Origin of the sequence: Bacillus sp. FSL R5-0603, assembly GCF_038050295.1 — a bacterium.
In the GTDB taxonomy this organism is placed as follows: Bacteria; Bacillota; Bacilli; order Bacillales; family Bacillaceae; genus Bacillus; species Bacillus subtilis.
In genome coordinates, this window is the sequence record NZ_JBBOYP010000001.1 from 3,010,001 (window position 1) to 3,125,343 (window position 115,343).

The 115,343-nt window shown below is 44.3% G+C and carries 104 protein-coding genes, 1 tRNA gene, 2 rRNA genes, 2 pseudogenes and 2 riboswitches (2 of these 111 running past the window's edge); of the genes and pseudogenes, 39 read left to right on the plus strand and 70 right to left on the minus strand.

Going from position 1 to position 115,343, the window contains the following annotated elements; all coding sequences use genetic code 11:
* Positions 1-878 (minus strand): 23S ribosomal RNA (locus NYE56_RS15600); it reaches 2,050 nt to the left of the window's first position.
* A gap of 170 nt (positions 879-1,048) precedes the next feature.
* Positions 1,049-2,598 (minus strand): 16S ribosomal RNA (locus NYE56_RS15605).
* The 16S and 23S rRNA genes sit together here, the layout of an rRNA operon.
* A gap of 466 nt (positions 2,599-3,064) precedes the next feature.
* Positions 3,065-3,166: riboswitch (TPP riboswitch) on the plus strand.
* A 98-nt stretch (positions 3,167-3,264) separates the two neighbouring features.
* Between NYE56_RS15605 and thiT the strand changes: the two genes are divergently transcribed.
* Positions 3,265-3,843 (plus strand): energy-coupled thiamine transporter ThiT, encoded by a 579-nt coding sequence (gene thiT / locus NYE56_RS15610; RefSeq protein WP_015483606.1) that lies wholly within the window; start codon positions 3,265-3,267, stop codon positions 3,841-3,843.
* A gap of 41 nt (positions 3,844-3,884) precedes the next feature.
* On the opposite strand, the pseudogene NYE56_RS15615 reads toward thiT, so the two are convergent.
* The 3 genes and pseudogenes from NYE56_RS15615 to NYE56_RS15625 all read right to left on the minus strand — a co-directional run bounded on the left by NYE56_RS15615 (position 3,885) and on the right by NYE56_RS15625 (position 6,497).
* Positions 3,885-4,405 (minus strand): annotated as a pseudogene (locus NYE56_RS15615) (GNAT family N-acetyltransferase).
* Positions 4,406-4,422: 17 nt separating this feature from the next.
* Positions 4,423-5,952, minus strand: a complete 1,530-nt coding sequence (gene floT / locus NYE56_RS15620) for a flotillin lipid rafts scaffold protein FloT (RefSeq protein ID WP_003228960.1) — start codon at positions 5,950-5,952, stop codon at positions 4,423-4,425.
* Positions 5,953-5,972: 20 nt separating this feature from the next.
* A complete protein-coding gene (locus tag NYE56_RS15625; protein WP_015251368.1) occupies positions 5,973-6,497 on the minus strand; it encodes an NfeD family protein in 525 nt (174 codons plus the stop codon).
* A gap of 167 nt (positions 6,498-6,664) precedes the next feature.
* Here NYE56_RS15625 and NYE56_RS15630 point away from each other — a divergent pair, with 167 nt between their 5' ends.
* Positions 6,665-7,153 (plus strand): DinB family protein, encoded by a 489-nt coding sequence (locus NYE56_RS15630; RefSeq protein WP_003242867.1) that lies wholly within the window; start codon positions 6,665-6,667, stop codon positions 7,151-7,153.
* A 5-nt stretch (positions 7,154-7,158) separates the two neighbouring features.
* Here NYE56_RS15630 and NYE56_RS15635 read toward each other — a convergent pair whose 3' ends face one another.
* The 3 genes from NYE56_RS15635 to betB form a co-directional block, all read right to left on the minus strand.
* Positions 7,159-7,737 carry an MOSC domain-containing protein gene (locus NYE56_RS15635; RefSeq protein ID WP_014477775.1) on the minus strand — a complete coding sequence of 193 codons (579 nt, stop codon included), beginning with the start codon at positions 7,735-7,737 and terminating at the stop codon, positions 7,159-7,161.
* Between the two features lie 87 nt (positions 7,738-7,824).
* On the minus strand, positions 7,825-9,033 hold the full coding sequence (gbsB, locus tag NYE56_RS15640; protein WP_014477776.1) for a choline dehydrogenase: 1,209 nt from the start codon (positions 9,031-9,033) through the stop codon (positions 7,825-7,827).
* A gap of 16 nt (positions 9,034-9,049) precedes the next feature.
* Positions 9,050-10,522, minus strand: coding sequence for a betaine-aldehyde dehydrogenase (betB, locus tag NYE56_RS15645; protein ID WP_003243430.1), 1,473 nt, complete (start codon positions 10,520-10,522; stop codon positions 9,050-9,052).
* A gap of 198 nt (positions 10,523-10,720) precedes the next feature.
* On the opposite strand from betB, the gene gbsR reads away from it, so the two are divergent.
* The 4 genes from gbsR (at position 10,721) to ktrB (ending at position 14,383) form a co-directional block, all read left to right on the plus strand.
* On the plus strand, positions 10,721-11,263 hold the full coding sequence (gbsR, locus tag NYE56_RS15650; protein ID WP_123373914.1) for a transcriptional regulator GbsR: 543 nt from the start codon (positions 10,721-10,723) through the stop codon (positions 11,261-11,263).
* Positions 11,264-11,459: 196 nt separating this feature from the next.
* Positions 11,460-12,005, plus strand: coding sequence for a biofilm surface layer hydrophobin BslA (gene bslA, locus NYE56_RS15655; protein ID WP_187954175.1), 546 nt, complete (start codon positions 11,460-11,462; stop codon positions 12,003-12,005).
* 144 nt (positions 12,006-12,149) lie between these two features.
* A riboswitch (cyclic di-AMP (ydaO/yuaA leader) is annotated at positions 12,150-12,298 on the plus strand.
* 72 nt (positions 12,299-12,370) lie between these two features.
* Positions 12,371-13,039, plus strand: coding sequence for a potassium uptake protein KtrA (gene ktrA, locus NYE56_RS15660; protein ID WP_003228942.1), 669 nt, complete (start codon positions 12,371-12,373; stop codon positions 13,037-13,039).
* A 6-nt stretch (positions 13,040-13,045) separates the two neighbouring features.
* Positions 13,046-14,383, plus strand: coding sequence for a Ktr system potassium transporter KtrB (ktrB, locus tag NYE56_RS15665; RefSeq protein WP_341284068.1), 1,338 nt, complete (start codon positions 13,046-13,048; stop codon positions 14,381-14,383).
* Positions 14,384-14,418: 35 nt separating this feature from the next.
* On the opposite strand, the gene NYE56_RS15670 is transcribed toward ktrB, so the two are convergent.
* From NYE56_RS15670 to NYE56_RS15680, 3 genes are all read right to left on the minus strand, one after another.
* A complete protein-coding gene (locus NYE56_RS15670; protein WP_003222348.1) occupies positions 14,419-14,682 on the minus strand; it encodes a YiaA/YiaB family inner membrane protein in 264 nt (87 codons plus the stop codon).
* 108 nt (positions 14,683-14,790) lie between these two features.
* Positions 14,791-15,639 carry an exo-glucosaminidase LytG gene (gene lytG / locus NYE56_RS15675; RefSeq protein ID WP_003228938.1) on the minus strand — a complete coding sequence of 283 codons (849 nt, stop codon included), beginning with the start codon at positions 15,637-15,639 and terminating at the stop codon, positions 14,791-14,793.
* Positions 15,640-15,799: 160 nt separating this feature from the next.
* The gene (locus NYE56_RS15680) at positions 15,800-17,335 is read right to left on the minus strand and encodes an MFS transporter (RefSeq protein WP_341284069.1); all 1,536 of its coding nucleotides are present in this window, start codon (positions 17,333-17,335) and stop codon (positions 15,800-15,802) included.
* 502 nt (positions 17,336-17,837) lie between these two features.
* Between NYE56_RS15680 and cdoA the strand changes: the two genes are divergently transcribed.
* Positions 17,838-18,323, plus strand: coding sequence for a cysteine dioxygenase (gene cdoA, locus NYE56_RS15685; RefSeq protein WP_015251362.1), 486 nt, complete (start codon positions 17,838-17,840; stop codon positions 18,321-18,323).
* 107 nt (positions 18,324-18,430) lie between these two features.
* Here the strand turns inward: cdoA and NYE56_RS15690 are convergent.
* The 3 genes from NYE56_RS15690 to NYE56_RS15700 all read right to left on the minus strand — a co-directional run bounded on the left by NYE56_RS15690 (position 18,431) and on the right by NYE56_RS15700 (position 20,700).
* Positions 18,431-18,503, minus strand: a tRNA-Ala gene (locus tag NYE56_RS15690).
* A 107-nt stretch (positions 18,504-18,610) separates the two neighbouring features.
* Positions 18,611-19,441, minus strand: coding sequence for an undecaprenyl-diphosphate phosphatase (locus NYE56_RS15695; protein WP_014477785.1), 831 nt, complete (start codon positions 19,439-19,441; stop codon positions 18,611-18,613).
* 92 nt (positions 19,442-19,533) lie between these two features.
* On the minus strand, positions 19,534-20,700 hold the full coding sequence (locus tag NYE56_RS15700) for an AI-2E family transporter (protein ID WP_038429517.1): 1,167 nt from the start codon (positions 20,698-20,700) through the stop codon (positions 19,534-19,536).
* Positions 20,701-20,881: 181 nt separating this feature from the next.
* Here NYE56_RS15700 and iolU point away from each other — a divergent pair, with 181 nt between their 5' ends.
* Positions 20,882-21,868: a scyllo-inositol 2-dehydrogenase gene (gene iolU / locus NYE56_RS15705; RefSeq protein WP_341284070.1), complete on the plus strand. Its 987-nt coding sequence runs from the start codon at positions 20,882-20,884 to the stop codon at positions 21,866-21,868.
* Between the two features lie 40 nt (positions 21,869-21,908).
* On the opposite strand, the gene rhaA is transcribed toward iolU, so the two are convergent.
* The 9 genes from rhaA to mcpB all read right to left on the minus strand — a co-directional run bounded on the left by rhaA (position 21,909) and on the right by mcpB (position 36,410).
* Positions 21,909-23,183 carry an L-rhamnose isomerase gene (gene rhaA, locus NYE56_RS15710; protein ID WP_341284071.1) on the minus strand — a complete coding sequence of 425 codons (1,275 nt, stop codon included), beginning with the start codon at positions 23,181-23,183 and terminating at the stop codon, positions 21,909-21,911.
* 25 nt (positions 23,184-23,208) lie between these two features.
* Entirely contained in the window at positions 23,209-23,523 is a 315-nt protein-coding gene (rhaM, locus tag NYE56_RS15715) for an L-rhamnose mutarotase (RefSeq protein WP_221777293.1), read from the minus strand.
* A gap of 17 nt (positions 23,524-23,540) precedes the next feature.
* A complete protein-coding gene (gene rhaB, locus NYE56_RS15720; RefSeq protein ID WP_341284072.1) occupies positions 23,541-24,998 on the minus strand; it encodes a rhamnulokinase in 1,458 nt (485 codons plus the stop codon).
* Positions 24,999-25,002: 4 nt separating this feature from the next.
* On the minus strand, positions 25,003-25,779 hold the full coding sequence (rhaR, locus tag NYE56_RS15725) for a rhamnose catabolism operon transcriptional regulator RhaR (protein WP_268556276.1): 777 nt from the start codon (positions 25,777-25,779) through the stop codon (positions 25,003-25,005).
* 57 nt (positions 25,780-25,836) lie between these two features.
* Positions 25,837-27,906: a bifunctional aldolase/short-chain dehydrogenase gene (locus NYE56_RS15730; protein ID WP_341284073.1), complete on the minus strand. Its 2,070-nt coding sequence runs from the start codon at positions 27,904-27,906 to the stop codon at positions 25,837-25,839.
* A gap of 137 nt (positions 27,907-28,043) precedes the next feature.
* Positions 28,044-30,032, minus strand: a complete 1,989-nt coding sequence (tlpB, locus tag NYE56_RS15735) for a methyl-accepting chemotaxis protein TlpB (protein ID WP_341284074.1) — start codon at positions 30,030-30,032, stop codon at positions 28,044-28,046.
* A gap of 113 nt (positions 30,033-30,145) precedes the next feature.
* Positions 30,146-32,134, minus strand: coding sequence for a methyl-accepting chemotaxis protein (gene mcpA / locus NYE56_RS15740; RefSeq protein ID WP_440582977.1), 1,989 nt, complete (start codon positions 32,132-32,134; stop codon positions 30,146-30,148).
* A gap of 119 nt (positions 32,135-32,253) precedes the next feature.
* Positions 32,254-34,245, minus strand: coding sequence for a methyl-accepting chemotaxis protein TlpA (gene tlpA, locus NYE56_RS15745; RefSeq protein WP_341284075.1), 1,992 nt, complete (start codon positions 34,243-34,245; stop codon positions 32,254-32,256).
* Positions 34,246-34,421: 176 nt separating this feature from the next.
* Positions 34,422-36,410 carry a methyl-accepting chemotaxis protein McpB gene (gene mcpB / locus NYE56_RS15750; RefSeq protein WP_341284076.1) on the minus strand — a complete coding sequence of 663 codons (1,989 nt, stop codon included), beginning with the start codon at positions 36,408-36,410 and terminating at the stop codon, positions 34,422-34,424.
* 157 nt (positions 36,411-36,567) lie between these two features.
* Here mcpB and NYE56_RS15755 point away from each other — a divergent pair, with 157 nt between their 5' ends.
* Positions 36,568-37,305: a protein-glutamine gamma-glutamyltransferase gene (locus tag NYE56_RS15755; RefSeq protein ID WP_335449407.1), complete on the plus strand. Its 738-nt coding sequence runs from the start codon at positions 36,568-36,570 to the stop codon at positions 37,303-37,305.
* Between the two features lie 13 nt (positions 37,306-37,318).
* Here NYE56_RS15755 and NYE56_RS15760 read toward each other — a convergent pair whose 3' ends face one another.
* The 7 genes from NYE56_RS15760 to NYE56_RS15790 form a co-directional block, all read right to left on the minus strand.
* The gene (locus NYE56_RS15760) at positions 37,319-37,573 is read right to left on the minus strand and encodes a hypothetical protein (RefSeq protein ID WP_003244393.1); all 255 of its coding nucleotides are present in this window, start codon (positions 37,571-37,573) and stop codon (positions 37,319-37,321) included.
* Positions 37,574-37,832: 259 nt separating this feature from the next.
* Positions 37,833-38,231 (minus strand): secondary thiamine-phosphate synthase enzyme YjbQ, encoded by a 399-nt coding sequence (locus NYE56_RS15765; RefSeq protein ID WP_335449411.1) that lies wholly within the window; start codon positions 38,229-38,231, stop codon positions 37,833-37,835.
* Positions 38,191-38,325, minus strand: coding sequence for a hypothetical protein (locus tag NYE56_RS15770; RefSeq protein WP_249852262.1), 135 nt, complete (start codon positions 38,323-38,325; stop codon positions 38,191-38,193). Before NYE56_RS15770 ends, NYE56_RS15765 begins: the two co-directional genes overlap by 41 nt.
* A gap of 25 nt (positions 38,326-38,350) precedes the next feature.
* Entirely contained in the window at positions 38,351-40,015 is a 1,665-nt protein-coding gene (locus NYE56_RS15775; RefSeq protein ID WP_341284077.1) for a glycoside hydrolase family 13 protein, read from the minus strand.
* A 126-nt stretch (positions 40,016-40,141) separates the two neighbouring features.
* Positions 40,142-41,431, minus strand: a complete 1,290-nt coding sequence (locus NYE56_RS15780; protein ID WP_038828450.1) for a hemolysin family protein — start codon at positions 41,429-41,431, stop codon at positions 40,142-40,144.
* Positions 41,432-41,474: 43 nt separating this feature from the next.
* Positions 41,475-42,152, minus strand: coding sequence for a zinc metallopeptidase (locus NYE56_RS15785; protein ID WP_003228889.1), 678 nt, complete (start codon positions 42,150-42,152; stop codon positions 41,475-41,477).
* A gap of 41 nt (positions 42,153-42,193) precedes the next feature.
* Positions 42,194-42,457: a hypothetical protein gene (locus NYE56_RS15790; RefSeq protein ID WP_341284078.1), complete on the minus strand. Its 264-nt coding sequence runs from the start codon at positions 42,455-42,457 to the stop codon at positions 42,194-42,196.
* Positions 42,458-42,503: 46 nt separating this feature from the next.
* On the opposite strand from NYE56_RS15790, the gene mstX reads away from it, so the two are divergent.
* Entirely contained in the window at positions 42,504-42,836 is a 333-nt protein-coding gene (gene mstX / locus NYE56_RS15795; protein WP_341284079.1) for a biofilm formation protein MstX, read from the plus strand.
* Entirely contained in the window at positions 42,833-43,819 is a 987-nt protein-coding gene (gene kbfO / locus NYE56_RS15800; RefSeq protein ID WP_015384493.1) for a potassium channel protein KbfO, read from the plus strand. The genes mstX and kbfO overlap by 4 nt, the downstream gene beginning before the upstream one ends.
* On the opposite strand, the gene NYE56_RS15805 is transcribed toward kbfO, so the two are convergent.
* From NYE56_RS15805 to NYE56_RS15825, 5 genes are all read right to left on the minus strand, one after another.
* Entirely contained in the window at positions 43,816-44,220 is a 405-nt protein-coding gene (locus NYE56_RS15805; protein ID WP_003228878.1) for a YugN-like family protein, read from the minus strand. The two genes, kbfO and NYE56_RS15805, sit on opposite strands and share 4 nt — an antisense overlap.
* A 60-nt stretch (positions 44,221-44,280) precedes the next feature.
* The gene (locus tag NYE56_RS15810) at positions 44,281-44,652 is read right to left on the minus strand and encodes a hypothetical protein (protein ID WP_341284402.1); all 372 of its coding nucleotides are present in this window, start codon (positions 44,650-44,652) and stop codon (positions 44,281-44,283) included.
* 58 nt (positions 44,653-44,710) lie between these two features.
* A complete protein-coding gene (locus tag NYE56_RS15815) occupies positions 44,711-46,063 on the minus strand; it encodes a glucose-6-phosphate isomerase (protein WP_341284080.1) in 1,353 nt (450 codons plus the stop codon).
* Positions 46,064-46,174: 111 nt separating this feature from the next.
* Complete coding sequence (locus tag NYE56_RS15820) at positions 46,175-47,347, minus strand: iron-containing alcohol dehydrogenase (protein WP_341284081.1); 1,173 nt, start codon at positions 47,345-47,347, stop codon at positions 46,175-46,177.
* A 103-nt stretch (positions 47,348-47,450) separates the two neighbouring features.
* Entirely contained in the window at positions 47,451-48,614 is a 1,164-nt protein-coding gene (locus NYE56_RS15825; RefSeq protein WP_003228869.1) for an iron-containing alcohol dehydrogenase, read from the minus strand.
* A gap of 229 nt (positions 48,615-48,843) precedes the next feature.
* Here NYE56_RS15825 and NYE56_RS15830 point away from each other — a divergent pair, with 229 nt between their 5' ends.
* Positions 48,844-49,080, plus strand: a complete 237-nt coding sequence (locus tag NYE56_RS15830; RefSeq protein ID WP_003220771.1) for a DUF378 domain-containing protein — start codon at positions 48,844-48,846, stop codon at positions 49,078-49,080.
* Between the two features lie 78 nt (positions 49,081-49,158).
* Here NYE56_RS15830 and yugI read toward each other — a convergent pair whose 3' ends face one another.
* The 3 genes from yugI to NYE56_RS15845 form a co-directional block, all read right to left on the minus strand.
* Positions 49,159-49,551 (minus strand): S1 domain-containing post-transcriptional regulator GSP13, encoded by a 393-nt coding sequence (gene yugI, locus NYE56_RS15835; protein WP_003228864.1) that lies wholly within the window; start codon positions 49,549-49,551, stop codon positions 49,159-49,161.
* 202 nt (positions 49,552-49,753) lie between these two features.
* Positions 49,754-50,914, minus strand: a complete 1,161-nt coding sequence (locus NYE56_RS15840; protein ID WP_335449418.1) for an aminotransferase — start codon at positions 50,912-50,914, stop codon at positions 49,754-49,756.
* Entirely contained in the window at positions 50,915-51,415 is a 501-nt protein-coding gene (locus NYE56_RS15845) for an Lrp/AsnC family transcriptional regulator (RefSeq protein WP_009968070.1), read from the minus strand.
* A 147-nt stretch (positions 51,416-51,562) separates the two neighbouring features.
* Here NYE56_RS15845 and NYE56_RS15850 point away from each other — a divergent pair, with 147 nt between their 5' ends.
* Positions 51,563-52,384 carry an alpha/beta fold hydrolase gene (locus NYE56_RS15850; RefSeq protein WP_122894649.1) on the plus strand — a complete coding sequence of 274 codons (822 nt, stop codon included), beginning with the start codon at positions 51,563-51,565 and terminating at the stop codon, positions 52,382-52,384.
* 26 nt (positions 52,385-52,410) lie between these two features.
* On the opposite strand, the gene NYE56_RS15855 is transcribed toward NYE56_RS15850, so the two are convergent.
* A complete protein-coding gene (locus tag NYE56_RS15855; RefSeq protein ID WP_326208160.1) occupies positions 52,411-52,671 on the minus strand; it encodes a YugE family protein in 261 nt (86 codons plus the stop codon).
* A gap of 86 nt (positions 52,672-52,757) precedes the next feature.
* Here NYE56_RS15855 and patB point away from each other — a divergent pair, with 86 nt between their 5' ends.
* The 3 genes from patB (at position 52,758) to kapB (ending at position 55,764) form a co-directional block, all read left to right on the plus strand.
* Positions 52,758-53,921 (plus strand): cystathionine beta-lyase PatB, encoded by a 1,164-nt coding sequence (gene patB, locus NYE56_RS15860; RefSeq protein WP_326208161.1) that lies wholly within the window; start codon positions 52,758-52,760, stop codon positions 53,919-53,921.
* Between the two features lie 124 nt (positions 53,922-54,045).
* Positions 54,046-55,332: a sporulation sensor histidine kinase KinB gene (kinB, locus tag NYE56_RS15865; protein ID WP_326208163.1), complete on the plus strand. Its 1,287-nt coding sequence runs from the start codon at positions 54,046-54,048 to the stop codon at positions 55,330-55,332.
* A 45-nt stretch (positions 55,333-55,377) separates the two neighbouring features.
* Positions 55,378-55,764: a kinase-associated lipoprotein KapB gene (gene kapB, locus NYE56_RS15870; RefSeq protein WP_341284082.1), complete on the plus strand. Its 387-nt coding sequence runs from the start codon at positions 55,378-55,380 to the stop codon at positions 55,762-55,764.
* A 26-nt stretch (positions 55,765-55,790) separates the two neighbouring features.
* Here the strand turns inward: kapB and kapD are convergent, their stop codons facing one another.
* Complete coding sequence (gene kapD, locus NYE56_RS15875) at positions 55,791-56,408, minus strand: 3'-5' exonuclease KapD (protein ID WP_003228846.1); 618 nt, start codon at positions 56,406-56,408, stop codon at positions 55,791-55,793.
* 75 nt (positions 56,409-56,483) lie between these two features.
* Positions 56,484-56,687 carry a hypothetical protein gene (locus tag NYE56_RS15880; RefSeq protein ID WP_003243502.1) on the minus strand — a complete coding sequence of 68 codons (204 nt, stop codon included), beginning with the start codon at positions 56,685-56,687 and terminating at the stop codon, positions 56,484-56,486.
* Between NYE56_RS15880 and NYE56_RS15885 the strand changes: the two genes are divergently transcribed.
* The 3 genes from NYE56_RS15885 (at position 56,590) to NYE56_RS15895 (ending at position 60,199) form a co-directional block, all read left to right on the plus strand.
* Entirely contained in the window at positions 56,590-57,798 is a 1,209-nt protein-coding gene (locus tag NYE56_RS15885; protein ID WP_445684731.1) for a multidrug efflux MFS transporter, read from the plus strand. The genes NYE56_RS15880 and NYE56_RS15885 overlap by 98 nt on opposite strands.
* A gap of 92 nt (positions 57,799-57,890) precedes the next feature.
* Positions 57,891-59,765, plus strand: coding sequence for a transglycosylase domain-containing protein (locus NYE56_RS15890; RefSeq protein WP_341284084.1), 1,875 nt, complete (start codon positions 57,891-57,893; stop codon positions 59,763-59,765).
* Positions 59,766-59,785: 20 nt separating this feature from the next.
* The gene (locus NYE56_RS15895; RefSeq protein ID WP_341284085.1) at positions 59,786-60,199 is read left to right on the plus strand and encodes a thiol-disulfide oxidoreductase DCC family protein; all 414 of its coding nucleotides are present in this window, start codon (positions 59,786-59,788) and stop codon (positions 60,197-60,199) included.
* A gap of 221 nt (positions 60,200-60,420) precedes the next feature.
* Here the strand turns inward: NYE56_RS15895 and NYE56_RS15900 are convergent, their stop codons facing one another.
* A complete protein-coding gene (locus NYE56_RS15900) occupies positions 60,421-60,978 on the minus strand; it encodes a YufK family protein (protein ID WP_003228837.1) in 558 nt (185 codons plus the stop codon).
* A gap of 177 nt (positions 60,979-61,155) precedes the next feature.
* Between NYE56_RS15900 and maeL the strand changes: the two genes are divergently transcribed.
* From maeL to maeN, 7 genes are all read left to right on the plus strand, one after another.
* Complete coding sequence (gene maeL, locus NYE56_RS15905; protein ID WP_341284086.1) at positions 61,156-62,757, plus strand: two-component system sensor histidine kinase MaeL; 1,602 nt, start codon at positions 61,156-61,158, stop codon at positions 62,755-62,757.
* Positions 62,750-63,457 carry a two-component system response regulator MaeM gene (maeM, locus tag NYE56_RS15910; protein ID WP_014477821.1) on the plus strand — a complete coding sequence of 236 codons (708 nt, stop codon included), beginning with the start codon at positions 62,750-62,752 and terminating at the stop codon, positions 63,455-63,457. Before maeL ends, maeM begins: the two co-directional genes overlap by 8 nt.
* A gap of 472 nt (positions 63,458-63,929) precedes the next feature.
* Complete coding sequence (gene nupN, locus NYE56_RS15915) at positions 63,930-65,009, plus strand: guanosine ABC transporter substrate-binding protein NupN (protein ID WP_341284087.1); 1,080 nt, start codon at positions 63,930-63,932, stop codon at positions 65,007-65,009.
* Positions 65,010-65,083: 74 nt separating this feature from the next.
* The gene (gene nupO, locus NYE56_RS15920; RefSeq protein WP_341284088.1) at positions 65,084-66,616 is read left to right on the plus strand and encodes a guanosine ABC transporter ATP-binding protein NupO; all 1,533 of its coding nucleotides are present in this window, start codon (positions 65,084-65,086) and stop codon (positions 66,614-66,616) included.
* Positions 66,609-67,655: a guanosine ABC transporter permease NupP gene (gene nupP, locus NYE56_RS15925; RefSeq protein WP_341284089.1), complete on the plus strand. Its 1,047-nt coding sequence runs from the start codon at positions 66,609-66,611 to the stop codon at positions 67,653-67,655. The genes nupO and nupP overlap by 8 nt, the downstream gene beginning before the upstream one ends.
* Positions 67,656-68,615, plus strand: coding sequence for a guanosine ABC transporter permease NupQ (gene nupQ / locus NYE56_RS15930; protein ID WP_014480697.1), 960 nt, complete (start codon positions 67,656-67,658; stop codon positions 68,613-68,615). It abuts the gene before it with no gap.
* 154 nt (positions 68,616-68,769) lie between these two features.
* Complete coding sequence (maeN, locus tag NYE56_RS15935; protein ID WP_133954402.1) at positions 68,770-70,116, plus strand: sodium/malate symporter MaeN; 1,347 nt, start codon at positions 68,770-68,772, stop codon at positions 70,114-70,116.
* A gap of 35 nt (positions 70,117-70,151) precedes the next feature.
* Here maeN and NYE56_RS15940 read toward each other — a convergent pair whose 3' ends face one another.
* A complete protein-coding gene (locus NYE56_RS15940; RefSeq protein ID WP_341284090.1) occupies positions 70,152-70,367 on the minus strand; it encodes a hypothetical protein in 216 nt (71 codons plus the stop codon).
* A 230-nt stretch (positions 70,368-70,597) separates the two neighbouring features.
* Between NYE56_RS15940 and NYE56_RS15945 the strand changes: the two genes are divergently transcribed.
* From NYE56_RS15945 to mnhG, 7 genes are read left to right on the plus strand one after another with little or no spacing between them, the layout of a single operon-like run.
* Positions 70,598-73,003 carry a Na+/H+ antiporter subunit A gene (locus NYE56_RS15945; protein ID WP_341284091.1) on the plus strand — a complete coding sequence of 802 codons (2,406 nt, stop codon included), beginning with the start codon at positions 70,598-70,600 and terminating at the stop codon, positions 73,001-73,003.
* A complete protein-coding gene (locus NYE56_RS15950) occupies positions 72,996-73,427 on the plus strand; it encodes a Na(+)/H(+) antiporter subunit B (RefSeq protein WP_251188280.1) in 432 nt (143 codons plus the stop codon). The genes NYE56_RS15945 and NYE56_RS15950 overlap by 8 nt, the downstream gene beginning before the upstream one ends.
* Positions 73,427-73,768 (plus strand): Na(+)/H(+) antiporter subunit C, encoded by a 342-nt coding sequence (locus NYE56_RS15955; protein WP_003220730.1) that lies wholly within the window; start codon positions 73,427-73,429, stop codon positions 73,766-73,768. The genes NYE56_RS15950 and NYE56_RS15955 overlap by 1 nt, the downstream gene beginning before the upstream one ends.
* Positions 73,761-75,242 carry a Na+/H+ antiporter subunit D gene (locus NYE56_RS15960; RefSeq protein ID WP_043940184.1) on the plus strand — a complete coding sequence of 494 codons (1,482 nt, stop codon included), beginning with the start codon at positions 73,761-73,763 and terminating at the stop codon, positions 75,240-75,242. Before NYE56_RS15955 ends, NYE56_RS15960 begins: the two co-directional genes overlap by 8 nt.
* A 5-nt stretch (positions 75,243-75,247) precedes the next feature.
* The gene (locus NYE56_RS15965; RefSeq protein ID WP_003228815.1) at positions 75,248-75,724 is read left to right on the plus strand and encodes a Na+/H+ antiporter subunit E; all 477 of its coding nucleotides are present in this window, start codon (positions 75,248-75,250) and stop codon (positions 75,722-75,724) included.
* A complete protein-coding gene (locus tag NYE56_RS15970; RefSeq protein ID WP_003228814.1) occupies positions 75,724-76,008 on the plus strand; it encodes a Na(+)/H(+) antiporter subunit F1 in 285 nt (94 codons plus the stop codon). The genes NYE56_RS15965 and NYE56_RS15970 overlap by 1 nt, the downstream gene beginning before the upstream one ends.
* The gene (mnhG, locus tag NYE56_RS15975) at positions 75,992-76,366 is read left to right on the plus strand and encodes a monovalent cation/H(+) antiporter subunit G (RefSeq protein ID WP_341284092.1); all 375 of its coding nucleotides are present in this window, start codon (positions 75,992-75,994) and stop codon (positions 76,364-76,366) included. Before NYE56_RS15970 ends, mnhG begins: the two co-directional genes overlap by 17 nt.
* Before the next feature lie 38 nt (positions 76,367-76,404).
* Here the strand turns inward: mnhG and NYE56_RS15980 are convergent, their stop codons facing one another.
* The 6 genes from NYE56_RS15980 to degQ all read right to left on the minus strand — a co-directional run bounded on the left by NYE56_RS15980 (position 76,405) and on the right by degQ (position 81,223).
* Positions 76,405-76,785 (minus strand): hotdog fold thioesterase, encoded by a 381-nt coding sequence (locus tag NYE56_RS15980; protein WP_014477831.1) that lies wholly within the window; start codon positions 76,783-76,785, stop codon positions 76,405-76,407.
* Between the two features lie 18 nt (positions 76,786-76,803).
* Positions 76,804-77,448 carry a two-component system response regulator ComA gene (comA, locus tag NYE56_RS15985; protein WP_003220716.1) on the minus strand — a complete coding sequence of 215 codons (645 nt, stop codon included), beginning with the start codon at positions 77,446-77,448 and terminating at the stop codon, positions 76,804-76,806.
* A gap of 80 nt (positions 77,449-77,528) precedes the next feature.
* Positions 77,529-79,847, minus strand: a complete 2,319-nt coding sequence (locus tag NYE56_RS15990) for a sensor histidine kinase (RefSeq protein ID WP_326208182.1) — start codon at positions 79,845-79,847, stop codon at positions 77,529-77,531.
* Positions 79,848-79,866: 19 nt separating this feature from the next.
* Entirely contained in the window at positions 79,867-80,043 is a 177-nt protein-coding gene (gene comX, locus NYE56_RS15995; protein ID WP_041906074.1) for a competence pheromone ComX, read from the minus strand.
* A 14-nt stretch (positions 80,044-80,057) separates the two neighbouring features.
* On the minus strand, positions 80,058-80,915 hold the full coding sequence (locus NYE56_RS16000; RefSeq protein ID WP_309248341.1) for a polyprenyl synthetase family protein: 858 nt from the start codon (positions 80,913-80,915) through the stop codon (positions 80,058-80,060).
* A 167-nt stretch (positions 80,916-81,082) separates the two neighbouring features.
* Positions 81,083-81,223 carry a degradation enzyme regulation protein DegQ gene (gene degQ, locus NYE56_RS16005; RefSeq protein WP_003220708.1) on the minus strand — a complete coding sequence of 47 codons (141 nt, stop codon included), beginning with the start codon at positions 81,221-81,223 and terminating at the stop codon, positions 81,083-81,085.
* A 221-nt stretch (positions 81,224-81,444) separates the two neighbouring features.
* Here degQ and NYE56_RS16010 point away from each other — a divergent pair.
* Positions 81,445-81,507, plus strand: a pseudogene (locus NYE56_RS16010) (hypothetical protein); the annotation flags it as partial.
* A gap of 177 nt (positions 81,508-81,684) precedes the next feature.
* Positions 81,685-82,053, plus strand: a complete 369-nt coding sequence (locus tag NYE56_RS16015) for a hypothetical protein (protein ID WP_015483634.1) — start codon at positions 81,685-81,687, stop codon at positions 82,051-82,053.
* Here the strand turns inward: NYE56_RS16015 and pdeH are convergent.
* The 7 genes from pdeH to NYE56_RS16050 all read right to left on the minus strand — a co-directional run bounded on the left by pdeH (position 82,029) and on the right by NYE56_RS16050 (position 87,712).
* Positions 82,029-83,258 (minus strand): cyclic di-GMP phosphodiesterase, encoded by a 1,230-nt coding sequence (gene pdeH, locus NYE56_RS16020; protein WP_335449435.1) that lies wholly within the window; start codon positions 83,256-83,258, stop codon positions 82,029-82,031. The genes NYE56_RS16015 and pdeH overlap by 25 nt on opposite strands.
* Before the next feature lie 136 nt (positions 83,259-83,394).
* Entirely contained in the window at positions 83,395-84,867 is a 1,473-nt protein-coding gene (locus NYE56_RS16025) for a nicotinate phosphoribosyltransferase (protein WP_003228788.1), read from the minus strand.
* Between the two features lie 15 nt (positions 84,868-84,882).
* A complete protein-coding gene (locus NYE56_RS16030) occupies positions 84,883-85,434 on the minus strand; it encodes a cysteine hydrolase family protein (protein WP_341284093.1) in 552 nt (183 codons plus the stop codon).
* A gap of 96 nt (positions 85,435-85,530) precedes the next feature.
* Positions 85,531-85,929, minus strand: coding sequence for a YueI family protein (locus NYE56_RS16035; RefSeq protein WP_015251331.1), 399 nt, complete (start codon positions 85,927-85,929; stop codon positions 85,531-85,533).
* A 71-nt stretch (positions 85,930-86,000) separates the two neighbouring features.
* Positions 86,001-86,249 (minus strand): YueH family protein, encoded by a 249-nt coding sequence (locus NYE56_RS16040; RefSeq protein ID WP_003228783.1) that lies wholly within the window; start codon positions 86,247-86,249, stop codon positions 86,001-86,003.
* A 72-nt stretch (positions 86,250-86,321) separates the two neighbouring features.
* Complete coding sequence (locus tag NYE56_RS16045) at positions 86,322-86,543, minus strand: spore germination protein (RefSeq protein WP_014477839.1); 222 nt, start codon at positions 86,541-86,543, stop codon at positions 86,322-86,324.
* 59 nt (positions 86,544-86,602) lie between these two features.
* A complete protein-coding gene (locus NYE56_RS16050; RefSeq protein WP_003228777.1) occupies positions 86,603-87,712 on the minus strand; it encodes an AI-2E family transporter in 1,110 nt (369 codons plus the stop codon).
* A gap of 114 nt (positions 87,713-87,826) precedes the next feature.
* Between NYE56_RS16050 and NYE56_RS16055 the strand changes: the two genes are divergently transcribed.
* Positions 87,827-88,216 (plus strand): DUF2283 domain-containing protein, encoded by a 390-nt coding sequence (locus NYE56_RS16055; RefSeq protein WP_326208190.1) that lies wholly within the window; start codon positions 87,827-87,829, stop codon positions 88,214-88,216.
* Between the two features lie 43 nt (positions 88,217-88,259).
* On the opposite strand, the gene NYE56_RS16060 is transcribed toward NYE56_RS16055, so the two are convergent.
* From NYE56_RS16060 to NYE56_RS16100, 9 genes are all read right to left on the minus strand, one after another.
* A complete protein-coding gene (locus NYE56_RS16060) occupies positions 88,260-88,496 on the minus strand; it encodes a YuzF family protein (RefSeq protein WP_003220677.1) in 237 nt (78 codons plus the stop codon).
* A gap of 176 nt (positions 88,497-88,672) precedes the next feature.
* On the minus strand, positions 88,673-89,203 hold the full coding sequence (locus NYE56_RS16065) for an HD domain-containing protein (RefSeq protein WP_341284094.1): 531 nt from the start codon (positions 89,201-89,203) through the stop codon (positions 88,673-88,675).
* A gap of 196 nt (positions 89,204-89,399) precedes the next feature.
* Positions 89,400-90,131, minus strand: a complete 732-nt coding sequence (locus tag NYE56_RS16070) for a (S)-benzoin forming benzil reductase (protein WP_341284095.1) — start codon at positions 90,129-90,131, stop codon at positions 89,400-89,402.
* A 62-nt stretch (positions 90,132-90,193) separates the two neighbouring features.
* Entirely contained in the window at positions 90,194-90,649 is a 456-nt protein-coding gene (essA, locus tag NYE56_RS16075; RefSeq protein WP_010886603.1) for a type VII secretion protein EssA, read from the minus strand.
* A 31-nt stretch (positions 90,650-90,680) separates the two neighbouring features.
* Positions 90,681-93,857, minus strand: coding sequence for a type VII secretion protein EsaA (esaA, locus tag NYE56_RS16080; protein ID WP_341284096.1), 3,177 nt, complete (start codon positions 93,855-93,857; stop codon positions 90,681-90,683).
* Positions 93,854-98,341 carry a type VII secretion protein EssC gene (gene essC, locus NYE56_RS16085; RefSeq protein WP_341284097.1) on the minus strand — a complete coding sequence of 1,496 codons (4,488 nt, stop codon included), beginning with the start codon at positions 98,339-98,341 and terminating at the stop codon, positions 93,854-93,856. Before essC ends, esaA begins: the two co-directional genes overlap by 4 nt.
* A gap of 60 nt (positions 98,342-98,401) precedes the next feature.
* Positions 98,402-99,757, minus strand: coding sequence for a type VII secretion protein EssB (gene essB, locus NYE56_RS16090; RefSeq protein WP_335449441.1), 1,356 nt, complete (start codon positions 99,755-99,757; stop codon positions 98,402-98,404).
* Between the two features lie 14 nt (positions 99,758-99,771).
* The gene (yukD, locus tag NYE56_RS16095; protein WP_122894663.1) at positions 99,772-100,011 is read right to left on the minus strand and encodes an ESX secretion system protein YukD; all 240 of its coding nucleotides are present in this window, start codon (positions 100,009-100,011) and stop codon (positions 99,772-99,774) included.
* A gap of 69 nt (positions 100,012-100,080) precedes the next feature.
* Complete coding sequence (locus tag NYE56_RS16100) at positions 100,081-100,374, minus strand: WXG100 family type VII secretion target (protein ID WP_003220661.1); 294 nt, start codon at positions 100,372-100,374, stop codon at positions 100,081-100,083.
* Positions 100,375-100,895: 521 nt separating this feature from the next.
* Between NYE56_RS16100 and adeR the strand changes: the two genes are divergently transcribed.
* From adeR to NYE56_RS16115, 3 genes are all read left to right on the plus strand, one after another.
* A complete protein-coding gene (adeR, locus tag NYE56_RS16105) occupies positions 100,896-102,164 on the plus strand; it encodes a sporulation transcriptional activator AdeR (protein WP_341284098.1) in 1,269 nt (422 codons plus the stop codon).
* Positions 102,165-102,265: 101 nt separating this feature from the next.
* Positions 102,266-103,402 carry an alanine dehydrogenase gene (gene ald, locus NYE56_RS16110; RefSeq protein WP_341284099.1) on the plus strand — a complete coding sequence of 379 codons (1,137 nt, stop codon included), beginning with the start codon at positions 102,266-102,268 and terminating at the stop codon, positions 103,400-103,402.
* Between the two features lie 111 nt (positions 103,403-103,513).
* Positions 103,514-104,191, plus strand: coding sequence for a YukJ family protein (locus tag NYE56_RS16115; RefSeq protein WP_341284100.1), 678 nt, complete (start codon positions 103,514-103,516; stop codon positions 104,189-104,191).
* 43 nt (positions 104,192-104,234) lie between these two features.
* On the opposite strand, the gene NYE56_RS16120 is transcribed toward NYE56_RS16115, so the two are convergent.
* The 5 genes in view from NYE56_RS16120 to dhbC are tightly spaced (at most 28 nt apart) and all read right to left on the minus strand, a layout consistent with a single transcriptional unit that may run on beyond the window.
* Complete coding sequence (locus NYE56_RS16120) at positions 104,235-104,444, minus strand: MbtH family protein (RefSeq protein WP_003228753.1); 210 nt, start codon at positions 104,442-104,444, stop codon at positions 104,235-104,237.
* A 15-nt stretch (positions 104,445-104,459) separates the two neighbouring features.
* Positions 104,460-111,596, minus strand: coding sequence for a non-ribosomal peptide synthetase DhbF (gene dhbF / locus NYE56_RS16125; protein WP_341284101.1), 7,137 nt, complete (start codon positions 111,594-111,596; stop codon positions 104,460-104,462).
* Between the two features lie 19 nt (positions 111,597-111,615).
* Entirely contained in the window at positions 111,616-112,554 is a 939-nt protein-coding gene (locus NYE56_RS16130; RefSeq protein ID WP_268555105.1) for an isochorismatase, read from the minus strand.
* A gap of 27 nt (positions 112,555-112,581) precedes the next feature.
* Positions 112,582-114,201, minus strand: coding sequence for a (2,3-dihydroxybenzoyl)adenylate synthase (locus NYE56_RS16135; protein WP_341284102.1), 1,620 nt, complete (start codon positions 114,199-114,201; stop codon positions 112,582-112,584).
* A 28-nt stretch (positions 114,202-114,229) separates the two neighbouring features.
* On the minus strand, positions 114,230-115,343 hold the 3' portion of the coding sequence (dhbC, locus tag NYE56_RS16140; protein WP_015483641.1) for an isochorismate synthase DhbC. Its footprint extends 83 nt past the window's final position; the window shows 1,114 of its 1,197 coding nt (coding positions 84-1,197); its start codon lies beyond the right edge, outside the window — the gene reads right to left on this strand; its stop codon occupies positions 114,230-114,232.

The window sequence follows — 115,343 nt, forward strand, 5'->3', positions numbered from 1 at the left end:
CCTAAAGCTATTTCGGAGAGAACCAGCTATCTCCAGGTTCGATTGGCATTTCACCCCTACCCACACCTCATCCCCGCACTTTTCAACGTGCGTGGGTTCGGGCCTCCATTCAGTGTTACCTGAACTTCACCCTGGACATGGGTAGATCACCTGGTTTCGGGTCTACGACCACGTACTCATGCGCCCTATTCAGACTCGCTTTCGCTGCGGCTCCGCATCTTCTGCTTAACCTTGCACGGGATCGTAACTCGCCGGTTCATTCTACAAAAGGCACGCCATCACCCGTTAACGGGCTCTGACTACTTGTAGGCACACGGTTTCAGGATCTCTTTCACTCCCCTTCCGGGGTGCTTTTCACCTTTCCCTCACGGTACTGGTTCACTATCGGTCACTAGGGAGTATTTAGCCTTGGGAGATGGTCCTCCCGGATTCCGACGGAATTTCACGTGTTCCGCCGTACTCAGGATCCACTCAGGAGAGAACGAAGTTTTGACTACAGGGCTGTTACCTCCTATGGCGGGCCTTTCCAGACCTCTTCATCTACCTCGTTCCTTTGTAACTCCGTACAGAGTGTCCTACAACCCCAAGAGGCAAGCCTCTTGGTTTGGGCTAATCCCGTTTCGCTCGCCGCTACTCAGGGAATCGCATTTGCTTTCTCTTCCTCCGGGTACTTAGATGTTTCAGTTCCCCGGGTCTGCCTTCTCATATCCTATGAATTCAGATATGGATACCACTCCATTACGAGTGGTGGGTTTCCCCATTCGGAAATCTCCGGATCAAAGCTTGCTTACAGCTCCCCGAAGCATATCGGTGTTCGTCCCGTCCTTCATCGGCTCCTAGTGCCAAGGCATCCACCGTGCGCCCTTTCTAACTTAACCGTTAAAAAGAATCACTATGTGATATCTTGTATTACTAATTGAATGTGATGTCTACTGTTATCTAGTTTTCAAAGAACACGTTTCGAAGGAATGATCCTTCAAAACTAAACAAGACAGGGAACGTTCTGTTTATAAGACCCAAGGTCTTATATTCCGTATAATATCCTTAGAAAGGAGGTGATCCAGCCGCACCTTCCGATACGGCTACCTTGTTACGACTTCACCCCAATCATCTGTCCCACCTTCGGCGGCTGGCTCCTAAAAGGTTACCTCACCGACTTCGGGTGTTACAAACTCTCGTGGTGTGACGGGCGGTGTGTACAAGGCCCGGGAACGTATTCACCGCGGCATGCTGATCCGCGATTACTAGCGATTCCAGCTTCACGCAGTCGAGTTGCAGACTGCGATCCGAACTGAGAACAGATTTGTGGGATTGGCTTAACCTCGCGGTTTCGCTGCCCTTTGTTCTGTCCATTGTAGCACGTGTGTAGCCCAGGTCATAAGGGGCATGATGATTTGACGTCATCCCCACCTTCCTCCGGTTTGTCACCGGCAGTCACCTTAGAGTGCCCAACTGAATGCTGGCAACTAAGATCAAGGGTTGCGCTCGTTGCGGGACTTAACCCAACATCTCACGACACGAGCTGACGACAACCATGCACCACCTGTCACTCTGCCCCCGAAGGGGACGTCCTATCTCTAGGATTGTCAGAGGATGTCAAGACCTGGTAAGGTTCTTCGCGTTGCTTCGAATTAAACCACATGCTCCACCGCTTGTGCGGGCCCCCGTCAATTCCTTTGAGTTTCAGTCTTGCGACCGTACTCCCCAGGCGGAGTGCTTAATGCGTTAGCTGCAGCACTAAGGGGCGGAAACCCCCTAACACTTAGCACTCATCGTTTACGGCGTGGACTACCAGGGTATCTAATCCTGTTCGCTCCCCACGCTTTCGCTCCTCAGCGTCAGTTACAGACCAGAGAGTCGCCTTCGCCACTGGTGTTCCTCCACATCTCTACGCATTTCACCGCTACACGTGGAATTCCACTCTCCTCTTCTGCACTCAAGTTCCCCAGTTTCCAATGACCCTCCCCGGTTGAGCCGGGGGCTTTCACATCAGACTTAAGAAACCGCCTGCGAGCCCTTTACGCCCAATAATTCCGGACAACGCTTGCCACCTACGTATTACCGCGGCTGCTGGCACGTAGTTAGCCGTGGCTTTCTGGTTAGGTACCGTCAAGGTACCGCCCTATTCGAACGGTACTTGTTCTTCCCTAACAACAGAGCTTTACGATCCGAAAACCTTCATCACTCACGCGGCGTTGCTCCGTCAGACTTTCGTCCATTGCGGAAGATTCCCTACTGCTGCCTCCCGTAGGAGTCTGGGCCGTGTCTCAGTCCCAGTGTGGCCGATCACCCTCTCAGGTCGGCTACGCATCGTTGCCTTGGTGAGCCGTTACCTCACCAACTAGCTAATGCGCCGCGGGTCCATCTGTAAGTGGTAGCCGAAGCCACCTTTTATGTTTGAACCATGCGGTTCAAACAACCATCCGGTATTAGCCCCGGTTTCCCGGAGTTATCCCAGTCTTACAGGCAGGTTACCCACGTGTTACTCACCCGTCCGCCGCTAACATCAGGGAGCAAGCTCCCATCTGTCCGCTCGACTTGCATGTATTAGGCACGCCGCCAGCGTTCGTCCTGAGCCAGGATCAAACTCTCCGATAAATGGATCACAGGTTAAGTCCACCGCATCCTGCGGTGACACCTGTGTGACCTGCGTCGTGCAGGCCCTAGTTTGACTGACTACGCACATCGCTGTGCGATTTATAAAAAATGAATTAACAGGTACGTTTTGTCTTGTTTAGTTTTCAAAGATCATTTCGTTACTTCTCAATGAAGCAGCTTTACTAATATAACATTCAGCTTCTTTTTTGTCAATAACTTTTTTCAAGTTGCTTTGAAGCTTCTAGTTTGTGTCCGCTGTGCATCAGCGACGTTTAATAATATAACACCTGTATTTATTTATTGCAATAGTTTTTTTAAAAAAATCTATAAAACAAATAAACTATAATCCTCGTCATGATTTCTAAAGCGTGTGTATCATATAACTTTCTTAAAAGAACATATACATCAGTCATGTGATCTTGTTGTTTTTTTCGTTTTCTTGTATAGTAGAAACGAACTAAATACTGATGACCACAAGGGGAGCATTAAAGCTGAGAGTGAGCGGTTTCGTTCTGACCCTTTGAACCTGTTAGTTAACGCTGGCGTAGGGATGTGGCAAAGTCAAATGAATTGCGATCATAAAGCAGTGCGTGGAACTTTTCTCATCCTTCCGCGTGCTGCTTTTTTGTTGTCCTTTTGGTTGTCTGTCAATGGAAGGAGATAGATATGAATCAATCTAAGCAACTGGTTCGCCTTATTGAAATTGCCATTATGACAGCGGCAGCCGTTATTTTAGACATTGTCTCAGGAATGTTTCTTAGCATGCCTCAAGGAGGCTCGGTCTCCATCATGATGATTCCGATCTTTTTAATTTCGTTTCGCTGGGGTGTCAAAGCAGGTCTTACTACAGGTTTGTTGACAGGTCTAGTACAAATAGCAATCGGAAACTTGTTTGCTCAACATCCTGTACAGCTATTGTTAGATTACATTGTCGCTTTCGCAGCAATCGGCATAAGCGGCTGTTTCGCTTCTTCTGTCCGTAAAGCCGCTGTATCAAAAACAAAAGGGAAATTGATTGTTTCAGTGGTCAGCGCAGTTTTTATCGGCAGTTTGCTGCGCTATGCCGCGCATGTCATTTCAGGAGCTGTTTTTTTCGGCAGCTTTGCTCCAAAAGGAACACCGGTATGGCTTTATTCTTTAACTTATAATGCGACTTACATGGTTCCTTCATTCATTATTTGTGCAATTGTCCTATGTTTATTATTTATGACAGCACCCCGTTTGCTTAAAAGTGACAAAGCGTAAAAATAACAATCCCCCAGCGAATTCCGCTGGGGGATTGTTCGTTATCTGTTAAGAAGTGTTTTTAAAGCTGAAAGATCCGGCCAGCCAAGACCTACTTCTTTCAGCCTTACTCCGGCAATTTCAAAGTTGTCCTCCGCTACTCTTTCAGGTGAATAGGCCTGATAAAATATAATCGAGGGATTCTGCTCAATAACCAAACAAACATACTTGAAAAGCCATGTTGAAGCAAAAACTCCGCTCCTTTTGCTAAGAGCGCCCTACCTGCACCTTGCCGCTGGCGCTCTTCCAGAAGATAAATAGCGTATAACTCGCCGTCATAGCCTTCTTGTTCAGAGCGAATAGGTCCAAATGAAGCAAAGCCGAATACTGAACCCTTTTCGTTCTGAGCAACAAATACTCCCTTTAACGAACGACTTTTCCATTTGTCTTCAAATTCCTTATAGTTCAGGCTGTTTAAATAATCAATCGGGATAATTTCGTGGTATGTTGTCCTCCAGCTGTCTACATGCACTTTTGCAATGTCCTTTATATCCTCTAACTTCGCTTCACGTACAGTTACCATACGGTTCTGCCCTTTCCTTACTCTGATTTTTGGATCGTTTTGGCTTCTTTGATTTCATTTGTTAATTCATTAATGCTTTGTTTTACGTTTCCTTTTCCTGAAAAGTTCTCAAGCATTTCTTTTACATCAATTCCTGAGGATGCTTTTAAACTTTCTTGCAGACTTGACATTAAGTTCGTCGCATAGCTGGTTACTTTGTTTGCTCCGCTTGATTCACCGCTTCCTCCTGTATCGACAACGGTGATTTTATCAATATTTGAAAGAGGCGCCGCTGCTTGTTTCGCGTATTCCGGAAGCATTTTGACAATCATATCGAAAATCGCCGCCTGCCCGTACTGTTCAAAAGCAGCCGCAATTTTCTCTTTTGCTTCCGCTTCTGCAAGACCTTTCAGGCGGATAACCTCTGCCTCTGTCTCTCCTTTCGCTTTTTCCGCTTCTGCTTTTGCTAGCCCGTCAATTCTTACTTTTTCCGCCTCAGCCTTTGCCATTGCTTCAATACTGTACTTCTTGGCATCGGCTTCCGCGAGCTGTTTGGCTTTCTCAGCTGCTGCGGACTGCTCAACAGAATAACGGTCTGCATCGGCTTTTTTCTTTACCTCTGAGTCGTATTGACGTTCACGGCGAAGAATTTCTTTTTCTTCTAGTTCTATTTGTTTTTGGCGTTCAATAATTTTAACCTGCATTTCCTGCTCTGTGACTTGCTGGCGCGCTCTGGCAGTCTCTAAATCATATGCCTGGTCGGCATTCGCTTTTGCCGTATCTTGTTCTCTGCGAAATTCAGCCATTTTGAGCTGATTGATTTTTTCAGCTTCAGCGATTTCCGTCGCCCGTTCAAGTTCTGATTTTTTTGCGTCTTTATCGGCTTCTGCCCGCTTAATTCGGGTTTCTTTATCAGCCTCTGCTGTTGCGATATCAGCATCGCGTTTTACTTGGGCAATTCTCGGTTTCCCTAATGATTCAAGATAACCGTTTTTATCACGAACATCTTTAATGGTAAACGAGACGATTACAAGCCCCATTTTCGCGAGATCCTGCGAAGCGACACGCTGCACCTCTTGAGAGAATTTCTCCCTGTTTTTATAGATTTCTTCTACTGTCATTGAGCCGAGAATGGAACGAAGGTGGCCTTCTAAAACCTCCCGCGCTTCCTGCTCACGGTCGTCTTTTGATTTCCCTAAAAATTGTTCGGCTGCTGTAGCGATTTCTCCTATAGAACCGCCGATTTTAATAATCGCAGTTCCATCGGCCATTACTGGCACTCCTTGTTCTGTATAGACTTCAGGTGTCGAAACATCGAGTTTGCTTGATAATAGGCTTAGCGGCTCTGCCTGCTGGAAGACGGGAAGGACAAAGGTTCCTCCGCCGCGGACGATTTTAATACGGTTGCCGCCTTCATCGACATGAACATTTTTATTCCCCAGATAGCTCCCTGTTACAATTAACGCTTCATCAGGCCCTGCTGTACGATACTTCGTAATAAACACAGCTATTAGTGCAATTAATAAAAAGAATACAACTCCGATGATCATTATAATCGGCATTGTCATATCAAATTCCTCCTTTTATGTTAAATGGGTTCATGCGGAGTAACCGAAAGAACTCCGTTGTTAATATCTACGACTAACACCGTTGTCCCGTAACTGATCTGCTGATTATCAAAACTGACCGCTGACTTTGAAATGGTCCCGCCTATCCCTTCTATGACCACTTCACCAAACCCGTCAACCGGAACAGCTGTAATCACTTTACCGAGTCTTCCTCTGAGATCATCTTCTCTATATGCCAATGATTCTTCTGCAGATGATAATGGTACCAGTACAAAGATGTGAAGCAATACCACCAGCATGATTGAAAGGATGCAAGATAAAAGCGCAATCAGCAAGCTTGACAGAGGCAATACGAGTTCACCTATATATCCGCCCGCTGAAAAACATGTGAAAAATGAGAGCACTAATGTCGGATTAAGAAACGGAATGCCTTCTGGCAGCCCTGCAAATACATCTCCGAAAAACAGAAATAACAGCGTAAGGCTGCCCGCAATAATAAGCGTATAAAGATAAATTGTTTGTATAGGTACTCCAAATAACTCCAATTTCCTCATCCTTTCTTCATCAATGCATTGATGAACGGCTGCCGTTACCATTTATACGAGACACCACGGGAAAAGTTTCAAAATTTTAAGACAAATAACCCATTTGAAGTGCTTTATAAATGATAATTGCTTATATATATGGTAATGTCATTTTAGGAGGAGATATGATGAGTATCTTTAATGAAGCCAGATTAGAAACGTGGAACGAATTGAAAGGACTTTCTGACGAAAAGCTGAACCAAAAGCCTTCTGCTGAAGAATGGAGCATACGGGAAGTTCTTGACCATTTGAAAAAAATCGATATGACCGCACAAAAAATGTTGAAGGAACGTGTAAAGGACGCTCCGATTAAAGAAATTGAAGAAAAACCGCTTGAGGTAGCACAGGACAGAAATAATAAACGGAAAGCCCCGAGTCATCTTGAGCCTGCGCATGATTTTATTTCAGGCAGCCAAATGAAACGTGAGCTTGATGTGGTAAGAGAGCAGCTGACTGCTGCGATTGCCTCTCTGAAAGAAGAAGATTTTGAAAGAGTGCTTCCGCATCCTGTGTTTCAAGAGCTGACTGTCAGACAGTGGATCGATTTTATCGGCCATCATGAAAAGCGGCACCTCAGCCAAATGAAAGAAATTAAAGAAAAGATAGAAAGGGCCTGATTTGATCAGACCCTTTCTGCTTTTCGTTTAACTTTTCGCTGATAGGAATGAACTTCTATTTCATCACCTGTGTAAACAGCACCAGGTCTCTCCACAATACAGACAATCCCTCTAATGCCCAGTGCGTGGCGGACGAAAGCCGGCGCCAGCTTCGGTTGGTCCGGATAATAAGACTGAATGACTTCTCCCGGCTGGATACACGGATCATTTTCGCCCTCACACAGCAGAGCCGCTCCGCTCGGAAAAATAATCCGGCTTCCTTCTTTTAATGAAGTAAGATCTGGCATACCGCTGACTGCCACATTCGCCCCGAGCCATTCCGGCAAAATCCTCGGCACTCCCATTTTTAAAGCGATTTCATTGCATTCCTCTATTGAAACAATTGAAATTTGTCTGCGGTTGAAAATTTCAGTCCCTCTTGAAAACATTGGTTCTCTGGCTCCCGCTTTTTTGGTCAGGCCAAAATGCAAGTCGCCGGGGATGCCGCCATAATCAAAATCAAGCTTGTCCATTTGCTTTGTTACGAAGCTTTCTGTATCTGCGATATATAAGCCTTCCGCTTTTGCAGTCATACGCTTCCACATCAGCTGGCACCTTCTTTCTTATCTAAAATTTCCACCTATGCTTCATTATCCCAAAAAATCCCGCTCTGTAAAGGAGCGGGATTTTGATTATACCGTTTTAGGCGTAAGGTTAAAGCAGCGCTTGTAGATCCAGTTGTATGCTTTTTCATTTAAATCTCTAGGGTTTCCGAAGGTTTGCGGATCTTTCATAGCTTCTTTAGACAAGCGTTCGATCATATCAGGTGATACTCCCTGCTCTTCTAAAGTCGGCACTTCTAAATCTTCGACCAGATCATACATCCAATTGACAGATGCTTTCGCAGCTTCTTCTGTTGTCATCTTGCTTGTATCAATACCGAACGCTTTCGCAATACGCGCAAACTTCTCAGGATAGCCCTTCCAGTTGTATTCCATGACAGGGCCCATCATCGCCGCTACACATTGGCCGTGAGCGACTGGGATAATACCGCCAAGCGTTTGGCTCATCGCATGAGCCGCGCCCGCTGATTCACTTCCGTAAGAAAGACCGGCAAGCATCGCAGCCTGCGCCATTCCGTACCTTGCTTCCAGATCCTCTCCGTCAGCAAATGCCCTCTTAATGTAATGAGCGGCATACTCAATCGCCATTAGGGCAACCGCATCCGTGATTGGCTGTGCAAATTTCATTGTATAGCACTCAATGGCATGGGCGAGCGCATCAATTCCCGTCATAGCTGTTACATGCGGAGGCATTGAAACATGAAGCTCAGGATCAATGATGGTCAAGTGCGCTGCAATCAGCGGACCGCCCGTGTTGAATTTGAATTCTCTTTCTTCATCTGTGATAACCGCCCATTGGGTTACTTCTGATCCTGTTCCAGCTGTAGTGGGAATTGTCGTCAGCGGAGGAATGCGGTTTTCCAGCGGTTTTTTCCCATCTGCCGCTTCATAATCAAGCACGCTTCCTTCGTGAGTCGCTTCTACTCCGATTGCTTTTGCTGTATCCATGGAGCTTCCGCCTCCGACTGCCACCAAACCATTACAGTTCTCTTTTTTGTAAAGCTCAGATCCTTCATTCACCAGACGGACAGGCGGGTTTGGCTCAACTTTATGAAAGAGCACCACTTCAATGCCTGCTTCTTTAAGTGATTCGATTACAGGATCAGCAACACCGGCTTTATAAATCCCTGGGTCTGTGACAAGGAGCGCTTTTGAAACGCCCAGTGCAGCTACTTCCTCACCCGTATGCTTGATGGCTCCGATTCCATGCTTAATCACAGTCGGAATTTCAAATGTGTGGAATTTCTGCATGCTTTCTACCTTCATATTTAATGTCATCATCAATCTCCCCCTCTTATGAATTAAACCAGTTAACCGCTGCCGGTTTCGTATTGCGGTATACATGTTTGACTTCTGTGTATTCTTCAAGGCCTATTTTTCCAAGCTCGCGTCCGAACCCGGATTGCTTATATCCGCCCCATGGCGCTTGTGCAAAGTACGGATGAAAATCGTTGATCCAAACGGTTCCCATTCTCAAGCGGGCTGCTACCCGTTCGCACTTTTCAATGTCTTTTGACCATACCGCTCCAGCCAAGCCATAGATGGTATCATTCGCAAGCTCGATTACCTCTTCTTCAGAGCTGAAGGTTTCGACTGTCAATACAGGACCGAAAACCTCTTCCTGAACGATTCTCATGTCAGAATTACAGTTTGAGAAAATAGTAGGTTCATAGAAAAAGCCGTTTTGAAGCTCAGGATCTTCCGGGCGTTTGCCTCCTGTCTCCAGCTTCGCGCCTTCCTCTATTCCGATCTCAACATATTTTTCTACCTTTGCCCTGTGCTCCGCCGAAATAAGCGGACCGCTTTCTGTCTCAGCATGAAAACCGTTTCCGAGTTTTATGCGTTTTGCCCGTTTGACCAGCTCCGCCAAAAATTGATCATGAATGGCATCCTCAACAAGCAAGCGGGAACCTGCAGAGCATACTTGGCCGGCGTGGAAAAATACAGCGTTTAAGGCCTGATCAACCGCAACTTCTAAATCCGCGTCCTTGAAAACAATATTTGGGTTTTTCCCGCCAAGTTCAAGGGCGATTTTTTTGACGTTTCCGCTTGCCGCCCGCATGATTTTTTTGCCTGTTTCAATTCCGCCCGTAAATGAAATCAAATCGACGTCTTTGTTTACGGCAAGCTCATCGCCCACTGTGGCTCCCGGTCCAAGGACAAGATTTGCGACACCTTTTGGAACACCGGCTTCTTCCATCAGCTTAAAGACTTTGATTGTCGTCAGCGGCGTAATCTCACTCGGCTTCATGACGATTGTGTTTCCTGCAGCCAGTGCAGGGGCGATTTTCCAGCTCGCTTGAAGGAGCGGATAATTCCATGGAGTGATCTGGCCGCAAACCCCGATTGGCTCCCTAATAATTTTGCTTTCTGAATCAGGAATCGGAGATGAAATGATCTCTCCGCCATCTTTGTCTGCCAAGCCGGCGTAATATTGAAAAACATTGGCGATATCGTCCATATCGGCCTTGCTTTCTTCGAGTGTTTTTCCTGTATCAAGAGATTCAAGCTCAGCCAGCTCCTCAAGATCGCGTCTGATTAATTCCGCAATTTTCAGAACAATTTTTCCGCGTTCAAGCCCGGATAGCGATGACCATTCTCCTTTGTCAAATGCTCTGCGTGCGGCTGCGATTGCTTTGATGGCGTCCTCTCGCCCTCCCTCGCTTACAGTTGCAATTTCTTCTTGATTAAATGGGTTGATAATACTGCGGATCTGTTCTTTTTCGGCACTGATCCATTCTCCGTCAATGAATAATGTTTGACTCATATAAGCCTCCTTGACGTAAATAAAGTTTGTTAAATAAAAATTTAATGTTTTTAACAACCTTAATCTAACATATGGTTTTTAAACTGTCAAAGTCCCATTTTGATTTTTCTTTTTGACTTTTCCTCATGTTTCGTTAAGATAAAGAACATAAAGAAATAACTTAACGAATTTAATTTTCTAAAGGAAAAGAGGGTCAGTATGGATGAAAATCCAGAATTTGCAGCTATAGAACAGGCTCGGGATCTTGTTATTGACTCCATTGCTGAAACGATGGATCTTTACGGAATTACCCGCAGTGTCGGGATTTTATATGGGACGATGTATATGAGGGATGAGATGACGCTTGACGAAATGCGTGAGGAGTTGCAAATGAGCAAACCAAGCATGAGCACTGGCGTCAAAAAGCTTCAAGACTTAAATGTAGTGAAAAAAACATTTCACCGGGGCATCCGCAAGCATACATTTGTGGCTGAGAAGGATTTCTTTAAATTTTTCACAAATTTCTTTCCACCTAAATGGGAGCGGGAGGTTCAAGTGAATGTAACAGCGATCGAGGAAGCTCAAGCTGATTTACAAAAGGTTTTAAGCAAGGAAGATCTCGATGAGGATACCAAAAATGAAGCACTGCAGTTATATGATCAGCTGGAAAGCTCTAAAGCTTACTATGACTGGCTGAAACGGCTTGCTGAATCAGTGCAGACCGGAGAAATTTTTAAATTTATACCGATCGAAACAAAGTAAAGCAGAAAACGTCTGGGAAACCAGGCGTTTTTTTGATGTAACTACTACAAATTTGAAAAATACGGGAAAAACACCCCATTTACTTCCAAAATATTTGATGGTAATTTTATGTAGGTAAAATTTGTATTTGGCCTTCAGAGGAGGTGAAAAGCGGGCAGGCCTGTTTAATTTATCATTTTTTAGGGGGAATTTTGTTATGAAACGCAGATTATTATCTTCTTTGGCAATTAGTGCATTAAGTCTTGGGTTACTCGTTTCTGCACCTACAGCTTCTTTCGCGGCTGAATCTACATCAACTAAAGCTCATACTGAATCTACTATGAGAACACAGTCTACAGCTTCATTGTTCGCAACAATCACTGGGGCCAGCAAAACGGAATGGTCTTTCTCAGATATCGAATTGACTTACCGTCCAAACACGCTTCTCAGCCTTGGCGTTATGGAGTTTACATTGCCAAGCGGATTTACTGCAAACACGAAAGACACATTGAACGGAAATGCCTTGCGTACAACACAGATCCTCAATAACGGGAAAACAGTAAGAGTTCCTTTGGCACTTGATTTGTTAGGAGCTGGCGAATTCAAATTAAAACTGAATAACAAAACACTTCCTGCCGCAGGTACATATACTTTCCGTGCAGAGAATAAATCATTAAGCATCGGAAATAAATTTTACGCAGAAGCCAGCATTGACGTGGCTAAGCGCAGCACTCCTCCGACTCAGCCTTGCGGTTGCAACTAATGTAAAAGACCGGTTAACACCGGTCTTTTTTGCGTTTTACCCTCCCCTTTTTCTCTAATCCCCGTTATCTTTTTTCTGGTTTAAAATTTAAATTGACAAACACTAGAAACAGGAGTAAATTCTTGAGTGTTCAATTTCATACAGTCTCTTTTACCGCTTAATCAAACACGAACGGGGGAACCAACGATTGGCTGTTTTATTAACAGCCTTGGGGTGAATCTTACTAAGTAAGAGGGGGTACTCTGAATCCCTAATCCGACAGCTAACCTCGTAGGCGTATACAGAGAGGAGGTCTATTATCGGCCATTCTTTGCAATGGTCTTTTTTGCTTCAAAAACGTTAATTCACTAAGGGAGATATGAACATTGGGAAGAATTAAAAATAAGCAATTTGCCGTGATCGGGCTGGGCCGGTTTGGCGGCAGCATTTGTAAAGAACTTCATAGAATGGGGCATGAGGTCCTTGCGGTTGATATCAACGAAGAAAAGGTCAATGCATATGCTTCTTACGCCACTCATGCGGTAATTGCCAACGCCACCGAAGAAAACGAATTGCTTTCATTAGGAATACGCAATTTTGAATATGTGATTGTTGCCATCGGAGCAAATATTCAAGCGAGTACGCTGACCACCCTATTATTAAAGGAGCTTGATATTCCAAATATTTGGGTAAAGGCTCAAAACTATTATCATCACAAGGTGCTTGAAAAAATCGGTGCTGACCGCATTATTCATCCTGAAAAAGATATGGGGGTTAAAATCGCACAAAGCCTTTCAGACGAAAATGTTTTGAATTACATTGATCTATCTGATGAATACAGTATTGTCGAGCTGTTGGCTACGCGCAAGCTTGATTCAAAATCGATTATTGACCTGAATGTAAGAGCAAAGTACGGCTGCACGATCCTGGCCATCAAACATCATGGAGATATCTGTCTTTCCCCCGCGCCTGAAGACATCATTCACGAGCAAGATTGCCTGGTGATCATGGGCCACAAAAAGGATATTAAACGTTTTGAAAACGAAGGGATGTAGACAAAGGTGACACTTCAAAAGGATAAAGTGATCAAATGGGTTCGGTTTACACCGCCTCAAGTGCTTGCCATTGGTTTTTTCCTTACCATTATCATCGGGGCTGTCCTATTAATGCTTCCGATTTCCACTACGAAGCCATTGTCATGGATAGATGCCCTTTTTACTGCGGCTTCCGCTACAACTGTTACAGGGCTTGCTGTTGTCGATACCGGTACTCAATTTACGGTATTCGGGCAAACAGTTATTATGGGGCTGATTCAGATTGGCGGGCTTGGATTTATGACGTTTGCGGTCTTGATCGTCATGATATTAGGAAAAAAAATCGGATTAAAAGAACGAATGCTCGTCCAGGGAGCCTTAAACCAGCCGACAATCGGCGGTGTCATTGGCCTTGTCAAAGTCCTGTTTCTGTTTTCGATCAGTATTGAATTGATAGCAGCACTCATTTTATCCATCCGGCTTGTACCTCAATACGGCTGGTCATCCGGCTTGTTTGCAAGTTTGTTTCACGCAATATCTGCTTTTAACAATGCCGGGTTTTCGTTGTGGCCTGATAATTTGATGAGCTACGTTGGCGATCCTACAGTGAACCTCGTGATTACTTTCTTATTTATTACAGGAGGGATCGGATTTACGGTTCTGTTTGATGTGATGAAAAATCGGCGTTTTAAAGCTTTTTCTTTACATACAAAGCTCATGCTTACAGGAACGCTGATGTTGAATGCGATTGCTATGCTTACGGTCTTTATTTTAGAATACAGCAACCCCGGCACGCTCGGCCACCTGCATATAGTGGATAAACTGTGGGCGTCCTATTTTCAGGCAGTGACGCCGAGAACCGCAGGCTTCAATTCTCTAGATTTCGGAAGCATGAGAGAAGGAACAATTGTATTTACTTTATTATTGATGTTTATCGGAGCAGGAAGCGCATCAACGGCGAGCGGCATTAAGCTGACTACGTTCATCGTGATTTTAACATCTGTTATTGCTTACTTGAGAGGTAAAAAAGAAACGGTTATTTTCCGCCGTTCCATCAAATATCCGATTATCATTAAAGCTTTAGCTGTGAGCGTCACCAGTTTGTTCATCGTGTTTTTAGGGATTTTCGCCCTGACGATCACAGAACAAGCGCCATTTCTTCAAATTGTGTTTGAAACCTTTTCCGCATTTGGAACTGTCGGCCTTACGATGGGGCTTACTCCTGAACTGACAACAGCTGGCAAGTGTATCATTATTGTCATCATGTTTATCGGAAGAATTGGTCCTTTAACGTTCGTGTTTTCATTCGCAAAAACAGAGCAATCAAATATCCGTTACCCTGATGGCGAAGTGTTTACAGGGTGATATCAAAAAATCCGGCGTGCAGTCGCCGGATTTTTTTATGATTCGATATGAGATTGATTTTGTCTTTTTTCCTGTTCCGCGATGATTTCGTTATCCTCCGCGTTATCACGGGTCACTTTTTGTGTAAGAATCGCACCAACTGCTACAAGTATCATAACAGCGATGTAATAACCTTTTTCATTGAGTTCCAGATTATCAGCATTATAGAGTCCGATACTAAACAAAAATACTCCCGCAAAAAAAGTAAAATAAGCTAATACTGTAAAGGCAACCGTGTTTCTGCGTCTATATTTCTGCACCTTTGTTCCCTCCCGAAAGCATAGTTAAAAAGTGATAACTTCCGTGGAATATTATACCTCAAATTCCCCGGAATGGAACAAAGAATTAAAAATACCAGTAAAAAGGGCTTAGGTTGCCTCCTTTATTTCAACAGCTGAATCATCAATCCAGCCAATAAGTTTATCATTGATTTGGAATTGGTACCATACAGACTGGCCTTTCTGTTTTTTAGACACAACCTTTATGTCTTTGCCGACGTAAGATTGGGCAGAGGTAAGCCTTATGGACCGATCATCAGTAGAAGGCTTGGACCATACGTCTTGAACGGCACTGTCTTTAATAGAGGCGTTTAAATCCACAGATTTGAGGGATGGATTTACCTCATCGTACTCATCTAAATCGTATTTTTCCACAATAGCGCTGATTTTGTCAGCGTAGTCAGGGTCTGTAGCATATCCTGATGTTTGCAGGGCGGTTGCCGCTTCCTTATAATTCCCTGCCTCAAGCACCGGTTTATACTTCTTTTTATTCCACGATGTGCCACGGACGAACAATTGGGCGTGATCATCCATAGATTCAAAAAACGTGCTGTATTTTCGAAACTTCGCGCGAATGGTTTTTCTTTTCCCTTTTTCAACTTCGTCCGTTTCCATCGTGACATGATGGCCTTTATAATTCCCTTTTACGCCAAAAAGGTTGTTGGCCTTAGCAGCCAGTTCACTGTTCCCCCAGTCCGATTCGAGAATGGCCTGAGCAATTGTGATGCTGGGGAGAACATGGTATTTTTCATACAAAATTTGGGCATGTCCGGACAGACTGTCTATAAATACTTGCTGTTCATCGATTTCTTCAGTTTCTTTGGATATTTCAATCGGTTTTGATAAAGTTGTCGCTAAAACAAACAGAGCTAGCGGAATCGATACAAGGAAAAATAGTGAAATCAAGAGTTTACGTTTTTTAAGTTTTTTACGGGCCATGAAAACCTTCCTTCGAATTAAAAGATTACGAATGTAAAAGAATCTACCTTTTAGAATTTTACTTGCACTTCTAATATTTTTCAATTCTTTAGGGATAAAGTTGGGAAAAGATTGCAAAATAAAAACCTTTTCGCTCAATGAAAAGGTTTTTACCATGTTTCTATTTTTGTAAATTTCTGAGTGCATTCCGATATTCCGTATCATTTATTACTTTATATGAATTGACAGTTGCCTTCGACAAACCTTGTGCTGAGACGGCCGGTTTTTCCGGAGCTGTTTTCGCTTTATCATGTGGTTTATGTGCCAGCTTGTGCCCCATTCCAGTGGCATTCATACAAAATGACAGGCAGACGAGCAGCACGCTAAGGATAAAAGAAATGAAGAAGAGATCATGATAAGCAGTCATCATAGAATCCTGTACCGAACCGCTTTGTCTGGCAGCATCTTTTTTCGTGAAAAAGCCGATGAGAATGGGAACTCCCATATAGACAAACAATCTTAAAAACTGAACAGCTGTCATTCTCTTGACCAAATCAGGCAGCGGGCCTCCCATGGCAGCTCCCATCAGCCCTGCGGCGACTGTCAGGCCTGTTCCCGCTGCAAGCATGATAAACAGTGCTGCGAACATATAGAGAGGCGATTGATCCTGCATATGCAGCCATTGAAAATTCACAAAGACGAGAATAAGTCCGCCGATAATACCGAGCATCCCTGGTCCGACTTTATCATATAACAGAGCGCTCAAAATGGCCGCGATCGCCACTCCGATTAAAAGAGTCAAGTTTAAAAAAATGAGATGCTCCTGAGAAATATCATACATTTGACGGAGCAAGCCTTGAAAAGCAGACAGGCTGACAGCTACCGTTATCGTCCCTGCAGCTATGATCAATAAGCCAAGCACCGGTTTTGGCAGCAGCATCAGTTTAATAGATATGAAGGGGTTTTTCACTTTATATTCCACAATCAATAGACCAATGAGCAAACATAACGTCACCCCGAAACCAATCCATACATAACCCGATGACAGCCCCCATTTTTGCAGAAAAATGAATGAAACCGCTGAGGCTGCGGCAAGGAAGACAGATAAAAGAATTCCCGCATGATCAAGCGGCTGTTCTTGATCCGACGCCCCGTGATGCTCGTCATGAAGAAAGAAATAGCTCACCGCGACACCGATCAGGGACAAGGTGCCAAAGATGAAAAACAGCCATCTCCAATGCCCGCAGCTTGTTGCAATGGTTCCAAGGATTGTGCCGATGATAACAGAACCATAGAATCCCCCGATCAGTACAAGCAGTGCATAGTTCCTGCGTTCAATCGGGAATGACAGTACAAGCATTGGAATCATAATCATCAGCATGACGCCTGTTGCCGCCCCCTGTAAAAAGCGCCCTGCCGCCATCCATGCAATATCGCCTGAACATGCGATGAGCAGTGAGCCTAGTATAAAGACAGGTAATGAAGCCAGATAGACGGGACGAGCACCGAATTTTTTCCTCAGCAACGGTCCTGCCGGAACTAACAAGGCAAAGGCCATATTGCCGATCAATATCGGATTTACTGATGTGAAGACACTTGTTCCAACCGCTTTCTGAACAAGGCCTTGAACTGACGACAATGCCGTGTTAGACATCAATCCCGGCCCGACCGCTAAGACGGCGAGCAAAGAAATCACCCAATAGTGTTTTGTCTTCATGTTGTCATCCCTTCCTATATGAATACATGCGAAACACATCATTTTTTGAAAACAAAAGAAGCTAATAGATTTTGCATACCATTAGCTTTCATTCTAATATTCTCCCTTTCAGGGGAAATGATATTATTTTATTATAATTATGTGAATGAATGAGCATATAATCAAATATTATTTCAAATCGATTGTGTTTTGTCAATGGAGTAAATTTCAAGCACAACATAGAAAGCTTGAAAGCTTTTCCCCGATATTGTGTCTAGAACTGCACTTATGAATCCCTGCTCGTTCCTTCAAGCGAATTAAAGCAGGGCGTTTTAACCCTTTCAATCCACTATTCCCACTAATAAACTCGGATAAGTTGGTGATAAGACAACACTTTGGCCGCACATTTTTTTGTGTTTACTGGGCGTTTGCCGCCTCTAAATTGTATATGGGTAAATACCATGAATTAACCTATGAAATACCAATGTAAGGAAATTTTAAATATTCCGGGAGGCAAAAACGAATGGAACTGTATGAGTGTATCCAAGACATTTTTGGCGGCTTGAAAAATCCATCGGTTAAAGATTTAGCAACGTCTTTAAAACAAATTCCAAACGCAGCAAAATTGAGTCAACCGTATATTAAGGAACCAGACCAGTACGCTTACGGCCGAAATGCCATCTATCGAAATAATGAATTGGAAATTATCGTGATTAACATTCCGCCAAACAAGGAGACAACAGTACACGATCATGGTCAATCCATTGGTTGTGCAATGGTGTTAGAAGGAAAGCTTCTTAATTCTATTTATCGCTCAGCCGGCGAACACGCAGAACTCTCCAATTCATACTTTGTCCACGAAGGAGAATGCCTTATTTCAACCAAAGGTTTAATTCACAAAATGTCCAATCCAACATCCGAACGAATGGTGTCTCTTCATGTCTACTCCCCTCCTTTGGAAGACATGACTGTCTTTGAGGAACAAAAAGAGGTATTGGAAAATTCATGATTGACAGATAAACTGCTCACTTTGACTTCGCTCAACTGGAGGATTCAGAGAATGAAACTTTTTCCTCAAAACAAAAAAAACCCTTATAGAATAAGGGTTTAAAGGTATGGAGCCAAGGGGGCTCGAACCCCTGACCTCTACGCTGCCAGCGTAGCGCTCTCCCAGCTGAGCTATGGCCCCGTATGTAACGTCATGTTTATTATAGATGATTTTATTTTGAAAAACAAGCTGTTTCCTCTTGATTTGACAGAAAAAATAAGGCTCGGAAAAGAGCCTTATTTTTCGACTTACATCATGATCAAAAGTAAAATCACACCGAGAATAATTCGATAGATTGCAAATGGGACAAGTTTGATTTTGTTAATCAGCCTTAAGAAGAAACGGACGACAAACAGTGCGACCACAAAGGCACAGATAAAGCCGACGATGAAAAATGGCATCAGATCCGAGCTTAAGCTGTCCCAATGCTTCACCAGGCTTAGAAAACTGGCTCCCATCATGATCGGCATCGCCATAATAAACGTAAAGTCGGCTGCCGCTCGGTGGTTTAATCCGAGAATAACACCGCCGGAAATGGTTGAACCCGAACGCGAGAAACCCGGCCAAAGGGCAAGACATTGGAATAAGCCGACTGCTATCGCCTGTTTATAGGAAATGCGGTCGAGAGTGTCTGTCGCTGTTTTCCGCTTATTGACCCAGTCAGCAAAAAGCATCAGGATTGCCCCAGCAATTAAACCGATGGCCACAGTTTTGACAGAAAATAAATATTCATCAATGTAATCTTCAAACAAAAAGCCGAGAACAGCTGCAGGCACGAGTCCGACGGCAATTTGGGCAATGCTTAATTTATGTCCCTGCTCCTGGTCGCTTGTAATATTTTTTTTCAAGCCGAGTAAGTTTAAAATTCGGTCTTTAAACACGATAGCTACTGCTAAAATGGAGCCTAGCTGAATAACCACCTTGAATGAGTTAGCAGCTTCTTCTGACATCAGATTACTTGATTTAAGCCAGATGTCGTCTACTATAATCATATGTCCTGTCGAAGAAACCGGCGCGTACTCTGTTAATCCTTCTACGATTCCTAAAATGGCGGCTACAAACAATTCCCATAGAGTCATGATTTTGATTCTCCCCATTAGACATTTATTTTTTTACATAACGGGAGCTTTCCATAAATGGAAAGCCCGTCTTATATAACTATAAACGAAAATCACACTTTATGACCCGGTGTATTTTCATTTTTTTCTTCGTCGTATAAATGTGACCGCATTTTAAACCAGTCAAATAAATGTGTCGTAATGACTTTAGCAACTGCATAGCCCGGAATGGCAAGAATGATTCCAACAACGCCAAACAGTTTGCCAGCTGTTAACAGCAGAAAAATAATTGTGATAGGGTGGATGTGAAGGTTTTTTCCCATAATTTGCGGAGAGATCAGCTTCCCTTCAATCAGCTGAACAATGGTCCAAACGATCACCAGCTTAAGCAGCATGAGCGGCGATGTCACTATGGCAATGATAATCGCAGGCGTAATGGCAATCGTTGGCCCTAAATATGGAACGATGCTTGTGCAAGCCGCAATGACTGCAAGCAATGAAGCATAATCCAGCCCGATAATCAAATAACCGATAAACAGCAAAAACCCGATACAGAAGCTGACAATGATCTGGCCTCTGATATAAGAGCTTAACCGATGATTCATTTCGCTTAAGACTGTATATGTCTGTTCTTTCAATCGAGTCGGCACAAACTTCAGTATGTAGACCGGTAATTTTCTTCCGTCTTTTAGCAAATAAAATAGAATAAACGGAACCGTGACGATCGAAATGATAATCTCAGTCAGTGCGCCGATAAAATTCCCAACGCCGGTAAAGGTGCTGTTCACGATCGTCGCTGCCTGATCCGAAACCTTTGTAGCAAGATCAGATATATTAATGTTCATCGTTTGCTGGGCCTGATTGACGAAGTTGCTGCCGATCAGCTGTTTCGTCTGGTTTTCTACGACGTCCACATATCTCGGGATATTGTCAATCAAACTCATAATTTGTTCTTTTAAGAAGGGAATGATTGACACGATCGTGATCGTGATCAGCCCGATAACCAATAGATATAGCAGCAATATAGAATAGATTCTTCTTATTCTTCTTCTCTCCAGAAAATCGACGACTGGGTTTAACAGATAAAAAACAATGCCCGTCAAAATAATCGGAAGTGATATCGTTTTGAGCAGAACAATAATCGGGGTGAAAATAAATGATGTTTTTGTAAATACTAGAATATTTAAACCAATCAGCAGCAGCACAAGCAAAAATAAAACAAACTTATTATCCAAGAAGAATCGCTTGAATCTGCCGCTCCATGTTTGCAACGTCTCCACTATCGTTCCTCCGTCATACATAGTTTAATTAAATTGTACACTATCGTCCCTATAATGAAAAATAAAAACCGTTAATTGCTGGAAAAGCTTTCACGGTTTTAACATTCTATTTATATCTATCATGTGATTTTGTTCTTTTTAAGCTATAATTTAGCTATATCATACAAAAGGAGCGATACGAGTGATACGTTTTGCAATAATAGGAACCAACTGGATTACAGACCGCTTTCTTGAGTCAGCAGCGGATATCGAAGATTTTCAGCTGACTGCTGTTTATTCAAGATCGGCTGAACGCGCTGCCGAGTTTGCTGCTAAACACAACGCTGCGCATGCCTTCTCAGACCTTCAGGAAATGGCGGCGAGCGATTGCTTTGATGCCGTATACATAGCGAGCCCGAACGCTCTTCACAAGGAACAAGCCGTTCTCTTTATGAACCATGGCAAGCATGTGCTTTGTGAGAAGCCGTTTGCTTCGAATACAAAAGAAACAGAAGAGATGATCTCAGCGGCTAAGGCAAACGGCGTTGTTCTCATGGAAGCAATGAAGACCACTTTCCTGCCGAATTTCAAAGAGCTGAAAAAACACCTGCATAAAATCGGCACTGTCCGCAGATTTACCGCAAGCTACTGCCAGTATTCCTCACGGTATGACGCGTTCAGAAGCGGAACTGTTTTGAATGCGTTTCAGCCTGAGCTTTCCAATGGGTCATTAATGGATATTGGCGTCTATTGTATTTATCCGGCTGTTGTGTTGTTTGGCGCGCCGAAGGATGTAAAAGCAAACGGATATGCTTTATCCTCCGGAGTGGATGGAGAGGGAACTGTCATTCTGTCTTACGACGGGTTCGAAGCCGTTCTGATGCATTCCAAAATTTCTACTTCCTATGCCCCGGCGGAAATCCAGGGTGAAGACGGGACGATTGTAATCGATACGATTCACCGGCCTGAACGTGTTGAAATCCGCTACCGGGACGGCCGCCTCGAAAACATCGCGATCCCTGATCCTAAACCGGCTATGTTCTATGAAGCAGAAGAATTTGTCACGCTCATAAAAGAGAATAAGCTGGAATCTGAAGAAAATACATTTGAACGGTCTTTGACCACCGCAAAAATTATGGAAGAAGCAAGAAAGCAAATGGGGATTGTATACCCTGCTGATCAAGCTTAAAAAAATCCGCCCGCGTGCAAATGCCGCGGCGGATTTTTTATTAGACAATCGAAGAAGATGCCTTCCTCTTTAAAAGCACCCGTTGTTCATATTCTTTGATGTCATGAAGCCATGCCTCTTTTACTGGAACGCCCATTTGCTCACAGTAGAAATCCCAGATGGCTCCGAAAGGATATGTTTTGAATTCCTCCATCAGGGCCAGCCTTTCTGTATAGCGGCCCTCTTCCTGCAATTGTTTTAAATAGCCGTTCGGAAGAAGCAAGGCATACAATAAAGCTTTGATCATATTTCTCGTTCCGATGGTCCAGGCGGCTACACGGTTAATGCTGGCATCGAAAAAATCCAGACCGATGGCGACCTTCTCAAGAGCCTGATTTCGTACAATTTCAAGAGCGATTTCTCTCAATTCATCATCCAAAACCACTACATGGTCGCTATCCCAACGAACAGGCCGCGATACGTGCAAGGCAAGCTTGTCTGTGTAAAGCAGCATGGACGAGATCTTGTTTGATACCGTCTCAGTCGGATGGAAATGGCCTGTATCAAGTAAACAAAGCTTATGATTCGTCAAAGCATAAGCTAAATAAAATTCATGAGATCCGACAACATATGATTCGGAGCCAAGCCCGAACAGCTTGCTCTCGATTGAATCAAGATTGTGTTGTTCACTGATCTCCTCTGCGAAGATCCGATCCAGTGATTCTTTTAGTCTTTTACGCGGTGTCAGCCTATCACTCGGGATATCCTTATAGCCGTCGGGAATCCAAATATTCGTCAAGCAAGGTGTTCCTAATTCTTTCCCGAAGTATTCCCCGATACGGCGGCAAGCGATGCAATGCCTGATCCAAAATTCTCTGATGTCCGGATCAGGGTGTGAAAGGGTGAGTCCGTCAGCCGCTTTCTCATGCGAAAACAAGGTTGGATTAAAATCTAAACCGAGACCAAGGTTTTTTGCCCATTTCACCCAGTTTTCAAAATGCTGTGGCTTCAATTCGTCACGTTCTACCGCTTCCCTGTTTGTTTCTGCGTATATCGCATGCAGGTTCACGCGGTGCTTTCCAGGAATGAGAGAAAGAGCCTTCTCCAAATCTCTTCTTAATTCTTCAGGAGTTTGCGCTTTTCCGGGATAATTGCCGGTCACGTCAATTCCGCCTGAAAGCTCGCCCTTATTTACTTCAAAGCCTTCAATGTCGTCACCCTGCCAGCAGTGGATCGAAATGGGCACTTGCTCTAATTGCCGAAGCGCCTCTTCAACATCAATTCCCCATTTTTCATATGCCTGTTTTGCACTGTCATAATTGGCTTTTATGGTCATACGGCTCTCTCCCTTTATCAGTTTTTCAATCCAAATAAAAAACTTCCTTTAGATCTATCGAAACAGGACTGAAATCCGAATTTGTTTTCATTAATGGCGCCATCGATTCCCACCATCTTCGGCACACTTCCGTGTCCGCCATCTTTCTCCATTTCTCTTCATCCTCTATTTCTAAATATGCAAAAAGCCTGCCTGTTTCCTCGTCTAGAAAAATGGAATAATGGTGTGCTCCATGAGCTTTGAGTGCTTCTGCCATCTCAGGCCAAATGTCATCATGCCGCTGTTTGTATTCTTCGTACTTGTCTTGATGGACAAACATGATACTGGCTTTTCTTTTCAAACCTTTTCACCTCTTCATCATTTAGATAGCGCTTTCAAAACAGTTTGCTGAAATGACTGAATGATTGTGCTTCTATCAATGTCTTTAGGTGTAAACACTTTGATCGGAAAGGAATTTCTGACGACTTGCCGGGCTTCTTTTATGTCTTTGACTTCTTTGGCAGCAATCATTTGCATCAAAAGATTTCCGGTGGCAGTTGCCTCTATCGGCCCTGCATATACCGCTTTTCCACTCATGTCTGCCGTTAATTGATTTAAGAAGTCATTTCGGGCTCCGCCGCCGATGATATGAAGCTGCTGAATCTGTTTTTCTGTGATCGTTTCCAGCTCTTTGATGGCAATCGCATAGATGATGGCTAAATTGCTGTAGATGCAGCAGGCAAGTTCGCCTGCAGTGCGAGGAGTCTTTTGGCGGGTTTGTCTGCAATAATGTTGTATTTCCTTTATCATGTTTTCTGGATTCAGGAATCGTTTATCATTTAAGTTTATAAATTGCTGGAATGGTTCTGTTTTTTCGGCTTCTTCTGCAAGCTGCTGGAAAGAGTAATCTGCTTGTAACTGCTGTCTGACTTCTTGTATCACCCACATGCCGATAATGTTTTTGAGAAAGCGAATGGTGTTGTTTGCGCCGCGTTCATTTGTATAGTTGTTTTCTAAAGCAAGATCAGTTATTATCGGTGTTTTGTTTTCAATCCCGATTAACGACCATGTTCCGCTGCTGATATACGCCCAGCCATCATGTACGCCTGGCGCCGCAATGACGGCCGAGGCCGTATCATGTGTTGCGACTGTCATCACCTTGCACGCCGGGAGATCATAATCCGGGAACCACTCATTTCTTAGCTTCCCGAGCTCACACCCCGGTTCAGTCAGCGGCGCAAATTGCTGTTCCTGAACGGACACGGCTTCAAGCAATTCAGGATCAAGATTTCCCGTTGAGGCGTTTAAAAGCTGTGTTGTGGACGCGTTTGTGATTTCCGTTACAGCTTTTCCGGTTAAACAATAGCCTAAATAATCAGGAACCATCATAATTTTGTCTGTCTTTATCAGCAGCTCACGGTCTTCTTCATACAATTGATAGATCGTGTTGAAAGGCTGAAATTGTATTCCTGTTTTTTGATAAATTGCGGCTTTTGAGAGGGTATGTTCCAGTTTGTCTATTGTGTGATCTGTTCTTCTATCACGGTAGGAGATTGCTTCCCGCAACCGACCGCCTTTTTCGTCCAGTAAGACATAATCAACTGCCCATGTATCAATGCCTACGGTGCAGTGTTCATACCCAAGCGTCTTTACTTTTTGCAGTCCTTGCAGGATTTGTTTTAGCAAATGATCAATATCCCAAAAGCAATGCCCGTCTCTTTGACTGAAACCGTTAGCGAACCTGTGAATCTCTTGTATGTTAAGCTTCCCTTCATTCAGTTCACCTACCATGATTCTCCCGCTTGATGCGCCTATATCAATGGCAGTATAAATCATTCTTTCACCCTCTCTTCGAAAGAGGAACAGCTGTCACCTTCACCTTTTTGTCCTTAAGAGCTTTTACCGAGGCCGGATCAAGTCCAGAATCCGTAATTAGGCGGCTGACATCTTGCAGCGAGGCTATATGTGAAAACTCGCGGTTCCCCCATTTGCTTGAATCGGCCATCAAAATGGTCTGGTCCGACCTTTCGATCATCCGTTTTTTGAGCAGCGCCTGCCACTCATTTGAATCACTCATCCCATTGTGTACGTCAAATCCCTTACATGACAGAAAGGTTTTATTGACATGATAGGTCTCAAGTGAACGCTCTGCTAACGGGCCGGCAAACGATAATGATTTTTCCAGCAAAATGCCGCCTGTTGAAATGACTGATATATTTTCTTTATTGCTGAGTTCAATAGCTGCTTTCATTGAGTTTGTAATCACGGTGAGCTCAATGTCAGGGAGTATTTTCGCCATGTACCAGGCGGTTGTGCTTGCATCGAGAATAATTCGGTCTCCGCTTTTTACATATTTGGCCGCTTCGTGAGCGATGGCTTTTTTTTCGATGACATTCGTGATTTCCCGTTCAGAAAAATGAATTTCTGATTCCTTCTGCTGAATACTGACCGCTCCTCCGTGGCTCCGGCTCAGTTTATGTTCTTTTTCAAGCTTTTCAAGATCACGCCGAATGGTTTCCTCTGTGACTGAAAATATGTCACTTAATTCGGAAACGCGGATGCTTGAACGCGTATTCACTATTTCCACTATTTTTTGCTGCCGTTCTGCTACTAGCATCAGTAACGCCCTTCCTCATATTGTAGTCCATCTTATATTTTTTATCATAGCATATTTCTAACGCGTAAAAGCAGCTGGGACGCCGCCGTCTACCGTAATCATGCAGCCCGTTGTTTTTTCGGCTTTGGAAGAAGCGAAGAATGCAATGGCTTCGGCAATATCCTCCGGGTAAATATTGACGAGCAATGCTGTCCGTTTCCGGTAATGTTCCTCCAGCTGATCTGGTTCAATCCCGTACGCCGCGGCTCGTTCCTCCCGCCAGCTTGAACCCCAGATTGCCGATCCTTGAAGAACTGCATCAGGCAAAACGGAGTTGACCCTAATGCCGAATTCTCCGCCTTCTGCTGCGATGCATCTTGCTAAATGGGTTTCAAGCGCCTTAACCGAGCTGTAGGCAGAGGCGTTTTTTCCCGCATAAACCGAATTTTTCGATCCGACAAATACCATGCTTCCGCCTCTATTTTGCTGTTTCATCTGTTTAAACGCTTCACGGGCTACAAGGAAATAGCCTGTTCCTAAAACATTCATATTAAGATTCCATTCTTTTAGACTTGTTTCGTCAAATGGGCTTGATGTGGCCAGCCCGGCATTATTGACGACGATATCAATGCCGCCGTAAGCAAGCGCCGCTCGTTCAAAAGCTGATTGTACGTCTTCCTCCTTTGTCACATCCATTTTGACAGCCATTGCCCGTCCTTCTCCGTATGCATCGTTTATTTCCCCGGCAATTTTCTGTGCACCTTCTATATTCAGATCAGCTACGATCACGTGCCCTCCCTCAGCTGCAAATCGGCGGCATGCTGCACTGCCGATTCCGCCGGCTCCTCCAGTTATCAACGCTACTTTTCGGGAAAATTCTGCTTCCGGCGGGGCCAGCGTGAGTTTATATAGTTCGAGCGGCCAATATTCGACATGGTACGATTCATTTTCATGTAAAGAAACAAATTGCCCCAGAGCGGTTGCTCCTTTCATTACGGCGATGGCCCTCCGATATAAAGCCCCGCTTACTTTAGACATGGCATAACTTTTTCCTGTATTCACCATTCCGATTCCAGGAATTAATATCACCCGCGGGGCGGATTCAAAGATTTGATCCTCATCCTGCTGATTGCGTGTAAAGTAAGCCTGATACTCTGATGTAAAGGTCTCGACTCCTGACTTGATCAGATCTGCAAGCTTGTGCACATCTTGAGTTTCCGGATTCCAATCAATGTACAGCGGAACCCGTTTTGTGTGAACAAGGTGATCCGGGCATGCCGCACCGATTTGCGAAAGTGCTGGCGCTTGGACACTGTTTACAAATTCCAAGACATCGTCATGATCATCATAGGAAAGGATCATTTTCTTTTCTTCACTTACTGCTCCTCTGATCACAGGCATGATGCCTGCCAAGATTTGTTTTCTTTTATCCTCCGTCAGCGGCTGATACCTTTTGCCTCCGAATACCTCATGCTGATTGATACGATCGTTAATATACTGCTCGGCTTCTTGAATGATGGATATCGTTTTTTGATAACATGTTTCTGACGTCTCTCCCCAAGTGACTAAGCCGTGTTTCTCCATTAATACAAGCTCGGCGTGGGGATTGTTTGCTACGCCTTCAGCGATCATTTTAGACAAAGTAAATCCAGGGCGGACGTATGGCACCCATACAAACCGGTTTCCGTAAATGTCTTCAGCGATTTGTTTTCCATTATCTGCACAGCATATGCTGATAATCGCATCTGGATGGGTATGGTCAACATGTTTGTATGGCAGAAAAGCGTGTAATAGCGTTTCAATTGAAGGGCGGGGATGTTTGCTGTCTATCATACAATGAGACAGGTAGTCTACCATTTCTTCATCTGGCATTTGGTCCCTTTTAATCAGCGGGCGGATATCATCTAATTTCAAACCGGTAAAGTTATGCGTTTTCATTGTTGCCAAATCCGAACCGCTTCCTTTTACCCACATGACTTCTATTTCACGGCCTCTAAAATCCTTTTCCGTTGTTTTCATAGATGTATTCCCCCCGCCCCAGTTGCAGACAGTGCGGTCTGACCCGATCAGATTGGACCTGTACACCAATTCCTCTACACCTTTAGGCAGCTGTGCAGCTCGCTCTGAATCCCATATATGTTTCACCATATTTGATATTCCTCCATACCCTTTTATTTGTATCCGTTTTCATTATATATGATTTCTGTTTGTTTTTGAATCATTTTTGTTTATTTTTGCTTTTTAACAAAAAAAGAAAGCAGCAGATATGCCGCTTTCTCGTTTCATTATGATTCTATTTTAAATTTCTTCGTAATGTCCTGAAGTTCTTCCGCCATGTTTGCCAACGTTTCCGCTGAAGAGCTGATTTCTTCCATGGAAGCAAGCTGTTCTTCCGCCGAAGCTGCGATATCCTGAATGCCTGCTGAGCTTTCTTTCGCCACTGCAGAAATATCTTCAACAGCACTTGACACTTCCTGTGATCCGGCTGACAGTTGTTCAACCGTCGCGTTCAAGTTTTGCAATTCGCCGGAAATTTGGGTTGTCATCTCATAGATTTGTTTAAAGCTTTCCGCTGTTTGATCCGTAATCTGCAAGCCTTCTTTCACTTCATGATTCACGGATTGGAACATTGTAAGTGAGGTGCTGATTTCCCTGACAATCTCTTGAATTAATCCTTCAATTTCCTTGGCGGAGTCTGCTGATTGTACAGCAAGTTTTCTAACCTCTTCCGCAACTACTGAGAAACCTCTTCCGTATTCTCCCGCTCTTGCCGCCTCAATCGCAGCATTTAATGCAAGCAGGTTGGTTTGATCAGCAATGCCGTTAATCACATTCAAGATGCTTGTGATGTCTTGCGATTTTGTTTCAAGGCCCTTCACAACCGCTTCCGCTTTTTGAACGGATTGGTCTATTGTTTTCATCTGGCCGACTGTATGCTCCACCAGCTTTTCTCCGCTGCCCGCTGCCTCAGAGGACTGAATCGATGATTTCGTAATGGTTGAAGAGGCTTGAGCCACTTTTGAAATCCCCTCGTTCATTTGAGAAAGATGATTTGAGCTTGTTTCCAGTTTCTCGCTTTGTGCCTCGTTGCCATCTGAGAACTGTTCGATGGCAAGTGTAATATGTTCAGTTGCCTTGCTTGTTTGGGCTGCGCTTGCCGTCAGCTCCTCAGAAGATGAGGCGACGTTTTCTACAGACGTTTGAATAACGCCGATTACAGAACGCAATGATGCAGACATTTCATTAAAGCTTTCGCCAAGCTGGCCAAACTCGTTTTTCGAGTGAATGTCAATGACTTCTGTGAGATCTCCGCTGCTGATTTTTGCAGACGTTGAGACAAGTTTTCTTAACGGCTTGGTGATGGCACGGATAATATAGAGTATGAGTATGCCGCCGATTACTATTGACACGCATAAAATGATAACCGCAGTGTTCAGCACCGGGCTTGAAGCATCTTGCAATTCACTGACAAAATATGTGCCCGCGATTTTCCAGCCAGTCAGTTTATTTGTCGTAAAGGCCATTTTCTTTTCTTTGCCTTCGAATGTATATTCAAAGGAGCCGTCATTTTTGGAATATACTTGGTTTGTCCAATCGCCGGAGCCGGTTGTCCCAGGCTTAATGGTCGGATGAGCGATATATTTTTTGTTGCCTGTCGTAATAAATGCAAAGCCTTCTTTACCGATTTTGATTCTTTTTGATGCAGTAAGCACTTCATCCAGGTTTAAATCCAGCGCTATAACCCCTGACCCGTCCTTTAATTGTTTTGAAATTGTTACAACGATATCTCCTGTCGCTTCATCGGTATACGGTTCTGAGAAAACAGCTTGTCCTTTTTCCGCAACCGCCTGTTTGTACCAGTCACGTCCTGTCGGATCGAAACCTTTCGGAACACCGCTATCCGGATATTTATAAAGCTTCTTATCTTCTGAAGCAGCATAGATTGCGCCTACATCGTCGTTAAGTGTCGTGTACTGCTTAAATTTCTCTTTCAGTAATGTTTTGTTTTTGCCTAACAATATGTCTTTATCGACTGTCTCACTATAATAATCTATTGCTTTTACTTTATCTTCTAATTTATTTTGCAGCGTACTGTTTAGTTCTTCAACATTTCCCTTCGCACTGCTTATGAGCTCTCTGTCTAACGCATTCCAAGCTGATTGATAACTGAAATATGCTAAAACCCCAACCGGCAAAATAAGCACTGCCAGAAACGCAGCGATTAGCGGTTTGCTGATCGATGGCTGTTTGATCCATTGTATGAATTTTCCCATTCTCGTTGACTCCTCCTTTAAGATAAATCTAATATCGTCAAACTAGGATAAAAGGTTTAATAAAAAAACTAAAAAAAACACCCAAGCGCAACAAGCTTGGGTGTTAAGGCTTATTATTCGATTTTGAATCGTTTGGTCATATCGCGAAGCTCTTCCGCCATAGAGGAAAGGGTCTCTGCAGACGAGCTGATTTCTTCCATGGAAGCAAGCTGCTCTTCGGCTGACGCCGCGATATCTTGTATATGCGCTGAGCTTTCTTTTGAAATCGATGCAATGTGCTCAGACGCTCCCGAAACTTCTTCGGAGCTGGCAGAAAGCTGCTGAACCGTCGCACTCATATTTTGCAGTTCGCCGGCGATTTGGTTCGTCATTTCAGAAATGCGCTTAAAGCTCATTTCTGTTTTATCTGTGATGTCAAGTCCTGTCTGCACCTCTTGATTAACAGATTGGAACATGCCGAGTGAGGTATTGATTTCCTTCACAATTTCGATGATTAATCCTTCAATCTCTTTTGCTGAATCTGCTGACTGTACTGCCAGTTTTCTTACTTCTTCCGCTACAACGGAGAAGCCGCGGCCGTACTCGCCTGCGCGCGCTGCTTCAATTGCTGCGTTTAAGGCAAGCAGGTTCGTCTGGTCTGCGATGCCGTTGATCACACGCAAAATGTTTGTAATATCTTTCGATTTCGTTTCCAATCCGCGTACGACTTGCTCCGCTTCTTTAACGGACTTGTCAATGACGTTCATTTGGCCGACGGTTTGGTGAACAAGCTTGCCGCCTTCACTTGCAATTTCTGTCGATTGAACAGATGAATCAGTGATCACTTCAGAAGCTTGAGCCATATTCGTCAACCCGTCATTCATTTGATAAATGTGCTCTGCTGCCGTTTCAATGTTTTCGTTCTGTTTTTCATTGCCGTTAGAAAATTGTTCAATCGCCAATGTAATGTGCTCTGTTGCCTTGCTCGTTTGCGCAGCTGATGCAGTGAGCTCCTCAGAGGAAGCGGCAACATTATCTACCGAATCCTGGATGGCGTGTATGAGAGAACGAAGTGACGACGCCATATTGTTAAAGCTTTTGCCGAGCTCGCCCAATTCATCTTTTGAACGGATATCAATGGTTTCCGTCAAATCTCCCTCGCTGATCCGCTTAGAGGAACCGACAAGCTGTTTCAGCGGTGTTGTAATCGACCGAATGATCAAAGTCATGACGATAATCCCTATGATAATAGCTGCGGCCAAGACAATTAAAGCAAGGTGAAGGACAGGCTGGGCTGCCTCATGGATTTCATCCAAATACATGGTGCCGCCGATCTTCCATCCCGTCAACTTGTTTGTGTCAAAGGCCATTTTTTTCTTATCGCCGTCCATGGTGTATTGAAAATCGCCTTTATCAGCGTTCAGCATCTTATCGAGCCAGTCGCCTTTTAATTCAGTTCCTGATTTTTCATTAGGATGAGCGACAACTTTTTTGTCCTTCGTCATGATAAATGCGTAGCCTTGTGTGCCGATGTTGACTTTTTTGGTTGTTTTCAACAGATTTTCAATGGTCATGTTGATTGCGATAACGCCTGAACCATCTTTTGTCTGCTGGGCGATTGTCACAACCATCGTATTTGTAGACGCAGTTTTATAAGGATCTGTCACAACGACTTTTCCTTTATTCGCAACCGCTTTTTTGTACCAGTCGCGTTCAACCGGATTGTAGCCGCTCGGCATCGGGAGATCCGGATAGCGGGTAAAGTGCCCTTTTGTGTCACTTGTATAAATGGACTCTACATCTTTATTAATACTGATATATTGTGAGAATTTCTCTGCTATGCTTGCATTGCTTTTTGCATTGTATTTCTCTTTTGTCAGCCATTCGCTGAAATAATCAGCACTGTTTTCTTTTTCGCCGATGCTGGTGTTGATGATTTCGTTTAATTGCTGTACATTTTCCAATGCGCTCCCCATCATCTGTCTGTCGAGTGAGCTGCTAGCCGATTGATACGCAAAGATCGCCAATATGACAACCGGTATGATGAGGATCGACAGAAAGGAAACGAGAAGCTTCCGTGTAATTGATCTTTGTTTTATGAGTTGGAGTATTTTTTTCATCATTCATTTCTCCTTTTTTATGCTACCCTTCATATCGGCTGGAAATGGGTAAATATATACAGCAAAAAAGAAGAAATTTAACAAAAGTAACTAATTTCCCATAAATAAATAGTATCTTAGACCTATTCTTTATCTACTTTAAATTGTTTTGTCAGATCACGGAGTTCTTCAGACATTCTTTCAAGCGTCAGTGCAGATGAACTAATCTCCTCCATGGATGCCAGTTGTTCCTCAGCTGAAGCGGCGATATCTTGGATGCCATCCGAGCTTTCCTTAGAAATGGCTGTGATATCATTTGAAGCTGCGGAAATTTCTTGAGCTCCCGCTGACAGCTCCTCAACCGTCGCATTCATGTTTTGCAGCTCGGAAGCAATTTGATTGGTCATTTGCGATATATGTTTGAAGCTCTGTTTAGTTTCATCCGTCATGACAAGCCCTGTTTCAACTTCTTTGTTTACGGACTGAAGCACGTTCAGTGATGTGTGAATTTCCTTTACGATTTCACTGATCAGCGATTCAATTTCTTTTGCCGAGTCAGCCGACTGTACCGCGAGCTTTCTCACTTCCTCAGCGACGACTGAAAAGCCCCGGCCGTATTCACCCGCTCTGGCCGCTTCAATGGCGGCATTTAAAGCCAAAAGATTGGTTTGATCCGCAATACCGTTGATGACAAGCAAAATATTTGTGATATCCTTTGATTTGATCTCCAGCCCTTTCACCACTTGTTCCGCTGCTTTTACGGAATGGTCAATTGTGTTCATTTGGCCGGCTGTTTTCTGGACGAGTGTCTCCCCTTTACTTGACACTTCTGTTGAATCTGCGGATGTTTCTGTAATCACTGCTGCTGCCCGCGCCAGCTCTGCCAATCCGTCATTCATTTCATTAATTTGTTCGGTTGTCGTTTCTATTTTCTCGCTTTGGCTTTCACTGCCGTTTGAAAATTGCTCGATAGCCATCGTAATGTGCTCAGTGGCTCTGCTTGTCTGGTCTGCCGATGCAGTCAGCTCTTCAGACGATGAAGCAACGTGTTCTACTGAGTCTTTGATCTCGTGAATGAGCGAGCGAAGCGAGTGTGCCATATGATTGAAGCTCTCGCTCAGAACGCCGAGTTCATCTTTTGAATTGATTTCAATCGTTTCGGTTAGATCGCCTTCACTAATTTTTTCAGCGGATGCGACAATGCGTCTCAATGGCTTTGTGATGGATCGAATCACAAAATAAATCGCCGTCATTCCAGCTCCGATAGCAATCGCCAGAACGATTGAAGCCATGATCAGAACCCTGCTTGCAGCATCGTGAATCTCGTTTGCATACATCGTGCCGCTAATTTTCCAGCCTGTTGTTTCGCTTGTTGCAAATGCCATTTTTTTCTTTTTGCCTTTGTACGGATATTCAAAGTCCCCGCTTTTATCCTTGTAGAGCTTATCAACCCAGTCCCCTTTTAGCTCTGTTCCCGCTTTTTCTCCGGAGTAGGCGATGACTTTCTTGTTTTGGCTCAAAATAAAAGCATAGCCTTCTTTTCCGATATTGATTCCTTTCGCGGTAGTGACTAAGTCATCAATTTTCATATCAATGGCGACAACGCCTGACCCATCCACCGTTTGACGGGCGATGGTGACGACCATTTTTCCTGATGAAATCGATTCATAAGGCTCAGTGACAATTGTTTTGCCTTTATTGGCCATTGCTTCTTTGTACCAATCTCGTTCCAAAGCATTAAAGTCGCTTGGCATGTCAGCGTACGGATAACGTGTGAAGTCCCCGTCTTTGCCGCTTGAAAATACCGCAGCAACATTATCATTCATTTGGATAAATTGTTTAAATTCCTGTTTCAGCTCTGTTTTCTTTTTATCCTGAAATTTTTCTGCTGTAGCCCAATCGCTGAAATATGCGAGGCTTTTTTCAGTCGTGCTGATTTTATCATCAATGATGTGATCTAATATCTGAACATTTTCCTTTGCGCTTTGCGTCATCTGTACATCAAGTGAGGCAACTGCTGATTGATAAGCGCTAACCGAAAGGGCGGTTATCGGAACAATTAAGATCAGCAGGAAAGAAATAATAAGTCTCCTTGCAATTGATGATCTGCGAATAGTGGTGAGTGTTTTTTTCATTTCCTTTTGAACCTTCTTTCAATAATTTACAAATTATATCGGCGGATCTTCCTTTAAATTACATTGAAAATGAAGGAAAAAATGAAAAATAGTTCTAAATTCACCGATTAAGCTAGGACTTTATTATTGTTTACCATATAAAAAAACAGCGCTTTGATAGCGCTGTTTTTCGGTTTTTACTCGATTTTAAATTGTTTCGTCAAATCGCGAAGCTCTTCTGCCATCTGCGCAAGAGTCGTCGCTGAGGAACTGATTTCTTCCATGGAAGCAAGCTGTTCTTCAGCTGATGCGGCAATGTCCTGGATGCTTGCCGAGCTTTCTTTCGACACGTCTGCAATGCCGCTGACTGCTGCTGAAACATGCTGTGAACGGTCTGACAGCTGCTCGACGGTGGAATTCATCGTCTGCAGCTTGCCCGCGATTTCGTTTGTCATGCTGAAAATGCTCTGGAAGCTTTCTTTTGTATTGTCTGTGACAACAAGTCCGGACTGTACTTCCTGATTGACCTCTTTAAACATGTGAAGAGAGGTGTCGATTTCTGCGACGATTTCTTGGATCAGCTTTTCGATTTCTTTCGCTGAATCGGCTGATTGGACAGCCAGCTTGCGCACTTCCTCCGCTACGACAGAGAAGCCGCGTCCTGACTCTCCGGCACGCGCCGCTTCAATGGCTGCATTTAGTGCAAGCAGATTTGTTTGGTCAGCGATTCCGTTGATGACTCTCAAAATGCTTGTGATGTCTTTTGATTTTCCTTCTAAGCCTTTGACAACAGCTTCAGCCTGCTGAACAGATTGATTAATCGAGTTCATTTGTCCGACTGTCTGCTGCACAAACTTCTCACCCGTTCCGGCGATTTCCGTTGATTGGATAGATGCCTTTGTAATATCTGACGATGTTTGTGAGACTTGCTGGAGTCCTTCATTCATTAAGTTCAGCTGATGAGAGCTGGATTCAACCTTTTCGCTTTGCTCCTCGTTTCCGTTTGAGAACTGCTCAATCGCCATCGTAATATGCTCGGTGGCTTTACTCGTCTGCCCGGCAGATGCGGTAAGCTGTTCGGAAGATGCGGCCACATTGTTCACCGAGTCCTGAATAGCGCTGATCAGAGAGCGGAGAGATTGTCCCATTTCATTGAAGCTTTCGCCAAGCTCTCCAAGCTCATCCTTTGAATGGATTTCGATCGTTTCGGTCAGATCCCCCCTGCTGATCGTTTTCGATGATTGAACAAGACGTTTTAACGGTTTTGTAATCGAACGAACGATAAACAAAATTAAAATTCCGCCTGCCACAATGGAAGCAATCAGCACAATCATTCCTGTTGTCAGCACAGACTTTGAGGCATCCTTAATTTCATCCATATACATTGTGCCGGCTATTTTCCAACCAGTCAGTTCGTTTGTAGTATAGGTCATCTTTTTATCTTCGTTATTAAGAGTATACTGGAGTTCACCGCTGTCATTCGCATACATTTTGGCTACCCAGTCGCCTGAAAGCTTTTCTCCAGCCTTATGGTTCTTGTGGGCGACATAGGTTTTGTTTTTTGTTGCAATGAAAGCATAACCTTCTTTCCCTACCTTGATTTGTTTCATTTGTTCTAACAATTTATCAATGGTAATATCCATGGCGACAACGCCAGATCCGTCCTTCAGCTCCTGTGCAATGGTAATGACCATGCTTCCGTCACTCGCAGCCACGTAAGGATCTGTCACGACAATTTCACCGCCGGTCTTCATCGCATCCTGGTACCAAGGGCGTTGTCTCGGGTCGTATCCTTCCGGCAATTTTTCTTTTGGCGCTTGTACGTAAGTGCCGTTATCTGCGCCCCCATAAATTCTGGCTACTCCTTGATTAATAGATACATATTGTGAAAATTTAGCTTTGATCTCTTCTTGATTTGATTTCCCTTTGAATGCGGATCTTTTAAGAGATTCACTGAAAAAGGTGACTGCTTTCGCTTTTTCTCCCAGATTATTTGTAACAGTTGTATTAAATGTATCGACACTGTTTTTCGCATTTCCCATAATTTCCTGATCCAGCTTCCCGCTGGCGCTTCGGTAAGAGCTAAATTCTAATATAAGAATAGGGATAATGAGAATCGCAATAAATGAGACGATTAATTTCTTTGAAATAGACGGTTTCTTCAGCCAATTGATAAAAGTCTTCATGTCACTTGCTCCTTCAGGTTTGATACAGTATATATCGGCTGCTTAAAAAAGTTTTAAAATAAAAAATGGAAGAAGTTCTTTTTGGCTGTCTTCTGCCTTTTTAACTTTCATTGCCCAAGCCCTTTGCATATCTTATAAAAAACAAGGGGGGCTAAACATGATTATTGTATCAGGACAATTGCTCCGTCCCCAGGATATTGAAAATTGGCAGATTGAGCAAAATCTGAATCCGCTGTTAAAAGAGATGATTGAGACGCCTGTTCAGTTTGATTATCATTCAATTGCTGAACTGATGTTTGAGCTTAAGCTGCGGATGAATATTGTAGCAGCGGCAAAGACGCTGCACAAAAGCGGGGCGAAGTTTGCCACTTTTTTAAAAACATACGGGAATACAACGTATTGGAGGGTTTCACCGGAGGGCGCCTTGGAGCTGAAATACAGAATGCCGCCTTCAAAAGCGATTCGTGACATTGCTGAGAACGGCCCGTTTTATGCGTTTGAATGCGCAACCGCAATCGTTATCATTTATTACTTGGCCTTAATCGATACAATCGGAGAAGATAAATTCAATGCCAGCTTTGACAGAATTATTTTATATGACTGGCATTATGAGAAATTGCCGATATATACGGAAACAGGACACCACTTTTTCCTTGGAGATTGTTTGTATTTTAAGAATCCTGAATTTGATCCGCAAAAGGCGCAATGGAGAGGCGAAAATGTGATTTTACTGGGGGAAGATAAATATTTTGCCCATGGTCTTGGAATCTTAAACGGACAGCAAATTATTGATAAGCTGAATTCTTTTAGGAAAAAAGGAGCGTTACAGTCAGCCTACCTTCTGTCTCAGGCGACCAGACTGGATGTTCCGTCTCTTTTCCGCATCGTCCGCTAAAAAGCCCCATCGCCTATTTTCCGGACGATGGGGTTTCAAATGCCTTTCGTTTTCGATAGAAGGGGGCTGTGCCGAAGTATTGGTTCGCAGCCCACTCCATTTTTTCAAGGTCATTTCTTGTCACGATTGGATCCTGGCTGCTCCATTTGATAAAGCGGACAAAATAGTAGCCTTTGATAGGAACCATTGTAACTTTTGAGTGAGGCCAGCCTTCGAATACAAACTCAATTTTCCCTCTTTTTTTATAAGAATATTGAAGAATGTTCATATCTGTCACCTCAGTTTATCAAGTTACGTTCGGCAAAGCTCGGTACGTTTACATCCATTGATTGACTATCCCTCATTCAAGGCTTTCCTTTTTTTATTTCGCATATGGATTAGCTTTTCGCTTTTCGAACATGTCGTGACTGAGATAGCCGAATGCCAAGCGCGCCTTCTTCGATAATGCGGCAGCCGGGGCGGGTGTGACAAGCCCTCCGGCTATTGGCGCTTGTTCAGCGATCATGCTTTTGTCAAAAAACAGCCTATTATCCCATTATTTTGATATAGCATGTCCGGGTGCGAGGGCCGTCAAATTCGCAGAAATAAATGCCCTGCCACGTTCCAAGAATGAGCCGGCCGTTTTCCACAATGACATGCTGTGAAGCTCCGACTGTACTCGACTTCATGTGTGCGGCTGTATTGCCCTCCATATGGCGGTCCAGCTCATGTTCCCACGGATATACCTCATCAAACCTTCTGAGCATATCTTTTTTGACGTCCGGATCAGCATTTTCATTAATTGTAATGCCCGCAGTCGTATGCGGACAGTAAATCAGCGCTGCGCCGCTCGTTATACCTGTTTCTTGAAGAAACGCTTCCACCTCCCGGGTGATATCAATCATTTCATCTCGTTTGGTTGTTTTGACTTGCAGTGTTTTCAGCATTTGTTTCTCCTTTCGTTTGTCCGCTCTCATCGCTTAATTCGTTCTGTGTTCTTTTTTTTCCTGTTAAACCGCTCTCATAAACCCGATAAAACAAAAAAACTCCAGTCTAAGGCTGGAGTTTAGCACCATAGATATATTCTTGCTTCATACGGCTTTAAGAGTACTGATGTCATATGCTTGTGCGGCTCTGTTTCATTATTTGACAAGACGAGTGCATCTGATGACAATGGCAATCCAGAGTGCTTGAACAACGCCGGTGTTCCTGTCAGATTGGCCGCAATCAGTGCAGTATGGCTCTCGTTTTTCCGAAGATATGCAAAGATTTGCTGATCTTCCGGTAAAATGAGCTCGTATGTCCCGTTAATAAAAACATCATATGTTTGGCGCTGCTTGATCAAGCTTTTGTAAAAATGGTAAACGGATGTTTTATCGTTTTTTTGCGCCTCGGCATTCAGCCATTTGTAATTCTCATTGATTCCGATCCACGGTTTGGCCTCAGAAAATCCGGCGTATGGACCAGCATTCCATTGCATCGGCGTTCGCGAATTGTCTCTTCCCTTTTTCCAGACAATCTTCATCACATCCTCGTGTGACGTGCCTTTCGCTGTTTTTGTTTCATACAGGCGTTTCATCGCGACATCATCATAGTCATCAATAGATGGAAAAGCCACGTTCGTCATCCCGAGTTCCTGTCCCTGATAAATAAACGGTGTGCCTTTCATGAGAAAATAAACAGCGGAAAGCGCTTTTGCACTTTCTTTCAGGTACACTCCGTCGTCTCCCCACAAAGAAACTGAACGGGGCTGGTCATGATTCTCCATAAACAAAGCATTCCAGCCGATCCCTTCCAGACTGTCCTGCCAGTCAGTTAAAATTCGTTTAAATGCAACGATATCAATACTTTCATTGATCTCTACATCCCACAGGCCGAGATGCTCAAATTGAAAAATCATGCTGAATATGCCGTTTTTTTCTCCAGCCCAATCAGCTGCTTCTTTTGCAGCGACGCCGTTTGCTTCACCAACTGTCATAATCGGATAGCGGGAAAATGTGTTTTCCTTCAGCTCTGTTAACAAATCCATAATGCCGTCAGCATTCATATGATAAGGAAAGGAAGGGACATAGTCCAGTCCCTTTGGATTCGGCATGTCGGGAAACCCTTCTTTTTTCTTAATATGCGTAATGGCATCCACCCGAAATCCGTCAATTCCTTTATCAAGCCACCAATTGATCATGTCATAAACGGCATTCCTCACCTGTTCATTTTCCCAATTCAAATCAGGCTGTTTTTTATCAAAAAGGTGCAGATAATACTGGCTTGTCTTTTGATCATACTCCCAAGCCGGCCCGCCGAAAATGCTTTCCCAATTGTTGGGCGCTTTTCCGTTTTTGCCGTCTTTCCAAATATACCAGTCGCGCTTTTCCGAGTGTATGGATGAACGGGATTCTATGAACCATGGATGTTCGTCGCTTGTGTGGTTCACAACGAGATCCATAATCAGCTTCATCCCCAGATCATGAATGTCACCAAGCAGTTCATCAAAATCTTCCATGGTGCCAAACTCGCTTAATATGTTTTGATAATCCCGGATATCATAGCCATTATCAGCATTCGGTGAGTCATACAGCGGGCAAATCCATATGACGTCAGCGCCCAGCTCTTTTATGTAAGAAAGCTTGGATCTGATTCCTTGAATATCCCCAATTCCGTCGCCATTTGAATCTTTAAAACTGCGGGGGTAAATTTGGTAAACAACGGCTTCCTTCCACCAAGCCTTTTTCATACAGCCACTCCTTCCCAGTGTACCGGTCTTATATATCCTATGTAGAAAAAAGGCTTCACAGCATTGCTTTTTAAGAAATGACTTGATGACACAAAAAACAGCCGTTCGTTCCCCGGCTGTTTTTTATCAAAAATCAGTTTTTTTAATTTCTACAAAACGGATGTGATGATCTTCGGCGTCGAGGATTTTAAATTCACAGCCCTCCGCGTGTATCACATCTCCTGCTTTCAGCTCCATTTTTTGCGTTAGAAGCCAGCCTGCAATCGTATCAATTTCTTCATTTTCAATCGCAATGTCGAGAAGGTCATTCACTTCGTCTATTAGCGCTTTTCCATCCATCACATAATGGTGCTCGCCCTTTTTCAGGATGTGCGGTGTTTCATCCTGATCATACTCATCGCGGATTTCCCCGACGATTTCCTCTATAATATCCTCTACAGTGACAAGCCCCGCCGTTCCCCCGTATTCATCTACGAGAATCGCCATGTGAATCCGCTCCTTCTGCATGCGGATTAAAAGCTGCTGAACAGGAATGCTTTCAATGACTCTGATAACGGGCCTCATGATTTGATTCAGCTTTATCGGCTGGCCGAGAAAATAAGCTTTAAACATATCTTTGCTGTTGATGATCCCTAAAATATGATCCTTGTCATCTTTGATGACAGGGTAGCGCGTATACCGTTCATTAATGATGTGATGAATCGCCTCTTCAAGCGACTGCTCCAGAGAGATAACCGCAATTTCTGTCCGCGGAATCATAATCTCTCTCGCTACCCGGTTGTCAAATTCAAAAATCTTATTTACATAGCGGAATTCAGACTGATTGATTTCTCCCTTTTCATAGCTTTCAGAAAGGATCAGCCTTAGTTCCTCTTCGCTGATGACAACCTCATGCTCCTTTACTGAATGAAAGCCAAACAATTTCACAAGAAAGCTTGCAGAGCCGTTTAATGCTTTAATAAACGGGTACGTGATTTTATAAAACCAGATCAGCGGCTTTGCAATCCATAAGCTTACAGCTTCAGCTTTTTGAATAGAAACCGTTTTTGGGGCAAGCTCCCCCATCACCACATGCAAAAAAGTGACGATGATAAATGCAACTACAAATGTGACAATGTGGTTAAACGGTTCCGGCATGCCTGTCATTGTAAATAAGGGATGAAGAAAACGTTCAAATGTAGGTTCACCAAGCCATCCAAGGCCGAGGGCTGTAATCGTAATCCCGAGCTGGCAGGCTGATAAATACTCGTCAAGATTGGAGATGATTTTATGTGCGGCCAGTGCTCGGCTGTCACCGCTTTCGATGAGCTGATTGATTTTTGAACCTCTGATTTTGACGATCGCAAATTCCGCTGCAACGAAAACAGCCGTAATGCCAATCAAAACAAAAATGGCGATCAATTGTAAAATAAGCAAAAAAAGCCCTTACCATAAATGGTAAGGGGCCACCTCCTTAACGTTAATTCTCATCACGACCGTTTAAGAAAATCATCACAAAACGAAGTAGTTCAAACAGGGAAACCAGGGCGGCGGCCACATACGTTAAGGCAGCAGCACTCAGCACTTTATTTACCCCATTTTCTTCATTGTTTCGGATGAATCCTTCTGACACAATAATCTGCTTCGCACGTGAACTTGCATTGAATTCGACAGGCAATGTAATCAGCTGGAAAAAGACAGCTGCTGAAAACAGTATGATGCCAAGCCCGATCAAATTCAGGCTGCCAAGAAGCATGCCTCCTAAGAAAAGCAAAGGAGCTACACCGGATGCAAAATTCACGACTGGGAAGATTTTATGTCTCAGCACAAGCGCACCATATGACTCCTGATGCTGCAAGGCATGTCCGACTTCATGGGAAGCTACGGATATGGCGGAAATTGAGCGGCCGTAATAGACCGGCTCAGATAAACGCACCACCCGTCTTGTCGGGTCGTAATGGTCTGTTAAAGTGCCTCTTACCGGTTCGACCGGCACGTCGTAAAGACCGTTTATATCTAAAATCCGTCTTGCCGTTTCTGCCCCTGTACGTCCGCTTGAGGCTTCCACTTTTGAATATTTTTCAAAGTTGCTCTTTACTTTAAATTGTGCCCAAAACGACAATCCCAATGCGGCTATTGTTAAAAATATAAACAGCATTTTTTCATCATCCTTTTTCCATGATCATTTCTCTATTACGATTATTTTAATGAGTTTTCTTTCCCGTGTACAGAAATGCGCTTTTTCTTCCGGCTTGGAGCACACAATCCAATCAGCAAAAAGAACAAACCGGCTGAAAACAAATAAAAGGTGAAGCTGCCGGCCAGCTCTTTCAGAAAATGAAGCCAAGAGAAGCTGCCGGAAAAGTGATTATAGGAATTCAAATCGAAAATAAACAAAATCACTCCAGATGCCGCCAGCTGCGTACCGATCAAAACCACGATCGTTCTTTGAAAGATCGTCATCTTTTTCATCCTTTTTGTTTTAGTTTATGGAGAAATCCGGTTTTATATGTTTTGTACATTTTTTGAAAAACATCACCGGAAGTGGGACATACTGTTAGAAAAAAGCACGGGTGTGATGGAAGCTATGAAAGTGACGAGTGAGGAAAAGGAACAGCTGAGCACAGCAATCGACCGAATGAATGAAGGACTGGACGCGTTTATCCAGCTGTATAATGAATCGGAAATTGATGAACCGCTTATTCAGCTTGATGATGATACAGCCGAGTTAATGAAGCATGCCCGAGATAAGTACGGCCAGGAAAAGCTAAATGAGAAATTAAATACAATTATTAAACAGATTTTATCCATCTCAGTATCTGAAGAAGGAGAAAAAGAATGAAATCAAATCGGATATTTATTTCATGGCTCAGGTGGCCGTTATTTATCCGAATCGGGGTTATTATTTTATGTCTGATTCTTTTGTTCGGCCAAATCATTTATATACTTGAGCCTAAGCAGTTCACTTCGGTATTCGAAGGCATTTGGTGGGCTGTCGTTACGGTTTCGACAGTCGGTTATGGAGACTATGTGCCGCACACGCCGCTGGGACAGGCAGCCGGAATACTGCTGATTTTGAGCGGAGCAAGCTTTGTCACAGCGTATTTCGCTACGTTATCAGCGGCCGCATTCAGCAGACAGCATCGCTACATCGAAGGAAAAGTTGCTTACAAAGGCCGGGACCACATCATTCTGATCGGGTGGAATGAAAAAACAAACCGGCTTTTGAAAGACCTTCAGCTTGCCGCCCCTTCCAAAACAGTCGTACTAATCGATGAATCCTTAACAGAAGGCCCGCTTATTGAAAACGTTCATTTCATACGCGGGCACGCTGCCGATGATGGGACACTGAAACGGGCCAATATTACTGAAGCGGAATCAGTGATGATTACTGCCGATCAGTATAAAAGTGAAACTGATGCTGATATGCTGTCAGTGCTGACTCTTTTATCTGTTAAAGGGCTTAATCCCCTTGCTTACTGCATCGTCGAGATTTTGACTGACCGTTTTGTCACCAATGCAGAGCGGGCAGGCGCAAACCAAATCATCGGAACTTCAGAATTTATCAGCCGGGCGATGCTGCAGCATTACCAAGTTAAGTTACGGCCGTCTAAACAGCAGAACGGAATCAAGCTGACACTTGATCAGCATGTGGAGCTTCTTGCTGTTCCTGACGAACTAAAGGGAGCGGCTTACAAAACCTGTGTTCTCTATTTCCTTGATCACAACACAACAATTATAGGCGTACAAAAAGAGGAGGGGCCGATGATTTCCCCTCCTCTTACATACAAGGTGCTCGAAACAGACCAATTCCTTGCCATCTAGTGTAACAGAACATCCTCCAATTCTTTCACGAGAGAGGCGCCGATATCCAAAAATGCCGGATCAATTTCCGCGTCCCGCCTTTCCGGTTCGGAAAATTGATTAAACAGTGATTGGAAAGGCCCTCCCTCGGCGTGATCGTCAACATCCGCCTGAAACACCTGTCTCAGCATAAACGGCGTTCCGATCCGGACGGCCGCCCCTCGTTCATCGAGACTGCCCTGCACCGCATTGACGGGAATTCTTAAAAATAAATAGCCGTCTCTATCATCAATTTTATAATCAAAGTAGCCATGATCGTATTCCCAGCCGCCGTTTATCACATAACCGAGCGGCTTCATCACTTGTTCCAGTTCTTGAAGCAGAAAAGACTGCCCATCTATCGCGGAAGGTATTGGTATCATCAGAATGCCCCTTTTTTCACTTATCCTGTCCTGCCGAACAAGACTTCATTCAGAGGCGCACTACATGGAAATCGTTGTTTCTTTCGCGCGGCCAACAAAAAAGAAAGCGCATTCAATTAAGAAGTAAACAGCCATTGCCGCTGCAAGCCATGCAGCTGAATCCCAAGACACATAAACAACCGTTGCATAGAGTCCTAATTTAGTGAAAAGAGTATGGGTTCGTTTTAAATGCAAAATCCGATGTACCGCATCGGTAAAAAGGGCAAGCGGCAAACCAATGAGAAGAAAGGCGTGGATGAAAACATGTGACAGCGTGCCGCCAAAGCTTGAAGAAAACTCTGTATAAACGGCATCAAAGGAGATAAGGAAACTTAAAATAGCTGCAGAAAAACCGGCAATGATGAGATGTTTAACCAATTGTTTCATGAACATCAGCACCTTTCTGATTTTATAAAAAGCCGACCGGCAAATGCCAGTCAGCTTTCTCACATTAATCTTCCAGACGTTTTTCAAGCTCTGCTTTTTTCTCTTCAAAGCCAGGTTTGCCGAGTAACGCAAACATATTGACTTTATACGCTTCTACACCAGGCTGGTCAAACGGATTGACGCCAAGGAGATAACCGCTCATCGCGCAGGCTTTTTCGAAGAAATATACAAGGTATCCAAAAGTATATGCATTCAGCTCAGGAATGTTAACGATTAAGTTCGGAACATTTCCGTCTGTATGGGCAAGCATCGTGCCTTGGAATGCTTTCTTGTTAACGAAATCAACAGTTTTACCGGCTAAATAGTTCAAGCCGTCAAGATCGTTATCCGCTTCCTTAATTGTCAGTTCATGTTTAGGTTTCTCTACGTTCAGGACCGTTTCGAATAAATCTCTGCGGCCTTCTTGTACATACTGGCCTAAAGAATGAAGGTCTGTTGAATAGTTCGCTGAAGAAGGATAAATGCCCTTCTCATCTTTCCCTTCGCTTTCTCCGAACAGCTGCTTCCACCATTCCGCAAAGTATTGAAGCGCCGGTTCGTAGTTGATGAGCATTTCAATTGTTTTGCCCTTATTATAAAGGACATTGCGAACAACCGCATATTGGTATGCTGGGTTATCTTCCAGTTCAGATGTTGCAAAATCTTTGCTCGCATCCAGGGCGCCTTTCATCATGTCATCAATGTTGACGCCGCTGACAGCAATCGGCAAGAGACCTACAGCTGTTAAAACTGAATAACGGCCGCCGACATCGTCAGGTATAACAAATGATTCGAAGCCTTCTTCGTTAGAAAGCGTTTTTAATGCGCCGCGCTCTTTATCAGTTGTTGCATAAATCCGCGCTTTCGCTTCTTCTTTACCGTATTTCTCTTCAAGAAGCTTGCGGAAAATACGGAAAGCGATTGCAGGTTCAGTTGTCGTACCTGATTTCGAAATGACATTAATAGAGAAGTCAACATCTTCAAGAAGATCCATAACGTCTCTCATATAAGATGAACTGATGTTGTTCCCGATAAAAATGACTTGCGGATTGCCGCGTTTTGCTTTTGGCAAAGTGTTATAAAACGCGTGATTCAGCGCTTCAATCGCTGCCCGCGCTCCAAGATAAGAACCGCCAATGCCGACAACAAGCAAGACATCAGAGTCAGATTTGATTTTTTCCGCGCTTTTTTTGATGCGCGCGAATTCTTCTTTATCATAATGTTCAGGGAGGTCCACCCAGCCTAGAAAATCGCTGCCTGCGCCTGTTTTTTCATGGATATTATGGTGTGCTGTTTTTACAAAGTCCCGCAGATATGTAAGTTCATGTTCGTTGAAGAAAGTCAACGCTTTTGAGTAGTCAAAGCGTACATGCGTCATTGCTTGTCCCTCCATAACGGTATAATGTTTTCATCTTTCACTTTATATGAACTTATCTTTGAAATCAAGTCAAGAAGAAAGGGCGGAATGACTGGATTCCGCCCTTTGGGTTTATAGAGACGCGCGAAGGATGGCAAGCACGTCATCTTTATTCAGTTTTTGGAAGTTGCCGAAGCCGCCGTGTTCCATTTCCTTGGCTGCGATATCAGCAATCAGCTCAAGCTTTTCTTCTCCAATATTGTAATCAGCAAGACGAGAAGGTGCACCGAGGCTTGTCCAGAATGCAGACAGTTTATCGATTCCTTCAAGCGCAATTTCTTTATCTGTTTTGCCTTCAGTATCAATGTCAAACATGTTGAGCATAAGGTTTTTAAAACGGCCTACATTTGTATCAAGCGTGTATCTCATCCAGTTTGGGAACAGTATCGCCAAACCGCCCGCGTGCGGAATATCATATACAGCTGAAACAGCGTGTTCCATTGTATGAGAAGCCCAGTCACCGAAGTAGCCCATTTGGAGCGTGCCGTTTAAAGCAATAGTACCAGCATACAAAATCGTTTCACGAAGTTCGTAGTTTTCCAGATCTTCAAGAAGCTTAGGAGCTGTTTCGATGACCGTCTGCAAAACAGCAAAGCACATTCTATCCTGAAGCGGCGTGTTTTCAACATTATGGAAGTATTGTTCGAATACGTGGCTCATCATGTCAACCATGCCGTATACTGTTTGATTTTCTGGAACGGTGAACGTATTTTCAGGGTCTAAAATAGAGAAACGCGGATGAGTGACATTGCTGCCCCATACAAATTTCTCGTTTGTTTCCCAGTTTGTAATCACGGAATCAGGGTTCATTTCAGACCCTGTTGCAGCAAGCGTTAAAACAGTGCCAAACGGCAGCGCATCCTCCGCTGTTACTTTTTTGCTGAAAATATCCCAAGCGTCGCCATCGTATTTGACGCCAGCTGCGATTGCTTTTGTACAGTCAATCACACTGCCTCCGCCGACAGCAAGCAGAAAATCAATGTCATGCTCTCTGCAAAGGTCTATGCCTTTTTTCACTGTTGCAAGACGCGGGTTCGGCTCCACACCTGACAGCTCATGAACAACAGCGCCCTCTTCCTTTAAAATGCTTGTGACTTGATCATAAAGGCCGTTGCGTTTAATGCTGCCGCCCCCGTAAACAAGCAGTACATTCTTGCCGTATCGTTTGAATTCTTTTCTTAATTGTTCAAGCTGACCTTTTCCAAAAATCAGCTTTGTCGGATTATAATAAGTGAAATTTTCCATAGTAAAACCTCCAAATGATGCTGGTAAAAAAACAGATTTTCCATTGTAACATAAGTTGACAAAAAGAAAAAGGGAAGCAGCCAAACGGCTATTTCCCCTTTTTTTATAGTGATGCTTTCAAAATTGACAGCACATCTTCTTTGTTGAGTGATTTAAATTGGCCGAATGTACCGTTAGCCATTGCCTTGTCAGCAATTGTGTCAAGCTGCTCATCATTAATATCATAATCAGCAAGACGGTTCGGAGCGCCAAGGCTTGTCCAGAATGCGGACAGCTTATCGATACCTTCAAGTGCGATTTCTTCATCTGTTTTACCTGCTTCTTCAACATCAAACACGCGAACTGCAAGCTGTTTCATGCGGGCAGGGTTTTCAGACAATGTGTGTCTCATCCAGTTCGGGAACAAAATTGCCAGTCCGCCGGCATGCGGAATATCATAAACGGCTGATACTGCATGTTCAATATTATGAGTAGCCCAATCCCCTCTTGCCCCCATAGAAAGCATGCCGTTTAAAGCGATTGTTCCTGTGTACAGGATTGTCTCACGCAATTCGTAATTTTCGAGATCATTAATCAGCTTAGGCGCTGTTTCAATGACTGTACGCAGAAGTGATTCACACATGCGGTCCTGATACGGCGTATTTGATACATGATGGAAGTATTGTTCGAATACGTGGCTCATCATGTCAACCATTCCGTAGATCGTGTGGTTTTTAGGTACGGTGAATGTATTCACCGGATCAAGAATCGAGAATTTAGGGAATACGAGCGGGCTGCCCCAGCCGTATTTTTCTTTTGTTTCCCAGTTTGTAATAACAGATCCTGAGTTCATTTCTGAACCAGTCGCAGCGAGAGTCAATACCGTTCCGAATGGCAAAGCATCTTTTGGCTGATGCTTTTTCGTAACGATATCCCACGCATCACCATCATACTTCGCTCCTGCGGCAATCGCTTTTGTACAGTCGATTACGCTTCCGCCTCCGACAGCCAGCAAAAAATCAATGTTTTGTTCTTTACAGATGGCAACACCTTTATTAACAGTCGACACACGAGGATTCGGTTCCACACCTGCTAATTCATGCACGGTCGCTCCGGCTTTATTCAGCTGTTCAATCACTTGATCATACAGGCCGCTGCGTTTAATGCTGCCGCCTCCGTACACAAGCAATACGTTTTTTCCGTAAGGTTTGAGTTCCTCCGGAAGTCTTTCCACTTCGCCGCGCCCGAAAATTAATTTGGTCGGATTCCAGTATGTAAAGTTTTGCATGACATCTCCTCCTTAGATTTTTTATTATGCAGAATGTCCTCACCACATGTAAAGCAATCAGCTCTCACCGATCAGCATACCAGATGGTTTTATTTTGCAGGATGCTGGGAAAGAAGCTGATATAAGCGAGGGCAGGCCAGCTTCCCTCATATGGAGAATGCATGTATAGATTCTCCAATATGTCACAATCTATAACTGTTTTAATAATTCATGGAGGAGGTTGCAAAACATGAGTACCATTCAAAGAATTTGTCTTGTATTAACCATCATTGGCGCCATTAACTGGGGACTGATCGGATTTTTCCAATTTGACTTAGTAGCGGCTATCTTCGGCGGCCAAGGGTCAGCCCTTTCCCGAATCATTTACGGACTTGTCGGAATCGCCGGCTTAATCAACCTCGGTCTGCTATTTAAGCCAAACGAGGAAAGATCGCGTGAAGAAGCAGCAAATCCTGAAATGCGATAGGATATCAATCACGCTGAAATAGGATTTTGCATGAAATCAAAAGCACCGAACATTCCTGTCCGGTGCTTTTTTTCATGCTTATTTTTTGATAAGGTCTTTGCGGTTGGACATTTCGATCCACTCTTCAAGCTTATCTTTTAATGTGTTGAAACCTTGTGGTGTAGAAGCTTCTTCGCTTACTTGAGCAGCTTTAGGTTTTCTTGGTTTGCTTTCTTTTTTCTCAGGCGCAGCTTGTGTCGCACGAATTGAAAGGCTGATTTTGCCTTTTTCTTCATCAACAGCAAGTACTTTTACTTGTACTTCGTCGCCAACTGAAAGGTGCTCGTTGATATCTTTTACGAAACCGTGAGTCACTTCAGAAATGTGTACTAAACCTTGAGTTTCTTCATCTAATGCAACAAACGCACCATACGCTTGTAATCCTGTAACTTTACCAGTGTAAACACTGCCCACTTCAAATTTTGCTGCCATTCATAACAACTCCTAAGTTAAATTAAATATCTGTTTATACGCAATTTAAAATTATATCACACATGTCTTATTTCCGCAAAGAAAACTTTTTCATAAAAAAATCAGGTTTATACACAGCAAAAAGGGGGTAAACTGAAAATACCAAAGGCTTTCTAGTATTCCCCCCTTTTATTGGATGCGAACAAAAGGTTCGTATCTTTTTTTATGTTGTTTTGTGCAGGAAGCGTTTCATTCTGACTAACGCTTCTTGAAGCTGTTCAATCGAGGTGGCGTATGAACAACGGATATATCCCTCACCGCTCGGACCAAACACACTTCCAGGAACAACTGCCACTTTTTCCTGCGTCAGTAGCTCCTCGGCAAACTGTTCTGAACTCATTCCCGTGCTTTTAATAGATGGAAAAGCATAGAAAGCGCCGCCCGGATGATGACAGCTGAGACCGATTTCATTGAGCGATTCTACAAACAGATTCCGTCTTCTTCGATAGCTTTTTTTCATTTTTTCTACGTCTTCCATGCCGTTCTTCAGGCCTTCAAGGGCGGCAAACTGCGCCATTGCGGGCGCACACATCATCGCATACTGATGAATTTTAAGCATTGCATCCCGAAGCAAGGATGGTGCCGCGGCAAAACCGAGCCTCCAGCCCGTCATTGCAAATGCTTTTGAAAAGCCTGAGATGACTACCGTCCGTTCCTTCATTCCCGGTAATGCCGCTATACTTGTAAATTCCTCATCATATGTCAGCTCCGCGTAGATCTCGTCGGCTAAAACGATGACATCATGTTTTTTGGCAAACTCAGCAATCTCATTCAGCTCTTCCTTCGAATAAACCGAACCTGTCGGATTCGATGGTGAGCAGATGAGAATGGCCTTTGTTTTTTCAGTGACTGCCGCTTCAAAATCAGCAGCCGTTGCTTTAAATCCTTTGTCTGCCGTTGTATGAACGTGAACCGGGATACCTCCTGCCAAAGAAACAAGCGCATCATACGCCACAAAACACGGCTCAGGAATGATGACTTCCTCACCTGGATTCACAATGGCGCGGATCGCAATATCCAAAGCCTGACTTGCCCCCACTGTCACAATCAGCTCATTATCTGGCGAGTAGCCAAGGTCAAACCTGTTGCTCAAATAACGGCTGATTTCCTCCCGCAATGAGTATAAACCCGCATTTGCCGTGTATGACGTATATCCTTGTTCAAGAGAGAGAATGCTTGCTTCGCGGACATTCCACGCGGTAACAAAATCAGGCTCGCCGACGCCTAAAGAAATGACGCCTTCCATCGTTGCCGCCAAATCAAAGAATTTGCGGATGCCGGATGGTTTTATTTGTTGTACATAGTCTGATAAATACGAAGTCATTTACGGTGACACCACGATTCTTTTGTCGTCGTCTCCTGTTTCAAACACTTTGCCGTCATGCTTGTATTTTTTCAGGATAAAATGGGTTGTCGTAGATACAACTGAATCAAGCGTTGACAGTTTATCCGAAACAAAACGCGCTACGTCAGACATCGAATTGCCGCGAATCACGACAGACAAATCGTATACGCCTGACATCAGGTAAACTGATTCAACCTCTTGGAATCGGTAAATCCGTTCCGCCACTTCATCGAAACCGACGCCCCGCTTCGGCGTTACTTTGACGTCGATCATGGCCGTAACGCCCTCATGTCCGTCTACTTTTCGCCAATCAATCATAGCGGAATAATCGATAATAACCTTTTCTTTCTCCAGTTTGTCAATAATTGTTTTCACTTCATTTACAGGGATGCCCGCCATCTTTGCGATTGTTTCTAAATCGGCGCGGCTGTTTTCGTCTAAAATTTCTAATATTTCTGTTTCTTTTTCTGTCAATTTCATTTGATTCACACCTTTGCAATGTCAAGAAATCTCATGACATTATATCACGTTTTTTGACGAATGCTAAGAAAAAACGAGGAGAAACTTCCGCTAGAATTGACAATTTCAGGGCATAATACAACCATCAAAAAAAGGGAGTGACACAGAATGGAGGCGGTTTCACCAATAAGGCGGTTTACGGTCGATGGAGTCAATGTATACTACGAACATTATCAAAATCCCGGCAGGCAAACGCTGGTCTGCGTACACGGTTTTTTATCATCTGCATTCAGCTTCAGAAAAGTAATTCCTCTCCTTCGGGACAAGTACGACATCATCGCGCTTGATTTGCCTCCTTTCGGCCAATCTGAAAAATCAAGAACGTTTATCTATACCTATCAAAATCTTGCTAAGCTTGTCATTGGGATTTTGGAGCACTTGCAAGTGAAACAGGCTGTGCTTGTCGGGCATTCTATGGGCGGGCAGATATCGCTGTCTGCTGCTCTCCAAAAACCTGAGCTTTTTTCAAAGGTTGTGCTGCTTTGCAGTTCAGGGTATTTAAAACGTTCACACCCGACGATCATTTTCGGGACCCATATCCCGTATTTTCATCTTTACATCAAACGCTGGCTCTCGAAAGAAGGCGTGATGAAAAATCTATTAAATGTGGTGCATGACAAATCGCTGATTGATGAGGAGATGATTGACGGCTATGGCAGACCGTTTCAGGACGAGCAGATTTTCAAAGCCATGACAAGGTTTATCCGCCACAGAGAAGGAGATTTAGAACCCGAGCAATTGAAGAAAATGAACAAGCCTGCTCTATTGATTTGGGGCGAGGAGGATCGAATTGTCCCAATGGAGATCGGTAAACGGCTGCACGCGGATTTGCCTAATTCCGTGCTGTACTCACTTGGCCAGACCGGACATCTGGTGCCTGAAGAACGGCCTGAACTTGTTTCCGAACACATTGCTGATTTTATCAAATAGAAAAAACCGGTGCTGAACCGGTTTTTTTAAGGCGTGCAAGAGCTGCTGTTTTTAATGAATAAAAGCTGGCCAGCCACTTCCCGGCAGCTGTCGATCGGCAGCGTTTGTTCAAAAGAAGTTTCAAATATAAGCTGAATGCTTTTCGCCAGCACGTCGGGATCGTCTTCATCATAGACTGCCTGCACGACATCAACAGCCTCCGTTTCGTAAAACTCTTCTCCATATTTAAACGGGTCCCATTTGGCAATGATCTTAATCATTTCCCTGACCGCTTGACTTTCTTCCATATTCATCACCGCTTATAATAAAATTTGCAGTTCTATCTTATCATAGTGAAGATTAGAAGAATAAACATACATGAGGGGGTAACAGAATGAACTTTGATAAACGAGAAGAACGCCTTGGCACCCAATCTGTTAAATGGGACAAAACAGGCGAATTATTTGGCGTGACAGACGCACTCCCGATGTGGGTGGCGGATATGGATTTTCGCGCCCCGGAAGCGATAACTGAAGCGTTAAAAGAGCGTCTTGACCACGGTATTTTTGGTTATACAACTCCAGATCAAAAAACGAAGGATGCTGTATGCGGATGGATGCAAAACAGGCACGGCTGGAAGGTGAATCCGGAAAGCATCACATTCAGCCCCGGCGTTGTAACAGCTTTGAGCATGGCGGTACAAGCTTTTACGGAGCCTGGCGATCAAGTAGTTGTTCAGCCTCCAGTTTATACGCCTTTTTACCATATGGTGGAGAAAAACGGCCGGCACATTTTACATAATCCGCTGCTAGAAAAAGACGGCGCATATGCAATGGATTTTGAAGATTTGGAGACGAAGCTTAGTGACCCAAGCGTTACATTGTTTATTTTATGCAATCCTCATAACCCTTCTGGGCGTGCATGGGGCCGGGAAGATTTACTGAAGCTAGGCGAATTGTGCCTTGAGCATGGCGTCACAGTTGTATCGGATGAAATCCATTCCGATTTAATGCTGTACGGACACAAGCACACGCCTTTCGCTTCGCTCTCTGACGATTTCGCTGATATTTCTGTGACATGTGCTGCTCCAAGCAAAACATTTAATATCGCCGGATTGCAGGCTTCAGCGATCATTATTCCGGATCGCCTGAAGCGCGCCAAGTTTTCCGCAAGCCTTCAGCGAAATGGTTTAGGCGGACTGAACGCGTTTGCCGTCACTGCAATCGAAGCCGCGTATTCAAAAGGGGGACCGTGGCTTGATGAATTGATCTCTTACATTGAGAAAAACATGAACGAAGCGGAAGCCTTTTTGAGCAACGAGCTGCCAAAGGTCAAAATGATGAAGCCGGATGCATCATACTTGATTTGGCTCGACTTCAGCGCTTACGGCTTGTCCGATACAGAGCTTCAGCAAAAAATGCTAAAAAAAGGGAAAGTTATTTTAGAGCCCGGGACGAAATACGGGCCTGGCGGAGAAGGATTTATGCGCCTGAACGCGGGATGCTCTCTTGCAACCCTGCAGGACGGCCTGCGCCGCATCAAAGCCGCATTATCGTAAATATAGCTGTAAACGCCTTTACGTCTTATTTGTAAAGGCGTTCTTAATAAAGGAATTTTATATTTTACTTCTAATATTTAGTGTTATAATAGATTCATATTTTATACGAAAGGATTTCACACGAATGGAAATTCTAAAAGACTATCTTCTGCACATCTGCTTTATTTTGTTTCCTATTCTTCTTTACCAAGTGTTTTGGCTTGGAAAACCTGCGATTCTTGTGCCAAAAATAAACAGCGGTTTGGTCACGCTCTTCGCCTGCGGCGCCTCCGTTTTATGCATTATTTTCCCGATTCATGAAATGGACTACATACAATACGGCCTTCAGATGATTCCTGTTATCATTTGTTTATTTTACATTAGTACCGCTTCCGGACTTACAGTCGCCGCATCTGTCCTATGTTTTGAACTGCTTTTTTACGAACCTTCCGCAATGTTTGTTTTCACTTTGCTGCCTTTTCTTATCATTATCCCAATCTTATTTCAGAAAAAATGGCCATTCATGTCCAAAGCGAAAAAACTGCTGCTGTCTTTATTGATCAGCTGCGTGGAGATTTTCCTATTTTTCGCCTCAAGCTGGATTCTTTCCGCCTTGAATATTTTAAATTTTCAAAAATCAGGAATTTTCGTTTACGAGGCGGCAGTCTCAGGGCTTTTCCGCTCCAGTGTTCTTCTTTTAAGCATCTATATTATCGAAAGCATCGCCGAAAATATCGCCCTGCGTTCACAGCTTATCCATTCTGAAAAAATGACGATTGTGAGTGAACTGGCAGCGAGCGTCGCTCATGAGGTCAGGAATCCGCTGACAGTTGTCCGCGGGTTTGTCCAGCTGCTTTTTAATGACGAAACCCTACAAAACAAGTCGAGTGCGGATTACAAAAAGCTTGTACTGTCAGAGCTTGACCGGGCGCAAGGCATTATTACAAACTATCTCGATATGGCCAAACAGCAATTATACGAAAAAGAGGTTTTTGACCTATCAGCCCTTATCAAAGAGACAAGCTCCCTTATGGTGTCGTACGCCAATTACAAGTCAGTAACCGTCGAGGCTGAAACAGAATCGGACCTTTTGATATACGGAGACGCAACAAAGCTGAAGCAGGCTGTCATCAACCTGATGAAAAACAGTATTGAAGCGGTTCCTCACGGGAAGGGGTTGATCCACATATCAGCCAAAAGAAACGGCCATACGATCATGATTAACATCACAGACAATGGGGTCGGGATGACAGACCATCAAATGCAAAAACTCGGCGAACCTTATTATTCCTTAAAAACGAACGGAACGGGACTCGGCCTCACCGTAACCTTTTCCATTATTGAACATCATCACGGGACCATTTCATTTAACAGCAGCTTCCAAAAAGGCACTACGGTGACCATTAAGCTTCCCGCTGATCTTCCTCACTAGCAAATCGATTGGAACTTTAATAGAATGAATGCGAGGTGATGACAGATGAGCACGTTTGAGACAGGCTCTATCGTTAAAGGATTTTACAAAACAGGTGTATACATAGGAGAAATCACGGCTTGCAGGCCGCAGCACTATTTAGTGAAAGTGAAAGCGGTTCTTACCCATCCCGCTCAGGGAGACCTTCATCATCCAAAACAGGCGGATGTGCCATTTTTTCATGAGAGAAAAGCGCTCGCATATGGTGAACAGACCAATATCCCCCACCATATGGTGAAGCCTTATGACGGTGAAGTTCCGGATTATACCGAATCTCTGCGGGAGGCGACAGCACAGCTGAGAGCCAAGTTGAATGAGGATGGTTCGGAGTGGGCAAAACGCTCCCTTCATAATCTGGACATTTTAGAAAAAGAATATTTTAACCGGCAATAACCCAGTCTGACAAAAGATTGGGTTTTTCACGTCGCGCGCTTCAACAGTTCGGTTAAATCGATTCTTTCGCCGATTGTGGGCGGTTTTGGCTTTTCGAGATACTGCTTATCCTGCTCAACAAGCTTAAAAAGTTTATATGCTGTGAGGGCATCATCAAGCGCTTTATGATGGGTGCCGGTTCCGGAATCTCCATACTCTTCGGCAGCTTTCCATAAACCCGTCAATGTCCGGTCTCCAAAAAAGTTTTTGTATTCAAGCGATAAATCTCTCATTTCTCCCTTAAACGGGAAAGGGATATGGTTAAACATACAGTTTTGCTTCAGCACTTTCATATCCATGTTTCCCCACGTAATAATTGTGCTGTTTTTCTCAGGATCCAGCTCGTTTAGTTTACGGATGAAATCCTCGAATCTCATTCCTTCGTCTACCTGTTTTTGGGTTATTTTTAAAAATGATTTGCAGCGTTTCGTAAGCTTCGGGAACTTTTTCGGTCTAACATAGCTAGAAAACGTCTCAACCACTTCATCATCAATCGACTTTACAATTCCGGCTTCAATGATTTCCGGGAAGAAGTTTTGAGGACTGTACTTTCCATCAGGCATTGTAAATTCGAAATCAATAATGAGTAAGCTGTTTGTCGTCACCTTTTTACACCTGCCTTTCCTCCGATCAGAAAATGCTATCTTTATAGTATATCAATTCCCCTTCTCGACATTTCTTCATTTTCTAAAAATAATGAATTTTCCCAGCCGCTTCGTTTCTTTTAAATTGTGAATCGTTTCTTTATAATTAGTAAGGAACCCGAAATAATAAGAAGGTGATGTTATTTCTATCCGTAAGAAAAACTTTGTCATTGTGTGGCTGGCGAACTTTTTTGTCTCCGCTAGCACAACGATGATCGTTCCTTTTCTCTCCTTATACATTGAGACGCTCAGCTCTTTTTCAAACGGCTTTGTGCAAAGGTGGAGCGGCTATGTGTTCGGCATTACATTTCTCATGGCGTTTTTGGTATCCCCGTTTTGGGGACGGTTCGGAGACAAACGCGGATACAAGAAAATCCTTATGGCAACCGGAACGGGCATTGCCCTCAGCATTTTCTTCATGGGCTTTGTTACATCGGTGTACCAATTGTTTTTTCTGCGTATGGCAATGGGTCTTGTAACCGGATTCATCCCGACATCTCTTGCGATGATTTCGGCACAGACTCCGAAGAGCTCAGCCGGCAAAACACTTGGCACGCTGCAAATGGGGCAAGTGTCCGGAAGCTTGTTCGGCCCGCTTTTGGGAGGCATGCTTGCTGATCGTTTCGGCTTTACGTATACCTTTTTTATCACAGCCTTTGTGATTTTCTCGTCTGTTCTTCTCGTGTTATTTGGTGTCAAAGAAAAGCCTCTTGCAGAGAAAACAGCCAAACGTACGTCTTACTCGAGAAAAGAGGTGCTCTCCTATATTTTTCACCATCCGGCGCTGTGGGTCATGATGCTGTTAACCATGCTGATTCAAACAGGCAATTTCAGTATCCAGCCCCTGCTCGCTTTATATGTAAATGAGCTGCACGGACCTGTCAATCTTGCCTTTTTCTCCGGCATGGCATTTTCAGCAACGGGGCTCGGAAGTTTGCTGCTGGCTAGAAAATGGGGTGATCTGGGCGACCGCTACGGCCATCGCCGCATTTTAATCGGACTTTTGCTCGCCGCCTCTTTCTTTTTTATTCCGCAGGCGCTCGCGTCCTCACTCAGCGTGCTCCTTGTTTTCAGATTTTTATTCGGAATGGCGATGGGCGGTTTGCTGCCATGCATTACGGCAGCGATCCGCGTTCAGGCTCCCGGCAGCATTCAAGGTGAAGTTCTCGGCTACAATGTCAGCTTTCGCTTTTTAGGAAACGTGCTCGGGCCTCTGCTCGGCGGAATCATATCGAGCCATTTTACCATTTCGGCCACCTTTTACGTCACGGCGTTTCTCTTTTTCGCCGGCGCCTGCATGCTTTGGATCATGCAGAAACTTCGGAAAGATTCTTATGCCAAAGCAAGCTGATTCCGAGAAAAAACTGAGGAATCTTCTAAATTTAACCTTCTCGTAATCTCAAAAGAATGGTACGATATGGCTAGAATTTAGGAGAAAAGAGAGTGACCATGTTACGAAAAATAATCGGATGGATTTTGCTCCTTTGCATAATCCCATTGTTTGCATTTACAGTTATCGCTTCCGGAAAAGAAGTAAAACAAATGAAGTCCCTGGATCAGGTGCTTGATAAAAATATTGATCTGAAAGATATCAGCCTTGTTCAGAACAGCTACATGTATGACAGGGACGGCTCCCTTGTCTCGGAAATCGTCAGCGACCACGAAAACCGTGTGCTCGTTCCATTTAACAAGATTCCCGAGGAAGTCAAACAGATTTTCTTAACATCTGAGGACCGCCATTTTTACGAGCATAAAGGCTTTGACTTTATGGGAATGGTGCGGGCTACTGCTTCTAACGTAAAAGACAAGAAAATTGACCAGGGTGCCAGCACCATCACACAGCAGCTTTCAAGAAACTTGTATTTGAGCCACGAACGCTCCTTCAGCCGCAAGCTGACAGAGCTCGCGTATTCCTATCAGCTGGAGAAAAAATATACGAAAAATGAAATTCTTGAAGCTTACTTAAATACCATTTATTTCAACAACGGTGTTTACGGCGTCGGTTCAGCAGCTCAATTCTATTTCAGCAAACCGCTGAAATCTCTCACAGTGGGAGAAATGGCTTTTATCTGTGCTATACCTAATAACCCTACATTATATGATCCTCTCAAGCATTTTGACTACACGAAAAGCCGTCAAGAACGTTTGCTTAAAGGGCTAAAAGATGCCGGGGTCATTACGGACAAAGAGCTGAAAAAAGCCGTAAAACAAAAAATCAAACTGGATGTTGAAAAAAGAGAAGACAAATATCCTGACTACGTTTCCTACGTGAATGATGAATTCACTCAGCTGGTGTCTGAATCAGAAGGCTTTGATAAACGCCTTCTAAAAGCATCAGGAAAACAAAAAGAAAAGATCGAAAACGAGCTGTCCGCAAGAGTCAGCACGCTGATGAAAGACGGCGTGAAAATTTATACTGCACTTGATCCGTACATGCAAAACCAAGTTGTGGCACAAATGAATTCCAAGCTCCCGTATGCGGACGTACAGGGCGGAGCGGCTGTGATTAATCACCAAACGCATCAAATCATCGCTCTATCCGGCGGGAAAAACTATCAAAAATATGACTTTAACCGCGCCTACCAGGCGTACAGGCAGCCGGGTTCATCCATTAAGCCGCTTCTTGATTACGGCCCTTATATTGAACAGACCGGCGCGACAGCAAGCAGCACCATTGATGCCAGCAAGTTTTGCAGCAAAGACTACTGTCCGCAAAACTACAATAACCGCACTTACGGCACAGTGACGCTTGATACGGCGTTTAAAAATTCATATAATACCCCGGCTATTAGAATGCTCGACCGCGTCGGCATCCAAAAGGCATTCAGTTATATTGAGCCGTATCATTTTGCCAAACTTGTCGACAGTGACTATCTTCTTCCGGCGGCGCTTGGCGGATTTACAAACGGCATGACGCCTCTTGAGATGACAAAGGCTTATACGACATTCGGAAACAGCGGAAGCTATACGCCGAGCCATGCGATTACAAAGGTGACAGACCTTAAAGGAAAAACGCTTTATAAATGGAATGATAAAGCGACTCAAATATTCAGCGTCCGCACGAACATGCAGCTGAAAAAACTGATGTCTTCCGTTGTGAAAAGCGGAACAGGGAAAAAAGCATATTTCAATGCGCCTTACATCGGCGGTAAAACCGGAACATCAAATGATTATCACGATATGTGGTTTGTCGGCCTGACTGATACGTATACAATGGGTGTCTGGGTCGGAAAGGACACACCGACCAGCGTTGAATATCTTCACAGCATCAGCCCTCAGCTTTCCATCTGGAAAGGAACGCTGCAAGCGGCTTATTAAAGGATCGGAGGGGATATGGAGTGACTTCAGAACAAATTCCAAATCGCGTTTTGCTGTTTGACGGTGTCTGCAATTTATGCAATGGCGCCGTGCAGTTTATCATTAAACGTGATCCGGACGGATTGATTTCTTTCACATCGCTGCAGTCGGAAACAGGACAGAGCCTGCTGAAGAAAAGCGGGCTTCCGACTGATCGGTTTGACAGCTTTGTCTTTATTGAAGACAGCCAAGTGTACACAAAGTCAACTGCAGCCATTAAGGTTTTCAGGCATCTGCGAGGCCCATGGCGGCTCTTTGTCCTGTTTTTCGCAGTGCCGAAGCCTGTCAGAGATATGGTCTATTCTTTCATTGCCAACAACCGCTATAAGTGGTTTGGCAAAAAAAATGAATGTATGCTCCCCTCCCCTTCTATTAAAAAAAGATTTTTACCGTAAATAAAAAATGGCTAGGAAGCTAGCCATCACAGATTGTTGACAAAATCCTAAAACGCTTCGTTTTAGGATTTTGTCATCTTTTCAGCGTGATGAAAACTTTTGAAGTCGATGAAGAGCGAGCATTGGATGTGAAACGGCGGAAACCTGAGAATCTAGCCGCCGTTTTATTGCGTATAGAGCACGAAGCGCAAATCTGACCACCAAACGCTGAAATGGCTAGCTTACACAGGTAAGCTAGCCATTATGCTATTATAAAGCTTGATAAATATGAACAGAATACCGATAACAAAGGTAAACCAAAACAGCAGTTCCAATAGAATGAATCCAACTAATGACATGAGAGAAAGCGTCGAATAAATCCGGTATACGGTAAACACAAAGTAAGCGAGCGTGACGACCGCAAACCAGATCACAATCCAAATGACATTTTGTAAGAGCACAAAGGATAAAATCCCGCCGCCCAAATAAATCATGGAACCCATTCTGAGTTTTTTCAGGTTGTTCCCTTCCGGATCATTAGCAAAAAACAGCAATGACAGCTCGGTCACGGTATTTGCAATTAATTTCAGAGCGGACAGAACCATAAAATATAAAAGTGCAAAGGCAGCAAATAACGCAAGCCTGATTCCTTTCTCTGAAAAGTAATCGAGCATTCCATCATACATTCCAAATGAAGACAGCATCTTCAACGCATAAAGTGAAGTTGAGATGGATAAGGACGAACTAAAAAGCAGGATCGCAATCAGCGGAAAATATCCTGTCAAATAAGTATTTTTCATATAAAAAAGTCCCTTTCTATAATCTACCTCATTTATTATGGAGGACTTAAAACACATTGACAAGATAAATTATTCCATTTTTTCTCCTTTTTACGAATTACGGTCCCAAATCTTCACAAAGCAGCATTTTGAGAGTAAAGTAGTACGCAGGAATCATAAAACGTAAGGAAGTTTTATATGAAAAAAACATTAAAACTGCAAACCAGACTCACCATATTTGTTTGTATCGTTGTATTAATCGCATTGCTCATTACGTTTTTTACAGTCGGTGCCCAAACCACCAAACGAATTAGAGATCAGGAAAAGGCCACTGCGCTGCAGACTGCTGAAATGGTAGCTGAGGCGCCGATGACAGCCGCTGCTTTAGAAAACGGAAAAAAACAAAAGGAACTGCAGAGCTACACAAAGCGGGTTCAGAAAATTACCGGCACGGAATTTGTTGTCGTCATGGATATGAACGGTATCCGCAAAACTCATCCTGACCCGAGCAAAATCGGAAAAAAATTCAGAGGCGGTGATGAGTCCGAGGTATTAAAAGGGCATGTCCATATCAGCACAGCCTCTGGCACGCTCGGGAAATCGCAGAGAGCGTTCGTCCCTGTCTACGCGGAGAATGGAAAACAGGTCGGTGCAGTCGCAGTCGGCATCACCGTAAATGAAATTGATGAAGTGATCAGCCATAGCTTACGGCCGCTTTACTTTATTATTTGCGTCAGCATCTTCGTCGGTGTGATCGGAGCCGTTATCGTCGCCCGTACAGTGAAAAATATCATGTACGGACTTGAACCTTATGAAATTGCGACTCTGCTTGAAGAACGGAGCGCGATGCTGGAATCGACGAAGGAAGGAATACTCGCTGTCGATGAACATGGCAAAATTAAACTTGCCAACGCGGAAGCAAAACGCCTATTCGTCAAAATGGGCATCAACACAAATCCCATTGATCAGGATGTAGATGACATCTTGCCGAAAAGCCGCTTGAAAAAGGTCATTGAGACAAAAAAACCTCTTCAAGACAGAGACGTCCGCATTAACGGGCTGGAGCTTGTGTTTAATGAAGTTCCTATCCAGCTGAAAGGACAAACTGTCGGAGCGATTGCAACATTCCGCGACAAGACCGAGGTAAAACATTTAGCTGAACAGCTTTCCGGTGTTAAAATGTATGCAAACGCACTGAGAGCGCAGTCTCATGAATTTATGAACAAACTGCATGTGATATTAGGTCTCGTCCAGCTGAAAGAGTATGATGATCTTGGAGATTATATTAAAGATATAGCCATACAGCAAAAATCAGAAACAAGTGAAATTATAAATGATGTCAAAAGCTCCGTACTGGCCGGTTTTCTGCTCGGAAAGCAAAGCTTTATACGTGAGCAGGGCGCAAATCTTGATATTGAATGCAACGGTGTCATCCCGAACGCGGCAGACCCTTCTGTCATCCATGAACTTATTACAATCATCGGAAATCTCATCAACAATGGCTTAGACGCCGTTGCCGATATGCCGAAAAAACAAATCACCATGTCCATGCGCTTCCATAACAGCATACTTGATATTGAAATTACCGATACTGGAGCAGGCATGTCTGAAGAAGACCAAGCCAAAGTATTTGAACAAGGCTATTCAACAAAGGGCAAAAACCGGGGATTCGGCCTTTATTTCACACAGCAAAGCATCGAAAATTTAAAAGGCCAAATAATCCTCACAAGCGAAAAGAATGAAGGAACGACATTCAGTATTCGCATCCCGTACGAACCGAAGGAGGAAAATCATGATTAATGTACTAATAGTTGAAGATGACCCCATGGTGGGTGAATTAAATAAACGATATTTAAGCCAAATAGATGGCTTTCAGCTGAAAGGCATCGCTTCTTCCTTTCAAAGCGCTCTGCATATTTTAGGCGAGCATCATATCGACCTCATTTTGCTTGATATTTATATGCCGGGAAAAAACGGGCTGGAACTGCTGACGGAATTGAGAGCCCAAAATGAAGCGGTTGACGTGATTGTCATCTCAGCGGCCAGCGAGCTTGACGTGATCAAGAAAACACTTCGGTACGGAGCTGTCGATTATTTAATCAAACCGTTTGAATTTGAACGTTTCCAAACGGCTTTGTCTGATTACAGACGAAAACAAAAGGTGTATTCAACCCATCGCAACATGAGCCAAAAAGAACTGGACGCCGAGCTTTTTCAAAAGAAAGAAGCAACAGAAAAAGTGCAGCTTCCTAAAGGCCTGACAAAAAGCACGCTGAAGCTGATCTGGTCCAGTATCCAGTCATTTGAAAATGAATCTTTTACGACAGAAGACTTGGCAAAGCACACAGAAATCTCTCAAGTATCCATACGAAAATACTTAAAGTTTCTTGAAGATATACAGGTTCTGAATGTAGAAATGGCGTACGGAACGATCGGAAGACCTGTGTTTCAGTACAACGTCAACAACAGTAACCTTAACGGAATAAAGCAATATCTATAAGAAAACGCACTGCTTGCTTTGAGCAGTGCGTTTTTCTGTCATATCTCTTGCCAAGATGCTTGATTATATTGTTGATAAGTTATACAAGAATAACAAAGGGCCTTTCACATTTTTAAGCAAACAATTCTAAAAATAGATACTTTTTAAAAAATTATGCGAAATTCTATTTATTTCTTATTAGTTAAATGATAAATTATGATTGGTAAGTTGATCCCGAAAAACTAAGTCATAAGTCTTACTTCAGAAAACGATGTCACGGTTTTCCGCCCGGAACGCCTTCCGCATCTTTCTCTTCCCCGCCTTTCGAAGGAAATACTCACACCACGCTTATTCAGGGAAGAATAGAACTGTCTCAGCGCATTCCATTTGTTATTATCAGAAAATTTTATCGATTCTAAGAAATTGTTCAGGACAGCCCATCACATGACTGGCCGGATCAGCTTTGAACCAAATTTTTCTGGGGGGTTATATCTTGAATAAACGAAAAATCGGATTGGCGATGTCACTTGTGATCGCAGCAGGCACCATATTAGGAGCATGCGGAAACAGCGAAAAAAGCAGCGGCTCAGGCGAAGGCAAAAACAAATTCAGTGTGGCGATGGTTACTGACGTAGGCGGAGTGGATGACAAATCCTTCAACCAATCAGCCTGGGAAGGCATCCAAGCCTTTGGGAAAGAGAATGGGCTGAAAAAAGGCAAAAACGGTTACGACTATCTTCAATCCAAATCTGATGCAGACTATACAACGAACTTAAATAAATTGGCGCGTGAGAATTTTGACTTAATTTACGGCGTCGGCTACTTAATGGAGGATTCAATCAGCGAAATTGCTGACCAGCGCAAAAATACAAACTTTGCGATTATAGATGCTGTTGTCGATAAAGACAACGTCGCAAGTATTACGTTTAAAGAGCAGGAAGGCTCATTTCTCGTCGGAGTGGCCGCAGCCCTATCAAGCAAATCAGGAAAAATCGGCTTTGTAGGCGGCATGGAATCAGAGTTAATCAAAAAATTCGAGGTCGGCTTCCGTGCCGGCGTGCAAGCAGTTAACCCTAAAGCCGTTGTAGAAGTGAAATACGCAGGGGGTTTCGATAAAGCCGATGTCGGCAAAGCAACCGCCGAAAGCATGTATAAATCAGGCGTAGATGTTATTTATCACTCTGCGGGCGCCACTGGCACAGGCGTCTTTACTGAAGCGAAAAACCTGAAGAAAGAAGATCCAAAACGTGATGTCTGGGTCATCGGTGTCGATAAAGACCAATACGCAGAAGGCCAGGTAGAAGGAACAGATGATAACGTCACCCTCACTTCCATGGTGAAAAAAGTAGATACAGTCGTTGAAGATGTAACGAAAAAAGCGAGCGACGGAAAGTTCCCGGGCGGCGAAACACTTACCTACGGGCTTGATCAAGACGGAGTCGGCATTTCTCCATCTAAACAAAATCTATCGGATGATGTAATCAAAGCGGTCGATAAATGGAAGAAAAAAATCATCGACGGATTTGAAGTCCCGGCAACCGAGAAAGAGCTGAAAACCTTCAAAGCTGAATAAGAATCGCAGGGATAAGGAGGTCGAGCCCTTATCCCTTGTTTTTCTTTTATTTTGAAAAAAGGAGCGGTCAATCAATGGAATATGTCATTGAAATGCTCAATATCCGCAAGGAGTTTCCTGGTATCGTCGCCAATGACAATATCAATCTTCAAGTCAAAAAAGGCGAAATACACGCGTTGCTCGGTGAAAACGGAGCGGGGAAATCAACATTGATGAATGTCCTTTTCGGGCTGTATCAGCCGGAGCGGGGTGAAATTCGGGTGCGCGGCGAGAAGGTGCACATCAACAGCCCGAACAAAGCGAATGACCTTGGAATTGGAATGGTGCACCAGCACTTCATGCTTGTTGACACCTTTACAGTTGCTGAAAATATTATTCTCGGGAAGGAGCCAAAGAAGTTTGGCAGAATTGACCGGAAGCGTGCTGGCCAAGAGGTGCAGGACATTTCCGATCGATACGGCCTTCAGATCCATCCTGAAGCAAAAGCAGCTGACATATCAGTCGGTATGCAGCAGCGCGCAGAAATATTAAAAACCCTCTACCGCGGTGCCGACATTCTGATTTTTGATGAACCGACGGCTGTTTTGACGCCTCATGAAATTAAGGAACTGATGCAAATTATGAAGAACCTGGTCAAAGAAGGGAAGTCCATCATCTTAATCACCCATAAGCTGAAAGAGATTATGGAGATTTGTGACCGCGTTACGGTTATCCGTAAAGGAAAAGGCATCAAAACCCTTGATGTCCGTGATACAAACCAAGACGAACTCGCCAGTCTAATGGTCGGCCGCGAGGTATCGTTCAAAACTGAAAAGAGAGCTGCTCAGCCGGGAGCGGAAGTGCTTGCGATTGACGGCATAACTGTAAAGGATACCCGCGGAATAGAGACAGTCAGAGATTTGTCTCTTTCTGTCAAAGCGGGAGAAATAGTCGGCATAGCAGGCGTCGACGGAAACGGGCAATCAGAGCTGATCGAAGCGGTGACAGGACTCCGCAAAACAGATTCAGGAACAATCACCTTAAACGGAAAACAGATCCAAAACCTGACGCCAAGAAAAATCACTGAATCCGGGATCGGGCATATTCCTCAGGACCGCCATAAACACGGTCTCGTCCTTGATTTTCCAATCGGAGAGAATATCCTGCTGCAAAGCTATTACAAAAAGCCGTATTCAGCATTGGGCGTTTTACATAAAGGCGAAATGTACAAAAAAGCACGCAGCCTGATCAGCGAGTACGACGTCAGAACGCCGGATGAATATACACACGCTCGGGCATTGTCAGGCGGAAACCAGCAAAAAGCGATTATCGGGCGGGAAGTAGACAGAAATCCTGATTTATTAATTGCCGCCCAGCCGACTCGCGGCCTTGATGTCGGAGCGATTGAATTTGTCCATAAAAAGCTCATTGAGCAGCGTGATGCCGGGAAAGCCGTTCTTCTCCTCTCGTTTGAGCTTGAAGAAATTATGAATCTCAGTGACAGAATCGCCGTTATTTTTGAAGGACGCATTATCGCCAGCGTTAATCCGCAGGACACCACTGAACAGGAGCTTGGTCTCTTGATGGCAGGAAGCACGCAAAAGGAAGCGGGGAAAGCAAATGGTTAAACGACTCTCTCATTTACTCGTGCCGCTCATCGCAATCATCCTTGGTCTTGCGGCCGGCGCGTTGATTATGCTTGTGAGCGGCTACAGTGTGGCCAGCGGATATTCGGCTTTGTGGAATGGGATATTCGGTGAAATCTATTATGTCGGAGAAACCATCCGGCAAATTACGCCTTATATTTTATCCGGATTGGCTGTCGCGTTTGCATTCCGAACCGGACTCTTTAATATCGGCGTCGAGGGCCAGCTGCTCGTCGGCTGGACAGCAGCTGTTTGGGTCGGTACGGCGTTTGACGGACCGGCATATATTCACTTGCCGCTGTCATTGATTACAGCAGCAACTGCAGGAGGATTATGGGGGTTTATTCCCGGCATTTTGAAAGCGCGATTTTTCGTTCATGAAGTCATTGTCACCATTATGATGAATTATATCGCGCTGCACATGACCAATTACATCATTTCAAACGTCTTGACAGATCATCAGGACAAGACGGGGAAAATTCACGAATCCGCCTCCCTCCGCTCTCCTTTTCTTGAACAGATCACCGATTACTCACGGCTGCATTTGGGAATCATCGTTGCCCTTCTCGCAGCAGTTATCATGTGGTTTATCATCAACAAAACTACAAAGGGATTTGAGCTCCGGGCGGTCGGGTTTAACCAGCACGCTTCCCAGTATGCCGGCATGAGCGTGCGGAAGAATATCATGACCTCCATGCTTATCTCCGGCGCTTTTGCAGGCCTTGCCGGAGCCATGGAGGGCCTAGGGACATTCGAATACGCAGCAGTGAAAGGCGCATTTACCGGCGTAGGCTTTGACGGTATCGCTGTCGCTCTTCTCGGGGGAAACACAGCCGTCGGCGTTGTACTGGCGGCATGCCTGCTTGGCGGGCTGAAAATCGGCGCATTAAATATGCCGATTGAATCAGGCGTTCCATCAGAGGTCGTTGATATTGTGATTGCCATTATTATTCTGTTTGTGGCTTCAAGCTATGCGATTCGTTTCGTCATGGGCAAATTGAAGAAAAAGGGGGGGAACTAAGTGGACATTGTGCAGATTTTATCTATCATTGTCCCTGCCACACTCGTCTATGCGGCCCCGCTTATTTTAACTGCTCTCGGCGGCGTGTTTTCCGAGAGATCAGGTGTTGTGAATATCGGCCTAGAAGGCCTCATGATTATCGGGGCGTTCACCAGCGTGTTATTTAATTTATTTTTTGGTCCGGAATTAGGTGCCGCCGCACCTTGGCTTTCGCTCCTTGCCGCCATGGCAGCAGGCGCCCTATTTTCACTGATTCACGCGGCAGCGGCGATTTCGTTTCGCGCCGACCAGACAGTCAGCGGTGTCGCCATTAACATGCTGGCGCTTGGGGCAACTTTATTTATCGTCAAATTGATCTACGGCAAAGCGCAGACAGACAAAATTCCAGAGCCTTTTTATAAGACAAAAATCCCCGGTTTGGGCGATATTCCCGTCTTGGGAAAGATCTTCTTTTCGGATGTCTATTATACGTCAATTCTTGCAATAGCACTTGCCTTTATTTCCTGGTTTATCTTGTTCAAAACGCCGTTCGGCCTTCGTATCCGTTCTGTCGGAGAGCATCCGATGGCGGCCGATACGATGGGAATCAACGTATATAAAATGCGCTACATCGGCGTGATGATCAGCGGATTGTTCGGTGGTCTCGGCGGCGGCGTATATGCCTCCACAATTGCGCTTGATTTCACGCACTCTACCATCTCCGGGCAAGGCTTTATCGCCCTGGCAGCGCTTGTATTCGGAAAATGGCATCCGATCGGAGCACTGGGGGCCGCCCTGTTTTTCGGATTCGCCCAAAGCTTAAGCATCATTGGATCGCTGCTCCCTCTTTTTAAAGACATACCAAATGTGTATATGCTGATGGCTCCTTATGTCTTAACGATTCTCGCTTTAACCGGCTTTATCGGGCGGGCAGATGCGCCAAAAGCCAATGGCGTGCCTTATATTAAAGGAAAAAGATAAAACATTCTCCCCTGGGAAGACGATTCTCAGGGATTTTTTTCTAATCCAAAAGACCCCCTTAATTTAATTGTTTATTAGTTTTTTAACTTAAAAAAATATGAAGTGTTAACGCTTTCTTGTAGACTGTAACAAACAATACATGGGGGTGTATGACATGGGAGCAATTCCAAAAACGGGGACAATTTCACCTGAGCAAAAAGACTCACAGGGGAAAAACCTGTTTCAAAAAATCTGGTCTTGGGAAATCGGTGTGATTCCTCTGCCTTTATACACAGTATTAGCTGTTATTATTATTCTTGCAGCCTATTACAATGAGCTGCCGGCAAATATGCTTGGCGGGTTTGCCATCATTATGATTCTTGGTGTGTTTCTCGGAGACATAGGCCAACGCATACCGATATTGAAGGATATTGGCGGCCCTGCTATTTTATCTTTGTTTGTTCCTTCATTTTTAGTCTTTTACAATGTACTGAATTCAACATCTTTAGACGCTGTAACCAACTTGATGAAAACGTCTAACTTCCTTTATTTCTATATCGCTTGCCTTGTTGTGGGAAGTATCCTCGGTATGAACAGAATTGTTTTAATACAGGGGTTTATCAGAATGTTCGTTCCACTGGTTGCAGGAACGATCGCGGCCGTTGCAGCCGGCATCCTTGTCGGATTTATTTTTGGCTATAGTGCCTATGATTCCTTTTTCTTTGTTGTTGTCCCGATTATTGCCGGGGGAATAGGTGAAGGAATTTTGCCGCTTTCAATCGCCTATTCACAAATACTGGGCTCATCCGCTGATGTATTTGTGTCTCAGCTGGTTCCAGCCGCAATTATAGGAAACGTCTTTGCTATCATATGTGCAGCCTTAATGAAAAAGCTTGGTGATAAGCGTCCAGATCTAAATGGGAACGGACGTCTCGTAAAATCTAAAAAAGCAAATGAGATTTTCAATCAAAAAGAAGCCGAATCAAAAATTGATTTTAAGCTAATGGGAGCAGGAGTTCTGCTCGCGTGTACATTCTTTATTTTTGGCGGGTTATTGGAGAAATTCATCTTCATCCCGGGCGCGATCTTAATGATTATTTCAGCTGCGGCTGTCAAGTATGCGAATATTCTTCCGAAAAAAATGGAAGAAGGCGCTTACCAGCTTTATAAGTTTATTTCTTCAAGCTTTACATGGCCGCTGATGGTCGGTCTCGGCATCCTCTTTATTCCGTTGGATGACGTAGCGTCTGTGATTTCTATTCCGTTTGTCATCATCTGTATTTCAGTTGTTATCGCGATGATTGGTTCTGGATATTTCGTAGGCAAGCTGATGAACATGTATCCGGTTGAATCCGCAATCGTTACCTGCTGCCACAGCGGCCTCGGCGGAACGGGTGATGTTGCCATTTTATCGGCATCAGGAAGAATGGGCCTTATGCCGTTTGCCCAAATTTCAACCCGTCTCGGCGGTGCAGGCACAGTTATTTGCGCGACAGTGCTGCTTCGTTTTTTCACTTCATAAACAGAAAGAGTTCCGTTTTATGCGGAACTCTTTTTTTATTTATTCACAATCCGAATATACTCTCGGGGACCAAACGGCAGATCCTTTGATTCCGTCTCACTCATTCTGGCTGACAGGTGGTGCTCCAGTAAATACAGCTCCCACTCATCACCAGCCGCCACACCGCTGCGCCCGTCATATTGATTCAACATGAATGTCCCTGCAAATACTGAGCAGAATAAACCTGAGCACATCACGACTTTTCTTTTCACATGACCAGCTCCTTACATTCAGCTTGATCAGGATTGATTTTAAATATACAAATAACTTCTTTTTTGTTAGACTTATTTTGAGGTCAAAAGAACTCATAAAAACCCATTACAGCAGTTCGAAGCGTGGCAGCTTGCAGAAAAGTGCGCTATAATTTGGACTAGGTCGTTTGACCGTATATTTCATACATAGCGCATTTTTCAATTGAGAACGAGAAAAGGAGGTCTTATCTTTGCAGCTCTTACATCTTGCTATTTTATCGCCTTTTTTATTTGCTTTTATCATTCCCTTCTTGGCAAAATACGCAAAAAGAGTGCATACGGGCTGGTTTGTGTTGATCTTGCCCGTCTTGCTGTTTATATACTTTCTCCCAATGATCAGGATGACACAATCTGGAGAAACACTTCGATCGGTATTAGAGTGGATTCCGTCACTCGGCATTAACTTTACCGTTTATATAGACGGCCTCGGGTTATTATTCGCTTTACTGATCACAGGCATTGGCTCTTTGGTCACTCTTTACAGCATTTTTTATTTATCGAAAGAAAAAGAACAGCTTGGGCCCTTTTATGTCTACTTATTGATGTTCATGGGCGCCATGCTCGGCGTCGTTCTAGTAGACAATGTCATGGTTCTCTACATGTTCTGGGAACTTACAAGCCTTTCATCCTTTTTGCTGATCGGCTATTGGTATAAGCGGGAAAAGTCGCGCTATGGCGCAGCGAAATCACTTTTGATTACGGTCAGCGGCGGGCTGTGCATGCTCGGCGGATTTATTCTCCTTTATTTGATAACGGATTCCTTCAGTATTAGAGAGATGGTTCATCAGGTTCAATTAATTGCCGGCCACGAATTGTTTATCCCGGCTATGATTCTCATTTTATTAGGGGCTTTTACGAAATCAGCGCAATTTCCTTTTTACATCTGGCTCCCTGACGCGATGGAAGCTCCGACGCCTGTCAGCGCTTATCTCCATTCAGCTACTATGGTAAAAGCCGGCATTTATGTGATTGCGAGATTCAGTCCAATTTTCGCCTTTTCAGCCCAATGGTTTTGGATCGTATCCCTCGTCGGGCTCTTTACGATGGTTTGGGGTTCATTCCATGCCGTGAAACAAACTGATTTAAAATCGATTTTGGCGTTTTCAACCGTCAGCCAGCTCGGCATGATCATCTCCATGCTCGGAGTCAGTGCTGCGGCCCTTCATTACGGACATACAGAATATTATACAGTTGCCGCTATGGCTGCCATTTTCCATTTGATCAACCACGCAACCTTTAAAGGAAGCTTGTTTATGGCAGTCGGGATTATCGATCACGAAACAGGCACACGGGATATCCGGAAGCTAGGCGGCCTGATGGCGATTATGCCGATTACATTTACCATTTCCTTAATCGGGACATTTTCAATGGCCGGCCTACCGCCGTTTAACGGATTTTTGAGTAAAGAAATGTTTTTCACAAGCATGCTTCGCGTGACACATTTCGACCTGTTCAACGTGCAGACATGGGGCGTTCTGTTCCCTGTTCTCGCCTGGATCGGAAGTGTATTTACGTTTATCTACAGCATGAAATTGCTGTTTAAAACATTCAGAGGAAGTTACCAGCCTGAACAGCTTGAAAAACAGGCTCACGAAGCGCCTGTCGGCATGCTCGTACCACCGGTCATTCTTGTCGCTTTGGCTGTCAGTCTCTTCTTTTTCCCGAATATATTGTCGTACAGCCTGATAGAGCCTGCGATGAACTCAATCTATCCGACACTGCTTGCCGGCCATGAGAAATTCCACGTTCACATTTCACAGTGGCATGGGGTTACAACGGAATTGCTCATGACTGCGGGTATTGTTGTGATCGGAACAATTGGTTATTTGTCGCTGAATAAGTGGAAGGGAATCTATAAACTGTTTCCTTCAAAACTCACACTCAACCGGTTATACGATAAGCTTTTGACTCTGATGGAGAAAGGCTCTTACCGGGTCACAAAACAATATATGACCGGGTTTTTAAGAGATTATTTGCTGTATATCTTCGCTGGTTTCATCATTCTGATAGGCGGAGCTTTTGCCATTAAAGGCGGATTTTCATTTAAAACGGAAGGCATGGCTAAAATCGGTGTATACGAAATCATTTTGACGCTTGTCATGGTCAGCGCCACAGTGGCGACTGTTTTTGCTAGGTCAAGACTGACGGCGATCATTGCACTCGGTGTTGTCGGTTATACGCTTGCATTGTTTTTTGTCATTTTCAGAGCGCCGGACTTGGCATTGACTCAGCTCGTCATTGAAACGATTTCTGTGGCACTGTTTCTGCTTTGCTTCTACCATTTGCCGAAACTGAGGCTGAAAACAAAAACGAGAACGTTCCGGATGACGAATTTTATCATTTCTTTAGGCGTCGGTATTATCGTTACTCTGCTCGGTATCGCATCCTCAAGCCAGCGGACAAAAGACAGCATTGCGTCCTTCTTTGTCAAACACAGCCACGATCTCGGCGGAGGGGATAATGTCGTCAATGTCATTCTTGTTGATTTCAGGGGATTTGATACAATGTTTGAAATTACGGTATTAACAATAGCCGCTCTCGGCATTTACAGCATGATTAAAACAAAAGTAAAAGAGGAGGGGAAAAGCGGTGAATGAACAAAAAACAAATGACTTGATTCTTCAAACTGCGACAAAGCTTGTATCCTTTATCATTTTGCTTTTCTCTTTCTATTTATTTTTATCAGGGCATAACGCGCCCGGAGGAGGCTTCGTCGGCGGACTGATCACGTCCTCTTCCATCGTTCTCTTGCTTCTGGCATATGATTTAAAAACCGTGCGTTCCCTTTTGCCGGTCAATTTCATTTATGTCGCGGGAGCCGGCCTTCTGCTCGCTGTATTAACAGGCGTTGGCTCCTTTGTCTTCGGGTCTCCTTTTTTAACCCACACATTCGGATACTTTCAGCTGCCGATCCTTGGGAAAACGGAGCTCGCCACAGCGACGATATTTGATTTAGGCGTTTATCTTGTTGTCGTAGGCATAACGATGACCATTATTCAAACGATTGGAGAGGAAGAATAATGGAAATCTTAATGGCTGTATTAGCCGGTATTATTTTTATGGCTGCTACGTATTTGCTGCTGTCTAAAAGCCTGCTTCGCGTCATTATCGGAACAGCACTGTTAAGCCATGGCGTTCATTTAATGCTTTTGACTATGGGAGGATTAAAGAAAGGCGCCGCTCCGATTTTGAGCGAGCATGCCAAATCATTTGTCGATCCGCTTCCGCAAGCCCTGATTTTGACCGCAATTGTCATTTCTTTTGGCGTTACGTCATTCATCCTCGTCATGGCCTTTCGCGCTTATCAGGAATTGAAATCGGACGATATGGATCAAATGAGGGGAAATGATCAACATGAATAATTTTGTTATTTTGCCAATCCTGATCCCGCTTTTGTCGGCTATTCTTCTGATTTTCATGACGAAGAATCTTATGCTCATGAGAATCTTCAGCACGGCGGCATCGGCCATCGGGATTGTGATTAGCGGCATACTTGTACAGACTGTCTTCACAAAAGGCATCCAGACACTCAGCCTAGGCGGATGGAAAGCGCCGTACGGCATTGTGCTTGCCGCAGACCAATTCGCCAGCCTTCTCGTTCTCACAACAGCGGTCATCGGTTTATTGGTTGGGCTTTATTCCTTCCGTTCTGTCGGTGAAAAACGGGAGCGCTCCTTTTACTACTCCGGCGTTCAGTTCTTGCTTGCCGGCGTCAGCGGAGCGTTTTTAACAGGCGATTTATTTAATATGTACGTATTTTTTGAGCTTCTTCTTATTGCTTCCTATATGCTGATTGTATTAGGCGGCACAAAAATTCAGCTGCGGGAATCCCTTAAATATATTGTGTTTAATATCGTATCGTCTGCCCTGTTTGTCATAGGGGTCGGCTTTTTATACGCTGTAACCGGCACGTTAAACATGGCGGATCTTAGCGTGAAAATCAGCGAAACAGGACAAACCGGGCTGATCACTGTGATTGGTGTCCTGCTGCTTTTGGTATTTGGCATGAAGGGCGGAATCTTCCCCCTCTACTTTTGGCTTCCAGGCTCTTATTACGCGCCACCGGCAGCAATCTCCGCGTTGTTCGGCGCTTTGCTGACAAAAGTCGGGTTATATGCGATAGCGAGGGTTTTCACATTGATTTTCATTCACGATACTGCCTTTACCCATCAGCTGATGATTTGGCTGGCGGCGCTGACTGTGATTTTCGGTGTGATCGGTTCACTCGCTTATTCGAATGTCATGAAAATTGTGATCTATAACATTATTACCGCTGTCGGCGTGATTTTGTTCGGTGTGGCAGTACACACCCCCGCATCCATTCAGGGCGCGATCTACTATCTGATTCACGATATGCTGATTAAGGGCGCTTTGTTCATGCTGGCAGGTACGCTGATCGCATTGACTGGAACCGCGAGCCTGCATAAAATGGGCGGGCTGATCAAACGCTATCCTGTTCTTGGATGGATGTTTTTCATTTCCGCTATTTCTCTTGCAGGCATTCCGCCACTGAGCGGATTTGTCGGCAAATTTAAAATTGCAGAGGGCGGCTTCGCAGAAGGTGAATTTACGATATCCATGCTGATTCTGCTTTCGAGTCTGCTCGTACTGTACTCTGTGCTGAGGATCTTTATACATGCGTTTTGGGGCGAAGAAAAAGAAACGCCAAAACCAAATCATCGAACAGCTAAAGGACTTCTTTATCCGGCAGCTATTTTTCTCTTGCTGTCTCTTCTCTTCGGGTTGGGTACAGAATGGGTGTCGCCTTACGTTGATCAAGCGGCCGAGACGCTGCTGAATCCGGAAAAATATATCGAAGCTGTTCTGAAGGAGTAGATCGCATGGCATTTCAAATTTTATTAAATGTGTTTCTCGCTTTTTGCTGGATGTTCTTAAGCAACAGTCCAAGCGCCGCAGGATTCATTACAGGCTATATTCTGGGAATGCTCTCTCTATTTTTCTTCCGGCGCTTTTTCACTCGCCAGTTTTATCTATGGAAATTGATTTCTATCATCAAGCTCTGTTTCATTTTTATAAAGGAACTGTACCTTGCCAATGTCAGTGTGATGAAATCAGTCTTATCTCCAAAACTGAATATCAGACCGGGTATTTTTGCTTTTAAAACTGAACTGACGAAGGACTGGGAAATCACCCTGCTATCTCTGCTCATTACATTAACGCCGGGAACCTTGGTGATGGATATTTCAGATGACAGAACAATACTTTATATTCATGCAATGGATATCGAGGATGCGGAAAAAGCGATTTTTGATATTCGGGAGTCATTTGAAAAAGCCATACAGGAGGTGAGCCGGTGATGTTTACGCTGATCCTGCAAATCGCGCTCGGCATTATGGCAGTGTCTACCTTTTTGTATGTCATTCGTGTCATTAAAGGGCCGACTGTGCCTGACCGGGTCGTGGCTCTGGATGCAATCGGCATCAATCTGATCGCAATCACGGCGCTTGTCTCCATTTTGCTGAAAACAAGTGCGTTTTTGGATATTATTTTGCTGCTGGGGATTTTATCGTTTATCGGAACGATCGCATTTTCCAAGTTCCTGGAGAAAGGAGAGATTATCGAAAATGATCGAAACCGCTAACGTCGTTGTGGCTGTATTCATATTGCTGGGAGCTCTTGTATGCCTCATTGCTTCATTTGGCGTACTTCGCCTTCCCGATGTGTTTACACGCGCTCATGCTGCTTCTAAAGGCTCAACATTAGGTGTCAATATGATTCTGCTCGGTGTCTTCTTCTATTTGTGGTTTGTGACGGGGGAGCTCTCCGCTAAAATCCTGCTTGGGATTCTCTTTATCTTTATTACGTCGCCTATCGGCGGGCACTTGATCTGCCGTGCTGCGTATAACTCCGGCGTCAAGCTTGATGAGAGAAGCTTACAGGATGACTATAACGGAATCAGAAACTTTGTGATTAAACGAAAAGAGGATTCTTATTTATAAAAATAAGCAGCCGGACAGGCAGAGTTCCGGCTGTTTTTTTATTTCTTGATGACAGCCAGCGTGCATCTGGATATACAGATCAGCCTCTCTTGCTCGTCATATATGTGAATATGATAGACAATCGTCGTTCTGCCTATATGAACGGGCTCGGCTACCGCCTTTACCGTTCCTTCCTTTACAGATTTTAAATGGTTGGCGTTAATCTCCAAACCGACACAAGCCTGTGTTGAATGATCAATCAGGTTCTGTGCACCTGCGCTCGCCGCTGTTTCCGCCAGGGCCACTGAAGCGCCCCCATGCAAATATCCGAACGGCTGCACCGTCCGATGATCCACCGGCATGACCGCAACGCATCGTTCCGCTGTGTTTTCAACAATCTCTATACCAAGCGCTTCAAGCAATGTGTGTTTCGTATCCATCATCTACACCCCCAACATTTAAAGTACACCGTCTGATTTCGCAATCAAAACCGCTTCCGTCCGTGAACCGACATTCAGCTTATTGAAAATCGATGTCAAGCTGTATTCAATGGACCGCTTGCTTAAATGGAGGGCATCTGCGATTTCTTGGTTTGTAAATCCCTTTTCAACTTCTTGAAGAATCAGGCATTCTCTAGGTGTGAGCACATCTTGTTCTTTTTGAGAGGAAGGAGCCGGCTTTGTTTTTTGCTGAGTCATCAGCTGTTTAAAGTAAGCAAAATCGACTAAAATTTCTCCGTTGAGTACGTGGTATATGTATTGGGTGATCTTTTCTTTAGATTCCGTTTTGCTGATGGCACCGTGCAGACCCGCACGAATCGCTTCCTCGAAATAATCCTCGACCTCATAACCGGTATACACGATAATTTTACAATGAGGATTCTCTTGTAAAATCTGTTTAGAAAGCTCCATCCCATTGACCTCGCCGCCTAGATTCAGATCCATTAAAATGAGATCATATGACGAGAAATCATGCTGCTTGATAAACTGTTCGCTCGGTTCAGGACTGAGACAATCAACAGACAAATTCGAATCCGTTTCCAAAATTGTCTTGGTGCCTTCCATGACAGCCGGATGGTCATCAATCACTAGTATCTTTTTCATGTTTTCCTCCCTTTTACTCACTCTTTTCCATTTTATAAAAAAGACTTGGCCTGTGCCAAGTCGTTTCCGTTATAAATCCATTACAATTCGATTTCAATATCAGCCTTAAAGCCCTTTCCTTCACTTGTTTCAATCCGAAGGCGCCCATCTAAAGCCCTGACTCTCTCCTTAATGCCAGAAAGCCCCATGCTCATGGAATGCTCAGTATTCTTTTCCTGATCAAACCCTACGCCATCATCCTCATAATGAAGAACGATTTTGTTTTGAATACTGATGAGCATAATCAGCACATCCGTCGCCTGAGAGTGCTTGACCGCATTAGACAGAAACTCTTGAATGATCCGGTACAAATTCAGCTGCGAATCCAGATCAAGGGAAGCCGTAAATCTCCCGGTATTTAAACGGATATGAAACGGAACCCGCTCCTGCTGCTGCGCCACCAGCTTCGACAGCGCCTTCACCAATCCAAGATCATACAGAAGCTGCGGCCGCAGCTCATGACACGTCTCCCTCGTCATCGAAATCACATCTGACATCTGCTCATTCATCTGTACAAGCTTGTCCTGCACTTCTTCACGGCACGGATTATCATCCTTCTTGAAATCACCCAAAAACAGCTCACACTGGCGTTTTAAGGAAATCAAATCCTGAAGAACCGAATCGTGGAGATCGCGGGCGAGATCCGAGCGTTGTTTTTCTTCGATCGTGTACATGAGTTTTTTGAGCCATACGGGGTTGGCACCTTCCCTTTTTAAAGCTTGTAAATGATCCATGAGTTCTTCAATTTGTACAACATTTTCCATGGATACACTAGTATAAAACGATAATGTTTTCAGCCATGAAATTTCATCTCTTGTCAACCTTGGTGTATTGATGCTAGATAAACAAAGCAATACATAAGAACTCGTACCTTTTTCCCCTACTTTGATCAAGAAGCCTTGGTTAATCTCAATAATCTTCCCTATTTCTTTAGTGACCTTTTCAAATTCTGTTTTATACAGCCTCCAGTTGGGTTCAACACTCTGTTTATCAAAGTATATGATTTCTCTATCAGCACCAACTTCAAAGATGTAGGCTTTACTTACGGGTAGAACTTCTAGTATTGTTGTTTTTAAGTTCTTAAATACTTGATCTAAAGCTGATACACCTTTAATTAATTGCGTATATTTAAATATACTGTCTTGATAATTATATTTTTCCGAAAATCGTTTTAACCGAAATTTATAGTCCAGTAATTCTTTAATATAAAAGACCGACAGGAAAATTATGAAAGTACATAACGTAATTAAGATGATATTAAAATCCGCTCTTTTGCTATCAAATATTATTGACAACCATACTATGCCTATTGTTGGTATGATGGATAATAAACTATAATATCTAATTCTGCCTAGTATAAAGTCTATATCATAAATTTTATTTACAACGAATTGATAAACCAATGCTAATGGGATAATTATTAAGAATGGTGCAGTCACTATTGCTGAGTAAATATATTGCCCAAATAAAACTTCCGGCATGATATATAAGACCGTAAAAGGAAAGAAAGCTACCGTATTTGAAATCAATAATACCTTCAACAAATAATAATGATCCTTTTTTCTATAAATTATCCCATAATAGATAATGCAAAAATAAACAACTGTAATCTCTATTAAGAATGTTACTAAATTGATATTACTAATATTCGTAATAATCCCCGAAGGAAGGTATTTCTGGATGAACTCTATTATTACATTGATAATTGGCAACGTGTATAAAATATTCACGATATAACGTGATGAAAATTTGATGCTTAATTCTTTGAAATATTGATATAGAAAATGCAAATACAAGACAGGTACATTTAAAAAGGTAAAAAGATTAATATATCTATTTATTTCATATCCTCTAGTTACGCCTCCAGCACTTAAATATGCTATAGATATAAACAGCAAAAAATTAATCAAAATATAAGCCGAGTACGTATTTTTTACTCGATTGACCCTATAAATATAAAATGCACATAACAGACTCAAAGCAAAAAATATACAAGGGATAATATAAATGAAAAAGCTATAAGAATTATTTAAAGAGATATACTCCGTATTATGTAATTGAATTTCATGATTATCCCTTTTAACTTTTAAATGTTCAGCTTTTGCTAAATAATCTCTTTTAACATTCTCGCTTGTAGGTTTCTTCCCACTTACCTCGAGTATTAAGTCGCCTTCTTTTAAGCCCATATATTTTCCATATGTGGCTTTAGTCATTTTTTCAACTTTTAACTCATGATTGGCTGTTTCAGAAACATAAGTACCAACTAAGATACCATTCTGAGTGAAATAAACAATATAAGCAAAATATAAGAGACTAAATAATACTAGCACTATAGAAAAATTTCTTTTAAGGTTTTTCAATAGACCACTTCTCTCTGAATTATTGCTCCCAGAAAATTCCCTTGCATTTCTTTGAGAGAGTCATTTTTTTGTTGAAAATATCTACAATTGAAGGGATTAGTTTATCTGGAATTCCTATTAAGCTCGCCTCTCCATTTTCTAATTTAGTTAAAACTTGAGGATTCTTCATTAAGTAATCAATCATGTCTTGTTTCATAAGTATACCCCTCTTTATAACTTTATATTTATATTTAATTGATTCATGCTTGCTGTGATTTCTTCCTCATAAAGCTTAATCAACATAGATACATATTGATTAAGCCCCGCTTCAAATAATAATTCATCAAATTTAGAGCTATCAGATATAAAACTATGATAACTAGTATGAGAATTTATTAATTTTAATATCTTTTCAGAAGCCTCATTAAATTTGCGGTTTAAAAATAAATAAATCAAAGTCTTTCTTTTTTTTCTTATATCGCTACGTTGATCATTAACTAAACCATAATAGTCATTTTCCAATTGTTTTATTATCCCTATCTTATAAGCATAATCCTCAATAGTTTGATTAAACTCTCCATTCGCAAGCATAGCAGCTAAAACGGCAGACATAGCTGTAAGAGAACCTGCTTTTTGTTTCATCATTTGAATACATTCTTCTTCCGTCTCAGGAGAGTTCCTTAAATCCTCATGTTGTCCCTGCATAGCATTTAATGCATATTTGAAAGTTAGCCGATGAAATTCAGCGCTATTGCTAATAGAACAAATAGTTTCTAACCCTAAAGTATAAAGGGTAGTTGCAGCATTTAGAGCGAGAGAAGGATCAATTTTCATCCATTTTATTTCAATGTTGTCCTCATCCTCTAAATCATCAAATATATCGAAGGCTAAGATTAAAAGTTCTATTCCTCCTGCCAATGTTAAAATATGCGAAGAACTATTACCGCTTAATGCTACGTAATGCTTAAAAGAAAGGATACCAAAAGAAAAGTGATTTTTCTCATCGATAAAGTTGATTAAATACTCTTTCAAATCCAAATTCTGAATTTTTCCGTGTACAATCTCCTTCATCTTTTTTTTAATGGACATTTCATCTAAACACATTTCCTTACTAATTATTCTTCACCCTCCCATTCCATTTTACTAAATGGGACATTTAAAGGACAGCAGGTTTTTCGTTTTTTAACAATCATATAATACTTTATCCATTTATTGTATCGGTAGAACGAAAAAAAAGACTTGTTTCCAAGTCTTTTTCACGAAATTTTCATTGCATAATTGTATTTATCGAGTTGATCAATGCTTTTGTTAATGTTTCGTAATGAATCTGTCGTTTCTTTAATATCAAGTTCGAGTCGGAATAACAATTGTTTTACTTCTTCAAGTTTCTTTTCCATCGTTTCCACACTCCTTTTTTTGAAAGATCAATGAATTGTGTATGGTGAACGAGTCCTAGGTATTTGATCTGTTACTAATAGTGTATCTGCTTTCGGCTCATTTTTCACCGAAAAGTATGCAAAAAAGTCCTGCGTGACACCGCAAATATCAATAGGCCCTTATACTCAAAGAGATCACAATGAGAACGGGACTATATTTCTATGTGCAAGAGCTTACATTTCTGCTCAAATTGAGAAAGATTCTTAATTCCCTTGATTTTAACGTGTTTCGCATTTTCACTAAGTAAGACTATAGTCCTTCATACCATATTTTCAAAATTGAATATGCGATTCTTGGCGTTTCCTGACCGACAGACACCGAAAAAGACCGCAACGCTAAAGTTGTGGCCTTTTCGCTTTGTCATATTCGGCAATTAGGGATCTATACATATAGAAACATCCCTTTTGTGTGAGGTGCTCCCATGAGATATCGTTATCCCTGGTTTTACGTTTATCCGTATGAGGTACGCCGTCCGCCCGCTCCTGCCAACAATATTGATACCTTTATCCGTTCAGCGAAGCAGGCCGCGGGGATATTTGCGGATGCCCAGCTCGTTCTCGGCCGCATTGCGGGCTCGCGGGAGCTCTCGCGCCGCATTCTGACCGCAGCCGAGCAGTCCGATAAACAAACCATACGGCGCCTGATCAAACAAATGGGCGTCCGGCATGAAGTGGATACGGTCTTTAATCCCGACGGCATCTACATCAGCCTTATCGGAACGCAAAGCCGAATGATTCTTGCTTTGCGGTGGTCAGAGGACCGCAATCATTTTGCGTCCATAAGATTATGACACCATTCCAGAGCCTCAAGATAACATTCATACGCTTCTTCTTTGTCGAGTTGATTGCCTAATTCCGAGCAAGTGCCCCAGTTGTTGCTTTCAATTAATTTCACAAGCTCAAGCATTTGGTAGTAGTCGTTTTGATGGCCTAATAACGCTTGCCCGACTTCATCTTTTAAAGGCAATTCTTGAACAATTTCCTCTATTTCTCTATGCAGGAGGGTGTCTATGAGAGAAAACATTCCGATCAGCATATAAGAAGCAGGCTGCGGCCGGGATGTCTTTCTCGCCAACAGTTCGCAAAGCTTTGCTCTTATCAAAGAAATCTTAATGATTTCGTGCTTGCTGGAATGCCCTTTCCTGCTTAAATCCTTAAAGGAAAGAATATAGATCCACCGTTTGATTTCATTAAATCCCAGCAGCATAATGGCCTGTTGAATGCTTTCAATTTTCTGGCTCAAACGGCTGTGGGATGAGTTTAAAAATTTTAAAATCTGATAGGACAGTGATAAATCCCGCTCTATGTACTCTGTCACACGCTTTATGTTAGGCTGCTCTTTGCTCAGTTCGTTAAGCAGTTCATAGTAAGAATAGAAATGAGTCGATAGGTCATGCCCGCTGATGATGCGCGGCTCGCTGAAAAAGTAGCCTTGGAATAATTGAAAGCCGTCTTGGACCGCCTGTTTATATTCTTTTCGGGTCTCTACTTTTTCCGCTAAAAAAATCAGGCCGCGACAGCCGTAGGTTTGCAAAATTGTTCTGCGTTCCATTCGTGTTGTTTTGAGAAAATCAATTTTCAATATATCAATATAGCTCATGAGTTTTTCCAGTAAGTCCTCATCTTGCGGGTTTATTGCATAAAAATCATCAAGCGCCAGCATATACCCCATTTTTTTTAATTCTTTGCATCTAGAAATGAGGGCCGGCGTGATCGGTATATCTTCAAGGATTTCAATGACAAGCTGTTTCGGATTGAAGGAGGTGGGAAGATTCGAAAACATCAGGCTTTCCGTAAAATTAACAAAACAGCGTTTCCCTTCCGTCAGCTTCTCAATTCCGATGTTTAAAAAGCTGTTGATCACCAAATCTGTTGTTGCCTGATCACCGTCTTTAGCGCTATACACGTTCTCTTCGCTTTCTCTATACAGCAGTTCATAAGCAACAACCTGTTCTTTTCTATTAAAAATAGGCTGTCTTGCAACAAACACCCTCATTGATTTATCCCCCTTACAATACGCGCGGCTTTCACCCCTAAGTATATCAAATAATTTGACGAAAATTGTCTAAACATGAAAAATAATATATACATAAAGAAAACTGGCCCTTCGCGAACGAAAGGCCAGTTTTTCTTTATTCTTCCTCAAGCTCTTCTTCAATTCTGCTTTTCACTTCGTGGATCCGCTGCATTTTATTGCTCCAGCAGTCCTCACTTAAATCAACCGGGTATTCCTCCGGCTTGCTGATTCTCTTATATTCCTCCCAAAGCAGGCTGAGGTTATCCTGCACATACTGCTGTATGTCTGAAATCTCAGGGTTTTGGTAGCAAAGAATACCCTTCTCAAAAATCAGCTCATGAAGATCCTTCGCATAAAAATTCGTGACAAATTTGCTGATGAATGTATGAACCGGGTGGAACATTCTGAGCCGCTTCTGATCATTCACCTGCTCATCATAAAGCGCAATATAGTCGCCTTCAGAATGATGGTTGGACTGATTAATAATGCGGTAGACTTTCTTTCTGCCCGGTGTCGTCACTTTTTCAGGATTGGACGAAATTTTGATCGTGTCGACCATTTTCCCGTCCTCTTCAATGGCAACGAGTTTATAAACTGCGCCGAGAGCCGGCTGGTCATAGGCAGTGATCAGCTTCGTACCGACACCCCAGACATCAATGCGCGCTCCCTGAGCCTTTAAATTCATAATGGTGTGCTCATCCAAATCGCTTGAAGCAATCACCTTCGCATCTGTAAATCCTGCTTCATCAAGCATTTTCCGGGCTTTTTTTGACAGGTACGCCAAATCGCCGCTGTCCAGACGGATGCCAATGAAATTAATGCGGTCGCCGAATTCCTTGGCAACCCTAATCGCGTTCGGCATGCCTGAACGAAGCGTGTCATACGTGTCAACTAAGAAAACGCAATCCTTATGTGTTTCCGCGTATTTTTTGAAAGCTGTATATTCATCGCGGTAAGCCTGCACAAGCGCATGCGCATGTGTGCCGGAAACCGGGATATTAAAGCGCTTTCCGGCTCTTACATTGCTTGTCGCGCTAAAGCCGCCGATTAAGGCTGCTCTCGCTCCCCACATGGCCGCATCCATTTCGTGCGCCCGTCTTGTTCCGAATTCAAGCGCAACTTCATCACCAATGACGCCTTTAATCCGGGCAGCCTTTGTTGCGATTAATGTTTGATAGTTCACAATGTTGAGCAAAGCTGTTTCAATCAGCTGCGCTTCTACCAGGGGTGCCTCCACCCTCATAATCGGCTCATTGTTAAAAACGAGCTCTCCTTCTTTCATGGAGTAAAGTGAACCTGTAAAAGATAAGCCGCGCAAATATTCAATAAAATCTTCATGATACCCGAGTTCATCCTGTAAATAACTCAAATCGCTATCCGTAAACTTGAAATTTTCCAAGTATTCAATGGCTTTTTCCAAGCCCGCAAATACGGCATAGCCATTTTCAAACGGAAGCCTTCTGAAAAACAGCTCAAAAATCGCTTTCTTTTCATGAATGCCGTCTCTCCAGTACGTTTCCGCCATATTGATCTGATAAAGGTCTGTATGTAATGACAGGCTGTCATCTTTAAATCCGTACTCTAACACTGTTTTTCCCCTTCCTTACTCTGCCACTTGCGCTCCGATGCTGTTTGCAAAATGGGAAAGAGCCCATACGTGCCCCTCCTGATTAAAGCTGGCAACAGCTTGTTTATGCACAACAATCCGAAAACCTTTGTTATATGCGTCAACAGCTGTATGCAACACACAAATATCTGTGCAGACACCGGCAAGGTGCAGTTCGCCAATCTGCCGCTCTCTGAGTTTGAGCTCTAAATCAGTTCCCGCAAAAGCAGAATATCTCGTTTTTTCCATGTAGTAAACATTAGGCTCATGTTCATGTTTCTGATATAGAGGCAAAAGCTTTCCGTACAGATCTTTTCCTTCCGTGCCTTTTATATTATGCGGAGGAAAAAGACGGGTTTCAGGGTGATATTGATCCCCTTCATCATGAGAATCTACTGCTAATACGAGGTAATCACCGTTTGTGATGAATTCTTCAGTTAAATTGACGATCGCCTCTTCAATCATTCTGCCGGGCTCCCCGCAGGTCAATTTTCCGTCACTCGCCACAAAATCATTCGTATAATCAATACAAATAAGTGCTTTTTTCATAGCCGGCCTCCCCGCCATCAGTATGAGAACATTATATCTTATCTCCAGTTGTAAGTGAATTGCCATGAACAAAAAGACAAACGGTCCGTTTGTCTCTTAAGATTTCAGCACTGACCGATTATAAATGTCGTCCTGAATATATATCAATTCACGATTCACAGCGATGTCAGCCGCAATGACGATGCCTAAAGGCGTATGAAACTGAAGATCAGATACAATCTTGAAGGGCACTCCGTACCGGTTCGCCATTTGGATATAAGGAGAGTAAGACTGATACTGAAGCTCTCCATTAATCAAAAGGGTGACGTTATGGCTGTTTTTCAGCTCGTGCTCTGCCTCTTTATACGGTTTGCTTCTAAGCACCTGTCCTTTCGTCAGTGCCAAAACGACTCTTTCTCTTAAAGAGCCTAAAAACAAATGGCGCTCGTCAGGCTTTGTCTCCAAAGGCCCATACATTCCTTGCTGCAAATAGAGATCCATTTTATCTTCACTCAAAAGCCTGTCCTCCCGTCTTGTTTGTCTTCATTATCACCTGATCAGGCAGGAGCTAAACTTTCAAGCGCCGTTTACATTTCTGTTACCCAATGAATGATTTTTTTGGCCAGCTCACCAGCAGGGGTTTCCTCTGTATGCCGGCGCAACGACGCTTCCAGCCGTTCAGGCAGAGTTGCTTTATCTTCTTCATAGGAAATGATCGTGCTCCACTCCAGCTGCGGTACCGCTACAAGCGTGCGCAGTTCTTTTCTGTTTTCATGCAGATACACGTCTGTGATCATTCCGGTTTGCGTATTGATATTTGCTTTTCTGATTTTCATAACATGACCTCTCTATTCAAAGACTACCCATATTATACAATAAAAAAGCAACAGCCTCTTGTGAAAAGGCTGTTACCCGTTAAACGAAACTGTTTCATCAGTGATATCGGCATCTTTGAAGAGAGTTTTACTCGTTTGGTTGTTAATCTTCACAAAATCACCAAGCTGAAATGTGCCTGACCCCGCCCCTGAATGAGCGACGCTTTTGGGCGAAATCGCAAATACGTCTCCAAAGCTTGCCGCGGCATTACCCGTAACTGACATGATATAAATCGGCCCCACAATTGCAGGCATTTCCCCACCTCCGCATTGATTTACAGCATCATATGCAAAGAGCCGATAATGGTGCCCGCCTATTCAGCAGGCTTTGCTTTTTCTTCGAGTCGTGACCGCTGGCGAAGCTTGATCAAGCGGACAATATTCAGGAAGAACGCCTTCACTACCGCATAAACCGGCACCGCTAAAATCATGCCGAGAATTCCGCCGAAGCTTCCCGCTCCGATTAACAGCAAAATAATCGTAAGCGGATGGGTATTCAGCCGCTTTCCGATCACAAGAGGAGACAGCAGGTTTCCGTCCAGCTGCTGAACGATGACGACTACAATAATTGCAAACAGCGCTTTGGCCGGCGAGTCCATAAAACCGACAATGACAGCCGGCGCGGCACCGAGAAAAGGCCCGACATAGGGAATGATATTGGTAATCGCCATGACAATCCCAAGAATCAGGGCATACGGCAGTCCGGCAATTAAATAGCCGATAAAACACGCTGTTCCGACAAAAAGACAGATTAACAGCTGACCCTGGAAGTATGCCGCAAGCGTATCGGATAAATCTTTAAAAATCTTTAAGCCTTCTGTCCGATAAGAAGCCGGAAGAATTTTTACTGCCAAATGCGGAAAGCGGTGTCCGTCTTTCAGCATGTAAAAAAGGATAAATGGAACAGTAATAATAACAAGCGTGATGTTTGTCACGACGCCAAACACCGCAGATAAACTGGACGTGATATTTTGCGGCAGGTTTTGGAGGAAACTTGTCAATGACTGTTCAATTTTTGATATCGATACATAATCCTGGTTCATCATCCAGGTAAACCATTGAGAATGGGACAAATCCTTTGTCAGCGCCTGAATCTGTTTTATATAATCAGGAAGGTTGTTAAACAGCCCTGTCACCTGTGAGGTGATGATAGGTCCGACTGACGCTGAAATAAAGGCAAGCAAACCGATAAACAGTAAATAGATCAATAGAATGGATAATGTCCGCGGAATTTTTTTCTCAAGCAAGCGGACAACCGGATTAAATATGAAATACAAAATTCCCGCAATCAGCATCGGGAAAAACAATGTCGAGATAAAAACAATAAACGGCTGAAATACAAATGAAACTTTTGTTGCTACAAAAATAATCAGTAAAACAAATAAAATCTGCAATGTCCAAAAATGGACTTTTGATTTCAACAAGCTTTGTTCCTCCTAGTTTTTCTTTGTCTGTCAGATAAAAGAACTTATACCCCATCATTGTAACAAAAATGAACTCATATCAGAACTCTTAATATAATGAAAGGAGTGTTGGTGATGAAGGCCGTGACATACGATACAGATTCAGAACTCGCTTATATCTATGTTCATCCTCCGGAAAAGAACAGGAATATGCGGTCTGAGGAGCTTAAGGTCAATGATTGTATCCTGCTGGATATCGACCAAGACGGCAAAATTGCCGGATTCGAATGTTTTGGTAAGGCAGCACTCCTCTGTGCCCCATTTACCGGGAAATTCCGGCTTTATGTAAAAGATTCAGACGGTTATCATTTTCGTGTCCGACAGCATGCTGCAGTCCGTTCCTGCTATACAGTGTACGGCGTCATTTTCTGTTTTTCAGATGGTAACTATCAGGAATTTGCCGGTTTTGACCTTGACGGAACAATGTATCATAGTGCATTTTTACAGCGCTTAACTGAAAAATAGGACGTCCCGGTGGTGTACGCCTATTTTTCATGCGCAAGCACTGTTAGACCCGCTCACTGTAATCCGGGGTGACGGAAATCATGTGCTGGATTCTGATCAAACAAACAGAATTTCGGGCTCCTTCAATTGTGATATGGTCAGGTTTAACATCGATCAGTCTGCCTCTGACCGTATCTCGTACTGTCTGTATAACGAACCTTGAGCCGATGAGCTTTTTAATGGTCTGATAGACATAAGGATCGACTAAAGAGACCAGTTGCGGACTACCTTGGTTGACCATACTTTTATCCCCTTTGTGTGTTTTATCTCAGCTTATGCCGCGCTTATGGATAATGACACAGGCTTACCTGATAAAACAAAGAGGTGCGGAGATTTTAGGAGAATACGGTTGGAAGCGGGTGTAAAGGAAGTATCGATGAAGCGGAGACAGCGAAGAAAGCTGGCGCTGTTCCGTACTTATACAGGCTTTATCACGGATGCCTGGGCTTGGTCGATTAATTGGTCCAGCTTTTCTATTTTTTGACGTGCAGTTGAAGGATCAATTTGGCGGTAATGATGGTGGCCGCCCGGCTCTTCATCAAGTTCGTCCGCTTTTTTGACAATCTGCTGCAGCGTGTTTTTATCTAATTCACCTTCAGGCAAATAGGAATCGGTATGAAGCAAAATGGCAAGGGCAATTTCTTTTGCCGCTTTCGGTTCCTCGCCAAGCCGAATCAGAAGCTTATGCGCCCGTTCCGCCCCTTTGATGGCATGAATGTCATTTCGTTTGTATTTCTCATAATCCCACTCACCGTCCGTATACCATTCATAATGGCCGATGTCATGCAGCAGTGCCGCTTTTGCAGCTAAATCAGGGTTGATGCCAGCCTTTACAGACAGCCTGTATGCATGATAAGCGCAGGCAATCGCATGTGCCACGCCTGAGCGCTGCATATATTTTTGTGCAATTGGATGGGTGAAAACATCCATTAATGTAACCTTTCTCATGGAAACCCCTCCTTTAGATATTTTTAGAATCCTAACATAATTTGCAGAGAAACTCAATTCTTATGTCACATCATTTTATCTTCTTATCATCATTGTTATACCCTAAAAGCAGCGTTTCAGTCAGTATATGCGGCTGTTCAATAAAATGCGCTGGCTGTAGCCTTTTGTATAAAAAAAAGAGCAGAAAATATCTGCTCTACAAAAACTCTTTAATATCATAAATGCGGCCGTTTTCCGTCCCTTTTTCTAGTAAAGAAAGCAGCGTGCCGGCAATAAAGTCCGGACTGCGAAGGCTTCCTGTTTCATTTAATTTCCGGAATCGTTCAATGTCGTGGAAATCCTTTTTCGATGAAGAACGGATGACGGTCTGCATCTCAGTGTCCATCACTCCAGGTGAGAACGAAATCATGTTCACCGGAAGCTCTTCATCCTCCTGTTCAAATCCGAATGTCCTCGTAAACATGTCGAGCCCGGCTTTTGAACTGCAATACGCGCTCCATCCCTTATATGGATTTTTGGCGGCTCCTGAAGTAATGTTGACAACCGTCTTTTTGCCGCTGTATGAAGCAAACCGTTTTGTAAACAGCTGACTCAAAAGCACGGGCGCAGTCAGGTTCAGCTGATAATGGCGCTGAAGCTCGTCAAGAGACGCTTCGCCGGCACGTTTGATCGGCGTTACCATTCCGGCGTTATTAATAAGGGTAATACCAGAATAACGATCTGGATCGATAGATGAGAGCAATGTTTCAAATTGCTGTTCAGCTTCTTCGAGATTGATGAGGTCTATTTGATGCTGCGTTAGTTTTTCATGAGAGACATCCGTTTTCGTTCTGGATAAGGCATGGACTTCATGCCCCTTTTCTAAAGCCTGTAATGCAATGGCTTGACCCAGCCCTTTTGACGATCCGGTGATGATATAAAGTTCCATTGGAAACCTCCTTTTCCGTTATTATTGTACGGCACCTCTTTTACACAACACAAGCACGCGGCCTATGCCTTCTTGTTTTCCTGCGCTGTGACTTTTGGGATGAGGAACACGATGCCTGCAATTCCGAGCAGGATCAGTACGACATAGATCATCGGCAGCAGCAATGATGATGTTTCTTGTTCATCTTCTGTTTCCGTTGATGATGTCTTTGTCATTGGTTTTTCAGCAAAAGTAATTCCAAGCTGTTTCGACTGGGCCGCAATCGTGTTGGAATCCTCGGCATTTGTTGATGTAAACAAATCTTTTATCAACTCGGCGTCCTTGTCCTTCGGTTTATCAAAAGTGATATCCTTCTGTTCCTCAGGCAGTTCTGTTTTTTCTTCATAGTAGGTATCTTCATGCAAATAATTCGTATCGATTTCGATGTCTTTTTTCTCATACTGGTTTGGCGCGACATCTGTATTTTCTTCAGTTTGGGCAGCAGCTGCAGAGGGTATGAAAAGGGAAAAGGAGAGCATACAAATCATGATCCCCTTTTCCATGCTGCGATTACGCTTCATACGTTTCATCGCTTTCTGCTGTGTGTTCAGCCATCAGCCGGATAATCAGCGGCAGAGCCGCGGCAATCACCGTAATGATCAGCAGAACTGTTATTCCCATTGTAAACAAGTGCCCAGTACCGTACTGGATGTCGATATATACTTTCGAAACCGGATCTTCAAATGTAAAGTTCGGCATGATCAAATCAATAAGCGGTGCGACATAGAATAGGATCATTGCCGCTGAAGCAACCCAGCCAGGGATTGATCCGAATCTGAATGCCGTCCGGATGAAGGCAGAGCTTGCGACCAGCAATAGAATCGTAAACACCGACCACTTAATCGTCTGATCGTCCGGCAGTGAATAAATATTTAAGCCGAACAAGCTGATCATAAGTCCGACAAGGATATTCAGAATTCCGAATAACGCTCCTTTAACGAGAAGCGGTGCGTTTTGGTAATACGAGCTGAAATAGCCGATTAACAGACTGCTGATCAACACAATGACAAGGATGACAACCGGAGGTACCGTCTGAATTTTTTCTTCCGGAACCTCTCCGCTGATTTTAAGCGGATTCGCTAAGTAATCATATACATAGCCATTGTTTTGCCCGTCTACTAATGTATTTCCGAGTATGCCGTATACGTCATTGCGCACGAGTTTCGTGGAGGCGACATTTTTCCCCCAGTTGTTGTTTAAGGTGTCGGCTTTCGCTTGAACATCATTGACGCTTTGCTGCATGTTGGTTGTGTAATCAATGATGCCTGACTGGCGATCAGACAATGAACCCATCATGTCTGACATTTGCAGCACTTCCTGGCCGACCGTATCTTGGACACTCAGTGCCATGGTGCCAGACAGCCCATCGTTGCTGAACGTCGCAGATTCCTGTGTTGCGCCCGTTACAAGCTGTTCTAACGCTTTTGCGGCACTTTCAGAGATTTTCGTCAGTTCGTCGAGAACACCTGCTTGAGAGTCACGGATAAAGCCGCTGTAGTCATCCGCAAATTTGGTCATTCCGTCGATGAAGCTGTTAATGTCTTCATCAGTTTGCATCGTATTGTTTTTGAGAGCTTCCCAGCTGGCTGATTCTGCAGGTGTGAGAGCCAGGACTGATTGGACGTTGCCCTGCTGCGACCTAAGAACATCTTCTTTAATTGATGTATTCACAGTTCCTGACAAAGTAGATTCATATATAGATAGAAGGTTATAATATTTAAGCAATAAAGTTACATCTTCTTTTTCTATAGGGGTATCAAAATGTAATTGAGCTCTTTCTTCTAACCTATCTATATTATTAAAAATTTCTTGGTATACTTGTTTTCTTTTTTTAATTACTTCATTTTTTAATTCATCAATTTGTTTCTTAAGACCGTTAATTTGCTTTTGCATTTCTTCAATTTTTTCTATCAATTCTTCATTATGTGTTTTTTCGTTTATTTTCAGTTCCTCTTCTATTTGCTCAATTCTTTCTGATGCCTCGCTAAGCTGTTCTTTTGCTCTGGCGATATCAGAAATGTCATCGTTTCCTGGTTGATCTTGGTCCCCAGGCTCCGTCGTATCTCCGCCGCTACCGGTATCTCCTGAATCTCCGGTTCCGCCTTCATTTGCCAGCTTGATAAATTGAAGGGCTGAATCAGAAGATGCAGTCTGTTCGGTAGATGTGCCCGTTTCGGTTTGTCCGCTGTCGGACGCACCATCAGAGGCATCGCCGTTCTGCTCCTGACCGTCTTTTCCCTTCTGCTGGTCTTGATCCTGAGTACTGCCGTCCGCTTGCCCGTCATTACCGGTATCACTGCTGTTATTGTCTTCTCCAGAATTATCATTTTGATCATTTGGAATCGTCCCGTCTCCATCATTATTTCCGGAATTTGTATCCGGCTCTGGAGTAGGCTCCTCTTTTTCAGGTTCCTTTAGATTGTCTGAAATGTTCTGAATACCCGCTGCGATGTTTTTCAGTTCTTCACGCTGTTTTTTAAGATCAATTTTCAATTCTTCAAGGTCTTCATTCAGGTCTTTATCTTGATCATCATTGTCAGAGCCATCATCTTTCCCTGGGTTTGGATTCCCTATCTCAACAGTGAGTTCCTTACGAGCTTCAATAAGCTCAACATACAATTGTTTTAATGCTGTCTGTCTTGATGCGGCTTGATATTGATTAATTAAATCGCTTTGTATCTTCGCCATACCAAGTTCCTGCTGGGATACTTGGCCTTCCCTAATTTGCTGGGCGTTTGCCAGCACATTGCTGGTTTGTCCGAGCTGTGTCTTCGCTTGGCTGATCCCGGTTGCCAATCCGCTCATGCGTTCGCTGAACTGATTCGCCTTTTGCTGTGCCTGGATGGCATCCAGACCTGTCCGGATTTGCTGCTGTGTTGAATCTTGGGCTGCCAAAAGCAGCTTTTTCTGATTTTCTTGATATTCTTTGTATCTTTCAACTGTATCAATGAATTCTTTCAGCGTATTTTTGGCTTCCTCCGCTGTAGAAGCTTTTTCTTTTGTCGTGCCTTGCGCTTCATTCATTGATTTCTTCAGCTCATCGATTAAGTCTTTTTGCTGTTTGATTTCACCTGCTAAATCATTAGAGCTTGGTTTGTAAAAGTTGTACATGACATTCTGGAATTCAGATTCTTTATTGACGATCTTGTCAAATTCTCCTCTGATGTTGTCCACTTTTTGCGACACAAAGTTCCAGTATAAGGCCGACATTTTTTTGTTCATTGTCTTTTGGGCATCCTCAAGCTCACGCTGAACTTTTTCTTTGTTAACCGCATTCAGGTTATCTTGAATGCTGAATTCGAGCGTTGCTTTTTGAGGATGGTCTTTGTCATAGCTCAAAATGTTTTTTGAGAAGTCTGAGGGAATGTAGACGATCGCATCGTATTTCTTTGAAGCGAGACCGGTCTCGGCCGCGCTTCGGTTTACGACCGTCCACGAATAATCAGGACGTTCACCCAGAACGGCCGCTACTTCCTTGCCGAACTGGGCGGATTTGTCCTCTTCATCAGACTTTACCTCATCACTCAATACGCCTGTGTCTTCATTCACCACTGCGATTTGCCGGGTGGAATTGACTGCTTTTTTCGTCGGGTCGTCTCCGATAAATCGGAAAAACAACACCGGCAGCAGCAAAATGATGATGACGGCGGATATTAACTTGATCAAGCTTTTTCGTTGTTCTGTCATCTAGCACTCTCCCTTTCAGCAGAACATAAAGGAATTTGAACTTTTTGCTCCTTCCCGTTTTCCACAACATATCCGAAGCCCGGCTGAATCTCAGGCTCCTGTCTTTGGTACGGGAGAGGAATGACATTTTGCTCAGACTTTTTCATCAGCAGAATCGCGTGGCGGATTTGCTTCATCTCAGTCGTCAAGGAGTCATAGCCTTTTGAGAATTCGCTGTGATTTCCGCCCGGGATAAAGCTGAACCCAAGATGAGCGTATGATTTCATGAAGTTAGCGAGACGATCTTGTATTCTCGTATCAATCGTCTGCTGGAATCTCGTTATCCCGTCAATCATCAGCACCACTTGTGAGAAGCGCAGATTTTGCGCGTCTCCTTGGCGGACGGCTTCCACATACATGGCCTCTCTAGTTTTGAAAATGTCTTCTGCTGTTTCAATCCACTGCTCAATATCTTCTTTCGTTTCCAAATATGAAACATCTGCTTCCTTCGCATAATGAGATAAGCCGCGGTCAATCGAGTCAAACAGGCCGATCATTTCAGTTTCATCATCAATCAGATATTCGAGCATTACTTTTAAGACGTTTGTTTTCCCGCGCTGAGTCTGGCCTAAAATCAGGCAGTGCTTATGCTTGCCTAAATCAAAATAGACTGGGCTGACTGTTTCTTCATGAAGCCCGATCGGTACAGATAAAGGCTTGCGTTCCAGCTTAAAGCGGATAGACAATTCTCTCGTAGACAAGCTCTCAGGCAGCATCGGAATCGGTGCCGGCTGCTCCATTGAAGCAAATCGCCCTTGAAGTTTCTGTACGTCTGATTTCAGCTCGTTGAACATGCCGATATCATCATCGGCGTCAACAGGCAGGAACATTTGCGCGAAATAAAGCTCTTCCTTTTGAATGATGACGCGTCCCGGAATCGGCTCAAGATTGAATTTCGGACGGCCGTAAATGGAATATCCTTCTGATTGATCCATGAGATAATGGACAACCTTTGTTTTCAAGTTATTTAACAATGACTGGCGGACAGCATTCACCCGCGTTGCTGTCAGCATAAAGTAGATACCCAAGCTTTGTCCGTCTCTGGAAAGCTGGACAAATTCCGATTCAAGCTCATGCATCTCATCCTTGACAATGTCAAAGTTGTCAATGGTGATAAAAATGAACGGAAGCTCTTCTTCGCTCAGCGCATTATACATTTTGATGTGGCTGATTTCTTTTTCCCGGAACAAACGTTTACGGCGGTCAATTTCTTCTTTGATGCGAATCATGAACTTTTCAATTTTTCTTGACTGGTCCATCAGGAAGTAATCCGCGGTATGTGGGAGCTTCGCTAATGGCAGCAGCGTTCCGTTTCCGAAATCAAAGATATAGACATGAAGCTCTTCAGGTGTGTATACGTCCGCAAAACTCATCAGGAACGTTGCGGCTGCAATCGATTTTCCGTAGCCCGAAGAGCCGAAGATGCCGATATTTCCATCTTCCATCATCTTATAAGCAATTGGCGCCTGTCTTTGCAGATCAGGTTCATCGACATACGCAAAGTGGAAATGGTCTTTTTCGTTTGAAGGGAAAAGAGTGCGCGGAATACGTTCCGCAAGCGGCGGCAGCCAAGGGCTTGGCAGCTTCTCGATTCCCATTTCATCTTGGATGCGTTCAATTTCGTCAACTACAGCTTCGATTTCGGTTTGAACGTCTTTTTTCGCGTTATCTTCGGTATCAACCTCAGAAAGCGGGATCAGACCCGTATCTGTAACAATCGCGATTTCATCCTCGGTACCGTAGACTTCCTCTAAGTAAGGCGCCCCGCTCCATGCAGATTGGAACAGCTCATACACTTCATTGTTTCCGACCTGCAAATAGCCGCGGCCTGTTACGGTAATGTTTGCGGCATCGCTGTTTTTCAAAATTTCTTTACTATCGGTGGCATCCTGGACCTTGAGCGCTACTTTAAAGCGCGAGTTACTCCAGATCTGGTCGTCGATGATGCCGCCTGGCTTCTGTGTCGCCAAAATCAAATGAACGCCGAGGCTTCGTCCGATACGCGCGGCACTGACAAGCTCCCTGATAAAATCAGGCTCCTCGCTTTTCAGCTCGGCAAACTCATCAGAAATTAAGAACAAGTGAGGCATCGCCACTTCTGCTTTCCCCTGCTTGTACAGCTTTGTATAGTCATTGATGTGATTGACTTGATACTGGTCAAACAGACGCTGCCTTTTTTTCAGCTCGCTTTTAATGGAAGCAAGCGCACGCATACTGAAGTTTTTGCTTCCTTCAATATTTGTGATCGTGCCGAGGAGGTGGGGAATGTTGCGGAACGGCTGCGCCATTCCTCCGCCTTTATAGTCAATTAGTAAGAAAGCCGCTTCATGCGGATGAAAATGCACGGCAAGTGACAAGATGTAGGTCTGGAGAAATTCACTTTTCCCTGATCCCGTTGTCCCCGCAAGCAAGCCGTGCGGACCGTGTGCTTTTTCGTGAAGGTTCAGATACACAATGTCATCTTTCCCTTTATAGCCGATCGGCACTGACAGCGACTTCGACGATTCACTTGTCAGCCATCTTTGCTGAATGCCGATTTCTTTTACTTCCTTCGCATGAAAAAGCTCCAGGAACGATACTGTTTCCGGAATGGAATTCGTAATGCCGACCTGGTGGTTCAGCGTCCGCAGTGTGCGTGAAAACCGTTCGTTGTCCTCACGCTGATGATGATCGAGACGGAACGGAATTCTTACCGCTTTTTTCTTTTGTATTAAAATGTCGCCTTCATGCTCATTAATGTAGCGGACAAGAGTTGTAATGTTTTCCGACAAGCTTTCCTTTGTTTCCGCCGCGACAATTGTCGAGATGCCCAGATGCTCATGCTGTCCTTCTAAATATTCGAGAATGACATGCTCAGAGATCAGCTGCTGATTCGTGATGACAAATACAAAATGCGGTTTGAACTGCAGTTTTTCTTTGTCATCTTCGAGATCACGCTCTCTGATCAATTCGTAAAGTGAAGACAAGAGCTGATCTCGGGTTTGCTCATTATAAATAAATCCTTTTGCATAAATATGGGGCATTTGAAATTGCGGAAGCCACTTCATCCACTCCCAGTCTTTATACTCTTCTTCATGAAAAATAAATACAAAACGCAAATCGTGATAGCTGTTAAAGAACGACAGCTGTCCGATCAACTGGTGAATCTCATTTTTCACAATTTGCGATTTACCGACAAGCCCCATCGGACCTTCTGCCAAATCGACCGTCACCGGCGCATTGCGGATATCTTTATAGACGCGCTGCATGTGCTGCGATTTCTCCATGAGGTCATCGATATCACGATTCGCCAAGTCTCCGCCGCTCATATTGATTTCATAGCTTGACGGAACTGTTCCCGTCCCAAGCCGCAGCTGGAGATAATCCTTGCTTTCAAGTGATTTTTCCCAGATCCGGTCACTGATTTCACTTGTTAAGTATTTCATTTGTTCAAATGAGGGAAAGTGAAATTCAAGAACCTGCTTTTGCTTTTCAGCAAGTGCCTGAAGCTCTTTCCGCTTATTGTCTAAGTAAAGCTTATATACACGCTCCCGTTTTTCCTCGCGTTTTTTCCGCTGGTTTTTATCCCGGAAATACTGCACTGTCGAGGTAATGAGAGTCATCATAAACATCGCCAAAGAAACGAGTATAAATATGCCGCGCGGCTGGATGATGGCAACTACGCCCATCACGATCAGCATCACAAGCGGAGGCAGGATGACGAGCCACAGCCCTCTGTTGGTTTGATCGCTCTCCTGAGAGGGAAAACTGAAAGAAACGCGGTCATCCGGCAGATCGTATACCATCCGCGGCGTTCTTCTGTACTGCGGATATTTTTTCTGCATCTCTGTACTCGGTTTGACCGTTTTTGTTAACGCTGTTTCAAACTGGGCATAATGAACAATTTCTAAAAGGTCTTGTTCCGTCACCCTCATTTGCGTGAAGTTCCAGAATATTTCATCCCCCGGCTTGAGCGGCGTATTGGCGTTGATTTTCTCTCCGTTCAAGAAGATCGTTCCGCTTTCAGGGCGGACCGACCAGCTGCCGCCTGCACGGAGCAAAGAAAACGTGCTTTGTTCTGCAAATGCAAAATCTTGCGGATTCAGATAAATATCTGCATTCGTTTTTTCTGAGGAACATACAACTTCATCCCGATTTCCTGTAAAATAAACGGATTTCTCAGGTTCACTGCCCGTCAATATCAAGCGTATATCCTGCTGATCCGTTTGGAGAGTAAATGATGTATCCGCCTCAATCGTGCCGAGACAATCATTTCCCAGGAAAACTTCGTATTGGCCGCCGGATTCCTTTCTTTTAAGAGAAATCACTCCGCTATTAAATGGAATGGAGCTGATCGTAACGGAATCCTTCACATCAGGCCCTATGGTCACCGGATGAGACGACGGGAGGTTAGACAGATTTAATTTTTGAACGTTATTTTGGTAAAAAACCCATAATAGACTCAAATGGCGAACCCCCTTACGGCCGAATGGCAGCATGCGATGACCTGTGCTTCATGTCTCACGTTATTTGTCATCTTTTTTCTCATCTTTCTTTTCTGTTTCTTTTTTCTCGTCTTCTTTTTTCTTCTGTTCTTCTTTTTTCGCTTTTTCCTCGGCTGCGGCTTTTTCTTCTGCCGCTTTCTCTTCTGCTTGTTTTTCTTCGTCTGTTTGTGTCTGTTCTTCGCTTGTATCGACTAACGATGTTTCAGAATTAGACTGTTTATTTTCTTGACGTTCTTTTTGGGCTTTTTCAAGCTCACTATTTACTGAGTCAAGTTCTTTTTGTATGTCTTCATCATTTGTATCCTCAGATAAAAGCTGCTGTTTATATTTAGCTAGGGCAAAGTAAATATAATCATTGTATTCAAGCTTACGGCCGATACTGATCGCTTCTTTGTATTCTCCTCGACCATAATCAATCCAATACAAGAAATGCTGAGGGTCTGATTGAAGGGTGACTAAGTTATTTTCTATATTTTTGGTTTTTGCACTCCCCAGGTTTTCGACCTCAACATAGGACGTCGCCAGCTGATACTGCACCGATTCAGGCAGGCTTTCCGCATCGTACTTGGACAGTGTGCTGATGACTTCACTGTACTGCTTGTTTAAGAACGCACGGTTGCTGTCCACTATCGCCTGGTGCTTTGGCTGCGCGAAAAATAAGGCGTACATCGAATAAATAAGTGCCGGTACAAGCAAAACAATGAGCCCCAGGCCGATATATCGCTGGATGGTCCACTTCTTTCTCGGGATATGTATGTATGTTTTTGCTTTGGCTTCGAGCTCATCAATTTGGGTTTGAATCAGCTCGAGCAAATCATCATAGGATTCAGCATCTAATATCGCCTTTGCCTCTGCGGAGAACGTCAGCGTTTCATTGAATTTCAGGTAGTCTTCAAACGCAAAAGCGCCGTCAACTGCCAAAGCCGCTGCCGCTTTCAGCTCCTGCCATACTCTTTCCTCATCACGCTCGTAAGGAGGAATGCTTTCTTTTACTCCATAATGGAGAAAATAAGGCGTAAGCCCTTTATCGAATACAATGTTTTCAGGAGCGACAATCAAATTCAGCCTCGACAGATTGTGCTGCTGTACGGCTTGAACAAGCTGATAGGCAAACTGCCATTTACTTTTTTTATCCTTAGCTTTCATGAAGCGGAATGCTTTATAGGAGGAGGGAGGTTGGATTGTGATGATTACTTCATCATCCGTCACATCGATTTCTTTATGAAAAAATGGATTTATATCTTTGATCACGTTAGCTTCAAGACCGTCGAGAAGCTTTATTTTTTCCCGTTGAAAGGTAAATGTATAGCCGGCATCTGTTTTCTCGGCAACAGCTTCTAATTGGTTTTCTAAATATGATTTTTGTTTACCTGACATTCAACCAGATCCTTTCATAATATTTCAAGCCGGTCTCCGTTTGTAATGCCGCAATCAGACAGCTTGCATTCTCCGGAAAACACCTTATCCTTGTTCACCACTCTGATCCAGTGCCCTTCGCGCGGAGGCATAGATACGTTTTGGGCCTGCCAAGCAATATCAATTACTTTTTTCACCGGGTGGTAATCTGACAATCTGAGATCAAAGACACTGCCGTTATAATGTTTCAAATCTATTGTAATATCAATATACATTTAGGATCACCCTTACATAGAAAGAGCGCCGTCTTCTTTTGAATCAGGCGCTCCTTCCCTTTCATACTGTTATCCGCGGATTTGATTTGCGATGTCTTGGTCAGTAGACTCAAGTGTATTTGCTGTTTGATCAAGCTGCTGATTCACATCTTGAAGCAAATCTGACATTTTGATAAATGAAGGTTTGAGCTGCTCGTATTGATCTGCGAACGCTTCGCTTGAAGCACCTTCCCACATGCTTTTCAAATCAGAGATCATTCGGTTTAAACGATCAACCTGATTTAATACTTCTTGGCTTTCAACGCCGTATTGCTTCGCCATCGCTCTTAGCTCTTCGGGTGTGACACGAATTAATCCTGCCATATTCCTCATTACCTCCTGTGCCATCAGCCTAAATATGGGCTAATTCACTTATTTTTAGAACGTCATTATTATAAAAACAGTTTTTCGGCATAGTCAAACAAATATGTTTTAATTTTACAAAATGAGTCCAATGGTTTACCCCGAATCACTTAAAAATGACATATAATGTAAAGTAAATAGGTTTATTTTCTTAATCTTCTCTTCATTCTCCGAATAATCCAAAAGACCCAAATAACGCTCCAACTCCCAAAAAAAACCTTTCAGAAAATTTGATGCTACAGCACCATTTCTGAAAGGTTCAGTTTTTTCTTTCCTTAATTAGTCTTGCCTCCGATGACTTTCTTAGAAGATTAATAGGATAAGCTGTCGTATTATATGAGGCATACAACTGTCCTGCAAAAAGGCGATTACACCGCCAAATGTATATAGAACGTTTCTCTCATGAAATTGTTTTTTTGCTTCTGTTCTTTGTTGTTGATTTTCACAAACAACAACAATCATAATAAAAGGAAGGGGATGAGATGTCAAAGAGAAATCAAGCACGAAAAGTAGGGAGTTTTATGACCATGCCGAATGATCCGTTTAAATATAGTTTTGACAGACTTGAAGATGTGGCTGATCATATCAGCGACGTTCTGCGGTGCCCGATCACCATAGAGGATGTTAACCACAAGCTGCTTGCCTACAGTACACACAGCGACTGCACAGACCCTGCCCGGACGTCTACCATTATTGGCAGAAGGGTACCGGAGAAGGTGATTAACAAGTTGTGGAAAGATGGGACAATTCCAGCTCTCTTAAAAACGGACCAGCCGATCAGAGTCAAGCAAATTGATGAAGTCGGGCTGAGCAATCGCGTCGCTATTTCAATTTGGAAAAACAAGCAAGTACTTGGCTTCATATGGGCGCTTGAGATCCAAAAAACATTGTCCGATGAAGATCTGCTGACATTGCAAATGGCAGCAAAAGCAGTGAAAAACAAGCTTCTCAAACTTCAAATCAGAAAAACGAAAAATGAAGAACGCAGCCAAGAATTTTTCTGGAAAATGCTGACCGGACACATCCATCAGGAGGATGATATGGCGGATGGGTTCCATAAGCTTGGAATGGCCGCTCCTTCAGAGTTTTCCGTTATGATCATCCGCATAAATGGCGAGCTGACTGAAAAAATCGAACAGCAGCTGCAATATTTACAGGAAACGACCCAGCAGGTTTACGTGCTGCTGGCGACCGTAGATTCCAATGAACTTATTATATTAACCTCGCCCAAAACAGATCATCCTTTTCAAGATATAAAACAGTTTGCTTTAAGTACGCAAAAACAGCTGAAGGAGCGGTATAAAATAGAAGACGTTTCTATCGCTTTTGGCGGAATATACAACTCTATTTCTTTTGTCTCCCGCTCCTATCAGGAAGCATTGTCCGTCTTAAAAACGAAGGAACGGTTCACTGAAGAGACCAAACATCTTTTCAGCTTTTCCGAGTTAGGCATTTATCAATACTTAGATGTCTTAAATGAAAAACGGAAACAGGCGGGCCATTATAATTACTCGCTTTCCAAACTGGAACAATATGACCGGGATCACCAGTCAAATCTGGTAGAAACACTAGAGCGTTTTATTGAAGCAGACAGCAACGTGAATACCGCTTCTAAGCTGTTAAATATACACGTTAATACGTTGAATTACCGCCTTAAGCGGATCAGCCAGATCGCTGAAATTGATTTGAAAAATGTGAATCAAAAATTCACCATCTATTTAGATATCAAACTTCGGCACATGGATTTGTGAAATTTCACAAATCCATGTTTTTTTATTTTCTTAATCAAACAAAGAATTTTCCAAAATATCAAGCTACACTAAAAATATCACAGATACAGGAGGAGACAGATATGATCATAGGGGTTCCTAAAGAGATAAAAAACAATGAAAACCGTGTCGCATTAACACCCGGGGGCGTTTCTCAGCTCATTTCAAACGGCCACCGGGTGCTGGTTGAAACAGGCGCGGGCCTTGGAAGCGGATTTGAAAATGAAGCCTATGAGTCAGCAGGAGCGGAAATCATTGCTGATCCGAAACAGGTCTGGAACGCCGAAATGGTCATGAAGGTAAAAGAACCGCTGCCGGAAGAATATGTTTATTTCCGCAAAGGACTTGTGCTGTTTACGTACCTTCATTTAGCAGCTGAGCCTGAGCTTGCACAGGCCTTGAAGGATAAAGGAGTAACTGCCATCGCATATGAAACGGTCAGTGAAGGCCGGACATTGCCTCTTCTGACGCCAATGTCAGAGGTTGCGGGCAGAATGGCGGCGCAAATCGGCGCTCAATTCTTAGAAAAGCCTAAAGGCGGAAAAGGCATTCTGCTTGCCGGGGTGCCGGGCGTTTCTCGCGGAAAAGTAACGATTATCGGAGGAGGCGTAGTCGGGACAAACGCGGCGAAAATGGCTGTCGGCCTCGGTGCAGATGTGACGATCATTGACTTAAACGCAGACCGCTTGCGCCAGCTTGATGACATCTTCGGCCATCAGATTAAAACGTTAATTTCTAATCCGGTCAATATTGCTGATGCTGTGGCGGAAGCGGATCTCCTCATTTGCGCTGTATTAATTCCGGGTGCTAAAGCTCCGACTCTTGTCACTGAGGAAATGGTAAAACAAATGAAACCCGGTTCAGTCATTGTTGATGTAGCGATCGACCAAGGCGGCATCGTCGAAACTGTCGACCATATCACAACACATGATCAGCCAACATATGAAAAACACGGGGTTTTGCATTATGCTGTAGCGAACATGCCAGGCGCAGTCCCTCGTACATCAACAATCGCCCTGACTAACGTTACTGTTCCATACGCGCTGCAAATCGCGAACAAAGGGGCAGTAAAAGCGCTCACAGACAATGCGGCACTGAGAGCGGGTTTAAACACCGCAAACGGACACGTGACCTATGAAGCTGTAGCAAGAGATCTAGGCTATGAGTATATTCCTGCCGAGAAAGCTTTACAGGATGAATCATCTGTGGCGGGTGCTTAATTCACAATGAGCTTGCAGAAAGATTTCTGCAGGCTTTTTTATTTTTTAAAAGGAAAAAAGAGACCATTTCACGAATTATGACTATGAAGTTGATCATAAAGGAGGATTCATATGGCTGTTCAGCAATATGGCGTGTTAAAAGGCATAGTCTTAGACATGAAGCGGGAAACAGATGATGACAGTCCTCATTTCCAAGTCAAAATGCTCGGTGAAGAGAATACGTATTACAGGTGCGCCATCAATGTGATGTCCAGTTCTGAGGAATCTGAAGTATTGTATTTGGCTGACGATCAGTTTGATTCGGGCTCAATTACCATCCTTCCGAACATGCCGTATGGATATACAAGGATCAATGAAGCAAACCGTGAAGTGGCACTGGATTATGTGCGGGGCAATTTGTTTGACCCGCGGGAAATGAAGCCTTTGCCTCATGAAATCACGGGACCTGATAATGATTTAAATGATTTTATTGAAACCTATATGAAGAAAGCGCAAGATGAGAAAGCGCCGGTTTATATATTCGGTTCAAAATTTGGACCTGAACAGGCTGCAGATAAAATATTCGGTTTTACCCCGACCAACGGCATGCACAATATCCATATGAATCAAGGGAATGCAATAGATACCCGCTGGAAAAAAGACAACGGCTCTTGGCATGACGGGGGTATTCTGATTCAGTTTGCAGATCAGTGGGCCGCTGTGTTTTTAGCGTTTTTGTCCCAATCTTGGTGTACCGATGAAAACGGAAACCCGGTCAGGGATTGTGATCATACCCAAACGCCTGCGTAAGATAGAAAAAGAGACTGCGGCGAGCAGTCTCTTTTTGATACGATTACACATTTTCAACAGTCTTTAGGCTGTTTGGCCTCATATCGCTCCAATGCGATTGGATATAGTCCAAACAAGCTTCACGCCCTTTTTGCTCATGAACGACTGTCCAGCCGCTCGGCACATCTATAAAACCGGGCCATAGGGAATATTGGCCTTCTTCATTGATCAGCACCAAATACGTGCCATCCGCATTTTCAAAAGGATTTGCCATTCTATTTCTCCTCCCTTATTTATTCAACTCTTCCAGTTTGACAGCGAGAACCTTGCCGATTTGAGCCAGAGGTTCCGGCTGACATAAATCTTTATGACGGCAGTCGATGTCAATTTGTTCAATCTGTCCGTTAATATAAGGCTTCCACGAATCAGGTTCAATCGGGTCAAACCATTCAGGAATGATTGTTGATCTGAAAAACAAAACATTTCCACGGAAGGTTTTCGGCTTATAGGAACCTAAAATGCCGACAGAATTGACATACGTATTCTTCAAATTTAAAATGACCGTTTCATCCAAGCTCGCAAGCGCACTGCCGTCACTGCGAAGAATCTCAATCGCTGCTTCAAAATCTAGCGGTTTGTCCCCTAAGCTGTCCGGATCGTACCCGCCTAACGCCAGAAGGGCAATAAGCGCTTCCTCATCATCCGGCGCCTCCTTTATAGGAAGGAAGTGGTTTGGATAGGCATCCAGCATCACCAATAGGGAAACTTCTTCTCCTTGATTTTGCAGCTGGGTGGCCATCGCTTGAACGACATTCCCGCCCAGAGACCAGCCCAGCAGATGGTACGGGCCTTTCGGCTGAACCGTTCGGATTTGTTTAATGTAATCGGAAGCCATGTCATCAAGTGTTTTCGGAAGCTCCTCGCACTGCCCGATTCCCCGTGCCTGCAAGCCGTAGATCGGATAATCCGTTCCTATATTCGTCATCAAACCGGCATAGCACCAGCTGAGTCCCCCTGCTGGATGAACACAGAATAAAGGAGGCTTGTCTCCGCTTGTTCGGAGCGGCAGCAGAACGTCAAGAGCGCTTTGGCTTGATCCCATTTCAAGTCTTTCAGCGAGCCCGGCTACAGTAGGTGCTTCGAACAAGTTGCCGATGCTGAGTTCAACGCCGAGTGCTTCACGAATGCGGCTCATGAGCTGTACAGCAAGCAAGGAATGTCCGCCTAAATCAAAGAAACGGTCATCAATGCCGACACGCGGCAAGTGAAGCACCTCCATAAAGAGGTCACAGAGAATTTCTTCCTGCGGCGTTCTCGGTCCTCGTCCTGTCACTGCCGCTGCGAAATCCGGAGCGGGCAGCGCTTTACGATCAAGCTTTCCATTCGGTGTCAGCGGCAATTCTTTCATCGTCACAAAGGCAGCAGGCACCATGTAATCCGGCAGTCTCTCCGCAGCATATTTGCGCAGTTCCGCCGTATCAAATGTTTCTTCCGAAGGGATGACATAAGCTGCCAACCGTTTATCTCCCGGCTGATCCTCACGAACGATCACTGCCGCATCTTCAAGCTGCGGATGCTGAACAAGTGCGGCTTCAATTTCTCCTAATTCAATCCGGAATCCCCGAATTTTCACTTGATGGTCTGCACGGCCGACATAGTCGAGAGAACCGTCAGCGCGGAGGCGGGCCACATCCCCAGTGCGGTACATCCGGGTGCCTGGAGGACCGAACGGATCAGCTATGAAGCGTTCAGATGTTAAACCAGGCCGGCCTAGATAACCTCGTGCTAACCCCGCTCCTGATACATACAGCTCTCCGGCAACACCCGGCGGAACCGGCTGCAGGCGTTCATCCAGCACGTATACACCAAGATCGGGAATGCCGCAGCCGATCAAGCTGTTTGCCCGTAAAGCTGCCATGCTTCGGTCTAATTCGATATAGCTCACATGCACCGTCGTTTCTGTAATACCATACATATTGATAAGCTGCGGTCTATTTTCAGGGTGGCGGTTATACCAATCCTCTAAACGGCTGAGTTCAAGCGCTTCTCCGCCAAAAATGACATAGCGCAGACTGAGTGCCTGTCCGAGATCCGGCTGTTCCCGTTCTGCCTGCATAAACTGATAGAAAGCAGACGGTGTCTGGTTCAGAACGGTCACACCCTCTTTGACAAGCAGGCGCAGAAACGCTTCTGGCGATCTGCTGACGTGGTGAGGCACGATTACAAGACGTCCGCCATGCAGCAGAGGACCCCAGATCTCCCACACCGAAAAATCAAACGCATAGGAATGGAACATGGTCCAGATATCGTCTGAGCTGAAACGGAACCAGTGCTCGGTCGCTGCAAATAAACGTGTTACATTTTGGTGAGGAATCATCACACCTTTTGGAACACCTGTTGAGCCGGATGTATAAATGACATACGCCGTATTCAAAGGCGAAAGCGGCTGAGTCCTGTCCTTATTTTTTGGATTCTCTGCAGGGTACGTGTTTAGTTTCTCTGCCAGCTCGGGATCATCCAGCACGATTTTCGGCACGTTTTCAACTGGCGGAATGTGATTTGCAGCTTTAGTGTTCGTCATGATAAACGCAGGCTGTGCATCTTTTAGCATAAAAGCAATTCGATCAGCCGGATAATCCGGATCAAGAGGGAGATAAGCTGCCCCGGCTTTTAGCACCGCCAATAGGCCGACAGCCATTTCCAACGATCGGGGCAGTGCCAATGCCACAAATTGCTCCGGCCCGACACCTTCACTAATCAGCATTCGGGCAAGCCGGTTTGCTCTTTCATTCAGCTCTGCATAGCTCAGTGCCTGATCTTCATATACAACGGCAATGGCATCAGGACGTAAAGCAGCCTGCTTCTCAAACTGCTCTGGCAAACATGCTTGCGGAATCTTTTCAGATACACTTTGCCAATCTGTCACCATGCTGCTGCGTTCCTCTGGCGCAAGAATATCCAGATTTCCGATTTGCTCGTCAGGATCAGACTCGGCAGCCTCCAGCAGGCGTATCAATCGGTCAGCAAGAGCCTGAGCAGTTTCCCGCTTAAAAAGATCGGTGCTGTATTCAAGCAGTCCTTCCATTCCGTTTGGTGTCCCGTCAGCAAGGCGATCTTCACTGATTTCCAGCGTCAAATCAAACTTGGCAGAACCGACACTGTTGATTCGCAGGCTGCTCTCCATATCAGGAAGATGCAGTTCAGCGTCCGGTGTGTTTTGGAACGCAAGCATGATTTGGAATAAAGGATGCGTCGCACGCGAACGAGCCGGATTGAGCACCTCTACAAGTCTCTCAAACGGCAGATCCTGATTGTCATAGGCGGCCAGATTCACTTTCCGTACTCTGTCTAGAAGCTCACGAAAGCTTGGGTCACCGGACGTATCAGTTCTGAGCACCAATGTATTAATAAACAGCCCTACAAGATCGCCCAGCGCATCATCATTCCGTCCCGCGATCGGACTGCCGATCGGAATGTCGGTGCCCGCCCCGAGCCTTGTCAATAAAGCGGCGAGACCGGATTGAAGCACCATAAACAGGCTCACCCTATTTGCGCGAGCCAGCTCCTGCAATCGCTTGTGAAACTCGGGCTCAATACGAAAATGAATCGTATCTCCATCATGACTCGGCTCAGCCGGACGTGAATAATCGGTTGGCAGTTCAAGCTGATCAGGCAGGTTTTTCAAGGTTTTTTTCCAGAAAGCAAGCTGACCGGCAATCAAGCTGTTTGGATTATCCTCGTTTCCAAGCAGTTCTTGCTGCCAAAGCGCATAGTCTGCATACTGCACAGCAAGAGGCGCCCATTCGGGAGATCGTCCGTGGCAGCGAGCTGCATAAGCCGTCCCAAGGTCTCGGGTCAGCGGTGTTAAGGACCAACCGTCCCCGACAATATGATGGACGAGAAGAAGCAGCACGTACTCGTCAGGACCGATTACAAAAAGCTCGGCACGAAAAGCAGGTTCAGCTGCAAGATCAAAACTGTAGCGTACAGCTTCGGCAAGCCGATCAGAAAGCTCCTTCTCAGCAATTTCAGTAACATGTAACTCAGGATGGGCTTGATCGGCATCTAAAATATGCTGATAGGATGTCCCCTGTGATTCAGGGAAGATCGTCCGAAGGCTTTCATGACGGCAGACGAGGTCATAAAGTGCCGCTTTCAGCAATCCTTGATCCAACTCACCTGACAAACGGACAGCAACCGGAATATTATAAGTAGGACTCGGTCCTTCCAGACAATGCAGGAACCATAGCCGGCGCTGGGCAAATGATAGCGGGATCTTTTCAGGCCGCTCAGCTCTCTGCAAAGCGGGACGTGCACTCTGCGCCAAATCAAGATGGGCAGCGAGTCCGGCTACTGTCGGTTCGTCAAAGAGCTTGGCGATACCAAGTTCGGCTCCCATTACCTCGCGAATGCGGCTCATCAGACGGGCTGCAAGAAGAGAATGGCCCCCAAGCTCGAAGAAACTGTCATCGATACCGACGCGTGCCAAACCGAGAACCTCTGCAAACAAGTCACACAATATCTCTTCCTGAGGATTCCGCGGGGCCCGATCACTGACAGATGTGCTGAAGTCTGGTGCCGGCAGTGCTTTCCGGTCAAGCTTGCCATTAGGTGTTAATGGCAGCTCGTCCATCTCCACAAACGCCGCCGGTACCATATAATCAGGAAGACTAGCCCCCATATAACGACGAAGCTCTGCAGTATCAATAGCACCATCAGCGACTACATAAGCCGCCAATCGTTTGTCTCCCGGCTGATCTTCCCGTACGACAACCGAGGCCTGTTCAATGTGCGGATGATTGGCAAGCACGGCATCAATTTCTCCAAGTTCAATTCGGAATCCGCGAATTTTGATTTGATGATCCGCCCGCCCGATATAATCCAAAGACCCATCGGCACGCCAGCGGGCCTGGTCTCCGGTCCGATACATCCTAGTTCCCGGCGGTCCGTATGGATCTGCAACGAAGCGCTCCGCCGTTAAATCAGGGCGATGGAAATAACCTCTGGCCAAGCCGGTGCCTGCAATATAAAGCTCTCCGACAACGCCCGGCGGCACCGGCTGTAATCCATTATCAAGCACATACACCTGCGTGTTCCAAATCGGTTTCCCAATCGGAGGAACGCCCTGCAGCCCTTCTTCAAGAAAAGCTGCGGCAGACCAAATCGTTGTTTCAGTGGGACCGTATAAGTTCGTGACTGAACAATGGAGGTCTTGAAGCGCCTGCAAAAGACCGCTCGGCAGCGCCTCGCCTCCTACAAGCACTCTAAGCCCCCGAAGTTTCTCAGGTTCACCCGTTATCAAAGCATGCCACAGTGTCGGTGTCGCCTGCATGATATTAATATCGAAATTTTCAATCATTTGAGCTAATATCTGCGGCTCACGGATCGTTTCTTTCTTTGCGATCACGATTTGCGCTCCGCTAATCAGCGGAAGATATAACTCCAATGCTGAAATATCAAAAGCGACAGTCGTCACAGCCAACAGCCTGTCTTCTTCTCCTAGAGAAAATGCCTCCTGCATGGACAGCAGAAAATTGCTTAAGCTTTTCTGTGTCACAACGACACCCTTCGGTCTTCCTGTTGATCCTGAGGTATAGATGATATACGCAGGATGGTCAAGAGAAACCGATACATCCGGATTTTCCGGCGAATAGCGTTTTATAATCTCCTGTGTAACAGCCTGATCAAGCACAAGCTCCGGTACAGCCAGGTTATCAGGCAGACTGGCTGCTATTTCCTCAGTCGTTATGATGCATGAAGGTTTCGCATCCTCCAGCATGTAAGAAATGCGGTCGGTAGGAAACTCCGGATCAAGCGGGAGATACGCCGCACCAGACTTGAGCACACCAAGCATTGAGGCCACCATCTCAGGAGAACGCGGCAGCGCCAAAGCAACAAATTGCTCCGGACCAATCCCTTTTTCGATCAACAGACGCGCGAGGCGGTTTGCCTCTTCATTGAGCTTTCGATAGTTGACTTGAATGTCATCACACATGAGAGCGATACGTTCTGGCTTAAGAACTGCCTGCTTTTCGAACATGTCCTGAAGGCTGACCAGCTTCTCGGATTTTGCCGTCTCATTCCATTTTGAAATGACTTTTTCTTTCTCCTCTGGCAACAGAAGCTCCATGTGCCCAATCAGCATGTCCTCTCCGGCAGAAGCCGTTTGCAGCAGCTGCAAGATACGCTGCTGATGAAGCTTAATATCAGATTCACTGTATACCTCGGGATTCGCATCAACATCTATTCGCAGCCCGCTGCCGTCTGTTCTGTCATATACATTGATTGATAGATCATCAACAGGACCGGCTGAAAGATTATGCGTTGTGCCCCGGGCGCCGGCAAAGTCGAGACCGTAATCAAACGGCATGAGATTGATTTGAGGGCCAAATAATCGATGATTTTCTCCTATCAATTTCAGATCACGCCGAAGCTCTTCATGGCGATACTTATGATGTCGCCGAATACTGCGGATTTCCCGGAAAATTTGCTGAATCAGTTCAGAAAAGCTCATCGAAGAGCTTACCGTCAGCCGGAGCGGGAGAAGGTTCATCACCATAGCCGGTACATTCAGTGATGCAGACCCTATCCGACCCATCATGGGCAGGCCGAGCACAACATCCTCAGAGCCGGTCATACGGTGCACATAAACAGCTGACACCGCAATCATGACTTCATGCCAGCTTCCTGAGAAATAGCGCGCCGCTTCTTTTAACGCGTTTACATCAGACGGAGGCAGATATGCCGTATGACGAAGAAAACTGTTAGATGTTCTTGGCGCCCGATCAGCCAAGCTCACAACTTCAGGTGCATCTGCAAAACGGTCCAGCCAGAATTGACGATCCTTCTCATACTGCTCTGATCCGCGATAATCTGTATCCTCCTCCAAAATGGCCTGGAGAGACCCAAAGGAACGGCCTTTAGCTGTTTGTCCTTTTATAAGCGCAGTATATGTACTTGCCACACGCTGGGCTATCAGGGAAAAACCGAAGCCGTCGATCGCTATATGGTGAATGCGCTGATACCAAAAGAAACGATCAGGCCCGGCAATAAACAGAGCTTCATTAAACAAAGGGTCATGCCCTAAATCAACCGGCTTTGCTAAATCAGCTTTCATCCAGTTTAATGCTGTTTTTTCCGGATCAGGCACAGAGCTGACGTCAATGACGTGCAGCTGTACATCCGGAGACGGGTTTATCATCTGCCAAGGCCCGTCCATATTTTCACCGAAGCGGACATGCAGCGATTCCGCTTCCTTGATCACGTGCCGCAAAGCTTCTTCAAAAAGAGCAATATTGATTGGTCCATTGATTTCTATATATTCCGCAGTATTGTAAATTGGATTGTCCGGATCAAGCTGCTGAGCAAACCATATGCCAGTTTGCGCCCCGGTCAAAGAATATTGAAGATCTTTTGTATCAGGCATCCGTTTGTTTACCCTCCTTTTATAAATAATCCGCGTTTGGCAGCACTTGCTGGCTGCGGGTTGTGAGCAATTTCTGCCATTCTTCGATCGTTGGGCGTTCAGCCAATTCCACGAAAGTCACCTCTGCCCCTTCACGGCGCCATTGTTCCACCAATGTCATGATCCTTACCGAATCAAGACCACGATCGAGCAAATCCTCTTGATCTGTGATGTCTTCCGGTGTTTCTTGTAGAAGCTCAGCAATTTGTTTACGGATATTCTCACATGTAAACACGTTCTTTTTGCCAGTGTTTGCTGACGTTTTTTGAACGTCTGCCGGCGCATTCTGCAGCTGATCAAGAAGACTGTCAGTCATCACGGTAAACGCACAGCGTCCAGCCGCATAGTCCAGCGCCATTTGATGTTTTTCTAATGAAAAATCAGCAACTGCATCTCCCACAAAAAAGGCTTTAATATCCTCCATAAATGCTTCACATGCTGTAACAAGACAGCCGATATGGGCGTAAATTCCTGTAATGATCAGCTGATCGCGTCCCTCTTTGCGCATCATTTCAAGCAGATTCGTTCTCTTAAACGCGCTGTATCTCCATTTTGTCAGCACAAGATCATCATCCTCTGGTGCCAGCTCAGTTATAATTTTTTCCTCATAAGGACCGCTGTTTAATCCCGGACCCCAGAAATCTGTCAGCAGTGCACGGTCAGCCGGATTTTGGCTTCCCGGCTGTGCGGTATAGACAACAGGAATCCCAAGCTGAACACATTGATTCTTCAGCTTTCGTATATTCGCTGAAAGCTCTGTTACCGGAGACGCTCCAGCTGTGAAAGCATCGACAAAATAGTTTTGCATATCGTGAATTAACAAGACAGCCCGATTCGGATCAGGCACCCATGATACTTTGTTTTGCGGCATATCAGATGCTGTCGGCATTTGATACGGCTGAATGGCAGGTATAGCCATTTGAACACTTCCTCTCAAATTGTTGTTTTATTTTTTTAGCCCTGCAAGAAGTTTCTCGGAAATGGCTTCACGAAGAGCCTTTTTGCTTACCTTTCCTACCCCTGTCTGCGGAAAGGATTCGACAAATTCAACTCGGTCAGGGATTTTATATGCCGCCAGTCCGCGCTCTCTCAAAAATGCTTTGAGCTCTGCGGCTTTTGGGGCTTCATCCCGGGGAATAATGAACACACAAGATCTTTCGCCAAGAAACTGGTCAGGCATGGAGACCATTGCCGCATCATGGACAGCCGGATGCGCCAGCAGATGATTTTCTACCTCTTCAGCCGCAACCTTTTCTCCTCCACGGTTAATTTGATCCTTCGCCCGGCCTTCAACGACAATATACCCGTCTCGTGTCAGCCTGACGATATCACCCGTACGGTAAAAACCGTCCTCAGTAAATGAAGCGGCATTATGCTCTTCCGCCTTATAGTAACCTCGAATTGTATACGGTCCCCGCGTCAGCAGATGGCCTGTTTCACCAGGTTTTACGTCGCGATCATGATCATCCCAAACACGCACTTCATCATATGGGGACATCGGTTTTCCTTGGGTGTTGACAATGATCTCCTCAGGATCATCCAATCTCGTATAATTGACGAGACCCTCTGCCATTCCGAACACCTGCTGCAGCGTGCAGCCGAAAACAGCTTTTACTCTGCGCGCGGCTTCAGCACTAAACTTGGCACCGCCGACCTGCAGCACTTGAAGGCTGGATAAATCATCACGGCGTGAGGATGCCGCATCCATCCATACCATCGCAAGAGGCGGAACAAGAGCGGTTATCGTGACCTTTTCCCGTTCAATTAAAGGAAATGCGTCATCTGGACTTGGAGAAGGAGATAATACCACTCTTCCTCCAGCGTATAATACGCCGAGAACGCCAGGTGAGCTCAGCGGATAATTGTGTGCCATCGGCAGCGCGGCCAAGTACACCGTGCTGTGGTCGAGCCAGCAGACCTCCACACTCCGCTTCAGGCTGTATATGTAGTCATCGTGGGTCCTCGGAATCAGTTTCGATAGCCCAGTGCTCCCGCCAGAAAGCTGGAGGAACGCCACATCCGAAGACTTGACTTCAGGCAGTTTTACAGGTTCTGTATGCAAATCCTCCAGCGGCAAAAATTCCTCTGCCTCACCAGCGACAATGATGTTTTTCAACGTCGGCAGCTTGCTTTGAACTTGTCTGGCAAGCGTACGGTAGTCAAAACCGGAATAAGCGTCGGGAATGATATATGCAGCCGCTTCAGCAAACTCGCAAAAATATGTAATTTCACTGCTTCGATGAGAAGGCAGTGCGAAGACTGGAAGCGCCCCCAGACGGAAAAGCGCGAAAATGACTTCAAAAAACTCTTTGATATTTGGCAGCTGCACCACGACACGATCCATCTGTTGAATGCCGAGCTTTCGAAATCCGGCAGCCAAACGATCAACCCTTGTGTCAAGCTCTTGATAGCTCCAATGGGTGTTCCCGCATGTAATCGCAATGCGGTCGCCATATTTGGCTGCCCGGTCTCTTAACAAATCTCCAAACGTCTCGCCGGCCCAGCAGCCATTCTTTCGATAAGTCTCAGCTAACTCATCAGGCCAAGGCGTAAATCCTTTCAGCATGTTGCATCCCTCCAGCAATTCATTCTGTTCATATGTGATCCACGCCCATTGCCCGCAGCATTGTCCGAAACTTTGCGGACGTCTCCTGAAGCTCGTCCTCGGGCTTTGAACCGGCCACAACACCAGCTCCAGCATACAAGCGGAGTGAGCGTTCTTCTGCCTCTGCACAACGGATGGTCACGATCCATTCTCCGTCACCGGCATCGTCACACCATCCGACCATGCCGGTAAAGAAACCGCGGTCAAATGGTTCAATGCTGAGAATCGCTTCTCTTGCAAGATCAGTCGGTGTTCCGCAGACTGCTGGCGTCGGGTGGAGCGCCGCCGCCAATTCAAGTGCGGTTACAGACGGATCGGAAAGCTCTCCCTTAATCACGCTGGACAGGTGCCACATCGTTTCCGTTTTGATCAGTGAAGGCTTCTCCGGAACCTCCAGCGTCCGGCAGAAAGGTCTCAGCGCTGCCGCAACCGCGTCAGCGACAACCGCGTGCTCATGAAGATCCTTTGCGGAAGAAAGCAATTCTGCTGCCCGGCGCTGGTCTTCAACAGGATCATTACTGCGCGGCCTTGAGCCGGCTAATGGGTTGGAAACGACCTGTGTTCCCATCCTTGAAACGAGAAGCTCCGGACTTGCTCCGAGCAATGTTCGGCGGGGAGACGTTTCCTCCTGGCTGGACACGTCTGCGGCAAACGTGTAGCCATGCGTGTTATGCTGAGCCAGATGGCGAAGCAATTCATCCGTCTGAATCGGTTCAGGCGATGTCAAATGCAGCGATCTGGATAGGACGATTTTGCTGAGTGTTCCATCGGCAATGCGTGTCAGCCCTTGTTCAACACCATTTTTATAATCCTCAGGTTCAGGAACAGGCTTTATGTGATATGTATGCCCAGCCTGCTGTTCCTTTTCCTCATGATCAAATTGAAGCGGTCCTGACCAGCGCACTTCTTCAGGTACAACGAGCCGCGCTGCTTTTACTTGATCAAAAGGAACGGCCCCGACAACAAGCGGCCGGCTTTGCCCTGATTGTTTTGCCTGACGTAACGTCTCTGCAATTCGGCCAGAAAGGGTTTCTATTTGGTTTTGCCCGTCTGCCTCCGGTACGATTTCACATATGCCTTTCGCTAACAGTACACGATGAGGA

Coding starts and splice junctions, on each gene's coding strand:
- thiT (WP_015483606.1), top strand. CDS start 3,265: ATGAATCAATCTAAGCAACTGGTTCGCCTTATTGAAATTGCCATTATG.
- floT (WP_003228960.1), bottom strand. CDS start 5,952: ATGACAATGCCGATTATAATGATCATCGGAGTTGTATTCTTTTTATTA.
- NYE56_RS15630 (WP_003242867.1), top strand. CDS start 6,665: ATGAGTATCTTTAATGAAGCCAGATTAGAAACGTGGAACGAATTGAAA.
- NYE56_RS15635 (WP_014477775.1), bottom strand. CDS start 7,737: ATGTGGAAGCGTATGACTGCAAAAGCGGAAGGCTTATATATCGCAGAT.
- gbsB (WP_014477776.1), bottom strand. CDS start 9,033: ATGACATTAAATATGAAGGTAGAAAGCATGCAGAAATTCCACACATTT.
- betB (WP_003243430.1), bottom strand. CDS start 10,522: ATGAGTCAAACATTATTCATTGACGGAGAATGGATCAGTGCCGAAAAA.
- gbsR (WP_123373914.1), top strand. CDS start 10,721: ATGGATGAAAATCCAGAATTTGCAGCTATAGAACAGGCTCGGGATCTT.
- bslA (WP_187954175.1), top strand. CDS start 11,460: ATGAAACGCAGATTATTATCTTCTTTGGCAATTAGTGCATTAAGTCTT.
- lytG (WP_003228938.1), bottom strand. CDS start 15,639: ATGGCCCGTAAAAAACTTAAAAAACGTAAACTCTTGATTTCACTATTT.
- NYE56_RS15680 (WP_341284069.1), bottom strand. CDS start 17,335: ATGAAGACAAAACACTATTGGGTGATTTCTTTGCTCGCCGTCTTAGCG.
- cdoA (WP_015251362.1), top strand. CDS start 17,838: ATGGAACTGTATGAGTGTATCCAAGACATTTTTGGCGGCTTGAAAAAT.
- NYE56_RS15695 (WP_014477785.1), bottom strand. CDS start 19,441: ATGACTCTATGGGAATTGTTTGTAGCCGCCATTTTAGGAATCGTAGAA.
- rhaA (WP_341284071.1), bottom strand. CDS start 23,183: ATGACCATAAAAGCCAATTATGACAGTGCAAAACAGGCATATGAAAAA.
- rhaB (WP_341284072.1), bottom strand. CDS start 24,998: ATGATTTATACTGCCATTGATATAGGCGCATCAAGCGGGAGAATCATG.
- rhaR (WP_268556276.1), bottom strand. CDS start 25,779: ATGCTAGTAGCAGAACGGCAGCAAAAAATAGTGGAAATAGTGAATACG.
- NYE56_RS15730 (WP_341284073.1), bottom strand. CDS start 27,906: ATGGTGAAACATATATGGGATTCAGAGCGAGCTGCACAGCTGCCTAAA.
- tlpB (WP_341284074.1), bottom strand. CDS start 30,032: ATGGGAAAATTCATACAATGGATCAAACAGCCATCGATCAGCAAACCG.
- mcpA (WP_440582977.1), bottom strand. CDS start 32,134: ATGATGAAAAAAATACTCCAACTCATAAAACAAAGATCAATTACACGG.
- tlpA (WP_341284075.1), bottom strand. CDS start 34,245: ATGAAAAAAACACTCACCACTATTCGCAGATCATCAATTGCAAGGAGA.
- mcpB (WP_341284076.1), bottom strand. CDS start 36,410: ATGAAGACTTTTATCAATTGGCTGAAGAAACCGTCTATTTCAAAGAAA.
- NYE56_RS15755 (WP_335449407.1), top strand. CDS start 36,568: ATGATTATTGTATCAGGACAATTGCTCCGTCCCCAGGATATTGAAAAT.
- NYE56_RS15760 (WP_003244393.1), bottom strand. CDS start 37,573: ATGAACATTCTTCAATATTCTTATAAAAAAAGAGGGAAAATTGAGTTT.
- NYE56_RS15765 (WP_335449411.1), bottom strand. CDS start 38,231: ATGCTGAAAACACTGCAAGTCAAAACAACCAAACGAGATGAAATGATT.
- NYE56_RS15775 (WP_341284077.1), bottom strand. CDS start 40,015: ATGAAAAAGGCTTGGTGGAAGGAAGCCGTTGTTTACCAAATTTACCCC.
- NYE56_RS15785 (WP_003228889.1), bottom strand. CDS start 42,152: ATGCTGTTTATATTTTTAACAATAGCCGCATTGGGATTGTCGTTTTGG.
- NYE56_RS15790 (WP_341284078.1), bottom strand. CDS start 42,457: ATGACGATCTTTCAAAGAACGATCGTGGTTTTGATCGGTACGCAGCTG.
- mstX (WP_341284079.1), top strand. CDS start 42,504: ATGTTTTGTACATTTTTTGAAAAACATCACCGGAAGTGGGACATACTG.
- kbfO (WP_015384493.1), top strand. CDS start 42,833: ATGAAATCAAATCGGATATTTATTTCATGGCTCAGGTGGCCGTTATTT.
- NYE56_RS15805 (WP_003228878.1), bottom strand. CDS start 44,220: ATGATACCAATACCTTCCGCGATAGATGGGCAGTCTTTTCTGCTTCAA.
- NYE56_RS15810 (WP_341284402.1), bottom strand. CDS start 44,652: ATGTTCATGAAACAATTGGTTAAACATCTCATCATTGCCGGTTTTTCT.
- NYE56_RS15815 (WP_341284080.1), bottom strand. CDS start 46,063: ATGACGCATGTACGCTTTGACTACTCAAAAGCGTTGACTTTCTTCAAC.
- NYE56_RS15820 (WP_341284081.1), bottom strand. CDS start 47,347: ATGGAAAATTTCACTTATTATAATCCGACAAAGCTGATTTTTGGAAAA.
- NYE56_RS15825 (WP_003228869.1), bottom strand. CDS start 48,614: ATGCAAAACTTTACATACTGGAATCCGACCAAATTAATTTTCGGGCGC.
- NYE56_RS15830 (WP_003220771.1), top strand. CDS start 48,844: ATGAGTACCATTCAAAGAATTTGTCTTGTATTAACCATCATTGGCGCC.
- yugI (WP_003228864.1), bottom strand. CDS start 49,551: ATGGCAGCAAAATTTGAAGTGGGCAGTGTTTACACTGGTAAAGTTACA.
- NYE56_RS15840 (WP_335449418.1), bottom strand. CDS start 50,914: ATGACTTCGTATTTATCAGACTATGTACAACAAATAAAACCATCCGGC.
- NYE56_RS15845 (WP_009968070.1), bottom strand. CDS start 51,415: ATGAAATTGACAGAAAAAGAAACAGAAATATTAGAAATTTTAGACGAA.
- NYE56_RS15850 (WP_122894649.1), top strand. CDS start 51,563: ATGGAGGCGGTTTCACCAATAAGGCGGTTTACGGTCGATGGAGTCAAT.
- NYE56_RS15855 (WP_326208160.1), bottom strand. CDS start 52,671: ATGGAAGAAAGTCAAGCGGTCAGGGAAATGATTAAGATCATTGCCAAA.
- patB (WP_326208161.1), top strand. CDS start 52,758: ATGAACTTTGATAAACGAGAAGAACGCCTTGGCACCCAATCTGTTAAA.
- kinB (WP_326208163.1), top strand. CDS start 54,046: ATGGAAATTCTAAAAGACTATCTTCTGCACATCTGCTTTATTTTGTTT.
- kapB (WP_341284082.1), top strand. CDS start 55,378: ATGAGCACGTTTGAGACAGGCTCTATCGTTAAAGGATTTTACAAAACA.
- NYE56_RS15880 (WP_003243502.1), bottom strand. CDS start 56,687: ATGTATAAGGAGAGAAAAGGAACGATCATCGTTGTGCTAGCGGAGACA.
- NYE56_RS15900 (WP_003228837.1), bottom strand. CDS start 60,978: ATGAAAAATACTTATTTGACAGGATATTTTCCGCTGATTGCGATCCTG.
- maeL (WP_341284086.1), top strand. CDS start 61,156: ATGAAAAAAACATTAAAACTGCAAACCAGACTCACCATATTTGTTTGT.
- maeM (WP_014477821.1), top strand. CDS start 62,750: ATGATTAATGTACTAATAGTTGAAGATGACCCCATGGTGGGTGAATTA.
- nupO (WP_341284088.1), top strand. CDS start 65,084: ATGGAATATGTCATTGAAATGCTCAATATCCGCAAGGAGTTTCCTGGT.
- nupP (WP_341284089.1), top strand. CDS start 66,609: ATGGTTAAACGACTCTCTCATTTACTCGTGCCGCTCATCGCAATCATC.
- maeN (WP_133954402.1), top strand. CDS start 68,770: ATGGGAGCAATTCCAAAAACGGGGACAATTTCACCTGAGCAAAAAGAC.
- NYE56_RS15955 (WP_003220730.1), top strand. CDS start 73,427: ATGGAAATCTTAATGGCTGTATTAGCCGGTATTATTTTTATGGCTGCT.
- NYE56_RS15960 (WP_043940184.1), top strand. CDS start 73,761: ATGAATAATTTTGTTATTTTGCCAATCCTGATCCCGCTTTTGTCGGCT.
- NYE56_RS15965 (WP_003228815.1), top strand. CDS start 75,248: ATGGCATTTCAAATTTTATTAAATGTGTTTCTCGCTTTTTGCTGGATG.
- NYE56_RS15970 (WP_003228814.1), top strand. CDS start 75,724: ATGTTTACGCTGATCCTGCAAATCGCGCTCGGCATTATGGCAGTGTCT.
- mnhG (WP_341284092.1), top strand. CDS start 75,992: ATGATCGAAACCGCTAACGTCGTTGTGGCTGTATTCATATTGCTGGGA.
- NYE56_RS15980 (WP_014477831.1), bottom strand. CDS start 76,785: ATGGATACGAAACACACATTGCTTGAAGCGCTTGGTATAGAGATTGTT.
- comA (WP_003220716.1), bottom strand. CDS start 77,448: ATGAAAAAGATACTAGTGATTGATGACCATCCGGCTGTCATGGAAGGC.
- comX (WP_041906074.1), bottom strand. CDS start 80,043: ATGAAACAAGACATGATTGATTACTTAATGAAGAATCCTCAAGTTTTA.
- NYE56_RS16000 (WP_309248341.1), bottom strand. CDS start 80,915: ATGTCCATTAAAAAAAAGATGAAGGAGATTGTACACGGAAAAATTCAG.
- degQ (WP_003220708.1), bottom strand. CDS start 81,223: ATGGAAAAGAAACTTGAAGAAGTAAAACAATTGTTATTCCGACTCGAA.
- NYE56_RS16015 (WP_015483634.1), top strand. CDS start 81,685: ATGAGATATCGTTATCCCTGGTTTTACGTTTATCCGTATGAGGTACGC.
- pdeH (WP_335449435.1), bottom strand. CDS start 83,258: ATGAGGGTGTTTGTTGCAAGACAGCCTATTTTTAATAGAAAAGAACAG.
- NYE56_RS16030 (WP_341284093.1), bottom strand. CDS start 85,434: ATGAAAAAAGCACTTATTTGTATTGATTATACGAATGATTTTGTGGCG.
- NYE56_RS16040 (WP_003228783.1), bottom strand. CDS start 86,249: ATGAAAATCAGAAAAGCAAATATCAATACGCAAACCGGAATGATCACA.
- NYE56_RS16045 (WP_014477839.1), bottom strand. CDS start 86,543: ATGCCTGCAATTGTGGGGCCGATTTATATCATGTCAGTTACGGGTAAT.
- NYE56_RS16055 (WP_326208190.1), top strand. CDS start 87,827: ATGAAGGCCGTGACATACGATACAGATTCAGAACTCGCTTATATCTAT.
- NYE56_RS16060 (WP_003220677.1), bottom strand. CDS start 88,496: ATGGTCAACCAAGGTAGTCCGCAACTGGTCTCTTTAGTCGATCCTTAT.
- NYE56_RS16065 (WP_341284094.1), bottom strand. CDS start 89,203: ATGAGAAAGGTTACATTAATGGATGTTTTCACCCATCCAATTGCACAA.
- NYE56_RS16070 (WP_341284095.1), bottom strand. CDS start 90,131: ATGGAACTTTATATCATCACCGGATCGTCAAAAGGGCTGGGTCAAGCC.
- essA (WP_010886603.1), bottom strand. CDS start 90,649: ATGCTCTCCTTTTCCCTTTTCATACCCTCTGCAGCTGCTGCCCAAACT.
- esaA (WP_341284096.1), bottom strand. CDS start 93,857: ATGACAGAACAACGAAAAAGCTTGATCAAGTTAATATCCGCCGTCATC.
- essB (WP_335449441.1), bottom strand. CDS start 99,757: ATGTCAGGTAAACAAAAATCATATTTAGAAAACCAATTAGAAGCTGTT.
- yukD (WP_122894663.1), bottom strand. CDS start 100,011: ATGTATATTGATATTACAATAGATTTGAAACATTATAACGGCAGTGTC.
- NYE56_RS16100 (WP_003220661.1), bottom strand. CDS start 100,374: ATGGCAGGATTAATTCGTGTCACACCCGAAGAGCTAAGAGCGATGGCG.
- adeR (WP_341284098.1), top strand. CDS start 100,896: ATGTCAAAGAGAAATCAAGCACGAAAAGTAGGGAGTTTTATGACCATG.
- ald (WP_341284099.1), top strand. CDS start 102,266: ATGATCATAGGGGTTCCTAAAGAGATAAAAAACAATGAAAACCGTGTC.
- NYE56_RS16115 (WP_341284100.1), top strand. CDS start 103,514: ATGGCTGTTCAGCAATATGGCGTGTTAAAAGGCATAGTCTTAGACATG.
- NYE56_RS16120 (WP_003228753.1), bottom strand. CDS start 104,444: ATGGCAAATCCTTTTGAAAATGCGGATGGCACGTATTTGGTGCTGATC.
- dhbF (WP_341284101.1), bottom strand. CDS start 111,596: ATGCCTGATACAAAAGATCTTCAATATTCTTTGACCGGGGCGCAAACT.
- NYE56_RS16130 (WP_268555105.1), bottom strand. CDS start 112,554: ATGGCTATACCTGCCATTCAGCCGTATCAAATGCCGACAGCATCTGAT.
- NYE56_RS16135 (WP_341284102.1), bottom strand. CDS start 114,201: ATGCTGAAAGGATTTACGCCTTGGCCTGATGAGTTAGCTGAGACTTAT.